The organism is Sphingomonas gellani (assembly GCF_900110035.1).
Classification (GTDB): domain Bacteria; phylum Pseudomonadota; class Alphaproteobacteria; order Sphingomonadales; family Sphingomonadaceae; genus Sphingomonas; species Sphingomonas gellani.
Window position 1 is genome coordinate 1 of record NZ_FOCF01000011.1, and the last position, 105,247, is coordinate 105,247.

The 105,247-nt window shown below is 68.3% G+C and carries 106 protein-coding genes and 1 pseudogene; 42 read left to right on the top strand and 65 right to left on the bottom strand.

The annotated features are described in order from the left end of the window. Positions 1-532: 532 nt before the first annotated feature. The 4 genes from BMX37_RS16470 to hisS form a co-directional block, all read right to left on the bottom strand. Complete coding sequence (locus BMX37_RS16470; protein WP_093666882.1) at positions 533-1,438, bottom strand: DUF4167 domain-containing protein; 906 nt, start codon at positions 1,436-1,438, stop codon at positions 533-535. Positions 1,439-1,688: 250 nt separating this feature from the next. Beyond that, positions 1,689-2,534: a peptide chain release factor N(5)-glutamine methyltransferase gene (prmC, locus tag BMX37_RS16475; RefSeq protein WP_093666883.1), complete on the bottom strand. Its 846-nt coding sequence runs from the start codon at positions 2,532-2,534 to the stop codon at positions 1,689-1,691. After that, the gene (gene prfA, locus BMX37_RS16480; RefSeq protein ID WP_093666884.1) at positions 2,527-3,600 is read right to left on the bottom strand and encodes a peptide chain release factor 1; all 1,074 of its coding nucleotides are present in this window, start codon (positions 3,598-3,600) and stop codon (positions 2,527-2,529) included. Before prfA ends, prmC begins: the two co-directional genes overlap by 8 nt. Beyond that, the gene (gene hisS / locus BMX37_RS16485; protein WP_093666885.1) at positions 3,597-4,868 is read right to left on the bottom strand and encodes a histidine--tRNA ligase; all 1,272 of its coding nucleotides are present in this window, start codon (positions 4,866-4,868) and stop codon (positions 3,597-3,599) included. The genes prfA and hisS overlap by 4 nt, the downstream gene beginning before the upstream one ends. A 49-nt stretch (positions 4,869-4,917) precedes the next feature. Here hisS and BMX37_RS16490 point away from each other — a divergent pair, with 49 nt between their 5' ends. The 3 genes from BMX37_RS16490 to ppa all read left to right on the top strand — a co-directional run bounded on the left by BMX37_RS16490 (position 4,918) and on the right by ppa (position 8,377). Next, complete coding sequence (locus BMX37_RS16490; protein WP_093666886.1) at positions 4,918-5,583, top strand: DUF1345 domain-containing protein; 666 nt, start codon at positions 4,918-4,920, stop codon at positions 5,581-5,583. Between the two features lie 91 nt (positions 5,584-5,674). Beyond that, positions 5,675-7,606 (top strand): M61 family metallopeptidase, encoded by a 1,932-nt coding sequence (locus BMX37_RS16495; protein WP_093666887.1) that lies wholly within the window; start codon positions 5,675-5,677, stop codon positions 7,604-7,606. Positions 7,607-7,807: 201 nt separating this feature from the next. Further along, entirely contained in the window at positions 7,808-8,377 is a 570-nt protein-coding gene (gene ppa / locus BMX37_RS16500; RefSeq protein ID WP_093666888.1) for an inorganic diphosphatase, read from the top strand. Between the two features lie 22 nt (positions 8,378-8,399). Here the strand turns inward: ppa and BMX37_RS16505 are convergent, their stop codons facing one another. The 5 genes from BMX37_RS16505 to ispG are packed head-to-tail and all read right to left on the bottom strand — an operon-like array spanning position 8,400 to position 11,596. After that, positions 8,400-8,753: a TfoX/Sxy family protein gene (locus BMX37_RS16505; RefSeq protein ID WP_093666889.1), complete on the bottom strand. Its 354-nt coding sequence runs from the start codon at positions 8,751-8,753 to the stop codon at positions 8,400-8,402. After that, positions 8,753-9,226: a GNAT family N-acetyltransferase gene (locus BMX37_RS16510; protein WP_093666890.1), complete on the bottom strand. Its 474-nt coding sequence runs from the start codon at positions 9,224-9,226 to the stop codon at positions 8,753-8,755. The genes BMX37_RS16505 and BMX37_RS16510 overlap by 1 nt, the downstream gene beginning before the upstream one ends. Further along, positions 9,223-10,131 carry a DMT family transporter gene (locus BMX37_RS16515; RefSeq protein ID WP_093666891.1) on the bottom strand — a complete coding sequence of 303 codons (909 nt, stop codon included), beginning with the start codon at positions 10,129-10,131 and terminating at the stop codon, positions 9,223-9,225. Before BMX37_RS16515 ends, BMX37_RS16510 begins: the two co-directional genes overlap by 4 nt. A gap of 32 nt (positions 10,132-10,163) precedes the next feature. Further along, on the bottom strand, positions 10,164-10,460 hold the full coding sequence (locus tag BMX37_RS16520) for a hypothetical protein (protein WP_139198134.1): 297 nt from the start codon (positions 10,458-10,460) through the stop codon (positions 10,164-10,166). Further along, positions 10,457-11,596 carry a flavodoxin-dependent (E)-4-hydroxy-3-methylbut-2-enyl-diphosphate synthase gene (gene ispG / locus BMX37_RS16525; RefSeq protein ID WP_093666893.1) on the bottom strand — a complete coding sequence of 380 codons (1,140 nt, stop codon included), beginning with the start codon at positions 11,594-11,596 and terminating at the stop codon, positions 10,457-10,459. Before ispG ends, BMX37_RS16520 begins: the two co-directional genes overlap by 4 nt. A 102-nt stretch (positions 11,597-11,698) precedes the next feature. Here ispG and BMX37_RS16530 point away from each other — a divergent pair, with 102 nt between their 5' ends. Genes BMX37_RS16530 through BMX37_RS16540 form a run of 3 tightly spaced genes read left to right on the top strand, consistent with a single transcriptional unit; the run spans position 11,699 to position 14,731 of the window. Continuing rightward, positions 11,699-12,886 carry an acyltransferase family protein gene (locus BMX37_RS16530; RefSeq protein ID WP_093666894.1) on the top strand — a complete coding sequence of 396 codons (1,188 nt, stop codon included), beginning with the start codon at positions 11,699-11,701 and terminating at the stop codon, positions 12,884-12,886. An 11-nt stretch (positions 12,887-12,897) separates the two neighbouring features. Then, entirely contained in the window at positions 12,898-13,821 is a 924-nt protein-coding gene (locus tag BMX37_RS16535) for an isoaspartyl peptidase/L-asparaginase family protein (protein WP_093666895.1), read from the top strand. Between the two features lie 40 nt (positions 13,822-13,861). After that, positions 13,862-14,731: a S1/P1 nuclease gene (locus BMX37_RS16540; RefSeq protein WP_093666896.1), complete on the top strand. Its 870-nt coding sequence runs from the start codon at positions 13,862-13,864 to the stop codon at positions 14,729-14,731. Here the strand turns inward: BMX37_RS16540 and BMX37_RS16545 are convergent. From BMX37_RS16545 to BMX37_RS16555, 3 genes are read right to left on the bottom strand one after another with little or no spacing between them, the layout of a single operon-like run. Next, positions 14,728-15,024 (bottom strand): hypothetical protein, encoded by a 297-nt coding sequence (locus BMX37_RS16545; RefSeq protein ID WP_093666897.1) that lies wholly within the window; start codon positions 15,022-15,024, stop codon positions 14,728-14,730. The two genes, BMX37_RS16540 and BMX37_RS16545, sit on opposite strands and share 4 nt — an antisense overlap. Continuing rightward, on the bottom strand, positions 15,011-15,229 hold the full coding sequence (locus tag BMX37_RS16550; protein WP_093666898.1) for a type II toxin-antitoxin system antitoxin: 219 nt from the start codon (positions 15,227-15,229) through the stop codon (positions 15,011-15,013). Before BMX37_RS16550 ends, BMX37_RS16545 begins: the two co-directional genes overlap by 14 nt. Before the next feature lie 8 nt (positions 15,230-15,237). Next, a complete protein-coding gene (locus BMX37_RS16555) occupies positions 15,238-16,137 on the bottom strand; it encodes an SPFH domain-containing protein (protein WP_093666899.1) in 900 nt (299 codons plus the stop codon). 193 nt (positions 16,138-16,330) lie between these two features. On the opposite strand from BMX37_RS16555, the gene BMX37_RS16560 reads away from it, so the two are divergent. Beyond that, on the top strand, positions 16,331-17,188 hold the full coding sequence (locus BMX37_RS16560) for a fumarylacetoacetate hydrolase family protein (protein ID WP_093666900.1): 858 nt from the start codon (positions 16,331-16,333) through the stop codon (positions 17,186-17,188). Between the two features lie 21 nt (positions 17,189-17,209). Here the strand turns inward: BMX37_RS16560 and BMX37_RS16565 are convergent, their stop codons facing one another. Together BMX37_RS16565 and BMX37_RS16570 are read right to left on the bottom strand one after the other, a co-directional pair. Beyond that, positions 17,210-18,499 (bottom strand): N-succinylarginine dihydrolase, encoded by a 1,290-nt coding sequence (locus BMX37_RS16565; RefSeq protein WP_093666967.1) that lies wholly within the window; start codon positions 18,497-18,499, stop codon positions 17,210-17,212. 220 nt (positions 18,500-18,719) lie between these two features. Further along, on the bottom strand, positions 18,720-21,467 hold the full coding sequence (locus BMX37_RS16570; protein ID WP_093666901.1) for a TonB-dependent receptor: 2,748 nt from the start codon (positions 21,465-21,467) through the stop codon (positions 18,720-18,722). Positions 21,468-21,868: 401 nt separating this feature from the next. Between BMX37_RS16570 and BMX37_RS16575 the strand changes: the two genes are divergently transcribed. Next, complete coding sequence (locus BMX37_RS16575) at positions 21,869-23,134, top strand: MFS transporter (protein WP_244501651.1); 1,266 nt, start codon at positions 21,869-21,871, stop codon at positions 23,132-23,134. 230 nt (positions 23,135-23,364) lie between these two features. On the opposite strand, the gene BMX37_RS16580 is transcribed toward BMX37_RS16575, so the two are convergent. Further along, positions 23,365-24,651 (bottom strand): aspartate kinase, encoded by a 1,287-nt coding sequence (locus BMX37_RS16580; protein WP_093666902.1) that lies wholly within the window; start codon positions 24,649-24,651, stop codon positions 23,365-23,367. A 53-nt stretch (positions 24,652-24,704) separates the two neighbouring features. Between BMX37_RS16580 and ubiG the strand changes: the two genes are divergently transcribed. Continuing rightward, positions 24,705-25,466: a bifunctional 2-polyprenyl-6-hydroxyphenol methylase/3-demethylubiquinol 3-O-methyltransferase UbiG gene (gene ubiG / locus BMX37_RS16585; protein ID WP_093666903.1), complete on the top strand. Its 762-nt coding sequence runs from the start codon at positions 24,705-24,707 to the stop codon at positions 25,464-25,466. Positions 25,467-25,493: 27 nt separating this feature from the next. Here the strand turns inward: ubiG and BMX37_RS16590 are convergent, their stop codons facing one another. Continuing rightward, positions 25,494-26,288, bottom strand: a complete 795-nt coding sequence (locus BMX37_RS16590; protein ID WP_093666904.1) for an aldo/keto reductase — start codon at positions 26,286-26,288, stop codon at positions 25,494-25,496. An 87-nt stretch (positions 26,289-26,375) separates the two neighbouring features. Between BMX37_RS16590 and BMX37_RS16595 the strand changes: the two genes are divergently transcribed. Next, a complete protein-coding gene (locus BMX37_RS16595) occupies positions 26,376-27,011 on the top strand; it encodes a DedA family protein (RefSeq protein WP_093666905.1) in 636 nt (211 codons plus the stop codon). Between the two features lie 21 nt (positions 27,012-27,032). On the opposite strand, the gene BMX37_RS16600 is transcribed toward BMX37_RS16595, so the two are convergent. From BMX37_RS16600 to BMX37_RS16615, 4 genes are read right to left on the bottom strand one after another with little or no spacing between them, the layout of a single operon-like run. Next, the gene (locus BMX37_RS16600) at positions 27,033-27,509 is read right to left on the bottom strand and encodes a hypothetical protein (RefSeq protein ID WP_093666969.1); all 477 of its coding nucleotides are present in this window, start codon (positions 27,507-27,509) and stop codon (positions 27,033-27,035) included. Positions 27,510-27,523: 14 nt separating this feature from the next. Continuing rightward, on the bottom strand, positions 27,524-28,057 hold the full coding sequence (locus tag BMX37_RS16605) for a demethoxyubiquinone hydroxylase family protein (RefSeq protein ID WP_093666906.1): 534 nt from the start codon (positions 28,055-28,057) through the stop codon (positions 27,524-27,526). Then, positions 28,054-28,533, bottom strand: coding sequence for a disulfide bond formation protein B (locus BMX37_RS16610; protein ID WP_093666907.1), 480 nt, complete (start codon positions 28,531-28,533; stop codon positions 28,054-28,056). Before BMX37_RS16610 ends, BMX37_RS16605 begins: the two co-directional genes overlap by 4 nt. 11 nt (positions 28,534-28,544) lie before the next feature. After that, on the bottom strand, positions 28,545-29,915 hold the full coding sequence (locus tag BMX37_RS16615) for a S41 family peptidase (protein ID WP_093666970.1): 1,371 nt from the start codon (positions 29,913-29,915) through the stop codon (positions 28,545-28,547). 187 nt (positions 29,916-30,102) lie between these two features. On the opposite strand from BMX37_RS16615, the gene BMX37_RS16620 reads away from it, so the two are divergent. After that, positions 30,103-31,866 carry a methyl-accepting chemotaxis protein gene (locus BMX37_RS16620; protein ID WP_093666908.1) on the top strand — a complete coding sequence of 588 codons (1,764 nt, stop codon included), beginning with the start codon at positions 30,103-30,105 and terminating at the stop codon, positions 31,864-31,866. Positions 31,867-32,335: 469 nt separating this feature from the next. Here the strand turns inward: BMX37_RS16620 and BMX37_RS16625 are convergent, their stop codons facing one another. From BMX37_RS16625 to BMX37_RS16645, 5 genes are read right to left on the bottom strand one after another with little or no spacing between them, the layout of a single operon-like run. Beyond that, positions 32,336-33,535: a murein hydrolase activator EnvC family protein gene (locus BMX37_RS16625; RefSeq protein WP_093666909.1), complete on the bottom strand. Its 1,200-nt coding sequence runs from the start codon at positions 33,533-33,535 to the stop codon at positions 32,336-32,338. Between the two features lie 4 nt (positions 33,536-33,539). Then, a complete protein-coding gene (locus BMX37_RS16630; protein WP_093666910.1) occupies positions 33,540-33,962 on the bottom strand; it encodes a 23S rRNA (pseudouridine(1915)-N(3))-methyltransferase RlmH in 423 nt (140 codons plus the stop codon). Next, positions 33,962-34,390, bottom strand: a complete 429-nt coding sequence (gene rsfS, locus BMX37_RS16635) for a ribosome silencing factor (RefSeq protein ID WP_093666911.1) — start codon at positions 34,388-34,390, stop codon at positions 33,962-33,964. Before rsfS ends, BMX37_RS16630 begins: the two co-directional genes overlap by 1 nt. Positions 34,391-34,403: 13 nt before the next feature. After that, positions 34,404-35,006: a nicotinate-nucleotide adenylyltransferase gene (locus tag BMX37_RS16640; protein WP_093666971.1), complete on the bottom strand. Its 603-nt coding sequence runs from the start codon at positions 35,004-35,006 to the stop codon at positions 34,404-34,406. A 34-nt stretch (positions 35,007-35,040) separates the two neighbouring features. After that, complete coding sequence (locus BMX37_RS16645) at positions 35,041-36,303, bottom strand: glutamate-5-semialdehyde dehydrogenase (protein ID WP_093666912.1); 1,263 nt, start codon at positions 36,301-36,303, stop codon at positions 35,041-35,043. A 66-nt stretch (positions 36,304-36,369) separates the two neighbouring features. On the opposite strand from BMX37_RS16645, the gene BMX37_RS16650 reads away from it, so the two are divergent. After that, positions 36,370-37,464: a DUF3667 domain-containing protein gene (locus tag BMX37_RS16650; RefSeq protein WP_093666913.1), complete on the top strand. Its 1,095-nt coding sequence runs from the start codon at positions 36,370-36,372 to the stop codon at positions 37,462-37,464. Between the two features lie 22 nt (positions 37,465-37,486). Here BMX37_RS16650 and BMX37_RS16655 read toward each other — a convergent pair whose 3' ends face one another. The 6 genes from BMX37_RS16655 to ptsP all read right to left on the bottom strand — a co-directional run bounded on the left by BMX37_RS16655 (position 37,487) and on the right by ptsP (position 45,331). Next, on the bottom strand, positions 37,487-37,867 hold the full coding sequence (locus BMX37_RS16655) for a hypothetical protein (protein ID WP_244501652.1): 381 nt from the start codon (positions 37,865-37,867) through the stop codon (positions 37,487-37,489). Between the two features lie 68 nt (positions 37,868-37,935). Next, positions 37,936-39,840, bottom strand: a complete 1,905-nt coding sequence (gene ftsH / locus BMX37_RS16660; protein ID WP_212611482.1) for an ATP-dependent zinc metalloprotease FtsH — start codon at positions 39,838-39,840, stop codon at positions 37,936-37,938. Positions 39,841-40,004: 164 nt separating this feature from the next. Then, positions 40,005-41,027 (bottom strand): tRNA lysidine(34) synthetase TilS, encoded by a 1,023-nt coding sequence (tilS, locus tag BMX37_RS16665; RefSeq protein ID WP_093666915.1) that lies wholly within the window; start codon positions 41,025-41,027, stop codon positions 40,005-40,007. Continuing rightward, positions 41,005-41,955 carry a tetratricopeptide repeat protein gene (locus BMX37_RS16670; RefSeq protein WP_093666916.1) on the bottom strand — a complete coding sequence of 317 codons (951 nt, stop codon included), beginning with the start codon at positions 41,953-41,955 and terminating at the stop codon, positions 41,005-41,007. The genes tilS and BMX37_RS16670 overlap by 23 nt, the downstream gene beginning before the upstream one ends. 129 nt (positions 41,956-42,084) lie before the next feature. Further along, positions 42,085-42,960 (bottom strand): helix-turn-helix domain-containing protein, encoded by an 876-nt coding sequence (locus tag BMX37_RS16675; RefSeq protein WP_093666917.1) that lies wholly within the window; start codon positions 42,958-42,960, stop codon positions 42,085-42,087. Between the two features lie 94 nt (positions 42,961-43,054). Beyond that, the gene (gene ptsP, locus BMX37_RS16680; protein ID WP_093666918.1) at positions 43,055-45,331 is read right to left on the bottom strand and encodes a phosphoenolpyruvate--protein phosphotransferase; all 2,277 of its coding nucleotides are present in this window, start codon (positions 45,329-45,331) and stop codon (positions 43,055-43,057) included. Between the two features lie 108 nt (positions 45,332-45,439). On the opposite strand from ptsP, the gene BMX37_RS16685 reads away from it, so the two are divergent. Further along, positions 45,440-46,975, top strand: coding sequence for a cation:proton antiporter (locus tag BMX37_RS16685; RefSeq protein WP_093666973.1), 1,536 nt, complete (start codon positions 45,440-45,442; stop codon positions 46,973-46,975). Positions 46,976-46,985: 10 nt separating this feature from the next. Here the strand turns inward: BMX37_RS16685 and ruvB are convergent, their stop codons facing one another. The 6 genes from ruvB to BMX37_RS16715 all read right to left on the bottom strand — a co-directional run bounded on the left by ruvB (position 46,986) and on the right by BMX37_RS16715 (position 51,583). Continuing rightward, on the bottom strand, positions 46,986-48,008 hold the full coding sequence (gene ruvB / locus BMX37_RS16690; RefSeq protein ID WP_093666974.1) for a Holliday junction branch migration DNA helicase RuvB: 1,023 nt from the start codon (positions 48,006-48,008) through the stop codon (positions 46,986-46,988). 87 nt (positions 48,009-48,095) lie between these two features. Further along, complete coding sequence (locus tag BMX37_RS16695; RefSeq protein ID WP_244501653.1) at positions 48,096-49,019, bottom strand: CE1 family esterase; 924 nt, start codon at positions 49,017-49,019, stop codon at positions 48,096-48,098. Positions 49,020-49,088: 69 nt separating this feature from the next. Further along, entirely contained in the window at positions 49,089-49,688 is a 600-nt protein-coding gene (ruvA, locus tag BMX37_RS16700; RefSeq protein WP_093666919.1) for a Holliday junction branch migration protein RuvA, read from the bottom strand. Positions 49,689-49,710: 22 nt separating this feature from the next. Continuing rightward, positions 49,711-50,220, bottom strand: a complete 510-nt coding sequence (ruvC, locus tag BMX37_RS16705; RefSeq protein WP_093666920.1) for a crossover junction endodeoxyribonuclease RuvC — start codon at positions 50,218-50,220, stop codon at positions 49,711-49,713. A gap of 22 nt (positions 50,221-50,242) precedes the next feature. Next, positions 50,243-50,986 (bottom strand): YebC/PmpR family DNA-binding transcriptional regulator, encoded by a 744-nt coding sequence (locus tag BMX37_RS16710; protein ID WP_093666921.1) that lies wholly within the window; start codon positions 50,984-50,986, stop codon positions 50,243-50,245. A gap of 30 nt (positions 50,987-51,016) precedes the next feature. Then, a complete protein-coding gene (locus BMX37_RS16715; RefSeq protein WP_093666922.1) occupies positions 51,017-51,583 on the bottom strand; it encodes a DUF1003 domain-containing protein in 567 nt (188 codons plus the stop codon). Between the two features lie 115 nt (positions 51,584-51,698). Between BMX37_RS16715 and BMX37_RS16720 the strand changes: the two genes are divergently transcribed. Next, the gene (locus BMX37_RS16720; RefSeq protein WP_093666976.1) at positions 51,699-53,165 is read left to right on the top strand and encodes an ATP-binding protein; all 1,467 of its coding nucleotides are present in this window, start codon (positions 51,699-51,701) and stop codon (positions 53,163-53,165) included. A gap of 85 nt (positions 53,166-53,250) precedes the next feature. Then, positions 53,251-54,063: a MerR family transcriptional regulator gene (locus tag BMX37_RS16725; RefSeq protein ID WP_093666923.1), complete on the top strand. Its 813-nt coding sequence runs from the start codon at positions 53,251-53,253 to the stop codon at positions 54,061-54,063. A 150-nt stretch (positions 54,064-54,213) separates the two neighbouring features. Here the strand turns inward: BMX37_RS16725 and BMX37_RS16730 are convergent, their stop codons facing one another. After that, a complete protein-coding gene (locus tag BMX37_RS16730) occupies positions 54,214-54,456 on the bottom strand; it encodes a DUF2312 domain-containing protein (protein WP_212611483.1) in 243 nt (80 codons plus the stop codon). A 170-nt stretch (positions 54,457-54,626) separates the two neighbouring features. Beyond that, a complete protein-coding gene (locus BMX37_RS16735) occupies positions 54,627-54,917 on the bottom strand; it encodes a DUF1244 domain-containing protein (protein WP_093666925.1) in 291 nt (96 codons plus the stop codon). A 92-nt stretch (positions 54,918-55,009) separates the two neighbouring features. Here BMX37_RS16735 and pyk point away from each other — a divergent pair, with 92 nt between their 5' ends. Beyond that, entirely contained in the window at positions 55,010-56,476 is a 1,467-nt protein-coding gene (pyk, locus tag BMX37_RS16740) for a pyruvate kinase (RefSeq protein WP_093666926.1), read from the top strand. A gap of 267 nt (positions 56,477-56,743) precedes the next feature. Here pyk and BMX37_RS16745 read toward each other — a convergent pair whose 3' ends face one another. Next, the gene (locus tag BMX37_RS16745) at positions 56,744-57,388 is read right to left on the bottom strand and encodes an HAD family hydrolase (RefSeq protein WP_244501654.1); all 645 of its coding nucleotides are present in this window, start codon (positions 57,386-57,388) and stop codon (positions 56,744-56,746) included. 31 nt (positions 57,389-57,419) lie between these two features. After that, positions 57,420-57,545 carry a type B 50S ribosomal protein L36 gene (gene ykgO / locus BMX37_RS16750; RefSeq protein WP_093666928.1) on the bottom strand — a complete coding sequence of 42 codons (126 nt, stop codon included), beginning with the start codon at positions 57,543-57,545 and terminating at the stop codon, positions 57,420-57,422. 169 nt (positions 57,546-57,714) lie between these two features. Between ykgO and BMX37_RS16755 the strand changes: the two genes are divergently transcribed. The 3 genes from BMX37_RS16755 to BMX37_RS16765 all read left to right on the top strand — a co-directional run bounded on the left by BMX37_RS16755 (position 57,715) and on the right by BMX37_RS16765 (position 60,292). Next, positions 57,715-58,353 (top strand): hypothetical protein, encoded by a 639-nt coding sequence (locus tag BMX37_RS16755; protein ID WP_093666929.1) that lies wholly within the window; start codon positions 57,715-57,717, stop codon positions 58,351-58,353. Beyond that, positions 58,350-59,459, top strand: a complete 1,110-nt coding sequence (locus tag BMX37_RS16760) for a M14 family metallopeptidase (protein ID WP_093666930.1) — start codon at positions 58,350-58,352, stop codon at positions 59,457-59,459. Before BMX37_RS16755 ends, BMX37_RS16760 begins: the two co-directional genes overlap by 4 nt. Positions 59,460-59,530: 71 nt before the next feature. Continuing rightward, entirely contained in the window at positions 59,531-60,292 is a 762-nt protein-coding gene (locus tag BMX37_RS16765) for a MauE/DoxX family redox-associated membrane protein (RefSeq protein ID WP_093666931.1), read from the top strand. A 10-nt stretch (positions 60,293-60,302) separates the two neighbouring features. Here BMX37_RS16765 and BMX37_RS16770 read toward each other — a convergent pair whose 3' ends face one another. Continuing rightward, positions 60,303-61,031, bottom strand: coding sequence for a dienelactone hydrolase family protein (locus tag BMX37_RS16770; protein ID WP_093666932.1), 729 nt, complete (start codon positions 61,029-61,031; stop codon positions 60,303-60,305). A 68-nt stretch (positions 61,032-61,099) separates the two neighbouring features. Between BMX37_RS16770 and gpmA the strand changes: the two genes are divergently transcribed. From gpmA to BMX37_RS16790, 5 genes are all read left to right on the top strand, one after another. Further along, positions 61,100-61,786 (top strand): 2,3-diphosphoglycerate-dependent phosphoglycerate mutase, encoded by a 687-nt coding sequence (gene gpmA, locus BMX37_RS16775; protein WP_093666977.1) that lies wholly within the window; start codon positions 61,100-61,102, stop codon positions 61,784-61,786. A 3-nt stretch (positions 61,787-61,789) separates the two neighbouring features. Continuing rightward, positions 61,790-61,921: a hypothetical protein gene (locus BMX37_RS19350; protein WP_280139272.1), complete on the top strand. Its 132-nt coding sequence runs from the start codon at positions 61,790-61,792 to the stop codon at positions 61,919-61,921. Next, the gene (locus BMX37_RS19220) at positions 61,918-62,064 is read left to right on the top strand and encodes a PQ-loop repeat-containing protein (RefSeq protein ID WP_244501655.1); all 147 of its coding nucleotides are present in this window, start codon (positions 61,918-61,920) and stop codon (positions 62,062-62,064) included. The genes BMX37_RS19350 and BMX37_RS19220 overlap by 4 nt, the downstream gene beginning before the upstream one ends. A 73-nt stretch (positions 62,065-62,137) precedes the next feature. Further along, on the top strand, positions 62,138-62,647 hold the full coding sequence (purE, locus tag BMX37_RS16785) for a 5-(carboxyamino)imidazole ribonucleotide mutase (RefSeq protein ID WP_093666978.1): 510 nt from the start codon (positions 62,138-62,140) through the stop codon (positions 62,645-62,647). Then, positions 62,644-63,699 carry a 5-(carboxyamino)imidazole ribonucleotide synthase gene (locus tag BMX37_RS16790; protein WP_280139273.1) on the top strand — a complete coding sequence of 352 codons (1,056 nt, stop codon included), beginning with the start codon at positions 62,644-62,646 and terminating at the stop codon, positions 63,697-63,699. Before purE ends, BMX37_RS16790 begins: the two co-directional genes overlap by 4 nt. A gap of 4 nt (positions 63,700-63,703) precedes the next feature. On the opposite strand, the gene BMX37_RS16795 is transcribed toward BMX37_RS16790, so the two are convergent. Continuing rightward, the gene (locus tag BMX37_RS16795; RefSeq protein ID WP_139198135.1) at positions 63,704-64,231 is read right to left on the bottom strand and encodes a DUF2306 domain-containing protein; all 528 of its coding nucleotides are present in this window, start codon (positions 64,229-64,231) and stop codon (positions 63,704-63,706) included. 165 nt (positions 64,232-64,396) lie between these two features. Between BMX37_RS16795 and BMX37_RS16800 the strand changes: the two genes are divergently transcribed. Further along, entirely contained in the window at positions 64,397-65,233 is an 837-nt protein-coding gene (locus BMX37_RS16800; RefSeq protein ID WP_093666935.1) for a LytTR family DNA-binding domain-containing protein, read from the top strand. A 67-nt stretch (positions 65,234-65,300) separates the two neighbouring features. Here the strand turns inward: BMX37_RS16800 and BMX37_RS16805 are convergent, their stop codons facing one another. Continuing rightward, positions 65,301-65,600 carry a hypothetical protein gene (locus BMX37_RS16805; RefSeq protein ID WP_093666936.1) on the bottom strand — a complete coding sequence of 100 codons (300 nt, stop codon included), beginning with the start codon at positions 65,598-65,600 and terminating at the stop codon, positions 65,301-65,303. A gap of 21 nt (positions 65,601-65,621) precedes the next feature. Further along, positions 65,622-68,435 carry a M16 family metallopeptidase gene (locus BMX37_RS16810; RefSeq protein ID WP_093666937.1) on the bottom strand — a complete coding sequence of 938 codons (2,814 nt, stop codon included), beginning with the start codon at positions 68,433-68,435 and terminating at the stop codon, positions 65,622-65,624. 252 nt (positions 68,436-68,687) lie between these two features. On the opposite strand from BMX37_RS16810, the gene clpB reads away from it, so the two are divergent. Both clpB and BMX37_RS16820 read left to right on the top strand, forming a co-directional pair. Next, positions 68,688-71,264, top strand: a complete 2,577-nt coding sequence (gene clpB, locus BMX37_RS16815) for an ATP-dependent chaperone ClpB (RefSeq protein WP_093666938.1) — start codon at positions 68,688-68,690, stop codon at positions 71,262-71,264. 76 nt (positions 71,265-71,340) lie between these two features. Beyond that, positions 71,341-71,610, top strand: a complete 270-nt coding sequence (locus BMX37_RS16820; RefSeq protein WP_093666939.1) for a hypothetical protein — start codon at positions 71,341-71,343, stop codon at positions 71,608-71,610. Between the two features lie 81 nt (positions 71,611-71,691). On the opposite strand, the gene BMX37_RS16825 is transcribed toward BMX37_RS16820, so the two are convergent. Then, positions 71,692-74,646: a TonB-dependent receptor domain-containing protein gene (locus BMX37_RS16825; RefSeq protein WP_093666940.1), complete on the bottom strand. Its 2,955-nt coding sequence runs from the start codon at positions 74,644-74,646 to the stop codon at positions 71,692-71,694. A gap of 387 nt (positions 74,647-75,033) precedes the next feature. Here BMX37_RS16825 and BMX37_RS16830 point away from each other — a divergent pair, with 387 nt between their 5' ends. Next, positions 75,034-78,126: a TonB-dependent receptor plug domain-containing protein gene (locus BMX37_RS16830; RefSeq protein ID WP_139198136.1), complete on the top strand. Its 3,093-nt coding sequence runs from the start codon at positions 75,034-75,036 to the stop codon at positions 78,124-78,126. A 376-nt stretch (positions 78,127-78,502) separates the two neighbouring features. Here BMX37_RS16830 and BMX37_RS16835 read toward each other — a convergent pair whose 3' ends face one another. From BMX37_RS16835 to xseA, 3 genes are read right to left on the bottom strand one after another with little or no spacing between them, the layout of a single operon-like run. Beyond that, a complete protein-coding gene (locus BMX37_RS16835; RefSeq protein WP_244501656.1) occupies positions 78,503-79,414 on the bottom strand; it encodes a M23 family metallopeptidase in 912 nt (303 codons plus the stop codon). Beyond that, positions 79,411-79,611 carry a DUF2093 domain-containing protein gene (locus BMX37_RS16840; protein ID WP_093666942.1) on the bottom strand — a complete coding sequence of 67 codons (201 nt, stop codon included), beginning with the start codon at positions 79,609-79,611 and terminating at the stop codon, positions 79,411-79,413. The genes BMX37_RS16835 and BMX37_RS16840 overlap by 4 nt, the downstream gene beginning before the upstream one ends. A 32-nt stretch (positions 79,612-79,643) precedes the next feature. Beyond that, a complete protein-coding gene (gene xseA / locus BMX37_RS16845) occupies positions 79,644-81,026 on the bottom strand; it encodes an exodeoxyribonuclease VII large subunit (RefSeq protein WP_093666943.1) in 1,383 nt (460 codons plus the stop codon). Here xseA and purD point away from each other — a divergent pair. After that, a complete protein-coding gene (gene purD, locus BMX37_RS16850) occupies positions 81,025-82,296 on the top strand; it encodes a phosphoribosylamine--glycine ligase (RefSeq protein WP_093666944.1) in 1,272 nt (423 codons plus the stop codon). The two genes, xseA and purD, sit on opposite strands and share 2 nt — an antisense overlap. Before the next feature lie 9 nt (positions 82,297-82,305). Continuing rightward, positions 82,306-83,007 carry a hypothetical protein gene (locus tag BMX37_RS16855; RefSeq protein ID WP_244501657.1) on the top strand — a complete coding sequence of 234 codons (702 nt, stop codon included), beginning with the start codon at positions 82,306-82,308 and terminating at the stop codon, positions 83,005-83,007. A gap of 36 nt (positions 83,008-83,043) precedes the next feature. On the opposite strand, the gene dapF is transcribed toward BMX37_RS16855, so the two are convergent. Then, complete coding sequence (gene dapF / locus BMX37_RS16860) at positions 83,044-83,994, bottom strand: diaminopimelate epimerase (protein WP_093666945.1); 951 nt, start codon at positions 83,992-83,994, stop codon at positions 83,044-83,046. 38 nt (positions 83,995-84,032) lie between these two features. Further along, entirely contained in the window at positions 84,033-84,506 is a 474-nt protein-coding gene (locus BMX37_RS16865) for a DUF6456 domain-containing protein (RefSeq protein WP_093666946.1), read from the bottom strand. Between the two features lie 100 nt (positions 84,507-84,606). Between BMX37_RS16865 and BMX37_RS16870 the strand changes: the two genes are divergently transcribed. Beyond that, entirely contained in the window at positions 84,607-85,188 is a 582-nt protein-coding gene (locus BMX37_RS16870) for a helix-turn-helix domain-containing protein (protein ID WP_093666947.1), read from the top strand. 39 nt (positions 85,189-85,227) lie between these two features. Here the strand turns inward: BMX37_RS16870 and BMX37_RS16875 are convergent, their stop codons facing one another. Together BMX37_RS16875 and aguB are read right to left on the bottom strand one after the other, a co-directional pair. Then, on the bottom strand, positions 85,228-85,671 hold the full coding sequence (locus tag BMX37_RS16875) for a cupin domain-containing protein (protein ID WP_093666948.1): 444 nt from the start codon (positions 85,669-85,671) through the stop codon (positions 85,228-85,230). A gap of 2 nt (positions 85,672-85,673) precedes the next feature. Continuing rightward, positions 85,674-86,534: an N-carbamoylputrescine amidase gene (gene aguB, locus BMX37_RS16880; RefSeq protein ID WP_093666949.1), complete on the bottom strand. Its 861-nt coding sequence runs from the start codon at positions 86,532-86,534 to the stop codon at positions 85,674-85,676. Between the two features lie 80 nt (positions 86,535-86,614). Between aguB and pabB the strand changes: the two genes are divergently transcribed. The 4 genes from pabB to msrA all read left to right on the top strand — a co-directional run bounded on the left by pabB (position 86,615) and on the right by msrA (position 90,654). Further along, entirely contained in the window at positions 86,615-88,399 is a 1,785-nt protein-coding gene (gene pabB, locus BMX37_RS16885) for an aminodeoxychorismate synthase component I (RefSeq protein WP_093666950.1), read from the top strand. A gap of 43 nt (positions 88,400-88,442) precedes the next feature. Beyond that, entirely contained in the window at positions 88,443-89,642 is a 1,200-nt protein-coding gene (locus BMX37_RS16890) for a pyridoxal phosphate-dependent aminotransferase (RefSeq protein ID WP_093666981.1), read from the top strand. Between the two features lie 121 nt (positions 89,643-89,763). After that, on the top strand, positions 89,764-89,910 hold the full coding sequence (locus BMX37_RS18920; protein WP_170842045.1) for a hypothetical protein: 147 nt from the start codon (positions 89,764-89,766) through the stop codon (positions 89,908-89,910). An 84-nt stretch (positions 89,911-89,994) separates the two neighbouring features. Continuing rightward, positions 89,995-90,654 carry a peptide-methionine (S)-S-oxide reductase MsrA gene (msrA, locus tag BMX37_RS16895; RefSeq protein ID WP_093666951.1) on the top strand — a complete coding sequence of 220 codons (660 nt, stop codon included), beginning with the start codon at positions 89,995-89,997 and terminating at the stop codon, positions 90,652-90,654. Between the two features lie 20 nt (positions 90,655-90,674). Here the strand turns inward: msrA and pdeM are convergent, their stop codons facing one another. Next, positions 90,675-91,337 (bottom strand): ligase-associated DNA damage response endonuclease PdeM, encoded by a 663-nt coding sequence (pdeM, locus tag BMX37_RS16900; RefSeq protein ID WP_093666952.1) that lies wholly within the window; start codon positions 91,335-91,337, stop codon positions 90,675-90,677. A gap of 121 nt (positions 91,338-91,458) precedes the next feature. Between pdeM and BMX37_RS16905 the strand changes: the two genes are divergently transcribed. Next, the gene (locus tag BMX37_RS16905; RefSeq protein WP_093666953.1) at positions 91,459-93,462 is read left to right on the top strand and encodes a potassium transporter Kup; all 2,004 of its coding nucleotides are present in this window, start codon (positions 91,459-91,461) and stop codon (positions 93,460-93,462) included. Positions 93,463-93,485: 23 nt separating this feature from the next. Here the strand turns inward: BMX37_RS16905 and BMX37_RS16910 are convergent, their stop codons facing one another. After that, positions 93,486-94,880: a M20/M25/M40 family metallo-hydrolase gene (locus BMX37_RS16910; protein WP_093666954.1), complete on the bottom strand. Its 1,395-nt coding sequence runs from the start codon at positions 94,878-94,880 to the stop codon at positions 93,486-93,488. Between the two features lie 309 nt (positions 94,881-95,189). Further along, positions 95,190-95,357 (bottom strand): 50S ribosomal protein L33, encoded by a 168-nt coding sequence (gene rpmG / locus BMX37_RS16915; RefSeq protein WP_093666955.1) that lies wholly within the window; start codon positions 95,355-95,357, stop codon positions 95,190-95,192. A 185-nt stretch (positions 95,358-95,542) separates the two neighbouring features. On the opposite strand from rpmG, the gene BMX37_RS16920 reads away from it, so the two are divergent. The 3 genes from BMX37_RS16920 to BMX37_RS16930 all read left to right on the top strand — a co-directional run bounded on the left by BMX37_RS16920 (position 95,543) and on the right by BMX37_RS16930 (position 96,996). Further along, positions 95,543-95,854 carry a hypothetical protein gene (locus tag BMX37_RS16920; protein ID WP_093666956.1) on the top strand — a complete coding sequence of 104 codons (312 nt, stop codon included), beginning with the start codon at positions 95,543-95,545 and terminating at the stop codon, positions 95,852-95,854. A 3-nt stretch (positions 95,855-95,857) separates the two neighbouring features. Next, positions 95,858-96,424 carry a TMEM165/GDT1 family protein gene (locus tag BMX37_RS16925; RefSeq protein ID WP_093666957.1) on the top strand — a complete coding sequence of 189 codons (567 nt, stop codon included), beginning with the start codon at positions 95,858-95,860 and terminating at the stop codon, positions 96,422-96,424. A gap of 74 nt (positions 96,425-96,498) precedes the next feature. Next, positions 96,499-96,996 (top strand): Dps family protein, encoded by a 498-nt coding sequence (locus BMX37_RS16930; protein ID WP_093666958.1) that lies wholly within the window; start codon positions 96,499-96,501, stop codon positions 96,994-96,996. Positions 96,997-97,018: 22 nt separating this feature from the next. Here the strand turns inward: BMX37_RS16930 and BMX37_RS16935 are convergent, their stop codons facing one another. Continuing rightward, entirely contained in the window at positions 97,019-97,882 is an 864-nt protein-coding gene (locus tag BMX37_RS16935; protein ID WP_093666959.1) for a metallophosphoesterase, read from the bottom strand. A 50-nt stretch (positions 97,883-97,932) separates the two neighbouring features. Here BMX37_RS16935 and BMX37_RS16940 point away from each other — a divergent pair, with 50 nt between their 5' ends. Next, positions 97,933-99,525 carry a cisplatin damage response ATP-dependent DNA ligase gene (locus BMX37_RS16940; protein WP_093666960.1) on the top strand — a complete coding sequence of 531 codons (1,593 nt, stop codon included), beginning with the start codon at positions 97,933-97,935 and terminating at the stop codon, positions 99,523-99,525. Between the two features lie 9 nt (positions 99,526-99,534). Here the strand turns inward: BMX37_RS16940 and BMX37_RS16945 are convergent, their stop codons facing one another. Further along, complete coding sequence (locus BMX37_RS16945; RefSeq protein ID WP_244501658.1) at positions 99,535-99,933, bottom strand: winged helix-turn-helix transcriptional regulator; 399 nt, start codon at positions 99,931-99,933, stop codon at positions 99,535-99,537. Between the two features lie 66 nt (positions 99,934-99,999). On the opposite strand from BMX37_RS16945, the pseudogene BMX37_RS16950 reads away from it, so the two are divergent. Next, positions 100,000-100,497, top strand: a pseudogene (locus BMX37_RS16950) (NAD(P)-dependent oxidoreductase); the annotation flags it as partial. Positions 100,498-100,636: 139 nt separating this feature from the next. Here the strand turns inward: BMX37_RS16950 and BMX37_RS16955 are convergent. From BMX37_RS16955 to rpiB, 6 genes are read right to left on the bottom strand one after another with little or no spacing between them, the layout of a single operon-like run. After that, on the bottom strand, positions 100,637-101,377 hold the full coding sequence (locus BMX37_RS16955) for an RNA methyltransferase (RefSeq protein ID WP_093666962.1): 741 nt from the start codon (positions 101,375-101,377) through the stop codon (positions 100,637-100,639). Further along, positions 101,374-101,850: a transcriptional regulator NrdR gene (gene nrdR, locus BMX37_RS16960; RefSeq protein ID WP_093666963.1), complete on the bottom strand. Its 477-nt coding sequence runs from the start codon at positions 101,848-101,850 to the stop codon at positions 101,374-101,376. The genes BMX37_RS16955 and nrdR overlap by 4 nt, the downstream gene beginning before the upstream one ends. Next, positions 101,850-102,038: a hypothetical protein gene (locus tag BMX37_RS16965; RefSeq protein WP_139198137.1), complete on the bottom strand. Its 189-nt coding sequence runs from the start codon at positions 102,036-102,038 to the stop codon at positions 101,850-101,852. The genes nrdR and BMX37_RS16965 overlap by 1 nt, the downstream gene beginning before the upstream one ends. A gap of 14 nt (positions 102,039-102,052) precedes the next feature. Next, positions 102,053-102,229 (bottom strand): hypothetical protein, encoded by a 177-nt coding sequence (locus BMX37_RS18925; RefSeq protein WP_170842047.1) that lies wholly within the window; start codon positions 102,227-102,229, stop codon positions 102,053-102,055. 4 nt (positions 102,230-102,233) lie between these two features. After that, on the bottom strand, positions 102,234-103,544 hold the full coding sequence (glyA, locus tag BMX37_RS16970) for a serine hydroxymethyltransferase (RefSeq protein WP_093666965.1): 1,311 nt from the start codon (positions 103,542-103,544) through the stop codon (positions 102,234-102,236). Next, positions 103,541-103,978 (bottom strand): ribose 5-phosphate isomerase B, encoded by a 438-nt coding sequence (gene rpiB, locus BMX37_RS16975; protein WP_093666982.1) that lies wholly within the window; start codon positions 103,976-103,978, stop codon positions 103,541-103,543. Before rpiB ends, glyA begins: the two co-directional genes overlap by 4 nt. 168 nt (positions 103,979-104,146) lie before the next feature. Between rpiB and BMX37_RS16980 the strand changes: the two genes are divergently transcribed. Then, positions 104,147-104,620, top strand: a complete 474-nt coding sequence (locus BMX37_RS16980; RefSeq protein WP_093666966.1) for a DUF3429 domain-containing protein — start codon at positions 104,147-104,149, stop codon at positions 104,618-104,620. Here BMX37_RS16980 and BMX37_RS16985 read toward each other — a convergent pair. Next, the coding region (locus tag BMX37_RS16985; RefSeq protein ID WP_139198138.1) for an aminotransferase class I/II-fold pyridoxal phosphate-dependent enzyme at positions 104,617-105,247 on the bottom strand (631 nt) is incomplete at its 5' end. The genes BMX37_RS16980 and BMX37_RS16985 overlap by 4 nt on opposite strands.

The window sequence follows — 105,247 nt, forward strand, 5'->3', positions numbered from 1 at the left end:
GTCAAAGAGCCAAAAACCCCGGCGCGCCATCAACTCCCCCTCAAGAGAGCCTGCACACCGGCCGTTTCCAGAACCACTCCAGCAACCCGTCCGGGCCACCGCTGCGGTGAAACCTCTCTACGCAGGGCACCCCTGGCCGTCAAACCCTTTTTTACATTTTTCTTTCGCCCGGCGTGAAAACCCGCAGAAAAGCTGGTGTTTGCGCGTTGTGGAGCCCTCCATCGGATTGCTTCCCGGCAACACCGTCCCCGCTTGTCCGGCCGAATCGATGCTCAGCCGGACATGGGATTGGCCTCTCTGGTGGGCTCAGCCGGCAGCACGTTGAAGAACATGATCGCCGGAGCGAGCCCAGCAGCCTCTCATTCCTCTATCGCACCACACATTGTACGCACCGTCCCTACACACCCGACACAACACGCGTCCGCTCGGCCATCAACCGGTCCGTCCACGGGCCGACAACGAAAAAGGGGCCGGAGTCGCCACTCGCGACCCGGCCCCTTTTGTTCATCACCAAGGCAGACGCCTCGAATCCTTACCCTGCGGACGTCACTTCGCCGCCTTCAACCGTACGAGTGCGGCGACGACGCGGCTTCGGCGCATCCTCGGCCGGGCCGACATCGTTGCCCGCGCTCAGCGACGGGGGCAGGCGCTCGGCCTCGATCACCGCAGCATCCGCTTCGACGGTCTCCACCGGACGCTCGCGCCGAGGACGTCCGCGACGCCGCGGCTCCGCCTGCACAGAGTCAGTGTCGCCCACATCGTTGGCGACCATCATCCCGGCGGACGGTGCGGAGGCGGACAGTGCCGGAGCGGCCTCCGCCGTCTCGACGGCCTGACCGTCAGCGGCCTCACGGCCCTCGCCGTTCGACACAAGACCCCGCCGATCGCCACGTCGGCCGCCGTCACGATAGCCGTCACGCTCGCCACCAGCTTCGCGATCGCGGCGGCCATCACGCCGGGCTTCGTCACGACGCGGCTGGCCTTCCTCGCGGCGGGACTGCCCGTCCTCACGACGCGACTGGCCATCATTGCGCGCACCGGCCTCGCGGCGTGGTTGCTCGTCGCCGCCCTGTTCGCCGGCGCGGATCGACTCGCCCTCGTCACCGAACTCCTCGTCGCCATCGAAGTCCGAGTCGAAGCCGTTGACGAAATTGTCATCGCGCTGGCGACGCTGACCCTGCTCCTCAAAGCGCCCACGGCTCTCGCTCAGGACGCGAAAATAATGGTCGGCGAACTGGAGGTAATATTCGGTGTTGACCCGGTCGCCCTGACGCTGGGCGTCGGAGGCGAGGTTCTTGTACTTCTCGTACAGCTGGTTCGCGTTGCCCCGTGCGCGGGAGTCGATGCGGTTTCCATTATCGGGCCGGCCCGGATTGCCACCCTGACGCTGACCATTGCCACGGCCGCGACGGCGGCCGGCTTGCCGATTGTTGATCAAAAATCCTGTCCCTTATCCTGGGTGATCTGTCCTGGGCTCACGTCAATCCTGGACCAAAGCCGGTGTATGTCGGCGGCACCTAGGCCTATCGCGACAGTGCGGACGGTTGACGTTGGCCGATCAGCGGCAACGTCACGGGCCTTGCGCGCCCGACCGTTCAACATCCTGCGTCGAAACACCTGCCCCACCTCGCTCTAGCGATCCATGGCGTGGGGGCACAAGCGAAATGTGGCGACCGCACCGCCCCGTTTCAAGGCGTGACCACCAGGCAACGGTCGCGCCCACCCAGATCCTGCCTGACCTCGACGGACATGCCCTGCGCCCGGAACAGGGCGGACGCGCTGTCCCCCTGATCCGATCCGATCTCGATACATGCGACGGCGGCGGGGGCGATCTGCGGACGAAGGACCTGCGCGATGCGGCGGTAATCGTCCAGGCCGTCGTCGCCCGCGAACAGAGCGGTTGCCGGTTCGTGAACGCGAACCTCCAGCGGCAAAACAGCGTCGGTGGCAATATAGGGGGGGTTGCACAGGATCAGGTCGTGCGGACCGTCCATGCCGTCCCACCCGCCGGTCTCGATGCGGGCCCGGTCCGCCATGCCCAGCCGCCGCACATTGTCGCGCGCGACCGCGATCGCCGCCTCCGAAGCGTCCAGGCCGATGCCGCGCGCCTCCGGCCACTCCGCCAGCGCCGCGAGCAACAGCGCGCCCGATCCCGTGCCGAGGTCCAGCACGCTGGCAGGCCCCGCCCTCCCTGCGAAATGCGCCACCGCCGCCTCGATCAGCGTCTCGCTGTCCGCACGCGGGACCAGCACGCCGGGCCCGACCGTCAGCTCGATGGTCCAGAACGCGCGGTTGCCCGTGAGGTAAGCGATCGGCTCATGCGCCTCCCGCCGCAGCACAAGCGCCGCAAAGCCATCGGGCACCGGATCACCCAGCCGCGTCAGGATCATCGCCTCCCGGCTGATGCCCAGCGCATGCGCCATCAACAACTCGGCATCGAGCCGCGGCGTCGCCGAGAAGCCGAAGCGCGCCGCCGCCGCCCCGATCGCCGCCCGAACGTCTTCACCCAGGGGCGCCGCCCGTCGATCAGGCATCCAGCTGCGCCAGCCGCTCCGCCTCGTCCTCCGCGACCAGCGCGCCGACCAGTTCGTCCAACGAGCCCTCCAGGATCTCCGGCAGGCGGTGCAGCGTCAGGTTGATGCGGTGATCCGTCACGCGACCCTGCGGGAAGTTATAGGTGCGGATCCGCTCCGACCGGTCGCCCGACCCGACCATCGACCGGCGCGTGCCCGCACGCTCGTTCGCCAGCCGCTCACGCTCCGCTTCGTAGAGGCGGGTCCGCAGCACCTTCATCGCCTTGGCGCGGTTCTTGTGCTGCGACCGCTCGTCCTGCTGGATCACGACGATGCCGGTCGGGATATGCGTGATGCGCACCGCCGAATCGGTGGTATTGACGTGCTGGCCGCCCGCGCCGGACGAGCGATAGATGTCGATGCGCAGGTCCTTGTCCTCGATCTGGACATCGACCTCCTCCGCCTCGGGCAGCACCGCGACCGTCGCAGCGGACGTGTGGATGCGACCGCCCGCCTCCGTCACCGGCACGCGCTGGACCCGGTGCACGCCACTCTCGAATTTCAGCTTGGCGAAGACGCCCGCCCCCGCGACGGAGGCGACCACTTCCTTGTATCCACCGACCTCGGACGGGCTGGCGGAGATCAGCTCGACACGCCACCCCTGCCCCTCGGCATAGCGCTGATACATGCGCAGCAGGTCGCCCGCGAACAGCGCCGCCTCATCGCCGCCGGTGCCCGCACGCACCTCCAGCATCGCCGCACGCTCGTCCGCCGCGTCGCGCGGCAGCAGCGCCAGCGCCAGCCGCCGGTCCGCCTCCGCCAGCGCGGCGTCGTTGGCGATCAGCTCGTCCGCCGCCATGGCGCGCAGCTCCGCGTCGCTTTCCTGCGTCATGAAGCGCAGCGATTCGGCCTCCTGCCGCAACCGCCGCACCTCCGACGCAGCCGCCGCGACCGGCTCCAGCTCGGCATATTCCTTGGACACCTGCACGAAGCGATCCGATGGCAGGTCCCCCGTCGCCATCATCGCCTGCAGTTCGTCGCGCCGCGCCTCGATCTGCCGGATGCGTTCCAGCGAGATGGTGGTCATGCGGCCCGCTCTCCCGCCCAGTCCACATCATGAAGCACTGCCGAACTGCGCGGAGCCTCCCCCTTTGGCACCACGGACAGCGCACCGTCCTGCCTGGTCACCACGACGATCTCCGAAGCACCCGCCTTGACCGCCTTGTCATAGCGTTTGCGCGGCGACCCGCTGGCATACAGTTCACCGGCCACGCCCGCGCGGCGCAACAGGGCAAGGGCGCGAAATCCTGTGGTCAGGGCGCCATCATCCTCGACGACTACCGCGACGGGTGCCGCCTCCGCGTTCGGCTCCTCGATCAGCATCGCCAGCCGCTCAACCCCCGCGGCCCAGCCGACGCCCGCCGTCTCCGGCCCGCCCAGGCTGCCGATCAGCCCGTCATAGCGCCCGCCAGCCAGCACCGTGCCCTGCGCGCCCAGGCGGTCGGTGACGAACTCGAACGCAGTGTGGCGGTAATAATCCAGCCCGCGCACCAGCCGCGCGTTGCGGGTCCATTGCACGCCCGCCGCGTCCAGTCCCGCCGTCACCGCATCGAAGAAGCTGCGCGCCTCGTCGGTCAGATAGGCGTCGATGTCCGGCGCGCTGTCCGCCACCGGCCGATCGCGCGGGTCCTTGGAATCCAGGATGCGCATCGGATTCTTGTCGAGGCGCACCAGGCTTTCCTCGCTCAGCACGTCCCGATGCGCCTCGAAATGCGCCACCAGCGCCGCCCGCCACGCATCCCGCGTTGCCGCATCGCCCAGTGTGTTGAGCTGCAGCGTTACGCCCTCTGCGATCCCCAACTCGTGCAACAGCTGGTCCGCCATCACCAGCAGCTCCACGTCCGCCGCCGGCTCGGCCGCCCCGATCACCTCCGCGTCGATCTGGTGGAACTGGCGGAACCGCCCCTTTTGCGGCCGTTCGTAGCGGAACACGGGCCCGCTGGTCGCCAGCTTCATCGGTGCGAAGCGCTGCCACCCTTCGGTCAGATAGGCGCGCGCGATGCCGGCCGTGAATTCCGGCCGCAGCGTGATCGAATCGCCGCCCCGATCCTGGAACGTGTACATCTCCTTCGACACCACGTCCGTGGTTTCGCCGATGGAGCGCGCGAACACCGCCGTATCCTCAAACACCGGCACGTCGACGCGCCCGAAACAGTACAGCGCCCGCACCCGTTCAAACGTCGACAGCACATGCGCGAAACGGCGCTGTTCGTCGCCGATGATGTCCTGGGTGCCGCGGACACGATTGGGTGTCTGCACACGAGCCGTGCGGGCCGAAGTTTCGTTGCGAGCCATAACCCGCCGCCTCTAGGCGAGGGCGCGGCGGAGCGCTAGCACCCGTTCCATGGCGAACACATCACGCGGTTGGCAGCTCGGCAAGCGGATCGCACCCCCGCGCTTCCTCCTTTTCACCGCGCTGTTCGCGGTCGGGCTGGCGACGCTGATCCCGACGATCGGCGCGGGCCGCGGCATCATGACCGCGTTCGATGTCGCCGCCGCCGTGTTCCTGATCTCGATGGCATCCCTGTTCCGCCGCGGGGAGGCCGAACAGATGCGGCGCGCGGCGGTGGCCAACGACGCCAACCGTGCCGTGCTGCTGGGCATCACGGGCGCGACCATGCTCGTCATCCTGGTCGCCGTCGCCGGCGAGCTGAAGGGAAAGAACGACGCGGTGGCGATCGTGCTGGTCATCCTGACGCTGTCGCTCGCCTGGCTGTTCTCCAACATGATCTATGCGCTGCACTACGCGCATCTGTTCTATTCGCCCGATGATGCGGCGGACGGCGACGGGTCGAAGGATCAGGGCGGCCTCGACTTCCCGAAATGCGACGAGCCCGATTATTGGGACTTCGTATATTTCAGCTTCACGCTCGGCATGACATTCCAGACGTCGGACGTGGAGATGACCGCGCGACAGGTGCGCCGCGTCGCGATCTTCCACTGCCTCGCCGCGTTCGTGTTCAACCTGGGCGTGCTCGCCTTCACCATCGACGTGCTGGGCGGCGGGTGATCGGCGCGGGGATGATCCCCGCTGCCGGTAAAGGACTGGACGACTGACCTTTCCGCCGCCAAGACCCCCTTCACCACAACAGGGGGCCCGCATGTTCCGTCGTTTCGCGCTTCTTCTCGCCGCCGCCGCCTCGCCGGCCCTGGCCCAGGTGCCGCAGGGCAATTCCGCGCCCCGGGCTCAGGCTCCCTTCACCGACACCATTCCCGACGCGCGCGACACGCCGTATTCGGGCGTGATCGCGCTGGACGTGGACGCGACCGACAATGTTCGCGGCATCTTCCGGGTCAGGGAGACGATCCCCGTCGCCGCTGCCGGCCCCATGGCGCTGCTTTATCCGAAATGGCTGCCCGGCGCGCATTCCCCGCGCGGCGAGATCGAAAAGGTCGCCGGCCTGGTGATCCGCGCCAATGGGCGCGTCATCCCGTGGACGCGCGATCCGGTCGACGTCTACGCCTTCCACATCGACGTGCCCTCGGGCGTGAAGCGGCTGGACGTGGAATTCCAGTTCATCTCCGCGACAAAGGGCGATCAGGGCCGCATCGTCTCCACCCCGACCATGATCTCGCTCGAACCCAACCAGGTCAGCCTTTATCCCGCCGGCTATTACACCCGTCAGATCCCGGTGAAGATGACGGTGAAGTACCCGGACGGATGGACCGCCGCCGGCGCGATCCCCGCCAAGCGGGGCAGCGGCGCCAACGCGTCCACCTACACCTACGACCAGGCGAATTACGAGGTGCTGGTCGATTCCCCGATGCTGGCCGGCCGCTACGGCCGCACCTGGCCGCTCAGCCCGCGCGTCAACCTCAACGTCTTCGCCGACGATCCCAAGGAACTGGAGGCGAAGCCCGAACAGATCGCCGCGCACCAGCGTCTGGTGGATCAGGCGGTGAAGACCTTCGGCGCCCAGCATTACGACAAGTACGAATTCCTCCTGTCGATCACCGATCAGCTCGGCGGCATCGGGCTGGAGCATCACCGCAGTTCCGAAAACGGCGTCGGCCCCGGCTATTTCACCGACTGGGATTCGGGCGCCGGCCGTCGCAACCTGCTGCCGCACGAATTCACCCACAGCTGGGACGGCAAGTTCCGGCGCGGCGCCGACCTTTGGACGCCGGATTTCCGTGCGCCCATGCGCGACTCGCTGCTCTGGGTATATGAAGGGCAGACGCAGTTCTGGGGCTATGTCCTCCAGGCCCGCTCCGGCATCGTGTCGAAACAGGATACGCTGGACGCCTATGCCACGATCCTGGGCGCGTACGACACCGCGCCCGCGCGTCAGTGGCGCAACCTCATCGACACCACCAACGATCCAGTCATCTCCGCCCGCCGGCCCAAGGGCTGGACCAGCTGGCAGCGGTCGGAGGATTATTACAACGAAGGCCTGATGGTCTGGATGGAGGTCGACGCGATGCTCCGCCAGAAGTCGGGCGGGACCAAGTCGATCGACGATTTCGCCCGCGCCTTTTTCGGCATCCGCGACGGCGACTGGGGCGAGGTGACCTACACGTTCGACGATGTCGCCCAGACGCTGAACGGCATCGTGCCCTATGACTGGGCCGGCTTCCTCAACAAGCGCCTGACGGAGACGGGCCAGCCCGCCCCGATCCAGGGCTTCGCCATGAACGGTTACAAGCTGGTCTACACCGCAGAGCCGACGCCCTATTTCAAACAGGCGGAAAAGGCGCGCGGCGGCACCGACCTCAGCTATTCGCTGGGTCTGGTGGTCAACAAGGACGGCGACGTCACCGCGACCATCTGGGACTCGCCCGCGTTCAAGGCGGGGATCGATGTCGGCACCAGCATCGTCGCGGTAAACGGCCGTGCCTTCAGTGCCGACGCGTTGAAGGCGGCGGTGGACGCGGCCAAGGGCACGCGCGACCCGATCCGCCTGACCGTGCGCAGCCAGGATCAGGTGCGCGAGACGGCGGTCGATTACCATGGCGGCGCCCGCTACCCGCGCCTGCAAAAGGTGGGCACCGGCGACAGCGGGCTCGACCGGCTGCTCGCCGCCCGCCCCTGACGGGCTGGCCGTACGCCTGGTCTGACGGGGCACCCCCGAACGGGGCATCCGTCCAGCGGAGCGGATGCCCCGCTGGACGGAAATGACATCGACTATCGCGCTTCGTTACGGTAGCGGGAGGGACAATGGCGGGGTCCGGCGGTGCCGGGCCCCGTCTTTACCTTTTCCGACCTTCACCCTTTTTCCAAGGATGGGATTCGTATGCGCATTGACCTGATCCCCGTCGGCAAGAGCCCGCCCGACGATCTCAACGTCATCATCGAGGTGCCGGTCGGCGGCGAGCCGGTGAAGTATGAATTCGACAAGGCGTCGGGCGCGCTGTTCGTCGATCGCATCCTGCACACGCCGATGCGCTATCCCGCCAATTACGGCTTCGTCCCCCACACACTGTCGCCCGACGGCGATCCGCTCGACGCGCTGGTCGTCGCGCGCTCGCCCTTCGTGCCCGGCTGTGTCGTCCGCGCCCGCCCGATCGCGGTCCTGAACCTGGAGGACGAGGCCGGCGGCGACGAGAAGCTGGTCTGCGTGCCCGTCGATTCGACCTTCCCCTATTATTCCAACGTCGGTGAGAAGGACGACCTGCCCGAGATCGTGTTCGAGCAGATCGAGCACTTCTTCACCCACTACAAGGATTTGGAAAAGAAGAAGTGGGTCCGCATCGGCACCTGGGGCGGCCGCGACGAGGCACGCCGCATCACGCTGGAGGCGATCGACCGCTACAACGACGCCAAGCAGCAGGGCGAGGACGCGCCCGGCATGGATAAGGCGTGACGCCCTTCCGAGCCTAAAGCGCTTACCGGCGCCGGGCCCGCTTCGGCGGCGCCCGGCGTCCCGCCTCCAACGCCAGCGCACCCCAGCGCAGCAGCGCGTCGGCATCGTCGTAGCAATCCTCCGGCGCCCGGCGATAATTCATCGACGCCACCACGCCGTCCGCCTTGGCATAGGTGAAACGCTCCGCCCCCACCGCGTCCCATTCGGCGTCGCTCGCGGCATCGGCCTTCAACCACAGCCCATCGCCGCCGACGATCGCGAACACCACGCCATCGCAATACAGCGTCGCACCGCCCATCATGGCCCGCCTGCTCACCACGCCCAGCGGCGCCATCGCCTCCGCCACCCAATCGATCAGCGCCGGGTCCGCCGCCATCAGCCGCGTCCCGCCAGCCGGGTCAGCGCATCGCCCGTGACCCGCTGCACCGTCCATTCCTCCATGCCGACCGCGCCCTTCGCCCGGTAAAAGGCGATGGCCTCGGCATTCCAGTCGAGCACCGACCACTCGAACCGCCCGCAACCGCGATCCAGCGCCAGCCCGGCCAGATGGCGCAACAGCGCCGCGCCAACGCCCCTACCCCGTGCAGCCGGGGTGACATACAGGTCTTCCAGGTACAGCCCGCGCTTTCCCGTCCATGTCGAGAAATTGTGGAAGAACAAGGCGAAGCCCGCCGCCGCGCCGTCGAGTTCCGCGACCACCGCCTCCGCCGCCGGATGCTCTCCGAACAGCGCGACGTGCAGCGACGCCTCGTCTGCCTCCACCGCGTCAGGCTCCCGCTCGAACGCCGCCAGTTCGCGCACGAAGCGCAGGATGGTGCCGATATCGTCCGGCGTCGCGGGGCGGATCATGCCGCGCCCTCCGCGCCACCACCGGCAACCGCTTGTCTGCGCACCGCATACAGGCACGCGGACACGATGATCGCGGCGCCCGCCAGGGTAAAGGGCGATACCCGCTCCCCGAACACCGCCCATCCCAGCGCGGCCGCCCACAGGAACGAGGTATATTCCGTCGTCGCCAGATACCCCGTCTCGCCATGCGCATAGGCCCATCCCAGCAGCGCCAGCGACCCCGTGCCCAGCAGCGCGGCGACCACGATCTTGGGCCATTGCCCGCTGTCCGGCACGGTCAGCAGCCATGGCGCGCCGATCGCCAGCACCCCGGTGATGACGATCGACTGGACGAAGGCGATCTCGCCCGGACCAGCCGCCTGCGCCTGCACTCGTGCGATCACCAGGTTGACCGCATACAGCGCCGCCGACACCAGCACCGCCGCCGCACCTGTCGAGACGGCAGGCCCCGCCGCCATCCGCGCGTGTCCGGCCAGGACCACCAACACCCCTGCGAATGCGGCGGCGGAGGCAATCGCGACATGCCGCCCGACCCGCTCGTGCAACACCGCCGCCGCCAACAGCAGCGCCAGGATCGGCGAGACGTAGGTCAGCGTGATCGCCTGCGCCATCGGCACCCTCGCCAGGCCCCAAAAGAACAGGGTCGCCATCACCGCCGTCACCGCCCCACGCGCCAGATGCAGCCGCATGGCCCGCGCGCTCGGCCGCCGCGCGCCGCTCGCGATCCACAGCCCAGCGCCGAACACGATGCTCAATCCGGTGCGCCAGATCAGCGCATTGTACACGCCCATCGCCAGCACCAGCGACTTCATGAACGCATCCATGACCGAGAACAGCCCGATGCCCGCCATCGCCACCGCAAAGGCGAGCCCGGGCGACACGGGACGTGACGGAACGGATATCATCCCGTCCGCTTAGGGCAGTCCGGCGGAATCGGCTACTTCGCCGAAGCCTCGAACCTGCTCCGGATTGTCTGACGCCCTTGCACTTGGAGCATGTAGATGACCCCGCCCAGGCAGCGATAGGGGTGCGGGTCGCTTATCCGGCCGACGATCGTCACCGGTCCGTCGGGAAGCGCCGCCAGGACCGCTTGCGACGCGGCCGCATCAGCCAGGTCGGCCGTTTGACCTCCCACCACGATCCGGCACCGGTCGTCGACGCTCTCGACCCGCACCTCGGGCGGTCCGGCAGTCGCCTGCGCCGCCACCATCGCGGCAAGCAGGCGCGCGATCACGCCGCCGCCTGTGTTCCGGCCTGCGCCTTGGCCGCGTCAGCCGCCTCGATCTCCGCCGCCTTGGCCTCTACCAGCCGTACGATATGATCGATCATCGCCGCGTCCTCGACATGATGGTCGGTGACACCCGACAGGTACACCATGTGCCGGCCGTTGCCGCCGCCGGTGATCCCGATGTCCGTCTCGCGCGCCTCGCCCGGTCCGTTGACGACGCAGCCCAACACCGACAGCGACATGGGCGTGCGGATATGAACCAGCCGCTCCTCCAGCGCCTGTACCGTCCGGATCACGTCGAACCCCTGCCGCGCGCAGGACGGGCACGACACGACGCGCACGCCCCGGTTGCGGATGCCCAGGCTTTTGAGGATCTCGAACCCGACGCGCACCTCCTCCTCCGGCTCGGCGGACAGCGACACGCGGATCGTGTCGCCGATGCCGAACCACAGCAGCGAACCCATGCCGATCGACGATTTCACCGTGCCGCCGATCAGGCCGCCCGCCTCCGTGATGCCCAGGTGCAGCGGGCAGTCGGTCGCCTCCGCCAGCCCCTGATAGGCGGCCACCGCCAGGAACACGTCCGACGCCTTCACCGCCACCTTGTATTCGTGGAAGTCGTGGTCCTGCAGCAGCTTGATATGGTCCAGCGCCGATTCGACCAGCGCATCGGGACACGGCTCGCCATATTTTTCCAGCAGGTCGCGTTCCAGGCTGCCGGCGTTCACGCCGATGCGGATCGCGCAGCCGTTCGCCTTTGCCGCGCGCACCACCTCCGCGACCCGGTCCGACGACCCGATATTGCCCGGATTGATGCGCAGGCACGCCGCGCCCGCATCGGCCGCTTCCAGCGCGCGCTTGTAGTGAAAGTGGATGTCCGCGACGATCGGCACGCGCGCGGCACGGGTGATCCCCTTCAGCGCGGCGGTCGATTCGACGTCGGGACACGATACGCGGATGATGTCCGCTCCCGCCTCTTCACACCGGCGGATCTGGTCGATCGTCGCGCCGGCATCGCTGGTGGGGGTGTTGGTCATCGTCTGCACGGTGACGGGGGCGTCGCCGCCGACGGGAACGTTGCCGACCATGATCTGGCGGCTCGGGCGGCGGACGATGTCGCGCCAGGGACGGACGGAGGACATGGGGCGCCCTATACGCCTCCCCCGCTCCCGCCGAAAGGGCGCATGCACAGGGGGACTTCCCCGACTGGCGCATCGATGGCTCCGTCCCTAAGTGGGCGCCGCATGACCGGCACGTCATCCCCGGCCCCTTCGCAGCGGCATTACGGCATGGACTGGCTGCGGATCGGCGCGTTCGCGCTGTTGATCCTGTACCATATCGCCATGGTGTTCGTGCCGTGGGACTTCCACGTCAAATCCACGCACCAGGCGCGCTGGGTGGTGCTGCCGATGCTGGCGACCAACGCGTGGCGCCTGACCCTGCTGTTCCTGGTGTCCGGCTATGCCAGCCGTTTCCTGCTCGCCCGCTCGCCCGGACCGGGTGCCTTTGTCGCCCAGCGCAGCGTGCGTCTGTTGCTGCCGCTGTTGTTCGGCATCGTCGTGATCGTCCCGCCCCAGACCTGGGTGGAGCTGGTCACCAAGCATGGCTACGCCTCAAGCCTGCCCGATTTCTGGCTGCGCGATTATTTCAGCTTCGATCATCTGGCCGGGGTGGCGCTGCCCAGCTGGAACCATCTGTGGTTCGTCGCCTATTTGTGGGTCTATACCGCTATCCTGACGCTGGCGACGATGCTGGTGCGCATGCCCGCGGCGCAACGCTGGTTCGACCGCGTGTTCGGCGGCTGGCCGGTGCTGGTCCTGCCGGTGGTCTGGCTGGTATGCGTGCACGGCTGGTGGTACCTGATGGGTGTGGAATCGCACCGGCTGTTCGCCGATCCGGTCGGGCATCTGACGTTCCTGCCGGCGTTCCTGTTCGGCTTCGGCTTGGCCCGCTCCCGCCCCGCCATGGCCGCGATCGAGCGGTTGTGGGCGCCGGCCGCGGTAGTCGCGATCGCGGCCTATCTGACGATCCTGTCGATCGAGATGCTGCACTCGCCGGCCAATCCGACCCCGCGCTGGATGTTCCGCCCCTACGGCATAGCGCACGCGCTGGAGCAATGGTGTGCGATCGTCGCGTTGATCGGCCTGGCGGAACGCTGGGGCCGCCGCGACCATCCGCTGCGCGCCACGCTGACGGAGGCGGTGTTCCCCTTCTACCTGATCCACCAGACGATCATTGTCGTCGCGATGGCTGCGCTGCTTCCCGCCAACCTGCCGGGCTGGGCGGAGTTCACGGTCCTGCTCGTCGCCACGGTCGCCGGTTGCGCGCTGTTCTATCTGTGCGGCCGCGCGATCCCGTGGCTGCGGCCGCTGATCGGTCTGCGCCCCGCTCCCCCGTCGCGGCCGCGCGAGCCGCAGCCGGCCATTATCTAAGAGGATTCGTCATGGCTCAGGACTGGACGCTGCTGGTGCATGGCGGCTCCGGCATCATCACCCGCGACACGCTCGCGCCGGATGGGGAACAGCGGGCCCGCGCGGCATTGCACCGCGCGCTCGATGCAGGTGCCGCGATCCTCGATTCGGGCGGGTCGTCGCTGGACGCGGTGGAGGCGGCGGTCCGCGTTCTGGAAGAGGACTCGCATTTCAACGCAGGCCGGGGCGCGGCGCTGGGTCTCGACGGCGTCGCGACGCTCGACGCGGCGATCATGACCGGCGACACGCGCGCGGCGGGCGCAGTCGCCGGGGTCACCTGCACCCGCGCGCCCGTGTCGCTCGCCCGCGCGGTAATGGACGACAGCCCCCATGTCCTGCTCGCCGGAAGGGGCGCGGACGAGTTCGCCGCCGAACGGGGGCTCGAACAGGTCGCGCCCGACTGGTTCGTGATCCCGGAGCGCGCCGCCCAGCTGGAAGCGATGAAGGCCGCGCCCGGCGGCGTGTTCGACACCGACATGAAATACGGCACGGTCGGCGCGGTGGCACGCGACCGGACCGGGCACCTCGCCGCCGCGACCTCCACCGGCGGCGTCACGGGAAAGCGTTGGGGCCGCGTCGGCGACTCGCCGATCGTCGGCGCGGGCACCTGGGCCGACGATCGCGCCTGCGCCGTGTCGGCGACGGGTACCGGTGAGCAATTCCTGCGGGTCGGCGTCGGGCATGAGATAGCGGCCCGCATCCGCCTGTCCGGCGAAGCGCTCGATGCGGCGGTTCGCGACGTGCTGGCGGAGGTTCGGGCGCTGGGCGGCACCGGCGGCGTCATCGCGGTGGATGCGGACGGAGGCGCCGTCTGGCACTTCACCACGCCCGGCATGTACCGCGCCCGCGCGAACGGCGACGGCACACGCCAGGTGGCGATCTTCGGCGCGGAATGATGCCCTTGTGCAGGCGCGCGAGGGGAGTAAGGGCGCGCGCATGACCCGCCTGCTCCTTCGCCTCTCCCTGATGGCCGCTCCCCTCGCCTTTGCCGCGCCGGCCTCGGCTTATTGGGAATATGGGCATCAGACGGTGGCACGGATCGCATACGCCAATGTCAGGCCCGCGACGCGCGCGCGGATCGATCGCATCCTCGCCACCGCGCCGCTGCTCGACACGCCGACCTGCCCCGCCAATACGATCGAGGGCGCCTCCACCTGGGCGGACTGCGTCAAGCCGCTCAAGAACGCGGAGGGAAAGTCGCGCTTCGGCTACGCCTATAACTGGCACTTCCAGGACGTGAACATCTGCCGCCCCTTCGAGCTGGTATCGGCGTGCAAGGACGGCAACTGCGTATCCGCCCAGATCGAAAAGGACGTCGCCGCGCTGCGCGACCGTCGTACCAGCGCGAAGGATCGGGTGCAGGCGCTGGTGTTCCTGATCCACTTCGTCGGCGACCTGCACCAGCCGCTCCACGCGGGCGAGCATGACGACAAGGGCGGCAACGACGTCGCTGCGTCCTATGGCGGCTATTCGCCCGCGCGCTTTAATCTCCATTCCATCTGGGACGGCACGCTCGCGGAACGCGCGATCACCACCGGCCCGTCGCTGGTGCGCCGTTACTCACCGGCCGAAAAGGCACGCATCGCCGCCGGCACCGTCACCGACTGGAGCCGCGAATCCTATCAGGTCGCGCGTACCGTCGTGTACCCCAGCGCCTTCGGCCACGATCCGTGTGACGGGCAGCCGGCCCCTGCAAAGGCGGTGCTCGACAACGTCACGATCGAGCGGCTGGTGCCCGTCGCCCGGCTTGAGGTGGAACGCGGCGGCCTGCGCCTCGCCAAGCTGCTCGACCGCGCGCTCGGTTAATCGCCGCCCCAGCGCCACCGCCATCCACCGCGCGTGTGGCGGGCGGACAGGACGATCAACCCCGCCGTCAGGACCGCGGTCAGGCTGTAGAACAGCACGGGATGCGATTTCGCGAGCGTGTTGACCAACACTATCATCACCGCGCTGTACACGCCGATCAGGACCCATCCCTGCCACGCGATCGGCAGGCCCGCGCCATATCCGAACGCCTTGGGCGCGAACCACGCCCCGTCGTCGGACCCGTTTGCTTCGTCGCGCCTGTTCGCGTCAGGCCCGTCCTCACGCTTGCGCATCGTCGGTCTCCTCCTTCGGCGGCCGGCCCCGTCGCGCCCGCTCGGGCGGCTCCAGTTTCACGCCACGCCGCGACAGCGCCTCCCGCAACAGGCATTCGACCTGGGCGTTGACGCTGCGCAGGTCGCACGCCGCCGCCCGCTCGATCGCCGCGTACAGCGCGGGATCGATGCGGAGCGGAAAGGCCTTTTTCGGGGGAACCGTCACGCCACGCCTTACTGGTACAACGTACCCGCATTGACGACCGGCTGGGTTTCCCGCTCCCCGCACAGCACGACCATCAGGTTGGACACCATCGCCGCGCGCCGTTCGTCGTCCAGCTCGACCACGTTCTTCGCCGACAGCTGCGCCAGCGCCAGCTCGACCATGCCGACCGCGCCCTCGACCAGCGTGGTGCGCGCCGCCACCACCGCCGCCGCCTGCTGCCGGCGCAGCATCGCGCCGGCGATCTCGGGCGCATAAGCCAGGTGGGTGAAGCCGCACTCGTCCACCGTGATTCCTGCGACCACCAGCCGCGCGATCAGTTCGGTGCGCAGTTCCGCCCCGACCTGGTCGTGCGCGCCGCGCAGCGTCACCTCCAGATGCTCGAAATCGTCATATGGATAGCGCGAGCCGATCGTCCGCACCGCCGCCTCGATCTGCACCAGCACGAACGCGCGGTAATCGTCGACGTCGAACAGCGCCTGGGCGGTGTCGGTCACGCGCCACACCACCTGTGCCGCCATCTCGATCGGGTTGCCGCGCAAGTCGTTGACCTTGATCCGTTCGGAAATGATGTTGTTCGCGCGGGTGGAGATGCGCCGCCGTCCCATCCAGGGCAGCACCCAGCGCAGGCCGGATACGCGGTCCGTGCCCTTGTAGCTGCCGAACAGGGTGATCGCCGTCGCCTGATTGGGCTGCTGCATGTAGAACCCGCAGGCGATGAACACGAACGCGGCGACCGCCACCACGATCAGCAGACCGGCGCCGACCCGCGTTGAATCGATCAGTCCGCCACCGACGAGCCCCAGCACCACCAACGCGGCCAGCGCCAGCAGCATCACGTATCCGCTGGCCGTCGCCGCCCGCCGCTCCTCCGACCGACTGAGACCCTGTTCCCGCCCCTGCTGCACCATCACGCCCTCCGTTAATATGATATCACTTTTACATCATGGACTGACGAACTGCAAGAGGGGCTCGCGACAGCCATCGGCCGACCTCGCACGCTGACGACCGGCACCCACCAACCGGCTTGCGCATCGGCGCCTGTGCCGTGCAAGGCTGCCTGCGCGCGACGGGGCATGGCCCCACGAAGAAGATGCGGTTCCCATGAAGCTTTGCCGCTTTGGCCCGAAAGGTGCCGAGAAACCGGGCCTGATCGACACCGATGGCCGGATCCGCGACCTGTCCGCCCATGTCGCCGACATCGACGGCCCGGTCCTCGCCCGCGAGACGCTGGCCGCGCTGGCCCGGATCGATCCCGTCTCTCTGCCGCTGGTGGACGGCGATCCCCGCTATGGACCGTGTGTTGCCGGATCGCGCCAGTTCGTCGCCGTGGGCCTCAACTATGCCGACCACGCCGCCGAATCGAACCTGCCCATCCCGCAGGAGCCGGTGGTCTTCAACAAATGGGTCAGCTGCATCGGCGGCCCGAACGATCCGATCATCCTGCCGCGCGACTCGGTCAAGACCGACTGGGAGGTGGAGCTAGGCGTGGTGATCGGCACCCGCGCTTCCTGCGTGGGCGCGGCGGACGCGCTCGACCATGTCGCTGGCTATTGCGTGGTCAACGATGTGTCCGAAAGCCATTGGCAGCTCGAACGCGGCGCGACCTGGGACAAGGGAAAAGGGTTTCCCTCCTTTGGGCCCGTCGGTCCGTGGCTCGTCACCGCCGACGAAGTGGGCGACCCGCAGGCGTTGGCGCTGTGGCTGGACGTCAACGGCACCCGGATGCAGGACGGCAACACCCGCACCATGATCTTCGCCGTGGCGGAGATCGTCGCCTATCTGTCGAACATCATGACACTGGAACCCGGCGACATCATCACTACCGGCACGCCGCCCGGCGTCGGCATGGGTCAGAAGCCGCAACCGCGCTACCTGAAGGCGAGCGACATCGTTACGCTGGGCATCACGGGATTGGGCGAACAGCGACAGGAATGCGTCGCCTGGCAGGCGCCCAACTGATCGCCCTTCTCTGCCGGAGTCTCAGACCTCTCCGGCCGAGAACCCCAGCCTGTCCAGCAACGCCGTGCGCGCCACGCGGCACTGGCGCCACAGGTCGGGGTCGCCGAGGTCGTCGGGGTGGATCGCCTCCGGCCAGTGGCGCGCGACCACCGCCTCGACGTCGTCGCAGACACGCTCGTCCAACAGGAAGCGCGGATCGATCGCCGCGGCCGCCGCCTCGTCCACCGCCACGCGCAACCGCAAACAGGCCGGGCCGCCGCCGTTGCGCATCGATTCGCGCACCTCCACCACCTCCAGCCGATCGATCGGGCCCGGCCCGGCGACCACCTCCTCCAGCCAGCGCCATACCTCCGGCGCGTCGCGTGTCTCGGCGGGCAGCACCAGCGTCATCTCTCCGGACGGCAGCGTGATCAGTTGGGAGTTGAACAGATAGGTCCGCACCGCCTGTTCCAACCCGATCCGGTTTGCGGGCGCCTCGACCACGATCAACCCCGGCATCGCGGCATGCAGCGCGTCCAGCACCGCCCCGCGATCCTCGAACGCCTGTTCGTGCGCGAACAGCACGTGCTCGTTCGCCACCGCGACCACATCGTTGTGGAACGCGCCTGCCGCGATCGCGGCCTCGCTCTGCCGGGCAAGCAGCACGCGCGTCGGGTCCAGCCCATGCCGCCGCGCCACCGCCGCGCTCGCGGCCCGGCTCTGGCGCGCGGGAAAGCCGCCCTCGTGCCGCTCGCCATACACGAACACCTCCACACCCGCCGCGTCATGGCGCGGGCACAGGCGCATGAAATTGGCCGCGCCCTCATCGCCCAGCCCGGCCGGTACCGCGTCATGCACCGCAAAGAACCGCTCGTTCCGAAAGGCCAGCCGTAGCTGGCGCGCCGTCTCCTGTGCCTCGATGCCGCGATGAAGCATGGTGGACAGGTTGGCGACGGACAGGTGGCAACGCCCATCGGCGGTGTCGGGCCCCGGCGACACCGTGCCCGCATTGGCCGTCCACATCGCGGATGCGGAAAAGGCGTTGCGCAGCAGGGCCGGTTCCTCCCGCCACGCCGCCGCGAACACCGCCTCGTCATCGCCGTCGAAGCCCAGCGCGCGCAGCCATGGCGCGTGCGGACGGTCGTGGGGCAACAACAGGCCCTGGCGCAGACCCAGCGCCATCATGCGCCGCATCTTGGCCAGCCCTTGCAGGGCGGCGGCGCGGGGCGCGGCAACCGCGCCGGCATTGGTGGCGGATGCGACGTTGCCGAACGACAGCCCGGCATAATTGTGGCTGGGTCCGATTAGCCCGTCGAAATTGATCTCCACCATCGTCCCGCGCGCGCCCATCTGACCGGTCCATCTCCCCACCGCCGGCGGCTCCATCGCGCCGCCGTCGATCGGGTCAGGAGATACGCGCAATCGGGGCGGGCGCAAGGATCGACGCCCCCCCGATGCTCGTCCGACGATGCGGCCACCGACCCCCGCTCAAACACTGCGGGGGGTCGGGCGTTGAGCGGGAACGATCCGGCTCCGACGCCCGGCCTTCCCATCAATATTTGAACCGCGCACCCAGGTAGAAGATGCGGCCGTTGTCGTAAAAGGCCCGGAAGCGATCCGTGGTGCCGGAATACAGCCGGATCTTCTCGTTCGTCAGGTTCACGGCATCCGCGGTCAGCGTGACGTTGTCGGTCAGCTTCAGGTTGATCGACGCGTCCAGCGACTCCGTCGCCCGCTGGTTCAACGCCACTGCGCGATCGATGTTGATGAAGAATTTCGAGCGATAGGTGTAGGCGACGCGCGCCGACAGCCAGTCATTCTCGAAATAGCCGACCAGGTTGGCGGCGTGCTTGGAACTGCCGGGCACCTGCGTCCCGTCATCCGCCTGGGCGTCGGCATAGGTGTAGTTGGCCTGCACGCCGAAACCGGCGAACAGCGGCCGTTGCAGCTGCACCTCCACGCCCTTGATCGTGCCGCCGGCGCCGTTCGACCGGCGATTGATGTCGAACGCGCAGTTGTACAGGTTGTCGCCGCCGGGGATCACGGTGCAGCGCGACAGAGTCGGCGTGGTGGTCTGCACCGGAAACACCTCCCGATCGGTGGTGTTCACGATGAACGACTTCAGCTGCTTGTAGAATCCGGCGACCGCCACGATCGTCTCGCGATCCGGATACCATTCCAGCGACATGTCGAGCTGATTGGCGCGGAACGGGTTCACATAGGGGTCGCCGCCATCGCCGGTCAGCGCACCGGGGTTCAGGCTGACCCGCGGCACGATGTCGGTGTAATCGGGCCGCGTCACGGTGCGGCCCGCGCCGAAGCGGAACGTGACCTGGTCGGTCAGCGGAATGCGCAGGTTGAACGACGGCAGGATGTCCGTGTACGCCCGCTCCACCGTGATCGGCGTGTAGCTGCCGAACGCGTTGTCGATCGAACCGGCGCCGCCCGTGCCGACCTGGTTGCCGGTCGAACGCTGTTCGGTGCGGATCACGCGCACCCCGACATTGCCGCTATACTGCTCGTCCGTGCCGCCCAGCTTCAGCATGGCATAGCCGCCATACGTCCGCTCCTTGATGGCGTAATTCTCCGGCGGGTTGATGATCCGCGCGCGCGCCGCCGCCGGCAGGGCGTTCAGGATGTCCTTCAGCTTGCCCTGGTCGATCTGGAAATAGCTGGTCAGCGTGCCGGGCAGCGCCGATCCGTCCAGGTAATCGTCCGGCGTCAGGCCGCCCGCGAAATCCGCCGACGTACACGCCCGGCCACCGCACCCGCTGGATGACAGCGGCACGAAGAAATTGCCGTAGGTGGTGCCGAAAAAGCCGGTTCGGCGGTTATGATCGGTGAACTTGCCCCCGACCCTCAAGCCGCTGATCGCGCCGAAGTGCAGGTCCTGATCCAGATCGACATAGGCATAGGTCTCGTTGTCGGAATTGGTGATCCGGTTCAGCGAGGCGAAGTCGAATGCCAGCGATGCGGGGTTGGTCGGGTCGATCCCGCCGCCATAGCGGACCTGCGGCACCCGGCCGGTGATGTCGAACGTGAAGCTGCCCGGCGCGCCACCCTCGTAAAAGGGCTGGGACGACGTGTTGCCGACCGCCTTCGTGTAACCGCCCTTCAGGTGCAGTTTCGTGCCCTCGGCGGGGCTCCACAACACGTCCGCATCGCCGGACCACACCTGCGCATAGGCTTCGCGGGCGATGGCGTCGAAGACCACCGCACGACCACCGGGCACGGACGTCACGGTGCCCGATGTCACCGTGCCGTTGGCGTTCACCGCCGCATTGGTCAGCGTGCCGCCATTGCCCAGCGCGTTCGACGTCCAGGCCATGAAGTTCTGGTTGAAATTGTCCGCGTTAAACCGGGAGTAGAGCCCGGTCAGGTTGACCTCCAGCGATTCCGACGGCCGGAACTGGACGCCGATATTGCCGCCGAAGCGCTCGCGATCCTGCTTGAACAATGCGGAGCCGATCAGGTTGGGCACCTGCACCGCCTGGCCGTTCACCACCCCATCCACATAGCCCAGCACCTCCGCACCGTCGCGGCGCAGGCGGCGTTTCTGGTACACGCCGCCGACCAGGATGCCGAACGTCTCCGCGTCGTTCTTCCAACTGACCAGCGCGGATGCCTGCGGGTCGAACTTGTCCGACTTTTCCGAATACACCGCCTGCGCCGACCCCGACACCGTCCAGCGGGCAAGGTCGAGCGGGTTGCGCGTATGGACGTTGATCGTGGCACCGATGCCGCCCTCCTCCACGTCCGCCTGGGGCGACTTGTACACGTCGAGCTGGCCGACGATCTCCGCCGGCAGCGTCAGGTAGTTGAATGAGCGCGTGGCGGCGAGCTGATCCTCGATGAACCAGTCGGCGGTGGCGACATTGTGCCCGTTCAGCAGGGTCTTGGTCAGGTTGACGTTGGTGCCGCGCACCGACACGCGCTCACCCTCGCCGAACGTGCGGTTGATGACCACGCCTGGCACCCGCTGCAACGCCTCGGCGACGTTCTTGTCCGGAAACTTGCCGATGTCCTCGGCCGACAGCACGTCCGCGATCACCGTGGACTGGCGCTTGGCGTCGATCGACTTGCGGATCGATGCGCGGATGCCTGTGACCACGATGTCGCCCGGCTCTCCCGTCGAGGCCGCCGCCGTGTCGGTCTGTCCTGCGCCTGCCTGTGGCTGGCCGCTCTGGGGGGTGTCGGTGGGGACCTGGTCGGCTGGAACGGTCTGCGCGGCGGCCGGCGCGGCGAGCGATGCCAGCGCAAGAACGGCGACGGAGGCGGAATACAGGCGGATCTTGGTCATGTCGCATCTCCCCAAAGTTGCCACAGCCCACCCGGTTCTTACCGCTATGACCAATGGCAGAACATTCACATACCAATTGCCTGTAACATCCGTGTAACGAAGCGTGACAGTCAAGGCTACAATGAGCGTTCACATCGCCGCCGCGTGAAAACATCGCCCGCTGTGACTTGCGGGAGACAGTTGGCACTTTATTGGTCTGCACAGTCGAAGTGACGGACCTCTCCGTAAAACGCTCAGGCACCCCGAAAGCGCCGCCGGCCATCGAAGGTCGTGCAGGACACGCCGCGCGACTTCCGCGCCTTTCGCGCAGGCGAACGATCCAGGCGACGACGTGTCGGCACATGTGTAGGACATCCGCCGAACAGCCGACCCTGCCGCCTTCGTCTCTCAGGAGTAGCCCGATGCCAAAGGCGCCGCCCGCCATCACCACCCGATCGATGGCGCTCGCGGCCTTTTCGACGGTGGTCGAATGGTACGACTTCACCGTCTACCTGTACCTCGCCACCGTACTCGCCCGGGTCTTCTATGGCGGGGGCGGCACGTCGCTGGCGGCGACGCTTGGCGGGTTCGCCATCGCCTATCTGATGCGGCCCCTGGGCGCGGTCGTGTTCGGCCATGTCGGCGATCGCTACGGCCGCCGCCGAACGCTGCTCCTGTCGATGGCGCTGATGACCGGCGCGATGCTCGCCACCGCGATGCTCCCCACCCATGCCGCCATCGGCCCGGCGGCGGGCTGGCTGCTGCTGGCGCTGCGTTGCGTCATGGCCTTTGCGGTGGGTGGGGAATATACCGGCGTCGTCGCCTATCTGCTGGAGGGGGCGCGGCCGAATCAGCGCGGACTGGTCACCGCCACCGCCGCCGCCGCCAGCGAGGTCGGCGGGCTGGCCGCGGTCGGCATATCGGCGCTGACCGTCGGTGCGATGAGCACGGCCGCGCTGGATGGCTGGGGCTGGCGCATCCCGTTCCTGGTCGGCGCTGCGCTGGCGGCCGTGGTGTGGATCGCCCGCTCTGCCATGGACGAGTCGCCGGATTGGGAACGCGCGAGGGCGGAGGGAACCGTGCCGGACAATCCGCTACGCACGGCGCTGACCCATCACCGCGCCGGCATTGCCCGCGGCTTCGCCATCTCCGCGCTCGGATCGATCACTTATTATGTCGGCATCACCTATGTTCCGGCCTTCCTGACCACGGTCGGCCGATTGGCGGAGACACGGGCGCTGTGGCTGTCGACCGTCGCCGCGGTGGTGGTGATCGCGGTGACGCCGCTGGTCGGCGCGCTGTCGGATCGTTGGGGGCGGCGGCCGGTGCTGGTCGCGCTCGCGCTGCTCGCCGCCGTGCTGCCGCTCACCCTGTTCGGCTGGATGGCAGGCGGATCGGCGGCGGAGGTGACCGCAGGCGCGCTGCTGCTGGCGGCATTGGCCGGCGGGGTCAGCGCGGTAGGGGCCGTCGCGACGGCCGAACAGTTTCCCGGCGAAGGGCGCCTGAGCGGCCTGGCATTCGGAGCGACCACCGCGACCGCCATCTTCGGCGGCCTGACACCGCTCGGCGCGCATCTGTTGACGGAGCGGACCGGCTGGGCACCGGCACCCGGCGCGATGATCGCCGTCGTCGCACTGGTCGTGCTGCCGGTGCTGATCCGCCTGCCGCGTCCGAAGACCGACGGTTGAGGCGGCGCGCGGCCTGAGAGTCATCGCGCACGCCCACTGGCGGCAAGGCGTTGTCTGCCCGATGTACCACGTTCAGGCGACCGCGATCCCAGCGCTCAACGAGAACAGGTCGATCGCCCCCGCCGCCGATGAAGGCCGCCGGCCAGCGGGCCGATAGGAGTCACCTCGCGGTCGCCCACCTCACGGCGACGGACAGCGACACTGCGCTGCCCGTCACGACCGGATCGGCGTCAGGCCACCTCCGCGTCCAGCCCGTACGCGGTATGCAGCACGCGCACCGCCAGTTCCGTCTCGTCCTCGTGGATCAACACCGACACCTTGATCTCGCTGGTGGAGATGGCGAGGATGTTGATGCCCCGCTGCCCCAGCGTGGTGAACATCTGGCTCGCCACGCCCGCATGGCTGCGCATGCCGACCCCCACCACGCTGATCTTCGCCACGCGGGTGTCGTGGATCAGGTCGCCGAAGCCGATCGCCTCGCGCGCCTGATTCAGCGCCTCCAGCGACCGGGGCAGGTCGGCCGCCGGCACGGTGAAGGTCACGTCCGTCGCGCTCGCGGAACCGCCGCCGTTGCTCTGGTGCGCGATGTTCTGGATGATCATGTCGACGTTGATGTTGGCGGCGGCCAGCGGCTCGAAGATCGCGGCCACCGCACCCGGCTTGTCCGGCACCGCTGTCAGCGTGATCTTGGCCTCGTTCTTGTCGTGCGCGATGCCGGTGATGAGCTGCCGTTCCACCTCGTCGATCTCCTCTTCCCCCACGATCATCGTGCCGGGCAATGTGTCCGCCATGGGTGCCCCCTCCACGTCGGCGCCGCCCGTGAAGGACGACAGCACCTGGACGCGGACCTGTTCCTTCATCGCCAGCCCGACCGACCGGGTCTGGAGCACCTTGGCCCCGACCGAGGCGAGCTCCAGCATCTCCTCGTACGTGACCTTTTTCAGCTTGCGCGCGCGCGGCACGATGCGCGGATCGGTGGTGTAGACGCCGTCGACATCGGTGTAGATGTCGCACCGGTCCGCCTTCACCGCCGCCGCCACCGCCACCGCCGACGTGTCCGATCCGCCGCGGCCCAGCGTGGTGATGCGGTTGCCCTCCGCCACGCCTTGGAAGCCGGGGATCACCGCCACCTCGCCCGACATCAGCCCGGCGAGCAGCGCGTCCGTCTCGATCGTGCCGATCCGCGCCTTGGCGAACGCCTCGTCGGTATGGACCGGCAATTGCCAGCCCAGCCACGACCGTGCCGGCACGCCGATCGCCTGCAATGCGATGGCCAGCAACCCGCTGGTGATCTGTTCGCCCGCCGACACCACCACGTCATATTCGCGCGGATCGTACAGCGCCGACGCCTCGCGGCAGAACCCGACCAGCCGGTCGGTTTCGCCAGCCATGGCGGACACCACCACGGCGACCTCGTTCCCGGCGTCCACCTCGCGTTTGACGCGCGCCGCGACCGTCCGGATCCGTTCGATCCCCGCCATGGAGGTTCCGCCGAACTTCATCACGATCCGCGCCATGGCGTGTCAGGGTCCTCCTTGGGAAAGAGCGGCGGCCCTGATAGGAACCGGGCATGACCATGGCAAGCACCGCGCCCGTTCCTTCCGAAACCTCTGCCGGCACGACGATCGACCCGCGAGAGGCCGCGCATTTCGGCCGCATGGCGGCGGACTGGTGGGATCCGAAGGGGTCGTCGGCGATGCTGCACCGGCTGAACCCGCCGCGCCTGTCGTACATCCGCGCCGCCGTCGACGCGCATTGGAACACCGACACGTCCGGTTTCAGGCCGCTGGCGGGGCGTACGGCACTCGACCTGGGCTGCGGCGCCGGTTTGCTGTGCGAGCCGCTTGCGCGGCTGGGCGCGGACGTCACCGGCATCGACGCCGCACCGGAGAATATCGTGGCGGCACAGGCCCATGCGACCCTGTCCGGCCTGCCGATCACCTATGGCGCGGGCAGCATCGCCGCGATCGGGGAGCAGCGCTTCGACCTGGTCACCAGCCTGGAGGTGATCGAGCATGTCGACGATCCGGCCGCCTTCGTCCGTGGTCTGGCGGGGGCGCTGGCCGATGATGGGCTGATGATCCTGTCGACGCCCAACCGCACGCCCCTGTCGCGGCTGGCGATGATCACGCTGGCGGAGGGGACCGGCCGCATCCCGCGCGGCACGCACGACTGGCACCGCTTCCTCACACCGGACGACCTCACCGGCTTGTTGGTGGAGGCCGGCCTGGCGGTGCGCGACATACGCGGCCTGTCGTTCAGCCCGACGCGCGGGTTCGAACTCAGCGAATCCACCGCGCTCGATTATCTGGTGACCGCCGTCCGCGCTTAAGCGCGCAGACGGCAAACCCGGACACGTTCAAAACGTCGCCGGGTCGGGTCCCATCCGCTCGCCCCGGTCCAGCGCATCGATCGCCGCCACGTCCTCCGGGCTCAGCGACAGGTCGGCGGCGGCGACATTGTCCGCCAGATGGTCCGCGCTCGACGCCTTGGGGATCACCGACAGGCCGTGCGCCAGATGCCAGGCGATCACCACGCGCGCCGCGGAGCATCCATGCGCCGCCGCGATCCGTGCGATCGTGTCGTCCTGCAACACGTCCTTGCCTTGGCCGATCGGGCTCCAGCTCTGCGTCACGATGCCGTGCGCCTCGTGGAACGCCCGCGCCTCGTGCTGCTGGAAAAAGGGATGCAGCTCGATCTGGTTCACCGCCGGGGTCACGCCGGTCGCCCCGATGATCCGCTCCAGATGGTCGAGGAGGAAATTGGATACACCGATCGAGCGTGCCTTGCCTGCGTCGCGCAACCGGATCAGCGCCTCCCACGCCTCGACATAGCGGTCGTCGCCCGGCACCGGCCAGTGGATCAGATACAGGTCGACCGCATCGACACCCAACAGGGCCAGGCTTTCGTCCAGCGCGGCCGCCGTATCGCCGTGCCGGTCGTTCCACAGCTTGGTCGTCAAGAACGCCTCGCTGCTTTTCAGCCCGTCGCCGACACCGCGCTCGTTGCCATAGATCGCGGCGGTGTCGACCAGGCGGAAACCATGGTCCAGCCCGTCGCGGACGATCGCCGCCACCTGGCTGTCGTTGATCTGGTACGTGCCCATGCCCAGCCGGGGCATGGAGCGACCATCGTTCAGTGTGAAATCCTGCATCCACAGCCAACCGTCCACCCGCGACGGCGGTTCCACGAGCGGGGCCGCCGTTGACCACTCGGTCCGCTTCGGCCAAGCCCCGCGCCCATGTTCGAAACCATCCTCGGCGCACTCGCCAATTTCGTGATCGCGGTGATCTCCGCCGGCGGGTATCTGGGCATCATGCTGCTGATGGCGATCGAAAGCGCCTGCGTGCCGCTGCCCTCCGAACTCATCATGCCGTTCGCGGGCTATCTGGTGTCGACCGGTCGTTTCGAGCTGTTCCTTGCTGCCACCGCGGGCGCACTGGGCTGCAATCTCGGCTCGATCGTCGCCTATGAGGTGGGCAAGCGCGGTGGCCGGCCGGTGGTGGAACGCTGGGGCAGGTATCTCCTGATCGGCGCGGACGAACTTGACATGGCCGACCGCTTCTTCGAGCGATGGGGCAAATGGGCGGTGCTGATCGGGCGACTGCTGCCGGTGATCCGCACGTTCATCGCCTTTCCCGCCGGCATGGCGCGGATGCGGCTGGTGCCGTTCCACATCTACACCTTTATCGGATCGTGGCCGTTCTGCTTCTTCCTCGCCTGGGTCGGCATGACGCTCGGCGACAAGTGGCACACGGATCCGCGTCTGAAGGCCGCGTTCCACCGGTTGGACGCGGTGATCGGCGTGCTGCTGGTCGCGGCGGTCGCCTTCTACGTGTGGCACCGGATCCGCGGCATCCGCAAGAACCGCGCCTGACCGCGCGCACGGTCCGGTTCATCAGTAGCCCTTGACGATCCGATCCGTGTCCGTCTGATCCGCCGCACGCGCCTTGTTCGCGGCGCGATTGGCGCGCACTGCTTGGTTGAAACAGCCAGTCTGCCCGCTCTGCCCCACCACCGAACAGCTGCCGGTCGCATTGGCGCCCACGCCCTCCGTGGTCGCCCCCTGCGCCCGGACCGCCCAGCTTTCGTTCTGCGGCGTGATCTGGAACTCGCGCAGCTCCTTGGGCACGCGGAACTGTTCGTTGGCGGACCGGCGGGTGCACACCACCACCTCGTTGCCGTCATTGTCGGTGGGGCAGCGTTCGTTGCCGTACAGCACCAGCACGCCGTTGACCGGCGCATTGCGCGACACGGACGCCGGGCCGGAGGGTGCCGTTCGCGGCTTGGCCGCACCGGGCAGCGCCGCCTGTTGTGCCAGGGCGGGCGCCGCGGTCGCTCCCGCCAGGGCAAGGATCATCAAAGCGCTACGCATCACTCTCTCCCGCGTCAGATTCTCGTGGCGGCGGCGATCGCCACCTTGCACCCCAGCCGGATCACCGCGCTCATGACCGGATAGCCGAACGCGTTCTCCGCCCCGGCGGCCAACGCATGGTCGCGATGCTCCAGTTCCTCGGCCTGGAACTCGGCAATCGCACCCGACAATTCGGGGTCGCTGTCGCCCAGCGCATCCAGCTGCTGGGCGTAATGCTTGTCGATCTCCGTCTCCACCGCGGCGGTACAGGCCATCGCCGCCTCCGGCCCGATCGCCGCCGTCACCGCGCCCAGCGCAAAGCCCGCAACGCTCCAAAAGGGCTGCAACAGCGTCGGGCGCACGCGCCGCTCCGCCAGCATGCGGTCGAAAAAGGCGCGGTGCCGCTCTTCCTGCGACGCCATGTGGTGGATGGCGCGCGCCGCCGGGTGACGATCGCCCAGGATGGCGAGCTGACCCTGATAGATCCTCGTGGCGCCGAATTCGCCCGCCTGGTCGACGCGGATCATCGCGTCCGTGCTTTCGGCTCGATCGCCCGGCAAACGGCTCATCGCGCTTTAACTCCCAACCAGGCGACCAGTGCCGCGCCAAGCAGCGAGACGATCGCGTTGAACCCCGCCAGCGACACACCGCCCAGCGTCCATTGCGCCGCGTCACAGCGGACCATGGGCGCGTGCATGATCGCGTCCAACCGTTCCGCGGCGGTCATTCCCGTCATGCTGACGGTGGAGGTGCAGCCGGTGAACCCCTGCCACCAGTGATACTCCACCCCCGCATGCAGCGCGCCGATCACGCCGGACGCGGCGATCAGCAGCGCCGCGAGCAGCACCAGCGCCCGGGCCGGCCTGGGCGGCGCAAAAAAGGCGAGCAGCGCCACTGCCACCGCGGCGTAATGCGGCCAACGCTGCCAATGGCACATCTCGCACGGGTAGAGCCCGCCGATCAGCTGGAACCCCCAAGCCCCCGCCAGCAGAGCCGCCGGCAACAGCAGGGCCAGCCACCGCGCCCGGGACAGCCGCGTCGTCATGCCGCCCGCGATCACTTCGTCGCCGGTCCGCTTGCCGGCACCACCTTCGGCCTGGTCGCGGCGGCGACCTGCTGCGGGCCACCCAACCGCGCCACGGTCTTCAGCGCGTAGTAGAGCTGGAAATCGTCGATCCCCTGCTTCTTCAGCGCGTCCGGCGTGGCGGAGAAACGCGGATCGTCCTTGGTATCTTCTTCCAGTACCGCATTGTCGGCCTTGATCTCGTTGATCAGGTGCCGGCGCAGGTCCGCCTCCCGGAACACGGGCCGCGTCTTGTAATCCGGGTCGCTGATCTGCGGGACGCGGATGTCGGGTTCGATTCCGCCCTCCTGCACGCTGCGCCCCGATGGGGTGTAATAGCGCGCCGTGGTCAGGCGCAGCGCCGTGTCGGGACCCAGCGGCAGCACCGTCTGCACCGATCCCTTGCCGAACGTCTTGTCACCCATAACCAGCGCGCGGTGATGGTCCTGCAACGCGCCGGCCACGATCTCCGACGCCGACGCGGTGCCGACATTGGTCAGCACCACCACCGGCAGGCCGTGCGCATCGTCGCCGGGCTTGGCGTAATAGCGTTCGATGTCCGTCTTCTCGCGGCCGCGCTGGGACACGATCTCACCATGGTCCAGAAACGCGTCCGACACCGCGATCGCCTGGGTCAGCAACCCGCCGCCATTGTCGCGCAGGTCGACCACATAGCCCAGCGGCCGATGCCCCAGCGACTTGTCGATCGCCATGATCGCGGCGCGCGTGTCGGCGCCCGTGTTCTCGGAGAACGTGTTGATGTTGATGTAGCCGACCTGGCCGCGCACCTCCCACTTTACCGGGCGCTGCACGATCACCTCGCGCATCATGGTCACGTCCAGCGGCTTGTCGCGCCCCGGCCGGACCAGGGTCAGCGACACCTTGGTGCCCGGCTTGCCGCGCATGCCGTTGATCGCCTCGTCCAGCGATTCGCCGTAGATCAGCTTGCCGTCGATGTGCGTGATGTAATCGCCCGCCTTGACCCCCGCGCGCGCCGCCGGAGTGTCCTCCTGCGGTGCGATGACCTTGATCGCGCCATCCTCCATCGACACGGTCAGCCCCAAGCCGCCGTAATTGCCCTCCGTCATGATCTTGAGGTTGTCGTAATCGGTCGCGTCGACATAACTGGAATGCGGGTCCAGACTGGCCAGCATCCCCTGGATCGCGCCCTTGATCAGCGTCTTGTCATCGACCTTGTCGACATAGTCCGCCTTGACCCGGTTGAACACGTCCAGGAACTCGTCGAACTCGCGGTAGCTGCTGGTGTCGGCGGCCGCCATGGCGCTGGTCGCCAGCGGCACCAGCGCGAGCGCGCCGACGATGGCGATCATGGGCGCGGTCGCGGAAAAGGGGGAACGGGGCATCGCCGGATCCTGAAACTCGAAACTGTGGCCGCTCATGTAGCCCCAACTGCGCCACGATGGTAGCGGCGCGCGCTGAACCGCGCCTGACCGGTCCAGGCCCCGTCTCGGCAAGTACAGCGGACTCGATTGTTAAGCTTTACATGCCATCAGCGAAGTTGACGTCCTTCAACGGCTGATCCGGAACACCATGACCAAGACGCGCACGACCCGGCTTTCCTCAAAGGTGACGCTGCTCATCGTCCTGGCGCTGTGCATGCTGTCGGCGATCACCGCCGGCGCTACCGAATGGGTTCTGCAGACGCATGCCGAACGCAATGCGGCGGAGCGACAGGAGGCGAACATGCGCGTCGCCTGGAACGTGCTGCACCAGTTCGGCCGCGACTTTTCGGTGGACGGCGACCGCTTGCGGATCGGCGACCGGGTGCTGAACGACTTCGCCGCGCCGGTCGACCGGGTGAAGCGGCTGGTCGGCGGCACCGCCACCATCTTCCTGGGCGACCGGCGGGTCTCCACCAATGTCAAGAATCCGGACGGCAGCCGCGCGGTCGGCACCACCCTGACCAGCGACGCGGTGCGCGACACCGTACTGCGCCAGGGTAAGCCCTATCGCGGCCGGGCCGACATTCTCGGCCGGCCGTTCTTCACCGCGTACGACCCTATCCTGGACCCGGCCGGCAAGGTGATCGGAGTCCTGTATGTCGGCATCCCGGCGGAGGATTTCCTGGCCGATATCGGCGCGGTGGAACGTACGCTGCTGCTGGTCGCGCTGGTGGTGACGGTGGCGGCGGCCTGGGCGTGCCTGGTCGTGACCCGGCGCATGTTCCGCCCGCTGGACAGCATGCGCGGCGCGATGGAACAGCTCGCGCGCGGCAATCACGATGTCGCGGTGCCCGGCACCGACCGGCATGACGAGATCGGCACCATGGCTCGCTCCGTGGCCGTGTTCCGGGAGGCGGGGATCGCCAAGGCGCGCGCCGACGCGGAACAGCGCGAGGCGATCGATCGCCTGGCCGCGAAGCTGTCGGCGGTCGCGCGCGGCAAGCTGACCACCCGCATCCGCGACGACTTCCCGCCCAGCTATGCGAAGCTGCGCCAGGACTTCAACGCCGCGCTGGACGAGATCCACGCCACGGTCAGCGTCATCAGCAGCAACAGCGCGGAACTGCACGGCCATACCGGCGAACTCAGCGCCGCCTCCGACGACCTGTGCCAGCGCACGGCTCACCAGTCCGCCAGCCTGGAGGAGACATCGGCCGCGATGGACGCGATCGCCCGCACGGTGCGCCGCACGGCGGACGGCGCCAGCCGGACCAGCGGCCTGATCGGCCACGCCCATCAGGAGGCCGCGCGCGGCGGAGAGGTGGTGCGCGAGGCGGTCGACGCGATGAAGCGCATCGAGGAATCCTCGGGCGAGATCGCGGAGATCATCAGCCTGATCGACGGCATCGCGTTCCAGACCAACCTGCTGGCGCTCAATGCCGGGGTCGAGGCGGCGCGCGCGGGCGATGCGGGCAAGGGGTTCGCCGTTGTCGCGTCGGAGGTCCGCGCGCTGGCGCAACGCTCCGCCGACGCCGCCCGCGACGTGCGCGCACGCATCACCGTCAGCAGCAACCAGGTCGAAACCGGCGTCGGCCTCGTCCACGAAACGGGCGCCGCGCTGGACCGCATCATCGTGCGCATCGACGAGGTGGGCGGCCTTGTCCGCGAAATCGCCGCCTCGGTGGAGGAACAGGCCAACGGGCTTCAGCAGATCAACCAGGCGGTCGCCGAAATGGATAGCGTGACCCAGCAGAACGGCTCCATGGCGGATCAGGTGACCAGCGTCGCCCGCGGCCTGAAGGATCAGGCCGACGCCCTGGGCCGCGAAGTGGCACGGTTCGAGGTTGCCGCCCCACCCACCGCCCGCGCCGTGCCGGCCGATCCCGCCGGCGGCTGGCGAATGGCCGGCTGAGGGTAGGCGGGCGGACCACCCCGACACGCTAGAAAGCGAAGCGACGCGGTTCGACGCTTCCGCCGCGGCCGACGATCGCACCATCCTGGTCGATTTTACCCGCGGGTGGTGGCCGGCCGGCTGAAACCGGGCGGCCGGATTACGCCGACGCGCTCGGCGGCGAGGTGACGTGGCTCGACCTCCCGCCCCTATCCCAGCGGCCGATCCCACCGGGGCTCGGGCCTGACCGGCTGAAACCGGTCAGGCGGACTTGGCCGGCGCGCTCTGCCGTGACGGTTCTACGCTGCCCCCGGCCCGTCCTGGCCGATCCCGGAAGAGACTGGCGCCTGTCCGGCTGAGAGCCGCCAAGCAAATCACTCAACACGCTCGGCAACGAGGTGGCGCGGTTCCACGTTTGCGCGCCCGACCCCGGCGGCCGATCTCGCCGGCAGCTCGCGGCTGACCGGCGGAAACCGGGCAGAACGCCGCGTCAGCCGAGCAGCGCCGTGATGTCCATCGGCCTACCGCGGCGGCGCAATTCCACCGTGACCAGCGGCTCGTCGCCTCGCACTGCCTGGCCGATCGGCGCGCCGGGTGCGACCACCGCGCCGCGTCGGACCCGCACCTCGCCCAGCCCGGTGACCAGCGTAGACCAGCCGTCGCCATGGTCCACGATCACGATGGTCCAGTAATCGCGGAAGCGGGCGGCATAGCGCACCATTCCGCCCGCCGGCGCCACCACCATCGCGCCCGGTGCGACCGCAAAGGTCAGCCCGCGCGACCGGACGCCGTTGCGCGACACCTCGTCCATCCCGGTGACCAGCCGGCCTGACACGGGCAGGCGATACGCCCCCGCCGCTGCGCCCGGCACGACCGCACCGGGCGGCAGCGGCCGCATCACTGGTCCGGGCAACGCGGCCAGGTCGCTCGCCATCGCCGCGGCAGTCCCCTCCTCGTCCAGGCGATCGACCAGATCCCGCGCCCGCTCGCCCAGCGCCAGCGCGCGATCCGATTCGCTCATCGCGCCGCGACCTAGCGCACCCGCCCGCTCACGATGCGCAGCCTCCAGCCGGGCCAGCCGCGTCCGCTCCCCCTCCAGCCGGCCGCGCGCACCGCGAAGGTCGTCCGCCGCCCCCCGCGCCTCCGCCGCCAGCGCGCGTGCGGTGACCAGTTCGCCGCGCAATCCCGCGGTGCGCGCCCGCACCACCGGCAAGGCGCTGCCCAGAACCGCGCGGACGTGCACCATGTCGTCCACCGATCCCGGCTGCGCGATCGTCACCACTGCGGGGCGACGGGCAAGCCCCTGCAAGGCCGCCAGCAATCGTGCCACCGGCGCCTGCGCCCGCCCCAGCCGGGCGCGCTGCCACGCCAGCCGCGCCTCCACGGCGGTCGCCCGTGCCCGTGCCGCCGTGAGTGCCGCCTCCGCCGCGTCGACCCTGCCAGCCAGCGCACGCTCCTCCGCCGCCGCGCGCCGGGCCGCATCGCTCTCCGCCGCCGCTGCTCGGGCTAGGCGATCCGCCCTGGCGGCCGCCGCCTCTGCCGCGCGGCGTGTCGCGGCGACCTGCGCCTGACCTTGTCCTGCCTGCGGTTCGTTGGCGGCTGAGTCCGGAGCGCGTGCCGCCAGCGAGGCAGCCGTCACGGCCAGCGCGGCCACCCCGACCAGCCCCATAACGATCGCCCGCCCTCGCATGGGCTCAACCCTCGCGATGATAAGGGTGGTTGGCGAGGATGCTGGTCGCGCGGAACAGCTGTTCGGCCAGCATGGCGCGCGCCAGCATGTGCGGCCAGGTCGCGCGCCCGAACGACAGCAGCATGTCCGCGCCGGCCCGCGTGGCGTCGTCGAACCCGTCCGCCGCGCCCAGCAGGAACCGCGCCTCGCGTACGCCGTCGTCGCGCCACCGTTCCAGCCGCCGTGCGAACGCGACCGATCCCAGCACTTCGCCGCTTTCGTCCAGCACGACGCGGCGGGTGCCGGGGTCCTGCGCCGGTATGCGGCCGCCTGTATCAGGCAGTTCGGTGATGCGCGTGGGCCAGTTGATCCGCTTCAGATAGCGGTCGACCAGCTCACCCTCGGGCGAGCGGCCGATCCTGCCACGCGCGACGATGTGAAGAAGGATCAGGCCTGTCCCGGCGCAGGCTGCGCGTCGGTGGCTGGCTTAACGTCGGCGGCTGGGGGAGGCGCGTCGCCGAACGCCCACATCCGCTCCAGATTGTAGAAGGATCGCACTTCGGGACGGAACAGGTGGACGATCACGTCGCCCGCGTCGATCAGGACCCAGTCGGCGGTTGGCAACCCCTCGATCCGCACGCTGCGGCCGAACTCGCCCTTGATCTTTTCCGCCAGCTTCGCCGCCATGGACGCGACCTGGCGGGTCGAGCGGCCGGATGCAATGACCATGTGGTCGGCGATGGTCGACTTGCCGGCGAGCGGGATGGACACGGTTTCCACCGCCTGATCGTCATCCAGCGAAGACAGCACCAGATTGTGCAGCGCCTCTACTTCCTGGGGATCGGGGGCACGAAACGATTGCGGTTGGGTCGCCAAGTCAGCTCCTGGGTCAGTGGTCGACGGCCGGGGCGAAATGCCGCTGCCAGTCGGGATCGGCCGCGCGAACGGCCGTCGCGGAGGTCGGGTCGGGGCGAAAGCGCAGCAGCACGAGTGCCGGCAAACTCCACGTCGTCCAACGCATCGCAGTGGCGGCGGGCCGTTGGTAACGCCGCAGCCAGCCCATCGCGGGACCCGCGAGGGCGCTGTGGTTATACGACGGACGCGCCACCACCGCAATCGGCATCGCGCGTGCGATCCCCCGCCAGCCGCGCCACAGGTGGAACTGGGCGAGATTGTCCGCCCCCATCAGCCAGATGAAGCGCCGTTTGGGATACCGTGCCTTCAATCGGCGCAGCGTGTCCAGCGTATAGCGGGTACCCATGCGCGCCTCGATCGCGGTGGCCCGGATCGGCGCGCGCCGGGCCATCGCCCGTGCCGATGCCAACCGCGCGACCAGCGGCGCCATGTCAATCGCCGACGCCTTCAACGGGTTGCCCGGCGACACCATCCACCACGCCTCGTCCAGCCCCAGCGCGCGGATCGCCTCCAGCGTCACGAAGCGGTGGCCGCGATGCGCCGGGTTGAACGATCCGCCGAGCAGCCCCGTGCGCAGGCCGGTGCGGGTTCGCCCTTGGCTCACCATCCCGTCACCCGCGCACCTGCCCGGTGCCGCGCCCGACCCATTTGTACGTGGTCAACCCTTCCAGCGCGACGGGGCCGCGCGCGTGCAGCCGACCGGTCGCGATGCCGATCTCCGCCCCCAGCCCGAACTCGCCGCCATCGGCGAACTGGGTGGACGCGTTCCACAGCACGATGGCCGAATCGACCTCCGCCAGGAACCGCTCGGCAGCTTCGGCGTCGGCGGCGACGATCGCATCGGTATGGTGCGAACCATGGCGTGCGATATGCGCAATCGCCTCGTCCATCCCCGCGACGATCCGCGCCGATGCGATCGCGTCGAGATACTCGGTATCCCAGTCCGCCTCGTCTGCGGCCGGCAGGTTGGGCAGGCGTTCGCGCAGGACCTCTTCCGCGCGGACCTCGCATCCCGTCGCGGCCAACGCCTCGACCAGCGCGGCCGCGTCCGGGAACTCGACGTCGATCAGCAGGGTCTCCATCGCCCCGCAAATGCCGGTGCGGCGCATCTTGGCGTCCAGCACGACCGCGCGGGCCATGTCCGGATCGGCTGACCGGTGGACGAAGACGTGGTTGATGCCGTCCAGATGCGCCAGCACCGGCACCCGCGCCTCTGCCTGCACGCGCGCGACCAGGCTCTTGCCCCCGCGCGGGACGATCAGGTCGATGCCGCCCTGCGCGCCCAGCATCGCCCCGACGGCCGCCCGGTCGGTGGTGCCGACCAGTTGTACCGCATCCTGCGGCAATCCGGCCCGTGCGATCCCCGCCACCATCGCCGCGTGCAGCGCACGGTTGCTGTCCACCGCCTCCGACCCGCCGCGCAGGATCGCCGCATTGCCCGCCATCAGGCACAGCGCAGCGGCGTCGGCGGTCACGTTGGGCCTGCTTTCGTAGATGATGCCGATCACCCCGATCGGCACGCGCACACGCTCCAGCGCCAGCCCATTCGGCCGCACCGCCCGGTCGATCACGGCGCCGACGGGATCGGACAGCTCGGCCACCGCCTCCACACCCGTCGCGATCGCCGCCACCCGGTCGTCATCCAGCCGCAGCCGGTCGATCATCGCCGGCGACAGCCCGTTCGCCCGAGCAGCGTCCACGTCGCGGGCGTTCGCCGCGAGGATGTCCGGCCCCATCCGGCGGATCTCGGCGGCGGCGGCGACAAGCGCACGTGCCTTGTCGGCGCCGGATGCCCGCGCCAGTGCCCTTGTCGCATCGCGCGCGCGGGCCGTCATGCCGTCCATCATCTCCTGCACGCGCGTATCCTCCGTCATCGTGGAACGGCTAGCAGGTGTGCCGGTGCGCTGCTACACCCGTCACCGCTTGGGGGAGCATCGAACATGTCGGCGGATCTGGCGGCGATCGGGGAAGTGGGTGACGGGCTGATGCTGGCCCGCACGGTGGAGCCGTTCGCCGGCGAGGCGGCCGGACATCATGCGCATCGCGTTGATGGTGCCCTGTGCCTCAATTGCGGCACGCGCCTGATCGCGGAGCATTGCCATCGCTGCGGTCAGAACGGGCATGTCCATCGCACCGTCGGCGCGATCGGGCATGAGATCGCGCACGGCGTTTTCCATTTCGAGGGCAAGATGTGGCGCACGCTGCCGATGCTGGCGTGGCGCCCCGGCGACCTGACCCGGCGCTACGTCGCGGGGGAGCGCGCCCGCTTCGTGTCGCCGATGGGCATCTTCCTGTTCTCGGTCTTTCTTCTGTTCGCCGTGGTCGCGAACCTGCCCGGCTGGCACCTCGGCGACACCGCATGGTTGAGCGACGACAATATCGCCGACGCCCGCATCGCGCTCGCCAAGTCGGAAAAGCACGCGGCCGACCGGGTCGGCGAACTCTCGCGCGATCTGGCGCAGCAGCGTGCCGAACGCGAACCCGACACACGCGCGATCGCGAGGCTGACCGAAAAGCTGGAACGGGCACGCACGGAACAGGCGAACATCGCGCGCACCGCGTCGCTGCTGCCGGGTGCGGAGAACGAGACACACGCTGACGCGGACAACTGGATCCAGGCGAAATGGCGCCACGCGCGGGAGAATCCGCAGCTGCTGCTCTACAAGGTCAAGAGTTCGGCCTACAAGTTCAGCTGGGTCCTCATCCCGCTGTCGCTGCCCTTCATCTGGCTGCTGTTCCCATTCCGACGCAGCGTCGGCATGTACGACCATGCGGTCTTCGCGACCTATTCGCTCAGCTTCATGTCGCTGCTGCTCATCACGCTCGCCATATTGGGCGCGTTGGGATTGTCGGGCGGGTGGATCGCATTGGCGGCATTGGTGATCCCGCCGCTGCACATCTACAAGCAGCTGAAGGGCGCGTATCGCCTGTCGCGTGTCGGCGCGCTTTGGCGGACCTGCTGCATGCTGCTGTTCGCCGCCATCACCTGCACGTTGTTCGTGACGATGTTGCTTTATCTGGGCACCGCCGACTGACCAGCGTCAGCGGCCGGTCACGTCAGCGGCAGGGAAAACGCTTGGCAAGGACGCGGGCATAGCCGTCCTTTAGCGGCAGGCGCTTGTCACGCGCCGGCAGCGCCGCCAGCCCGTCCAGCATGTCGGTGATCCCGATTTTCTCGCCCTCTGGCACGCAGGCGATCGGCGGCTTGCCGGCTGCGCGGCGCTGGGCATCTTCGGCGCGCAGCTGATGCTTGGCATTGTCGGCCTCGGCCTTCAGCACCTGAAAGTCCGGGTCGAGCACCGCCATCATGCCCTGATCCCGCAACGGCTGGGCGCGCGACAGGAAGGTGGAGACCGTCATCGCGGCATCGGCCGGAGCGGCGGCGAGACATGCCGCGATCAGGGTCGCGGGGACGAACATAAAGGAAGGGCGGGGCATGACCGTCGCCATACCCCGCCCGTCCTGAAGCGCCGGTGAACCGACGCAAGATCTTGAAAGGCCGAAACCTATGCCCCGAGGGGTGACGGCGTCCCGAATGGGCCGGACGGCCGGCGCGTCTTCGGAATGGACGTGCCCGCGCGCGGCACGGTTGGCTTCGGACCGGCATCGATCTTGCCGATCTCCTCACCCGCGATCAGCTTCTTGATCTCCTCGCCAGACAGCGTCTCGTACTCGAGCAGTGCGCCGGCCAGCAGGTGAAGCTGATCGACATGATCGGTCAGCAGGTGCTTGGCGCGGTCCAGCCCGCCCTGAACGATGCCCTTGATCTCGTCGTCGATCAGCTGCGCGGTCGCGTTCGACATGCGCACCGGCTGCGACGAGGAATAGCCCAGGAACGACTCGCCCTCGGGCTGAGCATATTCGACGGGGCCGACCTTGTCCGACATGCCCCATTTCGTGACCATGTCGCGCGCCAGTCCGGTCGCATACTGGATGTCGCCCGACGCGCCCGACGATACCTTGTCATAGCCGAAGATGATCTCTTCCGCGACGCGGCCGCCCATCGACACCGCCAGGTTCGCATACATCTTGTCACGGTGGTAGCTGTAGCTGTCACGCTCCGGCAGGCGCATCACCATGCCCAGCGCACGGCCGCGCGGGATGATCGTCGCCTTGTGGATCGGATCGGACGCCGGCTCATGCAGCGCGACGATCGCGTGGCCCGCCTCATGATAGGCGGTCATGCGCTTCTCGTCCTCTGTCATCACCATGGACTTGCGCTCGGCGCCCATCATGACCTTGTCCTTGGCCTCTTCGAACTCGGCCATGGCGACCAGCCGCTTGGACTTGCGCGCCGCGGTCAGCGCCGCCTCGTTGACCAGGTTCGCCAGGTCGGCGCCGGAGAAGCCGGGCGTGCCGCGCGCGATCACTCGCGCGTCGACGTCGGGAGCCAGCGGCACCTTCTTCATGTGCACTTCAAGGATCTTGATGCGGCCCTCGATATCCGGACGCGGCACCACGACCTGCCGGTCGAAGCGGCCCGGACGCAGCAACGCGGGATCGAGCACATCGGGACGGTTGGTGGCGGCGACGATGATGATTCCCTCGTTCGCCTCGAACCCGTCCATTTCGACCAGCAGCTGGTTCAGCGTCTGCTCGCGCTCGTCATTGCCGTTCCCCAGGCCCGCGCCACGATGGCGGCCAACCGCGTCGATCTCGTCGATGAAGACGATGCACGGCGCACTCTTCTTCGCCTGTTCGAACATGTCGCGCACGCGGCTGGCGCCGACGCCGACGAACATCTCCACGAAGTCGGAGCCGGAAATGGTGAAGAACGGCACGCCCGCCTCACCCGCGATCGCACGGGCGAGCAGCGTCTTGCCGGTGCCGGGCGATCCGACCAGCAGCGCGCCCTTCGGGATCTTGCCGCCCAGCCGCGCGAACTTGGTCGGGTCCTTCAGGAACTCGACAACCTCCTGCAACTCCTCGCGCGCCTCATCGATACCCGCGACGTCGTCGAAGGTGACCTTGCCCTCCTTCTGCGTCAGCATCTTGGCGCGGCTCTTGCCAAAGCCCATCGCACCCGATCCGGTGTTCTTCTGCATCTGCCTGAGGACGAAAAAGGCGATGCCCATGAACAGCAGGAAAGGCAGCGAATTGTACAGCAACACCATCCAGACGGACGGCCCCTCCTCCGGCTTGGCGGAAATGGCGATGCCCTTTTCGCGCAGCTTGGGGACGAGCGTCGGGTCCTGGATGGGATAGGACCGGAACTTGTCACCACTCGTCAGCGTGCCCGAGATCAGGTCGCGGGAGATGTTGACGTCCTTGACCGTGCCCTCGTCCACCTTGTCGAGGAACGCCGAATACGGGATCGTGTTGCCGCCCTGCTGGCTGCCGCGACCATCGATCACGGTCACGAACAGCGCCAGCGTGACCAGCACCCCGACCCAGATCAACAGGCTCTTCATCCACGGATTGGCTCTGGGACCGTTGCCCGGACCACCGCCCTGCCCGTTATTGTCGCCCGAGCCGCCGGCCCGCTTGTTGTCGTCGCTCATGGCGCCAAGATAAGCGCGGCAGAGTTAATGGCAATGGAACGTGGTGGCGCTTTCGTCGATCGGTGCGCCCCTCGCTACGAACGACGCGCCGGTGCGCGGCTGAAATGCCAGTTTGCCCCCTCCGCGCGGGCCAGGACATCGGCCAGCATCGCCTGTTCGCCCGCCTCCAGTGCATCCAGCAGCCGCTCGACGTTCAGCCCGGCTCCCGATTCGTCGATGTCCGCTACGTGAGCGACTGCGAGTCGCGCAAGTCGTCGGCGCATCTCGCGCGGCAGGTCGGCGACATCGATCCGGACACGGCCCAGCGCGGCTTCGCTGGCCCGCTCGCGCCACAACCAGCGGGTCATGCTGGTCAGGTCGGCATCCACCTCCTCCAGCTGCGACGCCGCGCGTGCGACCGCCGTTGCGTCCAGCCACGGTGCATCGGCCAGCCAGGCACGGAACCGGGCCCGCTCGAACCGGGGATCGGCGTTGCTCGGATCGTCGATAAAGGGCAGCTCGGCAGTCCGGCACACCGACCGCAGCGCCGCTCGCCGCCACGCCAGCAACGGTCGAAGGATCGGCACGCCCTGCGCCTCCCCCCCGACTCCGGCCAACAGGCGCGGACGGATCGCCGCCAGCCCCGACAGGCCCGCGCCGCGCGCCGCCCTCATCAGGAACGTCTCCACCTGATCGTCGGCATGGTGCGCAGTGCACAGCGCCGCCGCACCCGCGCCATGGGCAAATGCGACCATCAGGCGATAGCGTTCACGCCTTGCCCAGGCATGGATGTTGCCTGACGCTGGCGCGGGCGTGGCGATCGCCAAAGCGGCGTGTGGGACGCCCGCTCCGGCGCACCAGCGCGCGACCATCGCCACTTCGGCCGCGGCATCGGCGCGCAGGCCATGATCCACACTCGCCGCCAGCACCTGTCCGGGAAACGCCTGCGTCGCGAGCCACAGCATCGCCATGCTGTCCGGCCCACCCGACACCGCGCAGGCAATCCGATCGCCGGGCGCAAGCGACCGCCCCAGCGCCGCCGTCAGGTCGCGGCGGAACCGTTCAATCTGCTCATCCGCCGCCGCCGCGCCCGGATCACTGGCACTTTGCGGCGGCACGGCCCCGGGTCACATCGGCCTTCATGGTGGCGGAAATCTTGGCGCCGTACACGTCGGTCAACTCGCCATAGACCTTGCACGCGTCGGCCGGCTTGTTCAGCTTCATCAGTGACTGGGCGAGATAGTACAGACTTTCCGGGGCGCGCTCACCCTCCGGCATCTTCTTGTAATTGTCGTAAAAGGCCATCGACGCCAGGCTGGGCTTGCCCTGGTCCAGATAGGACCGGCCGAGCAGGTTCTGCGCATAGCTGGCACGGCGGTTCTTGGGATATTGCGCCACCACCTTCTTCAACTGCGCCTCCGCCTCCGGATACCGCTTCGCCGCCCACAGACGGTATCCGTACAGATATTCGTCCTCGGGCGCGTCGCCGGTGGACGGCCTTTCCACACTGGCGTCGGAGGGTGCAGCGACCGGCGTCGCGGACGGGCGCGATGGTGTCGCCGCCGCGGGCGAAGTGACGGCGGGGCGTGACGGCGTACGCGTCGGGGTGGTCGTGCCCTCTTCGACATCCGGCGGCGCCAGTGGTGCGGCGGCGCTGGACATGGCGGTCAGCCGCGCGTCCGTGCCGCGCTTGTACGCGTCAAACTGGTCCTGCAACTGGCGGATGCGATACCCGTTCTGCTCGACCTGGCCCGTCATGTTCGCAACCTGACGTTCCAGCGCGGCGACGCGGCCGGTCAGGTCCGCGACGGCACTGGTCGCGGGCGCACCGGGCGCTGCCGCGCTGGACACGGGCGCCTGCACGTCGGGTTGGATCAGGGTGCCGCCACCGTTGGGAAAAACCTTGCGCTGCACGGCCCGCATCTCGCCTTCCAGCTTGCCGACACGGCCGTCCAGATTGGAGCGGTCGTCCGCCCGCGATTGGGCCCAAACCGCGGCCGGAAGCATCAGTGTCGCGGCACACGCCACGATCAAGGGCTTACGCATGCAAAGAACACCCCAGAGGATTGGTGGTTAACGACACGGGCTATAGCGAAGGCGCGTGGAGCGGTGCCAGCCCCCCTTTGAGGTTAGTCGCACCCGGCCCACGCGCCGACGCAAGCGACCGGCGCGCCATCAGCGGTTACTCGCGGACGCGCCGGCGGGCGGTGCTGGCGCAGGTCCGGTAGGCGCCGACGAAGCGGCAGGCCCTCCGGACGCGGAAGTCCCCGCCGCGGACAGGCGCGCGGCAATCGCGGATGCGCTGACCGACACGCCACGGATGGGTCGCTCTCCGGTACCGAGCGGCGGCACCGCCGACCCGTTCAACGTCACCTGCAACTTGTCGGGCCGCCCGACGGTGATCTTCGGATCCTTGGCATCGGCAGGCACGTCGAAGCGTTCGCCCGGCTTCATGTTGTCATTGTACAGTGACTTGTTGTCGGCGTCGTAGACGCGCAGCCACACCTGATCCGTCGCCAGCAGGCTGACCTGCCCGGTCTTCGGCGGCGTCGTTCGGACCGCCGGCACCGGGGCGGATGCGACAGGGCCCGCCGCGGGGGTAGCGGCCGACGGCGCGGAGCCGGTGCCGTCGCGGAGCATCGACGTGCCGAACCACAGGACGGCCAGCACCAGCAGCGCCAGCGCCGCGCCGATGCCCAGCACGGCGACCGTCCGGCTCGGCACCCGCGCGGGATCGGCGACCTGGAACGGCGTGTAATCTGGCTGGCGGCGTCCCAGCCGGGCGACCTCGTCCCGGACGCGTCCCGCGACCAGCACCTCGTCCGCCCCGACCGCGCGGGCAAAGGCCTTTGCGAAGCCCACCGCATAGGTCGGCGAGGGCAGGCGGGAGTAATCGGACGCCTCGATCGCCTCCAGATGGCGGACGGGGATGCGCGTGCGGGCCGCCACCTCCTCCAGCGACAGGCCCATCGAACTGCGCTGCGCACGCAACGTCTCACCGCCCGAAAGCGGTGGCGGCGGCGTGCCCGCGCCGGTGGCGGCGTTATCCATCAAGCTCGCAACTCCCCCGCGACGGTATTGCCCCTTTCATGGCCGGGGCGGCGCAAGCGTGTCAACGCGCCCGCCCAAGTCTTTCATCGCCGGCTCAGGCCAGTTCGACGCCGTGCCGCTCCGCCCAGTCCGATAACGCCCCGCGCATGTCGCGCGGCGGCGCGGCGAGCAGCTCGCGCAGATAAATGGCCAGTTCGGCCTGGTCCAACGACCGGATCATCGCCTTGACCGGGCCTACGGCGGCCGGAGTGATCGACAGGCGTTCTATTCCCAGTCCGATCAGTGCCATCGCCTCCAGCGGCCGGCCGCCCATCTCGCCGCACACCGCCAGCTTCACCCCGGCCTGCCGCGCCGGACCCACGATCCGGGCGATGAAACGCAGGATCGACGGCGACAACCAGTCGTACCGTTCGGCCAGCTTCGGGTTGGCGCGGTCCGCCGCGAACAGGAACTGGGTCAGGTCGTTGGTGCCGATCGACAGGAAATCCAAGCGCGGCAACAAAAGGTCCAGCTGCTCGGCCAGCGCCGGCACCTCCAGCATCGCACCATAGCGGATGTCGGCGGGCAGGCGCTTGTTGCGCCCGGCCAGGAACGCGCGCTGCGCCTCGAACAGGGCGCGCGCCTCGTCGAACTCCCAGGGTTCGGACACCATGGGGAACATCACGAACAGGGTCCGACCGGCCGCCGCCTCGATCAGCGCGCGCGCCTGCGCCTTCATCAACCCGTCGCGTTCCAGCGCCAGGCGCAGCGCGCGCCAGCCCATTGCGGGGTTCTCCTCCTCCCCGTCGTCGTGCGTCAGATAAGGCAGTGCCTTGTCCCCGCCGATATCGACGGTGCGGAAGATGACCGGCCGCTCGCCCGCCGCATCCAGAACCTCGCGGTACAGACGCTGCTGCCGCTCGCGCTGGGGCAGGGTGGCGGACACCAGGAACTGGAACTCGGTCCGGAACAGGCCGATGCCGTCCGCGCCGGTCATATCCAGCGCGGCCACGTCGTCCCTCAGACCCGCATTGACCATCAGCGTGACGCGCTGCCCGTCGCGGGTCGCCGGCGGCAGGTCGCGCATCGCGGCAAAGGCCTGGCGACGCTTCTGCCGCAACTGCAGCCGCGCCTCGAATGCTTCCTCCATGCCGGTCGAGGGCCGCACGAACGCCACCCCCTCCGTCACATCGAGCAGCAACAGGTCGCCTTCGCCGATCAGTCGCTTCACGTCCCGCACCCGGCCCAGCACCGGCACACCCATCGCGCGTGCGACGATGGTGACATGCGCGGTCAGCGACCCTTCCTCCAGGATCACGCCCTTCAGCCGCCGCCGGTCATATTCCAGCAGCTCCGCCGGACCCAGATTGCGCGCGATCAGGATCGTGTCCTGGCGCAATCCCATCTGCGCCGCGGTGCCCATCTGGCCCGACACGATGCGCAGCAGCCGGTTCGCCATGTCCTCCAGATCGTGCATGCGATCGGCGAGCAGCGGGTCGTCGATCTGGCGCATGCGCTGGCGCGTGCGCTGCTGCACCCGCTCTATCGCCGCCTCCGCGGTCAGGCCGGAATCGATCGCCTCGTTGATCCGCCTCGCCCAGCCCTCGTCATAGGCGAACATCTTGTAGGTCTCGAGCACCTCGACATGCTCGCCGCCCACGCCGAACTCCGCCTCCCGCGCCATGCGGTCGATCTGTTCGCGCATCTTATCAAACGCGGCATAGACGCGGTGCCGTTCCGCATCGATGTCCTCGGCCACCGTGTGTTCGATGACGACGCGCGGCTGGTGGAACACGGCATGGCCCGACGCCATGCCCTCCACCAGCTTCTGCCCGCCGACACGCAGCGCCTGGGTGGACTGCGCCGGACGGGTCGACCCGCCCGTGCTTTCGTCGATCAGCCCGGCATTGGCGATCAGTTCTGACAGCACCATCGCCACCGTCTGCAACGCCTCGATCTCGACATCGGCATAGCGGCGCGGGTCGGTGTGCTGGACGGCCAGGACGCCCACCGCCCGCTCCCGCCGGATGATCGGCACGCCGGCGAAGCTGTGGAATCGGTCCTCGCCCGTTTCCGGCTTGTACGCGAAGTCGGGATGGCTCGCGGCCTCGTCGAGGTTCAGCACCTCCACATGCTTGGCGATGGTGCCGACCAGCCCCTCGCCCAGCGCCAGCTTGGTGACGTGCACGGCGTCCTGGTCCAGCCCGCGCGTCGCGAACAGTTCCAGCACCCCCTCGCGCAGCAGGTAGATCGAGCACACCTCGCTGTCGATCGCCTCGCCGATGATCTGGGTGACGCTGTTCAGCTTGGCCTGCGCCGTGCTGCGGGCGGCCATCACGTCGTGAAGGCGGGTCAGGATCTCGCGGGCGGAGGCGGCGGCCGAGACGGGCATCGCGAATGGCTAGCAGGTCACGGGCCACGGCGTCACGTGGCAAATCTTCGCGGCGGAACAGCTTGCCCATGCACCGGGTTGATCCACCCACATGACGGCACGCGCACCTTGACCTTTTTCGAGATATTGCTTGGCCTGCTGCTGGTCGCCATCGTGCTGTTGCAGGTGGCCCGGCGCCTCGGGCTTCCCTATCCGTCCATGCTGGCGCTGGCGGGGGTGGGCGTGGCGTTCCTGCCGGGCATTCCGCCGATCCATATCGACCCCGACACCGCGCTTGCCCTGTTCATCGCGCCCGTGCTGCTCGATGCGGCCTATGACTATCCCCTGGATGCGGCGAGCCGGTTGTGGCGACCGCTGACTATCCTGGTGCTGGGCGCGGTGCTGGTAACTGCCGCGACGATCGCCGGCATCGGATGGTGGTTCGCGAACCTGCCCATCGCCGCCGCGATCGCTCTCGGCGCCATCGTCGCACCGCCGGACGCCGCCGCCGCCACCGCAGTCGCCAATTCGGTGTCGCTGCCGCGCCGCACGGTCGCCGTGCTGAAGGGGGAGAGCCTGCTGAACGACGCCACCGCCCTGCTGTTGTTCAACGGCGCGCTGGCGGTCCAGACGGCGGACGGATCGAATGGGGAGATCGCCCTGCACCTGGCATTGGCCGTTCCCGGCGGCCTCCTGCTCGGCGTGGCATCGGGATGGCTGTTGCAGCGGGTCAACAGGTTCGTCGCCGGCACGCTGGGCGGCAACATCCTCCAGTTCGTCGGCGCGTTCGTGGTGTGGCTGGTGGCGGAGCATCTGGAGCTGTCCGCCGTGCTGGCGGTGGTCGCATCCGGCGTCACCATCGCCCGGTCCGCGCACCGGGACACGTCACCGCGCGTGCGGGTGCACTCCTTTGCGGTGTGGACGACCGTGGTGTTCCTGCTCAACGTCGTCGCGTTCCTGCTGATGGGCATGCAGGCCAGGGTGATCCTCGGCCGACTGCCGGCCAGCGAACTGCCCGGCCAGCTGGGTATCGTCGGACTCGTGGTGGCGGGCGTGGTGATCGCCCGCATGCTGGTGGTGATGGCCTGGAACGTCGCCTCCCGCCGCTGGGCATGGGTGCGCGGATCGCTGGAGCCGCCGACCGTGAGCCAGGGCGTGCTGGTCGGCTGGGCCGGGATGCGCGGGCTGCTGTCGCTCGCCACCGCCTTCGCGCTGCCGCCCAACTTCCCCCAGCGCGACATGGTCGTGCTCGCCGCATTCGCGGTGGTCCTGGCGACGCTGGTGTTCCAGGGGCTGACACTGGCGCCGCTGATCCGCCTGCTCAAGCTCGACCGGCTGGAAGACCCGGAGGAGGAGGTGGCGGAGGCTCGCCGGCGGCTGACGGACACGGCGCTGACCCGGCTGAAGGACTTTCCCGACGCGAAGGCACTGCACGCCACCTTTTCCGCCAAGCAGCGGGCCGACGACGATCCCGATTGCGCAGAATGGCTGGACCGACAGCGCGATGCGATGCTGGCCGTGGTCGATGCGCAGCGTCACGAACTCGATCGCCTGCGCCGCGACGAGACGATCGGGACGGAGGTGTTCTACCAGTTGCAGGAGGAACTGGACTGGCGCGCGCTGACCCTGGTGCCCGAAGAGGAAAAGCGCATCGAGGAGGCGTAGGGCCGCCCGATTACCCGTCGAACAGACCCTCCTGCGACCCGGCCGGCGGGTTCAAGCCCAGATGCTTCCACCCGCCCGTATTCAGCACGCGCCCGCGTGCGGTCCGCGCCACCAGGCCCAGCTGGATCAGGTACGGCTCGATCACTTCCTCGATCGTGTCGCGCGGTTCGGACAGGCCGGCGGCCAGCGTCTCCACCCCGACCGGGCCACCGCGATAGATGTCGGCGATCATGTGCAGGTACCGCCGGTCCATCGCGTCCAGCCCCAGCCCATCCACTTCCAGCCGGTTGAGCGCGCGGTCCGCCACCGGCCGGTCCACCACGCTCGCCCCCGCCACGTCGGCGAAATCGCGCACCCGCCTGAGCAACCGGCCCGCGATACGCGGCGTGCCCCGCGACCGCCGCGCGATCTCCACCGCCCCATCCGGCGCGATGCCCAGCCCCAGCAGACCGGCGGCCCGCGTCACCACGCGTTCCAGCTCGTCCACCGTGTAGAATTGCAGCCGCACCGGAATGCCGAACCGGTCACGCAACGGCGTCGTCAACAGCCCCTGCCGCGTTGTCGCGCCGACCAGCGTGAAGCGGGGCAGGTCGATGCGGACCGACCGGGCCGATGGCCCTTCCCCGATCATCAGATCCAGCGCGCGGTCCTCCATCGCCGGGTACAGCACCTCCTCCACGGCGGGCTGAAGGCGATGGATCTCGTCGATGAACAGGACGTCGCCGTCCTCCAAATTGGTCAGCAGCGCGGCCAGGTCGCCCGATTTCGCGATCACGGGACCGGACGTGGCGCGAAAGCCCACGCCCATCTCGCGCGCGATGATCTGCGCCAGCGTCGTCTTGCCCAGGCCGGGCGGGCCGAAGAACAGGACATGGTCCAATGCCTCGGACCGAGCGCGCGCCGCCTCGATGAACACGCGCAGATTGTCCCGCGCGGCACGCTGCCCGACGAAGTCATCCAGGCTCTTTGGTCGGAGCGCCGCGTCCACGTCCTCGGGCCGGCGGGATGCGGAAAGAAGGCGGTCGTCGGTCACGTCCAGCGTCGTACCCCGACCCGTCGCCACGCGGCAAGGTGTCGCGCCGAACAACGCCGCCCCGTCACGCCGCGCGACCCGCAGCCGCTAACGATGGTGCGACGACAGGAACGCCCACATCGCCTCGTTGTCGACCGTGCTCCAGCTGTGCGGGCCCCCGCGTGTGACGCGGCCCACCACCTCCGCCCCATCGCGGCAGCCGGCATAGCCCTCCTCATAGACGCGCTGGTCCAGCCAGCGGGTCGGACGTGGCATCGTGCAGCCGTTCAGCGCCGCCCAGCGCTGCTCCGCGGCTTGCATCGAATATTGCCAGTAAGGCGCGCCGCCGCCCGCGATCGGGTTGGTGGTGTCGGCATCCCCGGCAAAGGCGATGACCGGCATCGAGCGCACCGGCCGGCACGTCGCCGGATCGGGGGTTGCCGCGTCCTCCTTCGACGGCCTGCCGGCACGCAGACCGACCACCGGCGCAATTGCCGCGAAGCGATCGGCCGCGACACAGCCGAGCCACGACGTCATGCGCCCGCCACCCGACAGGCCGGTGACATAGACGCGGGTGCCGTCGACGCAGCCGGCGCGGATCAGCTGGTCGATGCCGGCCAGGATGAACGCCACGTCGTCACGATCGCCCGGCCCCGGCATCGCGCCGCTGACGGAGGGGACGCCCGGTATGTTCCACACGAACCCGTTGCCTGAACGGATACCGCCGTCCGGCGCGGCGACGATGAAGCCGTGCCGGTCCGCCGTGGCGGCCAGCCCGCTTTCCCTCAGCATGTCGCGCCCCGTCGATGTGCTGCCATGCAGCAGCACCAGCAGCGGGATCGGCGCGTGCCGAGTGGCGTCGGCCGGAAAGTGCAGCGACGCCGGGGCAAAGCCTCCCGCACCCTCTGGTCGGATGCACTCCGCCGCCGCCGTTCCGCCAACTCCGGCGCCGCACAGCAGCAGGGCTGCCGTCGCGAGCGCGCGGCAAAGGGCGACCAACGCCGCCACCATCCTCGTCCGGTTGCCGATCATCCCGTCAACTCCCTTGTCGCGCCTGATGAACGCCAAGTCCCAGGCGACGCACGTCCCTGGATCGACCCGCTACCTGGCCGCCTTTTTCAGGGCCAACCGCACCAGCGCGTCCAGCGAGGCGCCGGGCCCCAGATCCTCCTCCGCCGCGCCGACCGCGCTGGCCGCCTCCGCGGGGCGGAATCCCAGGTTGAGCAACGCCGACACCGCGTCCGCCGATGCGCCGACGGGCAGCGCCTGCGCAGACGCCGCCGGGCCGAGCGCGGGGATCGCGCCGACCTTGTCCTTCAACTCACGCACGATCCGCTCGGCCAGCTTGGGTCCGACGCCGTTCGCCCGCGCCACGCTCGCCTTGTCCTGCGCGGCAACCGCACGGTTCAGCTCCGCCGGCTCCAGCACCGACAGGATCGCCAGCGCCACGCGTGCGCCGACCCCCTGCACGCCGGTCAGCAGCCGGAACCAGTCGCGCTCATCGGCGCGGGCGAACCCGACCAGCCGGATGAAGTCCTCACCCACCAGCGTTTCGGTGAACAGCGTCGCCGCCTCTCCGACCGCGCCCAGCGCCGCCAGCGTGCGCGACGACGCGCCGACCAGGTACCCGACGCCGCCGACATCGATCACCGCATGGTCGATGCCTGTGGAGTCCAGCCGCCCCTTCAGATGCGCGATCATGCGCCGATCCCCCCTCGCGCGTTCACGCGCCTATTCCCGTACTGCGCCGCGCGCGTGCCTGCGCGCTGGCCAGGTGGTGCGCATGGGTGATCGCCACCGCCAGCGCGTCGGCGGCGTCCGGTCCGGACAGCTTCACGCCCGGCAGCAGATGGCCGACCATCGCCTGGATCTGCCGCTTGTCCGCGCCGCCGGTGCCGACCACCGCCTTTTTCACCACGCTGGGATGATATTCGCCGACCGCGAGGCCGGCGCTCGCCGCCGCCAGCAGCACGACGCCCCGCGCCTGACCCAGTTTGAGCGTCGATTGCGCGTTGGTGTTGCCCAGCACCTCCTCCGCCGCCGCGCTGTCGGGCCGCTCCACGCGGATCATCTCGCCCAGCGCTTCGTACAGGTTGGACAGGCGCCGGGGCAGCGGCATCGACGGTTCGGTCTTGATCTGGCCGTTGCCGACATGGCGCAACCGGTTGCCGTCGGCCGCAATCAAGCCCCAGCCTGTTGTGCCGAGGCCGGGATCCAGGCCGAGGATTATCACGCCAACCCGATCGGGAGCGCGATCAGGAGAGCTTCTCCATCACCTCGTCGGACACTTCGTAATTGCCCCACACGGTCTGCACGTCGTCGTCGTCGTCCAGCGCGTCGATCAGCTTGAACAGCGTCGCCGCATCGCCTTCCTCGACCGCCACCATGGTCTGCGGCCGCCAGGCGAGCTTCGCGCCCTCCGCCTCGCCCAGCACCGGCTCCAGCGCCTTGGCCACTTCGTGCAGGTCGCCCTGCGCGGTCCAGATCTCGTGCCCGTCCTCGCTGGACGTCACGTCCTCCGCGCCCGCTTCCAGCGCCGCCTCGAACACCTTTTCGGCGTCGCCGGCGGTTGCGGGATAGTTGATCAGGCCCATCCGGTCGAAACCGTGGCTGACCGATCCGGCGGTGCCCAGATTGCCGCCGTTCTTCGACACCGCGGTGCGCACGTTGGTCGCGGTGCGGTTGCGGTTGTCGGTCAGCGCCTCGATGATGAGGGACACGCCGCCGGGACCGAAGCCCTCGTAGCGGATTTCCTCGTAATTCTCCGTGTCGCCCTTTGCGGCCTTGTCGATCGAACGCTGGATGTTGTCCTTGGGCACCGACTGCGCCTTGGCCGCGTTGATCGCGGCGCGCAGGCGCGGGTTCATGTCGGGATCGGGCAGGCCCATCTTCGCCGCCACCGTGATCTCTCGCGACAGCTTGGAGAACATGGAGGAGCGCTTCTTGTCCTGCGCGCCCTTGCGATGCATGATGTTCTTGAACTTGGAATGGCCTGCCATGGTGCGCCTTTTGAGAAGATGCGCCCGCCTTTAATCCGCGCCGCCGTCCTTCGCAAATGCGCGCGCGCCGGCGATGCCATCGATCTTCGCCTCCAGCCCGCCCAGCCGTTCCACCACCAGATTGTCGATCTTGGCATGAAGGCGCAGGATCTCCAGCTCCGCGCGCAGGTTGGTCTCGTAATCCAGCCGCGCGGCCAGCCGATCCTTCGTCGCCTGCCGGTTCTGACTCATCATGATGACCGGCGCCTGGATCGCGGCCAGCGTCGACAGCATCAGGTTCAGGAAGATGTACGGATACGGGTCGAACGCCATCCCGAAATGCGCCAGCACATCGGAATTGAGCAGCATCCAGCCGAGCAGCACCGCGCTGAACCCGATGATGAAGCTCCACGACCCGCCGATCGCCGCGACCCGATCGGCCAGCCGGTCGCCATATCCGGCGCGCAGGTCCGCCTCGTCCGCCGCGTCGCGGCTGACCGGCGTGCCCGCCTCGATGCTGTCCAGGACGCGGCGTTCCTCCTCGCCCAGTTCCCCGCCCAGCGCCGGTGCGGGAATCAGGTGGCGGGCGAATTCTGCCTGGGGCGGATGGTTGGCCATGAACGGGCATCCTGAACGGTGCGATGAATCGGAACTGCGGCGCCCCTAGCCGACGCCCGGCCCGCCGCAAAGCGCTTGCCCCCGCCCCTCCTGATCGGCCAAACGCGTGTCGATCATGACCGTACGCGTAGACATGGGCACCGACGAGCGCGGGGCGCCCGTGACCATGGACCTTGAGGAACTGCTCGCCACCCGATTGCTCGTGCAGGGCAATTCCGGGTCGGGAAAGTCGCACCTGCTGCGCCGCCTGCTGGAACGCTCCGCCGGGCAAGTGCAACAGGTGGTGATCGATCCCGAAGGGGACTTCGTCACCCTGTCCGCCTACGGCCATGTCGCGGTCGAGGCGGCGGATTATTCGGAACGCGAGATCGCGCGGATCGCCGCCCGCCTGCGCGAACACCGCGCCAGCGTGGTGCTCAGCCTGGAGGGGCTGGAAGCGGAGGGGCAGATGCGCTGCGCCGCCGCATTCCTGTCGGCGATGTTCGATGCGCCGCGCGAACACTGGTATCCCGCGCTGGTGGTGGTGGACGAGGCGCAGCTGTTCGCGCCCTCCGCCGGCGGCGAAGTGGCGGAGGAGGTGCGCCGCGCGTCGCTGTCCGCAATGACCAACCTGATGTGTCGGGGACGCAAGCGCGGCCTGGCCGGCGTCATCGCCACGCAGAGGCTGGCGAAGCTGGCCAAGAACGTCGCGGCGGAGGCGTCCAATTTCCTGATGGGCCGCACCTTCCTCGACATCGACATGGCGCGCGCGGCCGATCTGCTCGGCATGGACCGGCGCCAGGCGGACGCGATCCGCGACCTGCCGCGCGGCGCTTTCCTGGCGCTGGGTCCCGCCGTATCACGTCGCCCGCTGACCGTCCGCATCGGCGCGGTGGAGACCAGCGCCCGCTCCTCCAGTCCCAAGCTGACGCCGCTGCCCAGCGCGCCGGTGGAGAACATGCAGGAACTGCTGTTCGCGGAGCCGGAACCCGACACCGCGCCCGCGCTGCCGTTCGACTTCGATCCCCGGCCCCGCCGTGTACCGGCTGAGGAACTGGAACACACCATCGCGCGTCCGCCGCTGCCGACCACCGCCGCGCCGCCTCCGCCGACCAAGACGGACGAGGAGGTGGAGGCGATCTACGCCGACGTGCTGCGCGCGATCGTGGAGGATGCCGAATCGACGTTCCGCCCCGCCGGAGTGCTGTTCCAGGATTTCCAGGTGCGGTGCCGCATGGCCGGGCTGGCGCGTCCGGCGCTGGACCTGCCCGGCTTCACTCGCCGGCTGTCCGCCGCCCGCGCGGGCATCTTCACGCCCGAGGCGGAGGAGTGGGCCGACGCAATGGCGCTCGCGCACACGCTGCCCGACGACATGCTGGGCGCGTTCCTGCTGGTCGCACGCGCCGCGCGAGAGGGGGAGCCCTGCCCCCCGGACGAGGCGATCGCGCGCACCTACGGCACCAGCTCGCTCGGCCGGGTGCGCCGCCTGCTCGGCTATATCGAAAGCCGCGACCTGTTCGTGACCCGCACCGACCTGTCGGGCAAACGCTCCATCACCATCCCGCGCCTGGGCTGGACCACGGCGGCGAGTGAGGCGGCGTAGGCGCTCACTCTCTTGCGGCCAATGTCGCGCCGCGGTCGATCATGCCCATTGATGTTGACGCAGGGTCAAGCGGCATAAGGAGCGCATGGATGATTCGCTGCCCATCGATGAAGTGGTCCGCCGAACCGGCCTGACGTCGCGCGCGCTGCGCTTCTACGAGGCACGCGGCCTGATCTCCCCGCTCCGGACGGGCGCCGGCAGACGCTGGTTCGGCCCGGCCGAGCTGGAGCGGATCCATCGCATCGTCGCGCTGAAAAAGGCCGGGCTGACGCTTGGCGACATCAAGCGCCTCTTCGACCGCAAGCCCGTCGACCTGGAAACCCTGTTGCGGGCGCAACGCAGGCGTCTGGCCAAACAGGTCAGCGAGGTCGCCGACGCGATCGGCCTCATCGATTCCGCATTGTCACGCATCGGCCGAGGCGAGCCGCTCGATGCCGCGACGCTTTGCTCGCTGATCCATGATGGAGATACGATCATGACGGACCAAGCCAATGCGTGGCGTGAGATCATCGGCGACTATTACACGCCCGAGGAACAGGCCGAGTGGAAAGAGCACATGGCCGCCTCCCCCGAGTTCTCGCAGACAGCCTATCTGGACAAATGGCGCGAACTGAGCGCACGCATCGAGGCGTCCCTGCCGCTCGACCCGGCCAGCGATATTGCCCTCGCGTTCGTGCGGGAGTGGTTCGGCCTGCTCGAACCGTTCAGCCGCGCCGCGACCCCGACGATGTGGGCCGGCTCCATGCGGCTCTATGACGACATGGGCGCTTGGGAAGGGAAGGTCGATGCCGGCTTCTCGAAGCGAGTCTGGGACTTCATGCGCGACGCGGCCGCCGCTGCTCGAAGCGCCGGCAAGGATGTGGGGCCGCTACCCGAATGGATGCAGCACCCCTCGTGACGGCTGACCGTTCACACCGTCCGCTCGGCCAAGCCGGCCAGGCGGACGGTTACGGTGTCTACGCGAATGTCCCGGGCGATCCGTTCGCCCTGTGTCGAAGCGTAATGTACAAACAGCCGGCACGGCGGACAGACCGGCCGCGCCATGCCATCACAGCATGCCAAGCGCCTGCATGTACGTTTCCAGGATCGCTTCTTCTTCCTGATACTCTTCGCGCTTCTTCTTGCGGATCGACATGATCTTGCGAATTGCCTTGGGGTCGTACCCACGGCCCTTCGCCTCGGCCATCACGTCCTTGATGTCGTCCTGAATGCCCTTCTTCTCTTCTTCCAGGCGCTCGGCGCGCTCGATCAGCAGGCGCAGTTCCTCCGCGGCGACGTGACCGCCGCCCATGCCTTCGTTCCGTTCCTCGCGATCCGCCGCCATACCCACCCGGCCAGGCCTTTCGCCCGCCGCTCCCTTTGTTCGATTCGAAATAGCGCGCCGACCGGCCGGCCGGCGACAGGGCCGCGCGTCTAGGCGTTAACCCCTTCGCGCTCAACCCCGACGACCGTGGCGGTCGATCAGGCGTTCTTCTTCAGGCTCTCGGCCATGCGGGCCAGCTGTTCGGGTGTCGCATCGCTCTGGTGGCGCGCCTTCCACTCGGCCGACGGCATGCCGTGGATCGTCTCCCGCGCCGCCGCCTTGTCCAGATCGCCCGCTTCCGCGATCCAGTCGCCCAGGCAGTTGCGGCAGAAGCCCGCCAGTCCCATCAGGTCGATGTTCTGCGCGTCCGATCGGTGGCGCAGGTGGCGCACCAGCCGGCGGAACGCCGTGGCGGCCACCGCGTCGTCGAGTCGGTCCAGATCGTCCATGTCATGCGCCTCCAAGGTTGATCGCGCGCCATTAAGGGCTAGAGGCTCGAGCCGAAAGCTATCCTCGTCGCCCCTTCCGTCCAGGAGTTACCATGACCAAACCCATCGCCCCCCGCGCCCGCAAGGTGCGCGTGCTCGCGACACTGGGACCGGCCAGCAACGATCCGGAGATGATCGCGGCGCTGTATCAGGCGGGCGCCGACGCGTTCCGCGTCAACATGAGCCATGGCGACCAGCAGTCCAAGGTCGCGGTGATCCAGGCGATCCGCGCGCTGGAAAAGCGGTTCGGCCGGCCCAGCACCATCCTGGCCGACCTTCAGGGTCCGAAGCTGCGTGTCGGCCGCTTCGCCGAGGGGCGCGTAATGCTGGAAAAGGGGCAGACCTTTATCCTCGACCGCGACACGGCGCCCGGCGACGCGACCCGTGTCGAACTGCCGCATCGTGAGATCTTCGAGGCGATCGAGCCGGGCGCGCGCCTGTTGCTGGACGACGGCAAGCTGGTGCTGCGCGTCGCGGAACACTCCGCCGACCGTATCGTCACCACGGTGGAGGTCGGCGGCGCGCTGTCCAACAACAAGGGCCTGAACGTCCCCGACGTGGTGGTGCCGATGGCGGCGCTGACCGAAAAGGACCGGTCGGACCTGGCCTTCGCCGTCGAACAGGGTGTCGACTGGATCGCCCTGTCCTTCGTGCAGCGGCCCGAGGACCTGATGGAGGCGCGCAAGCTGATCGGCGGCAAGGCCGCGCTGCTCGCCAAGATCGAGAAGCCCGCCGCGATCGAGCGGCTGGACGAGATCGTCGAGCAGTGCGACGGCGTTATGGTCGCACGCGGCGACCTGGGCGTCGAACTGCCGCCGCAAACCGTGCCGCCGCTGCAGAAGCGGATCGTGGAGGTTTCCCGCCGCCTCGGCCGGCCGGTGGTGGTCGCGACGCAGATGCTGGAATCGATGATCACCAGCCCCTCGCCGACGCGGGCGGAGGTGTCGGACGTCGCCACCGCGATCTACGACGGCGCGGACGCGATCATGCTGTCCGCCGAAAGCGCGGCGGGCAGCTGGCCGGTCGAATCGGTCGCGATGATGAACGACATCGGCGTGTCGGTCGAAAGCGATCCGATGCACGGCGACCGCGTCCACTTCACCGTGATGCGCCCGGACCCCACCACCGCCGACGCGCTAGCGGAATCGGCCAAGAACATCGCCGGGACCGTGTCGGCGAAGGCGATCATCTGCTTCACCTCGTCCGGCTCCACCGCCCGTCGCGTCGCGCGCGAGCGGCCGCCGGTGCCGATCATGGTGCTGACCCCGCAGGCGGAAACCGCCCGCAGGCTCGGCCTGCTCTGGGGCGTCCACGCGATCCACACCCGCGACGTCGAATCGTTCGAGGAGATGGTCGCCAAGTCGAAGCGGATGGCGCTACGTTCGGGCATCGCGGAGGCGGGCGACCGCGTCATCCTGATGGCCGGCGTTCCGTTCCGCACGCCGGGATCGACCAACGTGCTGCACGTGGTGCGGATCGTCGGCGACGAGCTGGACAATTACGACCTCGCCGCGGAGTAACGGAAGGAGCGCGGCGGCCGAAGCGGACCGCCGCGCCCTTCGCGGCCCGCTCGGGCCAGTGTTCCGGCTGGTCCTGATCGGCGCGACGGCGCTGGTCGTGCTGTGGATCGCGCCGCAGCTGATCGCCGGGTTTGCGGACGGCTTCTTTCACGGACCCGGCTGACCTTCACGCGTAAGGGCGCGCCTGCGCGCTATGCTACGGCCATATTGACGAGGCTGATGAGCGGCCCGCCCTGACCCTCGGGCGAGCCTTGACCCCGGCCGCCGTCACCGTGCCGGGAGCAGGCCCCGCTGGACCAGATCCGCCCTCAGCGTCGGCGCATCGATGAAGCGGACCGCGTCCATGCCGACCGCCTGCGCGCCGGCGACATTGTCGGCACGGTCGTCGATGAACAGCGCCTCTTCCGGATCGAGCCCGAACCGTGTCAGCGCCAGTCGGTAGATCGGCGCATGCGGCTTCACCATCCGCTCCGTTCCCGACACCACGATATCGCGGAAGCGGTCGAACATCGCCGCCTCCCGCGCCCGGAACGGCGGCCAGAACTCATGCGAGAAATTGGTTATGGCGAACAGCGGCACGCCGGCCGCGTCCAGTTCGCCCACCAGATCGTCCATGCCGGGAATGGCGCCAGGAATCGTCTCGTTGAAGCGGGGACCCCAATGCGCGATCAGTTCGGCATGGTGCGGAAAGCGCGCGACCAGTTCCGCTGAGGTATCGGCGAAATCGCGCCCCTCGTCGTGCTGGAAATGCCATTCCTTCGTGACGACGTCCGCCAGAAACGCGTCGAGCGCCCGATCATCCCCGATCAGGCGCTGGTACAGGAACCGTGGGTCCCAATCGTACAGGACGTTGCCGACGTCGAAGACGACGGCACTCGGCCGATCCGCGGTCAGGCGATGGGAAGCGGGCACGCCGCCCATCCTGGCCGAACCGGCCGCCGGATCAGCCCTGGCGGGCCTTGAACCGGCGCTGGGTCTTGTTGATGACGTAGGTGCGGCCGCGGCGGCGGATCACGCGGTTGTCGCGGTGACGACCCTTGAGCGACTTCAGCGAGTTGACGATCTTCATGACGGGTTCTTTTCGCGCAGATTGAATAGGCCCTTGCGAGCCGGAAAGCAGCGCCGCCTAGCCAGCGGTCCGCGCAGAGTCAAGGATTCGGGCGTTCGGGGTATCGCCGGACCCTTCCCGCGCGCATAAGCGTTTCCCAACCGCAACATTCCTGGAGGAACCCCGTCAAATGCTCCGTCCGCTCGTCGTTCTGGGTCTCGCCGGCCTCGGCCTTGCCGCCTGCACCACGACCAGCCCCCTGCCGCCGACACAGGTGATCCGCTACCACCTGGCCAGCCCGTCCACCCCGATCGCGCGTGGCACGATCGCCGTGGAACCGCTGCCCGGCGGCGCGCCCGCCTCGCTGGAATTCGCCAGCTATGCGGCGGCGGTACAGGACCAGCTGCTGCGCAACGGCTACACGCTGGCGGCACCAGGCACGCGTTCGGACTTCGTCGCCACGGTGGACTTCCATCGTTCCACGGCCGATGCCCCGCCGCGTCGCTCGCCCGTTTCGATCGGCTTGGGCGGTGGCGGCTACAGCGGCGGATATCGTGGCGGCGGCGTCGGCCTGGGCGGCGGTTTGTCCTTTCCAATAGGCGGCAACAAGGCGCACAGCGTCATCGTGACGGAGCTGAAGGTGATCATCAGCCGCCGCGCCGTACCGGGTGCCGCGGCCGGTGCCGGCCAGTTGTGGGACGGCAGCGCGCGCGGCTTCGCCGACCTGAAGGCGAGCGACGCCGATGCCGACGCCCAGGCCCGCCGCATCGCCGCCGCCCTGTTCATGGGCTTCCCCGGCGAATCGGGCCGCACGGTCGAGGTGAAATGAGCCTGCACATCGACGCCGGGTTCGACGGCGGCAACATCCGGGTCCTGTCGGTGGACGGGGACCGGGTGGAGCTGGAAATCGTTCGCGACCATCAGTCCGATTTCTTCCAATGGTTCTTCTTCCGCGTCGCCGGTGCGCGGGGTCGGTCACTGACGTTCCGCATCCTGAACGCGGGCCAGTCCGCCTATCCGATGGGCTGGCCGGATTACCGGGTGCGTGCCTCGGTCGACCGCGCGACGTGGCGGATGACCGATACGCGCTACACGGACGGCGTGCTGGAATGGCAGTGGCAGGGGGATGGCGACCTGGCCTGGTTCGCCTATTTCGCGCCCTATACCATGGAGATGCACCACGCGCTGGTCGCCCGCACCGCATTGCGGTCGGGGGTCACGCATCGGCAGCTGGGCACCACGCTCGACGGCCAGTCGATCGACTATTTCCGCATCGGGTCCGGCGCGAAGCAGGTGTGGCTGTACGGCCGCCAGCATCCCGGCGAATCGATGACCGAATGGTGGATGGACGGCGCGCTCGAATGGCTGACCAGCGACGCGGCAACGGGTCTGCTGGACAAGGCGACGGTGCATGTCGTGCCCAACATGAACCCGGACGGCACCCGGCGCGGGCACCTGCGCACCAACGCGGCGGGCGTGAACCTGAACCGCGAATGGAACGCGCCCTCCGCCGAGCGGAGCCCGGAGGTGCTGTGCGTCCGTGACGAGATGGACCGCACCGGCGTCCACTTCGCCATCGATGTCCATGGCGACGAGGCGATCCCCGCCAATTTCATCGCCGGATATGAGGGCATTCCATCCTGGTCGGAGGATCACGGCGCAAAATTCTACGCGTTCGGCGATCGACTGGCGGCGCACACGCCCGATTTCCAAGTCGGACGCGGGTATGAAAAGGCGAGCGCCGGCAACGCCAACCTGTCCATGTCGACCAACCAGTTGGCAGAGCGGTTTGGCGCCGTGTCGGTCACGTTGGAGATGCCGTTCAAGGATCACTATCCCAATCCCGATCCCGAATTCGGCTGGTCGGCGGAACGGTCGCGGCGCCTGGGTGTGTCGTGCCTGGAGGTTCTGGCGGAGATGATCGACGACATCTGAGGCGGATGGGGGCGGTGCCCAGGCGGCGCCCCCCTTGACCCTGACACGGTGTCAGGCCCCATCTGACGGTCATGTCCTCCGCAACGTCCCCGCTCCACGCGCATCGCAAGCATGCCGACCTGTATCGCATGGTGATGCCCGGCCATGTCTGTTCCTTCGGCCTAAAATCGAAATGGCAGCTGGAACGGCGCGGCTACACGGTGGAGGACCATTGGCTCCGCACCCGCGAAGAGGTCGACGCGTTCAAGGCCGAACACGGCGTCGCCACCACGCCCCAGACCTTTGTCGATGGCCAGCGTATCGGCGGCAATGACGACCTGACGCGGTTTTTCGGCGGGTCCGTGCCGGCGAAGGATCAGACCAGCTATCGTCCCGTCGCCGCGCTGTTCGCCATGACCGCGCTGATGGCAGCTGCCGTCAGCGCCGCCGTGTTCGGCACCCCGCTGACGCTGCAGGCGCTCGCCTGGTTCGTCAGCCTGTCGATGTGCGTGCTCGCCTTGCTGAAGCTGCAGGACGTGGAACGCTTTTCCACCATGTTCCTGAACTACGATCTGCTCGCGCGACGCTGGGTGCCCTATGCCTATCTGTACCCGTTCCTGGAGGGGCTGACCGGTGTGCTGATGACGGCGGGGGTCGCGCGCTGGCTATCGGTGCCGGTCGCGCTGGTCATCGGGGGCATTGGCGCGGTGTCGGTGTTCAAGGCGGTGTACCTCGACAAGCGGGCGCTGAAATGCGCCTGTGTCGGCGGCGGCTCCAACGTCCCGCTCGGCTTCGTGTCGCTGACCGAGAACCTGTTCATGGTAGGCATGGCGGTGTGGATGATCGCCGCCTGACGGTCGCCGGCTAGACGAACATTTCGGCCAGGAAATCGCTCATCGCACGCCAGCTGCGGCGGTCTGCCTTTTCCTCATAGGTGATGCCCGGCCGCGGCTCTCGCCCCTTCATCGCGATGTCGGTGAAGGCGTGGCCAGCCCCGCCATAGGCGTGGATCTGCCAGTCCGCCTTTGCCGCGGTCAGTTCCCGGCCCAGGCCGACCACCGTGTCGGGCGGCGCCAGCGGATCGTCCCAGCCATGGCAGACCAGCACCTTCGCCAGCATCGGCTGCACGGCCGCGTAATCGGGCCGGTCGTACAGCCCGTGGAAACTGACCACCCCCGCCACGTCCAACCCGGCGCGCGCCATGTCCAGCACGCATTTGCCGCCGAAACAGAACCCGATCGCCGCCGCCTTGCCGGGCGCGACCCGGTTCATGCCGGTCAACACCGCCAGACTGGCCGCGAGCCGGTCGCGGAGCAGCGCGCGGTCGGCGTTCAGCGCGTCCATATATTCGGACTGGTTCTCCGAATCGCGCGTCTTGCGCTTGCCCTGCCCGAACAGGTCGCAGGCGAATCCGACATAGCCCAGCGCGGCCAGCGCCGCCGCCTTGTCGACGTCGGCGTCCTTCTGGCCCAGGATATTGGGCACGACCAGCACGCCGGGGCGCGGCGTCTCCACCTCGTCCTCATAGGCGACGACACCCTCGAACGGGCCGCCGGGTCCGTCATACACCAGTGTCTCACGCACGATCGCCATCGCCTGCCTCCTTGCCGCTGCGGCACCAGTCGCTAGGACGGCGGGCGAACCCGAGCAAGGAAATGCCGATGCCAACCCTCGTCCTGATCCGCCACGGCCAGTCCGCCTGGAACCTGGAAAACCGCTTCACCGGCTGGTGGGACGTCGACGTGACGGAACAGGGTGCCGCAGAGGCGCGCGCGGCCGGGGAGTTGATGGCGGCCAAGGGCCTCGACTTCGACCTGACCTTCACCTCGCTCCAGACCCGCGCGATCAAGACGCTGAACCTGGCGTTGGAGGCGATGGGCCGGCTGTGGCTTCCCACCGAAAAGCACTGGCGCCTGAACGAGCGGCATTATGGCGGCCTGACCGGCCTGGACAAGGCGGAGACGGCAGCGCGCCACGGCGACGAACAGGTCAAGATCTGGCGCCGCAGCTTCGACGTGCCGCCGCCCGTGCAGGAGGCCGGCAGCGCGTACGACCTGTCCAGCGACCGCCGCTATGCCGATATCGACGTGCCCGCGACGGAAAGCCTGAAGGACACCATCGCGCGCGTCCTGCCTTATTGGAACGGCCGGATCGCACCGGCTCTGCGCGAGGGCAATCGCGTGCTGATCTCCGCCCATGGCAACAGCCTGCGCGCCTTGGTCAAGCACCTGTCCAACATTCCCGACGACGAGATCACCGGGCTGGAAATCCCGACCGGACAGCCGATCGTGTACGAACTGGACGCCGACCTGACCGCCACCGACCGCTATTACCTGTCGGAGCGGTAAGGCGTGGCGCTGCCGTCACTGGACGACCGCGCGATCGCCCGGCTGGGCTGGACCGCCACGCTGGGATCGATCGCGATGTACGTCTCTATATCGACCAGATCGCCCGCAACCTGCACGGCGACAAGGGATCGGTGATCCAGCCCGCCTGCGCCGCCGGATGTGCGCTGTTGTGGATGTGCTACGGCCTGATGCGCCGGGATCGTGACTGGCCGATCGTGATCGCCAACCTGCCCGGCGTGCTCCTGGCCGGCACCACCGTCGTGACGGCATTCACCTGATGTACGTGCGAACCGGCCGCAGGGCGACCATGTGCTGTTGCCCTTCGCCGTTCGGGCGGCTACCGGCGCGGCCATGACGGACGCGCTCGTCGGCATCATCATGGGGTCCACTTCCGATTGGGAGACGATGCGCCATGCCGCCGAGACACTGGCGGCGCTGGATATCCCGCATGAAACGCGCGTCGTGTCCGCACACCGCACGCCGCAGCGCCTGTACGACTACGCGACCGGCGCCGCCGATCGTGGCATCCGCGTGGTGATCGCGGGCGCGGGTGGCGCGGCGCATCTGCCGGGCATGGCGGCGGCGATGACCCACCTGCCGGTGCTGGGCGTACCGGTCGAAAGCCACGCGCTGAAGGGCATGGATAGCCTGTTGTCGATCGTGCAGATGCCCGGCGGCATTCCGGTCGGCACGCTGGCGATCGGCAAGGCCGGCGCGATCAACGCCGGCCTGCTCGCCGCCGCGATCCTGGCATTGGGTGATCCGGCGCTGTCGCAGCGGTTGCAGGCATGGCGTGCGGCACAGACGGAGGGTGTCTCGGACGCACCGTCATCCGCCCCGGCGTTGAGCCCGACCCCGTGATCGAACCCGGCGGCACGATCGGCATCCTGGGCGGTGGCCAGCTCGGCCGGATGCTGGGCGTCGCGGCGGCGCAGCTCGGGTATCGCACCCACATCCTCGCGCCAGACCGCGACAGCGTGGCGGCGCAGACCGCGACCAGCCTGACCCGTGCCGATTACCACAATCGCATCGTGCTGGCCGATTTTGCCGCCGCCTGCGACGTCGTCACCTACGAGTTCGAGAATGTCGCGATTGGGCCGGTCGAATGGCTGGCGGAGCGCGTGCCCGTCCACCCGCATCCCCGCGCGCTGGCCGCCGCGCAGGAACGGATCGCGGAAAAACGCTTCGTCGAAAGCGTCGGCGGACGCCCCGCTCGCTGGGCCCCCGTCCACAGCCGCGAGGAGCTGGAGGCGGCGGTCGCCGCCGTCGGCACGCCCGCGGTGCTGAAGACCGCGCGCTTCGGCTATGACGGCAAGGGCCAGGTCCGCCTGTCCTCCTCCGGCGACGTCGATGCGGCATGGGACACGATCGGCGGGCCCGCCGTGCTGGAAGCGTTCGTCGATTTCAGCCACGAATTCTCGATCGTGATCGCGCGCGGGGAAGACGGCGCGACCGTCCGCTACGCGCCCCCGCACAATGTCCATCGCGACGCGATCCTGCGCACCTCCACCGTCCCCGCGCCGGCCGAGATCCTGCGCCAGGCGGAGGAGGCGACGGAGCTGGCCTGCCGCATCGCGGCGCGCCTGGAATATGTCGGCGTGCTCGCCTGCGAGTTCTTCGCGACCGCGGATGGCCCGGTGTTCAACGAAATGGCCCCGCGCGTCCACAATTCGGGCCATTGGACGATCGAGGGCGCGGAAACCTCGCAGTTCGAGAATCACATCCGCGCCATCTGCGGCCTGCCGCTCGGGTCGACGGCGCTGACGGGCACGTCGATGTCGATGGAGAACCTGATCGGCGACGATCCGTGGCAGCCGGTGTTGGCGGAGGCCGGCGCACACCTGCATCTGTACGGCAAGGGCGCCGCGCGGCCCGGCCGCAAGATGGGCCACATCACCCGCGTCCGGCGCTGACCCCTTATCCGAACAGCCACCCGCCGATCAACCGACCCGGCAACAGGGTGAAGAAACCCGCCACCGCCAGCCCCAGATAGGTCAGCGCCATGGTCCGTTGGTGCGCGGCGATGTCGCGCCGCATCGCCTGCATCACGCCGCGCGGGATCATCACCAGCACCAGGATCGACAACAGGTGGATGACGGAAAAGCTGCCGGTCATGCCGCGCAGCCCGAAACTCGACAGCGCCGCCATCAGCATCAGCCCGGCCCACAGCCGCCCCAGCATCCGGTGCGTCGCATCGCCCTTTCGCCGCAACAGCACATAGCCGCCGAGCGGCAGCGCCGGGATGACCGACACCAGGTGCAGCACCAGCCAGGGGCCGATGTCACCGCGTTCGGACAGCCCCCTCGCCACCGCCCCCGTGGTCATGCCATGGGCAAGGGCGAGCAGGATCGCGCCGCCGGATACCGCGCCCAGCGCGACGATGGTCCGGTCGCGGCGCGCTGGGGAGAATGGCGGGGTGGATGCGATGGTGGTGGAAAGGGTCATGCTGATATCCCCTGATCGCCCCGATGCGGGGTCGTTCGATGCGGCCGATTGTGACGCCGGGCCTTTCCCGCGCCACCACGCATACACGAACCGGACGACCGCGTTCGTCGGCGGAACGCCCGTACGGCGCATGTACCGTTCGCGAAGCATGAGCGGGCTCGTCGCGTGACGATCGGCCGCAAGGTGACGACCGAACTGGCGGTACTGGCCGCCGGCATCCTGTTGCTGGCGGTGTTGGGGCCGTTCGGTACCTACACCGCGCCGCTGCCCAGCCGCCTGTTGCAATGGGGCACCTTCCTGCTGGGCGGTTACGTCTTCTTCCGCCCCGTGCTGGCCGCCGGGCGGGCGCTGGCGCGGCAGTCTGGGTTGCCGCAGCCGATGGCGGTGGCGGCCGCATGCCTGTTCGGTGCGCTGCCCACGACGCTGTTGGTCGCGCTGGTGTTCGTGGGGTATCGCTGGCGGTCCATCACGGTCGCCGACCTGGCCGCCACCTATGTCCAGGTTCTGATCGTCGGCGTCACCGTGACGTTAGTGCAGGCGCTGGTGGAGCGGGGTCGCGGTTTGCCGGGCGACACCCCTCACGCTGGCGTCGAAGACTTGTCCCCGCCCACTCCGGCCGATTGCCCGCCGATGCCTCACCCGATCACGGCGCCAAATCAGCCGCCGGTACCGTCAGCGGCGATCCTCGACCTGTTGCCACCGCATCTCGGCCGCGACCTGATCTGCCTGGAAAACGAGGATCATTATGTCCGCGCCCACACCCCGCTGGGCAGCGCGCTGATCCTGATGCGGATGCGCGACGCGGCGCAACAGCTCGGCGAGGAGGATGGGTCGCGTGTGCATCGCAGCTGGTGGGTGGCGCGCCGCGCGGTGGTGGGCAGCGTGCGGCACGATCGCAACGTCCGGCTGCTGCTGGTGGACGGGCGCGAGGTGCCGGTGGCGCGTGCCAATGTCGCGGACCTGCGCGCGCGCGGCTGGCTGGATGGCGCAGGCCCTGCCTGAAAAGCGGACGGCCCGCCCCTCCCGATCGGAGGAACGGGCCGCCACCGGTACCTTTAACGTGATCGGATCAGCCGACGCGCGTTCCCGAAAGCGGAAAGCTGCCAAGGCCGCCGGCGCCGACCGTTCCGGTCAGCGTGTCGCCCTCGGCCGTCGCCTCCACGTCCAGCGTCATCGGCATCGGGACGGTGATCGACTGTTTCCAGCTGATCGTGTCGCCCAGCACCTCGCCGGACAGCTCCGCCGTCCCCATCGCGCCCGATGCGGTGCCGGTGAAGGTCGCGCCCTCCGACCGGATGGTCACCGTCATCTTCTGGTCGCCCAGCGGCGACTTGACCACGCAATCCCAGCTGCCGTCGACCTGTGCCATGTTCACGAAACTCCTTGAAAATCAGCGCGCCGTGGCGACGGACGCGGCGGGGACGACCTCGACCGGCAGGCCCAGCGAGTCAAGCTGCGGCTTCACCACCTTGGCATCGCCGACCACGACCCACACGGTCTTCGCCGGGTCCAGCGCGCCGCGGATCGCGGTGTTCAGCTGCGGCAGCGTCAGCCCCTGGTACCGGCGCGTGATGGTCGCGTAATAATCGTCGGGGCGACGCAGCAGGTCGTTGTTCTCCATCGCCTGCAACACGGCGCCCGATGTCTCGAAATCGCCCGACAGGGACCGGATCGCACCGGTGATGGTGCGGTCGAACTCCGCCTGGGTCAGCGGTTTCGCGCCCAGATAGTCGCTCAGGTCGCCTTGCAGCGCCTTTACCGACGGGCCGGTCTGGTCCGCCTGCACCGGGGCGACGATGGTGTAGGGGGCGGCATGCTCCAGCTGACGGAAATTGCCCGACACGCCGTACGACCAGTGCTTCGTCTCGCGCAGGTCCATGTTGATCCGGCTAAGGAAGTCGCCGCCCAGCGAGTCGTTGGCGGTGACGACGGGCAACAGGTCCTGCGTCCCGGTCAGGCTGGTGGGGATGCCGCCGACGATCAGCGACTGCGGCGAATCGAGCCGGTCGACCAGCACGATGCGCGGCCGTGACGGCTGGGACGCCGCGCCGAACGCCTTGGTCGCCGCCGCACCGGTGCCGCGCCAGGTGCCGAATGCCCCCTCAAGTGCCGCCTGCACCTCCGCCAGCGGCCGGTCGCTGGTGACGAAGATCTTCGCCTTGTCCGGACGCAGCCATGCCTGGTGGAACGCCTTCAGGTCGGCCGGCGTCAGGCTGGCGACCGCTGCCGGATCGCCGCTGCCGCTCTGCCTGGCATAAGGCGATGCGGGTCCGTACAGCAGTTTCGGCATGACGCGCGCCGCCAGGCCGTTGGGGCTGGTCAGTTCCTGCTGGATGCCGGCGAGCTGCTGCGCCTTCACCCGCGCCACTTCCGCATCGGCAAAGGCCGGATTGCGGACGATGTCGGACCACAGCGACAGCGCGGGTTGCAGGTTCGCGCTGGGCACCGACAGCGACACTTCGGTGCGGTCGGCGGTGGAGCCGGCGTTGATGTCCGCGCCCAGCCGCTCCTCCGCCTCGGCGATCTGGATCGAATCCAGGCGGGTGGTGCCCTGTTCCAGCATGTTCAGCGTCAGCTGCTGCGTGCCCAGCTTGTTCGGCACGTCCGCCGCCGCACCCGCGTCGAAGCTGATCTCCGCCTGGGTGATCGGCACGGCGGTCCGCTGCGCATAGATCAGCTCGATACCGTTCGACAGGCGCGCGCGCTGCACCGCCGGGAAGGTCAGCGGCGTCAGCTGGCCGACCGTCGGCAGGTCGCCGCGCGTACCCTTTGCCGGAACCTCCGCCGCCGCCGGCACGTCCGCCTTTGGCGGCACCTGCGCCTCGGCATAGGCGTCGCGGGGACCGGGCACCACGGTCAGCGTATAGGCCGGCCGGGCCAGCCATGCGTCCGCCGCCGCCTTGACGCTTGCCGGGGTCTGCGTGGCCAGCGCGGCGAGCTGTTTCTTGTAGAAGCCGGGATCGTTGGAATACAGCGCGCCCTCCGCCAGCGCGACGGCCTTGCCGCCGAAGCCGCCGACGGACTCGAGGCCGCCGATGGTGCGCGCGGTGTTGCGGGTGACCACGCGGGCGACCTCATCCGCGCTCGGCCCGGTCTTCAGGAAGTCGGCGACGATCTCGTCGATCCGCCGCGTCACCAGCGCGGGGTCGACCCCCGGCTTCACGTACGCCTGGATGGTGAACATGCCCAGCTGAGAAAAGCTGCTGTTCGACGCCGACACGCTGACCGCCAGCTTCTCCCGCTTGACCAACGCGTTGTCGAGCCGGCTCGACGCCAGTCCGCCGAGCACGCCCGCCGCGACATCCAGCCCCGCCGCCTGCTTGTCGTTCAGGCCCGGCACGACCCAGTTGCGGCTGATCATCACCGCCGCGACACGATCCTTGATCGTCTCGTTCACCGCGCGCGGCAGCGTCGGGATCGGCGCGGCGGGCGCGACGCTGGCCGGACCCTTGGCGATGCCGCCGAAATATTTGGTGACCAGCCGCTTGGCGGTGGCGACATCGACGTCGCCGGCCAGCACCAGCACCGCGTTGTTGGGGCCGTAATGGTCATGGAACCAGTCCTTCACCGTCTGCAACGATGCCGCGTCCAGGTCGGCCATCGAACCGATGGTGGTGTGGCCGTACGGATGCGTCGCCGGGAACAGCCCCTCAGTGATCTTGTATTCGGTCAGGCCATAGGGCTGATTGTCGCCCTGCCGCTTCTCGTTCTGGACGACGCCGCGCTGCTCGTCGAGCACGCCCTGCGTCACCGCGCCGGTCAGATAACCCATGCGGTCGGATTCCAGGAACAGCGTCCTTTCCAGCGCGCCGGTCGGCACCGTCTCGAAATAATTGGTGCGGTCGTAATAGGTGGTGCCGTTCAGGTCGGTCGCGCCGATCTGCTTCAGCGGTTCGAAGAAGTCGCCGGGCACATTCTCCGTGCCGTTGAACATCAGATGCTCGAACAAGTGGGCGAAGCCGGTCTTGCCCTTGGGCTCGAACTTCGATCCGACATTGTACCATACACTGACCGCGACGACGGGCGCCTTGCGATCGGTATGCACGACCACGCGCAGGCCGTTGGGCAGGCTGAATTGCTGGTACGGGATGTCCACCGCCTTGACCAGTTCCGCGACCGGTGCCGGCCGGGCGTCCTGGGCGGTGGCCGGAGTCACGAACGCGAGAACGGCGGCGCTGCCCAGCACCACGGCCTTGTAGGTCATATCTTGAAACCCCCTGACGATGTGTGCCGGGTGTACGCACGCTGCCCGCCGCCTGCAATCCGGATCGGACGCCCGCGCTGCCCTGCACGTGACCGCTGCGGCAGGGGTGCCTGCTCTAGAATGGCCGATTGCGGGAAGGGCTCGACAAAGGGCGTTGCAGCCCGGCACTTTCTCCACTTCATCGTCGCGGCGCGCCCTTGTGTGGCATATCGGCAACACCACATGAGGGGCAAGGAACAACAGGGACCGCCCATGAACCTCGAGAAATTCACCGACCGCGCCAAGGGCTTCCTCCAATCGGCGCAAACCGTCGCGATCCGCATGAACCATCAGCAGATCGCCCCCGAACATCTGCTGAAGGCGCTGCTGGAGGACGATCAGGGCATGGCCGCCGGGCTGATCGGTGCCGCTGGTGGCGATGCACGTCGCGCGGTGAGCGAAACCGACGCCGCGCTGGCGAAGCTGCCTGCGGTCACCGGCTCCGGCGCGCAACAGTCACCCGGCCTGAACAACGACACGGTGCGCGTCCTCGACCAGGCCGAACAGGTCGCGCAAAAGGCCGGCGACAGCTTCGTCACCGTGGAACGCCTGCTGCTCGCGCTGGCGCTGTCGAGCGGCGGCGCCGGTCGCGCGCTCAAGACCGCGGGCGTCACCGCAGACGGCCTGAACGCCGCGATCAACCAGCTGCGCCAGGGCCGCACCGCCGACACGGCGGGCGCGGAGGACCGCTACGACGCCCTGAAGAAGTTCGCTCGCGACCTGACGGAGGCGGCGCGCGACGGCAAGCTCGACCCGGTGATCGGCCGTGACGAGGAAATCCGCCGCACCATCCAGATCCTCGCCCGCCGGACCAAGAACAACCCCGCGCTGATCGGCGAACCCGGCGTCGGCAAGACCGCGATCGCGGAGGGTCTGGCGCTGCGCATCGCCAATGGCGACGTGCCCGACACCCTGAAGGACCGTCGCCTGATGGCGCTCGACATGGGCGCGCTGATCGCGGGCGCGAAATATCGCGGCGAGTTCGAGGAGCGGCTGAAAGGCGTGCTGGACGAGGTGAAGGCCGCGGAGGGCGACATCGTCCTGTTCATCGATGAGATGCACACGCTGATCGGCGCCGGCAAGTCGGAGGGCGCGATGGACGCGGGCAACCTGCTGAAACCAGCCTTGGCGCGCGGCGAGCTGCACTGCGTCGGCGCCACCACGCTCGACGAATACCGCAAATATGTCGAAAAGGATCCCGCGCTCCAGCGGCGGTTCCAGCCGGTGTTCGTCGGAGAGCCGACGGTGGAGGACACCATCTCCATCCTGCGCGGGCTGAAGGAAAAGTACGAGTTGCACCATGGCGTGCGGATCACCGATTCCGCGCTGGTCCAGGCGGCGACGCTGTCCAACCGCTACATCACCGACCGATTTCTGCCGGACAAGGCCATCGACCTGATGGACGAGGCCGCCAGCCGCATCCGCATGGAGGTGGAGTCCAAGCCGGAGGAGATCGAGACACTCGACCGTCGCATCCTGCGTCTGAAGATCGAACGCGAAGGGCTGCGTCGTGAATCCGACGCCGCGTCGCAGGATCGGCTGGAGAATATCGAGGGCGAACTCGCCAATCTGGACGAACAGTCGGCGGCGCTGACTGCGCGCTGGCAGGCGGAAAAGGACAAGATCGCGGGCGAGGCCAAGCTGAAGGAACAGCTCGACGCCGCGCGCATCGAGCTGGACCAGGCGCAGCGTGCCGGCGACCTCGCCCGCGCGGGCGAGTTGTCATATGGTCGCATCCCCGCGCTGGAGAAGCAGCTGGCGGACGCGCAGGCGACCACCCAGGGCGCGATGCTGCGCGAGGAGGTCACCGCCGACGACATCGCCGCGGTGGTCAGCCGCTGGACCGGCGTGCCCGTCGATCGGATGCTGGAGGGCGAACGCGACAAGCTGCTCCGCATGGAAGAGGTGCTGGGCAAGCGGGTGATCGGCCAGGCCGATGCGGTGCGTGCCGTCTCCACCGCCGTCCGCCGTGCGCGTGCGGGTCTGCAGGACCCCAACCGGCCGCTCGGATCGTTCCTGTTCCTAGGGCCTACGGGTGTCGGCAAGACGGAGCTGACGAAGGCGCTGGCCGAGTTCCTGTTCGACGATCCGAACGCGATGGTCCGCATCGACATGAGCGAGTTCATGGAAAAGCATGCGGTGGCGCGTCTGATCGGCGCTCCTCCCGGCTATGTCGGCTATGAGGAAGGCGGCGTGCTGACCGAGGCCGTGCGGCGCCGGCCTTATCAGGTCGTGCTGTTCGACGAGGTCGAAAAGGCGCATGGCGACGTGTTCAACGTGCTGCTCCAGGTGCTGGACGACGGCCGGTTGACCGATGGCCAGGGCCGCACGGTGGACTTCTCCAACACGCTCATCATCCTGACCAGCAATCTCGGCTCCCAGTATCTCGCCAACCTTGAGGAGGGACAGGATGTCGAGACGGTGGAGCCGCAGGTGATGGACATCGTCCGCGCCCATTTCCGGCCCGAGTTCCTGAACCGTCTGGACGAGGTGATCCTGTTCCACCGGCTGGGCGCCGGGCACATGGCACCGATCGTCGACATCCAGGTCGGCCGCGTCGGCAAGCTGCTGGCGGATCGCAAGGTGACGCTGGACCTGACCGACGCCGCACGATCCTGGCTAGGCCGCGTCGGGTACGATCCCGTCTACGGCGCTCGCCCGCTAAAACGCGCGGTGCAGCGTCACCTCCAGGATCCGCTGGCGGACATGATCCTGCGGGGCGAGGTCAAGGACGGCAGCAGCGTTCGGGTGGACGAGGGTGACGGGCGACTGGCGCTGAGCGTGGAATAAGGCGGGTTAGAAAGGGCTGGCGTCGACCCGCGCGTTGCGTCAGCCTGCCGCCATCGTCTCGTACAGGAGGTCGTTAATGATTACCCTTTTCGTGCTGTCGGCCGCTCTTCAGGCAGGCACCACGCCGACAGCCGCACCTGCGCCGGCAACTGCGCCTTCACCTACCCAGGAGGCCGCTCCCAAGCTGCGGTGCAAGCGTCAGGCGGAAACGGGGTCCTATGTCCGCGCCACGCGCATCTGCCACACCGAAAAGGAATGGCGGGAGATCGAGCGCGGCAATTCGCTGGAAATGGATCGGTTCAGGGACCGCACGCCGATCAACTCGGCCCGCCCCCTGGGAAGCTGAGACCGGCCGGGGCGGTTCCCAGTCGACACAAAAAAGGGGCGGACCATCGGTCCGCCCCTTCTTCGTTACCCGGAACTTCGATCAGAACTTCAGCTTCGCGCCGATCGCATAACGGCGGCCCAGCGCGTCGTAGGTCGACGGATAGGTGTTGCCGCTGTTGAACGAGGTCGAACCCAGCGTGTTTCCGACAACCGGAGGCTTGTTGTTGAACAGGTTCGCCACAGTCACCGTGAACTCGAAATTGTCGGTCGCCTGGATGCGGCTCGACAGATCGAAATAGTGCTGCACGCCGATGCGCTGGAACTGTGCCAGGGGCGGATCGGTGTCGGCATTGTTGTCGTTCAGCAGCTCCTGAACCGCCAGCGGCTCATACTTCACCGAGTCCTGGAAGCGCCACAGCAGCGACACGTCCACTCCGTCGAAGCCGAGCGTGGTGCGCTGGTTGAAGCTGAATTCCGGCTGGATCGAACCACGGAACAGGCTGCCTGCGCCCGGGCTGCCGCAGCTGTTGCTGTAGTAGCCGACGCACTCGCGCACCACCGACACCGGCGTCGCCTGGAAACGCGACCGGTTGGTCCAATTCCCGTTGAAGCTGAGGTCGAGCTTCGAGAAGCTCAGCTCGCGGTGGTAGTTGATCGCGACGTCGACGCCGTCCGTCCAGATCCGGCCGGAGTTCGAATAGTCCAGCGGAACATAGGCATCGGCGGTGCCGAACAGACCGCCGGTCAGCGGGTTGCGGCGGATCGCGGTGCAGGCCGGGTTTGTCGCGCTGAGGCCGGGGTTGTTGGCGACTTGGAAGCAGGCGTTCAGCGCATCGCCGAACGACGGCTGGCTGATCGCGTCACGAACCTTGATGTTGTAGTAATCGGCCGTGATCGTCAGGCCCGGCACGAAGTCGGGACGCAACACGACGCCCGCGGTCCAGGTGGTCGCCTTTTCCACGCCCAGGTTGATGTTGCCGCTGGTCCGGTTGTTCGGCTGTGCCGACGGCTCGGCCTCGATGTTGCCGATGCTGGACGCGGGCGCGCCCTGCGCGATGCAGATCGCGCGCAGCTGTGCGTTACCGAGCGGCGCCGCACCCTGGCAGGGATCGGTCGCGAAGTTGTCGAGACCGGTGACGGTGGGCGAGAACAGCTCGTTGATGTTCGGCGCACGGGTCGCACGCTGGTAGTTGCCACGGAACTTGACGCCGCTCACCGGCTCCCAGTTACCGCCGGCCTTCCAGGTCCAATTGTCGCCGGACGTGGAATAATCGGAGTAACGCGCGCCCAGTTCCAGCGTCAGCGCCTTGAAGAACGGCTTGTCGGCCAGCAGCGGGGCGATCAGCTCCGCAAAGGCTTCCTTGACGTTGTACTTGCCGAATGAGTCCGGGTTGGCCGCGCCGGCACCCAGCACCTCGTCCGGGGTCTGGCTGGGCAGGTCGGACGAGCTTTCGGCGGTGTAGTGACGATATTCGCCGCCGATCGCGATGCCGACCGGCTCGGTCGCACCAGGGCTGGTGAAGCCGAGATCGCCGGAGATCACGCCGCGCACCGTGCCGAGCGACGTCTTGGTCGCAGCGGTGGTGGGCACATTCAGGTAGGCGAACATCTGCGGCGTGATGCTTCCCGCCGCGCCGAACACGTTCAGCGGAACGCAGGCCGCGTCTTTGTTCAGGCAGGCGGTCGTGCTGGTCGCGTCCAGAGCCGCCTGGACGCGCGAACGCAGGCCTTGGCCGGTGCTGCGCGCGTTGTTCTCGCTCTCGCCATAGGTACCGTACACGTCGAAGCTGAGGTGCTCGGACAGGTCACCGCGCACACCGCCGCGAAGCTGGAACAGCTGCGTGGTGTACTCGGAGATACGCGAACCACCCTCGACGAAGCGACGCGACAGCGTGGCGTTGAAGCTGCCCGTGGCGTTGGCGCAATCCACGACGCCATTGGCCGCACAGGCCGCGGCGCGGACACCGGCCGGCAGGTACGGGTTGGCATAGGGGATGGCGAACGAGTTGCCGAACGTGCCCGACGGCGCGATCACGGTCGACACCTTGTTCTTCGAGAACATGCCCTGGGCATAGGCCTCGATCCCGTCCGACACTTCATAGCGTGCGGTCGTGAACAGGTTGTACCGCTCGAACGGTGTCTGGAAGACGTTGTACGGGTTGAAGTTGAAGAGCTGGTAGGTCGGCACCAGCGTGCCCGTCGCCGGGTTCAACTGACGCGTGCCGGTGCCGTTGCCCAGGTTGATGCGCAGCGGCACGGTGGTGCCCGAACCGCTTTCCTCGCCCGTCACCGAGTCGATCTGGGCCGCCGCGAAGTCACGATCCCCCTGAAACACGGGCTTTGCCTTCTGATAGCCCATGCTGAACGTCACGTTGCCGCGGCCGTCCGCTAGGTTGGCACCGATCGTTCCGTCGACGCGGAAGACGTTGCCGTCACCCTGCTCGGTGATCTGCTCGGACGCGTTCAGCTCGAGCCCGGTGAAATCCTTGCGGGTGATGAAGTTCACCACGCCCGACACCGCGTCGGCGCCGTAGGTCGTGGTCGCACCGCCGGTCAGCACATCGACACGCTCGACCAGCGCCAGCGGGATGTTGTTCAGATCGACCTGACCGCTGAAGCCGGCGGGAACGATCCGCGAACCGTCGAGCAGCACCAGGTTGCGCTGCGGACCCAGGCCGCGAAGGTCGACGAACGACGCGCCGCCATTGCCGTTGTTCACTGCGGAACCGATGTTGGGGACGACACCAGGCAGGGTGCGCAGCACTTCCTCGGCGACGTTCGTCTGACGCAGGGTCAGTTCCTGCTGGCCGACGGTCGTGACCGGGCTGGACGATTGCAGGTTGGGGTTGCGGATCAGCGTGCCGGTGACGACCACGTCCTGGCCGGACTGCGCCTGGTCGGTCGGCGCAACTGCCTCTGCCGGCGCGGTGGTGGTCTGCTGCGGATCGACACCGGGGGTCTGGCCCGCCGCATCCTGCGCCAGCGCCGGCGCCGCGAACATGGCGCTCGCCATGACCGTGGAGGCGAGCAGGCCCGACTTCTTGAAGTTGATCATATGGGTTCCCTGATTACCTTGTCCGACCTCCGGTTGAGATCCGGTCGCCGTTGCGCGGCTGGTATAAGGGGAAGGTTCGACGCACAATTTCGGTAGAGCGCAGCTCGCCGGTTTATGTCGCCTATGTGACAGTTGTGCAACGCAGCATGCCCACCATGCTGATCTCACGCATGAAAATGGCGGTTCGAGCGGATCCTACGCATCGCGCCTGGCTAAACGGTGCGATTCTGCAACACATCTGAAGCAATCGCATTGTGGCAAAATCCGACAGCTTTACAGACCCATTGGCCCCACGCATGCAGGCCACTTAGCGTTCGATCATGTCTTGAGGGCAGCTCGGCGCGTAAGGCTGCTGCGAAACGGCGGCTACAAAAAAGGGATAAGATCGTGCATCAATCCTCCAGCAAGTTTTACCGGATGGCGTTGCTCGGTACGGCCGCTCCGCTCGCGTTAAGCCTGTTTGCGGCTCCTGCATTGGCGCAGGACAGTTCCAACGCGCCTGTTGGCGCCGCACAACAGAACTCCGCCACCCCCGCCAATACGTCTGCCAGTGCGCCAGAGGGCGGCGCGATGACCGCGGAGGCTCAGCAAGCTGGTACCCCGAGCAACATCAACGATCAGCCAGGCTCCAACGACATCGTCGTCACCGGCACGCTGATCCGCAACAGCTCCACCGCCACCGCCGCGCCTGTGACCACCATCAGCGCGCAGGACTTTGCCAATCGTGGTCAGAACACGATCGCGGAAGCGTTGCAGACGATTCCCGCCAATGGCGCGGGCACCATGACGCGCGCCTGGAACAGCTTTGGCTTCGCATCGGGCGCAACCGCCGTGTCGCTCCGCGGCCTGACGACCGGCAACACTCTGACGCTGTTCGATGGCCTGCGTTCTGCGATCTATCCGTTGGGCGACGACGGGCAGCGCAGCTTCGTCGATTTGAACACCATCCCGCAGGCGATCGTCGAAAAGGTCGACGTTCTGCAGGACGGCGCATCCTCGACCTATGGCGCGGACGCGGTCGCGGGCGTGGTCAACGTCATCATCAAGAAGCAGATCGAGGGGCTCCACGCCAACGCATCGGCCGGCATTTCGCAGCGCGGCGACGGTGCCGAGCAGCGCGCGGACCTGACCTATGGTTATGGCCGGCTCAGCGAGCAGGGCTTCAACGTATACGTCAACGCGGAATACCAGCGCAGCAACCCGATCTACGCACGGGATCGCGGCTACCCGTTCAACACCAACGATTACAGCCGCGTTTGCGTGGCATCGGGCGACTGCCTGACCAACGAGACCATCAACGGCGTCCAGCCCGACGGAACGGTTTCCGCATTCGGCTCGACGCGCGTGCCGGCAGTGCGTCCATACCTGAACGGTCAGCCGGTCGGAAGCTGGCAGCTGTTGAACGGAGCGGCCGGGTGCCGCGATCTCACCGCGATCAATCTGACCCCCGCCCAACAGGCCGACCTTGCCGGGAAGGGCGCACCGACCGGGTCGCTGATCTGTCAGCAGGACAACATCAACGACTATCTGATGGAGATTCCGCAGCAGCAGCGTTTCGGTGCCACTGCCCACGTCACCGCGAACATCGGCAGCAATGCCCAGTTCTACGCGATGGCGAATTACTATCAGACGCAGACGAGCAGCAGCATCGCGCCGCTGACGTTCGCGGGACAGACGGCAGCCGGCGGTACGCAGTACACGCTCAGCCCGGTTCTGCTCCCCGTCTATGTCTGCCCACGCGGAACGGTCACCTGCACGGCCGCGAACGGCACGCTGAACCCGAACAACCCGTTTGCGGCCGCTGGTCAGCAGGCGCGCGTCAACTACCGGTACGATCAGCCGCGTGAGACGCTGACCAACGCCAAGACCTACCGCTTTGCGACCGGCATCTCCGGCTCGTTCGGCGAAGGCTGGAACTACAGCGCAGATGGCACCTATTCGCGGATCAACCTGGGTATCAAGCAGAAGAACTACTTCGTTGCCCAGCGCCTGCTTGACGTCATCAACGACGGGTCGTTCAACTTCGTCGACCCTTCACTGAATACCCAGGACACCCGCGACTATATCGCGCCGACGAACGTCACCAACTCCAACTCGAAGCTGTGGCAGGTGCAAGGCACCCTGTCGAAGGCGCTGGTCACGATGCCGGGCGGTGACCTGACCGTCGCGGTAGGTGCGTCCTATCGCCATGAGTCGGTGTACAACCCCAGCGCAAACCCGCCCAACGAAGCAAATCCGGCCGATCGCTACTATAGCATCAACGCGGTCAGCACGCAGGGAAGCCGCAACGTCCGTTCGGCCTTTTTCGAGATCGACGCTCCGGTTTTGAACATGTTGAGCCTCAACGCCTCGGGTCGCTACGACAACTATTCGTCCGGGCAGAAGAACTTCTCGCCGAAGATCACGGCAATCTTCCGGCCGATCGAGCAGATCCGCCTGCGTGGAACCTACTCGCGCGGCTTCCGCATCCCGAGCTTCAACGAAGCTTATGGACAGCCGACCACAGGCTACATCAACGCCACCGTTACGCCGGACCAGCCGGGTGGTGCCGCCTACATCGCGGCCCATGGTGGCAACGGGTATGCGACCCTGCCGTACAGCTATGGCCTGACGTCGAGCGGTAATCCGAACCTGGATCCGGAGAAGTCGACCAGCCTGACCGGCGGCATCGTGTTCGAACCCACACGCCGCATCTCGTTCACGGCCGACTATTTCCACATCAAGATCAAGGGCCTGATCGGCGCGCCTGATTATTCGGGCGTGGAAGAAGCCTATTATGCCAACAACGGCGCGGTGAACCTTCCCGGCATCACCGTGGTTCCGGGCGTCGCAGACCCGGATCACCCGGGTGCCTTGCCGGCGCTGGGCTTCATCCAATACTCGTTCGTCAACACGACGTCCCAGATTGCATCCGGCCTCGACTTCTCGGGCACCGTGCGGTTGCCGCTCACCGACGGCATCAGCTTCACCAGCCGTGTCGACGCGTCCTATCTGATCAAGCTGCAGACGACGACGCCGGCCGGGAACGTGCAGCGGTTCGATGGATCGCTCAGCCCCTGCAACATCACCTCGTGCTCGGGCGCACCGAAATGGCGTGGTTCGTGGCAGAACACGCTGGACTTCGGCGGTGGCACGCTCAGCGCCACCGCCTATTATACCGGCGGCTACAGCATGGCTTCGGTCGACTACGGCGGCGATCCGGATGACTGCAAGGGGAGCATCGGATCGTCGGTGTACGGGACCTACAACGGCAACCCATACAAGTGCCGCGCCAAGCGCTTCATCGATGTCGACATGACCGGCAGCATCAAGGTGAGCGACCGGTTCACCCTATACGCGAACGTCCTGAACGTGTTCGACGTGAAGCCGGACTTCAATCCTGGTCAGACGTATGACGCGGGCTTCGGGTACAACGTCGCATGGGAAGCGCAGGGGTTCATCGGCCGCTTCATCCGCGTCGGCGCCAAGGTCGACTTTTAAAGCGTTCGAGATTGCATGATCGGGGCGGCTCCTTCGGAAGTCGCCCTTTTTTGCGCCATCTTCCGCAGGCCTCGCACTACGTCTGATTGGCGGCGGGAAGGGCGATCAATTGGAAGACAGCTTAAAGTAGGCGGTCGTCCTTCCACACAACCAGCGAAATCGAACGCTAGCACGCGCTAGGTACGGACGATGCCTAAAGTGTATCGGTACTCGTAGACTTCAGGCAGTGTGCCGTGTGCGACTGCCAAGCCTCACGCTGGCCGCAGCGGCGCAGGGCATGGGACCTACTGGTCAACGGGTGAGACGCACAGAAACTGTCAGCCAGCCGCCCGCCTTCTCACCGATCATATGCACAGAACGAAGCCGTTACGCTCTGCTACCGCATCGGCCCCGCGGCCAGCAGCGGGTCGAGCTTCGCGCCCTGCCATTGCAGGCTCCAGTGCAAATGCGGACCGGTCGCGCGGCCGGTTGCGCCGACCAGGCCGATCGGCTGGCCTTGCCGGACACGGTCGCCCACCGCCACGTCGATGCGCGACAGGTGCAGGAACGCGCTGTTCAGCCCCATGCCGTGGTCGATCATCAGCAGGTTGCCCTCCAGCGTGAACGGCGCGTCGGCGGCCAGGATCACCACCCCATCGGCCGGGGCGGTCACGAGCGTTCCGGTCGGCCGCGCGATGTCGATGCCCGAATGGTACGACCCCGCCTCGCCATTGGCGTAGATCCGCTGCGACCCGAACAGCGTCGAGATGCGCCCCGTCACGGGCCAGGAGAAGCGTTGCCGCCACCCCGCCGCGTCGGTGGTCAGCGCCCGGGCGGCGACGATACGGGCAAGCTCGGCCGGCCGGCGCGCGGCGAACTCGGGCTGGGGCACCGGAACCTTCGGCAAGCTCGACAGACGGGAGATGTCCCACGCGCGTGGAGCGACCGTCAGCGGGACAGTCATTCTCGACCCATCCGTGCCGGTGACCGTCAGCGTCGCGGAAGGCGTGGCGTCGCGGTCGAAGCCGAAGACGAAACGCCCGTCGGGTGCCACCGCGACGGTCCTGCCGTCCAACGACAGCGCCGCCGTGCCGGGTGCGGCCTGGCCGGTGATCAACCCGCCCTGGATCATCTGCCCAGACAGGCTCGGTGCACTGGCGGCGCGTGCCGGCACCGGCGGCGGCGCGGGCGGCGTGACCGGTGACTGTGCCGGCGGAGGTGAGGCCGGCGGCTGCACGTTGGGGACGCACGCGCCCGTCACCGCCACCAGCATCAGGGCCACGGCACTGCCCGCGCGGATGCCCGTCATCGCGGCGCCATCGCCTCGCTGGCGAGCTGTGCGGTGGCGTAGGGCTCCTGCCGCGCCACGCTCCAATACCGCAGCTCGTCCAGTGCGATACGGCCGCCCGACGCGGCGCAGATCACATGATCACCCGGCGACAGCACGCGAAAGCCGTTCATCAGGAAGTGGAGGCGCGCGGGTCGGTCGGTGTTGGACATCAGCATGGCAGGGTCCTGCGTGAATCGGGGATCGGGGATCAGAGCAGCGTCGGCTGTTCGGGTCTGCCGGCCAGATACGTCCGGCCGCCGCCACGCTCAACCTTGACGTCCACCGTCTGCCCCTGGCGGAACACCAGGCGCAACGCGCCGGCGGCCCGCGCGGCGGCGGCATCGGTGACGGTGTGCCCGTCGCCGCGCGCCTCGACACGGGCGTAACCCCGCTCAAGGATCCGGTCTGGATTGAGCGATTCGACCAGCCGCCACAGGTCGGACAGGCGCGCCCTCGCCGCCTCGACCCTGCGCGTCAGCACCGCCGGGCGCAGCGCGCCGGCCTGGCGGTCCAGCGTGCCCCGCGCCTGGATCACGCGCCGCTCCAGCGCACGGTCCAGCCGCCCGGCCAGATCGTCCGCGCGTTGACGCTGCGGACCCAGCAGCTGGTCGCGCCGGGGCAGCAAACGCGCTGCCGCGGCCAGCTTCTCGCCGCCACGCTGGTGATAGCGGCGGGCGCACCGCTCCGTGCGCTGGGCATAGCCCTCGATCGTCAGCCGCAGGTCGGCCAGCACCGGCACCGCCATCTCCGCCGCGGCGGTCGGCGTCGGCGCGCGCAGGTCGGCGGCATAGTCGCACAGCGTCGTGTCGGTCTCGTGCCCGACCGCGGAGATCACGGGGATGCGACACTCCGCCACCGCGCGCACCACCGGTTCCTCGTTGAAGGCCCACAGGTCCTCGATCGACCCACCGCCACGTGCGACGATGACAAGGTCGGGGCGCGGCACACCGCCCGATCCATCCGCTGGCAGGGCATCGAAGCCGCGTACGGCAGCAGCGACCTCCGCCGCCGCCCCCTGCCCCTGCACCTTGACCGGCCACACCACGACATGGGTCGGGCATCGATCCTCCAGCCGGTGCAGGATGTCGCGGATCACCGCGCCGGTCGGCGACGTGACCACGCCGATGACGCGGGGCAGGTATGGCAGCGGCTGTTTCCGCTCCCGCGCGAACAGACCCTCGGCCGACAGCTGCGCCTTCAGCTTCTCGAACAGGGCCATCAGCGCGCCGGCCCCGGCCAACTCCATGCGCTCGATCACGATCTGGTATTTGGACCGGCCGGGATAGGTGGTCAGCCGGCCGGTCGCGATCACCTCTATCCCGTCCTGCGGCTGGAACGGCAGGCCCGCCGCCGACCCCTTCCACATCACGCCGTCGATGATCGCGGCATCGTCCTTCAGGCACAGATAGGCGTGGCCCGACGCCGCGCGCTTGTATCCGGAAATCTCGCCGCGCAGGCGGACATGGCCGAACTCGCCCTCCACCATCCGCTTCAGCCGCCCGGACAGTTCGCTGACCGACACAGCCAGCGCGTTGTCCCCCGGCGTCGCCTCGGCTACCAGCCGGGAAGTTTCGGAAAAGGGATCGGTCATGAACGTCCTGCTGATCGGATCGGGGGGACGCGAACATGCGCTCGCCTGGAAGCTGGCACAATCGCCTGGGCTCGATACGCTCTGGGCCGCGCCGGGCAACCCCGGCATCGCCGCGCATGCGACCTGCGTCGACCTGACGGTCGCGGATCACGACGCGGTGATCGCCTTTGTGCGGGAACACGGGATCGGCTTGGTCGTGGTCGGGCCGGAGGCGCCGCTGGTCGACGGCCTCGCCGATTCGCTGCGCGCGGAGGACGTCCCCGTCTTCGGCCCGAGCAAGGCGGCCGCGCAGCTGGAGGGGTCCAAGGGGTTCACCAAGGACCTGTGCGCCCGCGCGAACATTCCGACGGCCGGCTATGTCCGGGTCACCGACCGCGGTGCCGCCACGATCGCGCTCGACCGCACCTTTGGCCTGCCGGTGGTGGTGAAGGCGGACGGCCTGGCCGCCGGCAAGGGGGTCACCGTCGCGACCACCCGTGCGGAGGCGGACGAGGCGCTGGACGCGATCTTCGTGCAGCCCGGCGGCAGCGCGGTGATCGAGGAATTCCTGTCGGGGGAGGAGGTCAGCCTGTTCGTGCTGACCGACGGCGCCGCCATGCTCCCCTTCGGCACCGCTCAGGATCACAAGCGCGTGGGCGAGGGCGATGTGGGCCCCAACACCGGCGGCATGGGCGCGTACAGCCCCGCGCCGGTGCTGACGCCCGAACTGGAGGAACAGGCGCTCGACACGATCGTCGCGCCGACGATCCGCACGCTGGCGGAGGAAGGTACCCCGTTCAGCGGCGTGCTGTACGCCGGACTGATGCTGACCGCGGACGGTCCCAAGCTGATCGAATACAACGCCCGCTTCGGCGACCCCGAATGCCAGGTGCTGATGATGCGGTTCGGCGGCGACCTGCTCCACCTGATGCTGGCGGTCGCGGAAGGACGTCTGGCGGGAGAGGGCGCGGCGTTTTCCGACGATGCGGCGCTGACCGTCGTGGTGGCCGGCGACGGGTATCCCGGCACGCCGCGCACCGGCGGCGCCATCACCGGCATCGACGAGGCGGAACGGTCGGGCGCACGCGTGTTCCAGGCCGGCACCCGCCACGATGGACCCGCGCTGGTCAGCGCGGGAGGCCGCATCCTGGCGGTGACGGCGAGCGGAACCGATACCGCCGCCGCGCAGGCGAACGCCTATGCCGCCCTTGCGCATGTGAATGTGGAACATGGATTTTTTCGGCGCGATATCGGATGGCGGGAGGTGGCGCGCGAGCGTCCAGCCGTTTAGGATCGCTCCATGAACGACACCATGGCCGCCGCTGCCAATCAGACCTCCCTGCTCGCGGGCAGCTCGTACGGCCTGCTGACCGGCATCCATCTCGGCTTGATGCTGGTCTTCGCCGTGCTGGTGATCATCGCGATCGGCTATGGCGTCCGGCTGAAGCGTCGGCGCGTGCAGGCCGACAAGGAAGTGGCGGAGAACGCGGCGGAGGCCGGCGTCCCGACCCAGCCCGCGGCGGAACCCGGCGACAGCCTGCCGGCGGATGCCCGGTCGGCTGAAACGCCGGCTGCCGCGCAGGGCGTGCCCCGCGCCGCTGCGCCGGAGCCGACACGGTTTGTACCCGTCGACACACGCGACGATGAACCGGGCGACCGCGATGACGACCACGCCGAACCGATCGTCGCCGCCGCACCGCTGACCGCCAGCCCCGCTGCCGAAGCGGCCTCCCACCCGGCACCGGCGCGCGCATCCGGCCCGGCGGACGGACCCGTGACCCAGCTGAAGGGGTTGGGGCCGAAGGTGACGGCGCGCCTCGCGGAACTCGGCATCACCACCGTGGGTCAGATCGCCGCGCTCAGCGACGATCAGGCGGAGGCACTGGACGCCGAACTGGGCAGCTTCCGCGGACGCATGGCGCGCGATCGGTGGATCGAACAGGCCCGCTTCCTGGCCGCCGGCGACCGCGCCGGCTTCGAATCGGTATTCGGAAAGTTGTGATCGCCGCGTCCTGACCGCTGCACCTTCCGGGGAGCGTCAGCCGGCCCGTGCCATCCGCGTCACGGCATCCCACGCTGCGACCTCCGCATCAAACCGGCGGGTCACGGTCAGGTTGTCTGCCCGCCCCGCTGCCGAATCCACCGTCACCGACCCGGCCCATTCCCAGGTGGCGTTGCCCGACAGGCTGACCATGGCGTCCGACGTCGCCTCGGCCCGCACCAGCCCGCCTGCGTTCAGCACCGTGATCGGTGTCCCGAACGGGATGCGACCCGTCAGGCCCATGGTATAGGTCGACGCCGCCATCGCGCTGCCACAGCTGTTGGTCAGCCCGACCCCACGCTCGAACGTCCGGACAAAGATCGTGTCGGGCGCGCGCACCTCCACGAACGACACGTTGGCGCGGTTCGGCAACCAGTCCGGCGCCGCTTCACAACGTTCGCCCAGCACAACCAGCGCCGCTTCGTCGATCCGGTCGGTGACGTGGACCAGATGCGGGTTGGGGATTGCCACCGCCGTGAAGCGCCGCTCCGGGTCCAGCGGGACGACCGGCGAATCGACCACCCGCTCCACCCCGGCCCGCGTCGGCCATGCCGCGACCTCCAGTGTCGCGGGTCCGGCGGTTTCGCGCACCGTCCACACACCTGGCGCGATGTCCGCGTCCCGCACCACCCGCGCGCTTGACGTGGCCAGGCGCACCTCCGCCCGCTCGATGCCGAGCGCCTCGAACCCCGCACGCGCGACGCATCGCAGGCCGTTCAGGCAGGTTTCGGCTTCCGATCCGTCGGAATTGAACATCCGCATGCCGAACGCGTGCCGCGCATCGCCGCCGGTCAGCAGCAACAGCCCGTCGCCACCGACCGGCCCAGCCCGATCCGCCAACGCCCGCGCCACGCCGGCCCATTCCTGGTCGCTCAGCGCCAGGGCGCGCGCGTCGATCAACGGGAAGTCATTGCCCGATCCGTGACAATGGATGATGTCGAAACGCATCTGTTCGCCCGGCCTCGATCAAGAGTTGCGACCGCGCCCTATCGCAGCCCGTAATGCACCGCCACCCGGTCCAGCGCCAGCGTCAGCACCAGCCGGCCCGCGCGCGCCGGCCAGCCCAGCCCCTTTTCCGCCACCGGCAGCGCTTCGTTGGCGCAGACGACCCGCCACAGAATGTCGGACAGTCCCGGCCCCGCCGCCGCGATCGCCGCGTCGAAGCGCCGCTTCGCCGCGATCTGCGCGGTCGTGGAATCCAGCCCGTCGCCGCCACCGCCGTCCACACGCGTCCCGCCCCAGCGCATCGTGACGCGCGGCCCCAGCATCGCCGTCTCGTAATCGCGCCGCAACCGCTCCCCGGCCTCGACCTGCCGCGGCGTCACCAGCCCGCGCGCGGCAAGCCATCCCAGCGGCGACTCGGCCAGGTTGACCGTCACACTGCGCCGGCCACTCCGCCGCGACGGCGCCCGATCGGTCACGCCATGGGTGTCGACCACCCGCTCCGCCAGTTCCCTCATCCGCCGTTCCTTCCTGTCACCAATGCGGGGGCACTTGCCACAGGCGCACGTTTGTAGGACAGGACAATAACCGATCTGGTTCGCAAACAGGACGAAGCCGATGATAACCGCCATCCGCGAAGTGCGCCGGGCCAAGAACATGACCCTGGACGATGTCGCGCGTGCCTGCGTGCCCCCGACCACCGCTCAGACGATCGGCCGGCTGGAAACCGGCACGCGCACCGTGTCGGTCGGCTGGCTGAACCGCATCGCTGCGGCATTGGGGGTGGCGGCGGCGGATCTGGTCAAGCTGCCCGACCGGGCGGAGCTGCCGCTCGCGGCGACCCTCGATGGCGACGGCGCCCATGCGCCAAGCCGCCCTGCTGCCCTGCCCCCGCCCGTCGCGGCCGCAGGCGCTGTGGCCGTCACCGTGTCGGGCAGCGTCGGCGATTACCGCGCAGGTGACGTGATCTGGTGCGAGCCGCTGGAACCGGCGTCCTTTGCCCAGGCGATGAACCGCGACGTGCTGGTCCCGCGCCCCGGCGGCCGCTTCCTGTTCGGGCGCTTGATCGGGCTCGACGGGCGCGCGGGTGGCGGCGGGGACGATCTCAACATCCTGCCCCCCGGCGCTGGCAACCGTCCGCAGGTCGTGACAGACGCGCCTTGGATCGCCCTGGCCGTCCGCCTCGTCCGCGATCTCTGAGCATATCGCTCGACCGGAGCCCGAACGCTTCGACGTCGCTCAGCCGCCCGGTGCCCACCCTTCGGCCGCAAGGGTGAAACCGTCGAACTCGAAACCCGGCGACACGACGCACGACACCAACGCCCAGCCGTTCACCGCCTCCGCCGCCTGCCAGTGATGCGGGGCGATGACGTGCTGCGGCGTTTGCCCGGCCAGCACGTCGGGGCCCAGCGTCACCGACGTCACCGGCCCTGCGCCATCGGCCGCGGTCGACAGGGACAGCGCATGCCCTGCGTGCCACAGCCATATCTCCGCCGCGTCGACCCTGTGCCAATGCGACCGCTGGCCTGCCTCCAGCAGGAACAGGATCGCCGTCGCACCGGCGCGCACACCCGCATCCGCGTCCGCGCGCCATGTCTCGCGGTACCATCCGCCCTCCGGATGCGCCGACAGGCCAAGCTGCGCGATCAGCTGGCCGGCATCGGTCTCGCCCTCCGCCCCCATGCTCAAATGTCCTCCACCAGCCGCCCGTACAATTCCGGCCGGCGGTCGCGAAAGAAGCCGAAGGCGGCACGGTGCCGCTTTACGCGGGTCAGGTCCAGCGTCGCGACGATCACGCCCTCTTCCTCGCGGTCCAGTTCCGCCAGGATGTCGCCACGCTCATCGGTGATGAAGCTGGTGCCGTAGAATGTCTGACCATGTTCCGTCCCCACCCGGTTTGCGGCGATCACCGGCACGACGTTGGACACCGCATGGCCGACCATCGCGCGCCGCCACAACCGCGCGGTGTCCAGGCTGGTGTCGTGCGGCTCCGATCCGATCGCGGTGGGATAGAACAACAGTTCCGCACCCATCAGCATCATCGCGCGCGCGGTTTCCGGATACCATTGATCCCAGCACACCCCCACACCCAGCTTCGCTGCCGGGGCCGCGCGCGGACCGGGCCACACCTTGAAACCCGTGTTGCCGGGCCGGAAATAGAACTTTTCCTCATATCCCGGTCCGTCGGGGATGTGGCTCTTGCGGTACACGCCCTGCACCTCGCCGTCCGGGCCGATCATCGCCAGGCTGTTGTAATGGTGCGGCCCATCCGCCTCGAAGAAGCTGGTCGGAATGGTGACGCCCCGCGCCTCCGCCACCGCCTGCATCGCCAGCACCGCCTTGTGCTCGGTCACCGGCGCGGCGTTGGCGAACAACCCCTCGTCCTCCACGCGGCAGAAATACTCGCCCTCGAACAGTTCGGGCGGCAGGATCACCTGGGCGCCCCGATCCGCGGCTTCGTGCACGGCGGCCGAAACCTTGGCGATGTTGGCGTCGATGTCGGGCGAAAAGGCGAGCTGGATCGCCGCCACGGTGATGCTGGTCATGGCACCAGCCTTTACCCGCAAGCGGCCCCGGAGCGGAAGGGCGCTTGTCGTCGGCAGCGTGGCGGGGCATGCGGCGATCCATGCGGCTCGACCCACCGTTTGTGTTCCTCGACGACGCCCGCCCGGGTGGTGCGCCCGCGCGACTGTATCGCCGTCCGGCGCGGATCGTGCGCGCGGGCACGGCGGCGGAGGTGATGCCCGCGCTCGCTGACCTGCGCGATGCACAGCGGGATGGCCTGCATGCCGCCGGTTTCCTACGCTACGAGGCCGGCGCGGCGTTCGAGCCGGCCGCCGAACCGCTGGGGCATAGCGATGGCCCGCTGCTCTGGTTCGGGCTGTTCGATCGCTGGGACGAGGTGGCGGATGTCGCGGCCCTGCTCCCCCATCCGGCCGGCGCATGGATCGGCGCGCCGGAACCGGATATCGACCGCGCCGCCTATGATGCGCGCTTCGCGGCGGTTCAGGACCTGATCCGCGCCGGCGACCTGTATCAGGCGAACCTGACCTTTCGCGCCCGCGCGCGGTTCGATGGGGACGTAAGGGCGCTTTACGCCCAGCTCCGCCGCCGTGCGGCCGGCGGTTGGGGGGCGCTGGTGGAGACGGGGGAGGAGACGATCCTCTCCTTCTCGCCCGAACTGTTCGCCAGTCTCGATGGCGACCGCCTGCTCTGCCGTCCGATGAAGGGCACCGCACGACGCGGCGACGACTCCGCATCGGACACTCGCGCCGCCGCCGAGCTGGCAACCGATGCCAAGCAGCGCGCGGAAAACCTGATGATCGTCGACCTGATGCGCAACGACCTCGCCCGCGTCGCCGCGCCGGGCAGCGTCGCGGTGCCGGATCTGTTCCGGGTCGAAACCTATCCCACCGTTCACCAGCTGGTGTCCGACGTCACGGCCCGGCTGGCGCCCGGCAAGGACGCGGTCGACATGCTGGCGGCGCTGTTCCCCTGCGGCTCCATTACCGGCGCGCCGAAGGTGCGGGCGATGCAGGCGCTGGCGGCGATCGAGGGACAGGCCGCGCGCGGCATCTACACCGGCTCCATCGGGCGCATCGACGCGAACGGGGATGCCGCGTTCAACGTCGCCATCCGTACCCTGCACATCGCTGCCGATGCCAGCCATGCGACCATGGGCCTGGGCGGCGGCGTCGTCGCCGACAGCAGCGCCGACGCCGAATGGGACGAGGCTTGTGCGAAGGGGGCGTTCGTCGCGACACTTCCAGGATTCGACCTGATCGAAACCATGGCCTTCGACCCGGAGGACGGGCTGTTCCTGCTGGAAGGGCACCTGACGCGGATGAAGAACAGTGCGGAGGCGCTGGGGTTCGCGTTCGACCGGCATGCCGCGCGCAACGAACTCCAGGCGGCGACATTCCGCCTGCGCGGCACCGCCCGCATCCGCCTGCTGCTCGCCGCGTCGGGCGCGATTGCGGTGGAGATGGGCCCAATGCCCGACATCTCGCAGGCGATCGGCGTGACCGTGGTGCCGCTGCCCGTCACACCCGCCGACATGCGCCTGAGGCACAAGACCAGCGACCGTGGCTTCTACGACGCCGCACGCCATGCCGCCGGCACGGCGGAGGTGCTGTTCGAGCGATCCGACGGCCGCCTGACCGAGGGCAGCTACACCAACCTGTTCGTGGAACGCGACGGTGTGCTGCTGACCCCGCCGCTGGCGGACGGGTTACTGCCCGGCGTGTTGCGCGCGGACCTGATCCAGACCGGTCGCGCGCGCGAGGCGACGCTGACCCGTGACGACCTGGCCGGCCCGTTCTTCGTCGGCAACGCGCTGCGCGGCCTTATCCACGCTTTCCTCGTCCCAAGCTCCGTTGCGGTTGAGAAACAACCGGCCGCTTCGCTATAGCGCCCCTGCCCTCCGGCCAAAGGCTTGCCCCATGACCCACGCCCTGCACCCGTCCGCCGCGCTTCAGCGGATCAGCCCGTCGCCAACCCTGGCGGTGACCAGCCGGGTGCTGGAGCTGAAGCGTCAGGGCATAGAGGTGATCGGCCTGGGCGCGGGTGAGCCCGATTTCGACACCCCCGATTTCGTCAAGGACGCCGCGATCGAGGCGATCCGCGCCGGCAAGACGAAATACACCAATGTCGACGGCACCGCCGAGTTGAAGGCGTCGATCGTCGCCAAGTTCGCGCGCGACAACCACCTGACCTACACCCCCGATCAGATCAGCGTGAACGTCGGCGGCAAGCACACGCTGTTCAACGCCATCGTCGCCAGCGTCGAGGCGGGGGACGAGGTTGTGATCCCCGCGCCCTATTGGGTCAGCTATCCCGACGTGGTGCAATTCGCGGGCGGCACGCCCGTCTTCGCGGTCGCTGGCGCCGACACCAATTACAAGCTGTCGCCCGAGGCGCTGGATGCCGCCATCACCCCGCGCACCCGCTGGGTCATCCTGAACTCGCCCTCCAACCCGACGGGCGCCGCCTACACGCACGCGGAACTGGAAGCGTTGGGCGAGGTGCTGCGCCGGCATCCCAACGTCTGGATCTTCGCCGACGATATGTACGAGCACATCGTCTATGACGATTTCCGCTTCGCCACGATCGCGCAGGTCTGCCCCGACCTGTACGAACGCACGCTGACGGTGAACGGCTGTTCCAAGGCTTATGCCATGACCGGGTGGCGCATCGGCTTCGCCGGCGGCGCGCCCTGGCTCATCAAGGCGATGGCGAAGCTGCAATCCCAGTCCACCTCCAACCCCTGCTCGATCGCGCAGGCGGCGGCGGTGGCGGCGCTGAACGGGCCTCAGGATTTCCTGAAGGAGCGGGCCGCCGCGTTCCAGCGCCGCCGCGACCTGGTGGTCGGCATGTTGAGCGAGATCGACGGCGTGACCTGCCCCAAGCCGGAGGGCGCGTTCTACGTCTATCCCAGCCTGCCGGGCCTGATCGGACGCACCACGCCAAAGGGGCGGCGCATCGACACGGACGAGGATTTCGTCGGCTACCTGCTCGACGATGCACGCGTGGCGGCGGTGCATGGCGCGGCGTTCGGCCTGTCTCCGGCCATGCGCATCAGCTACGCCACTTCCGACGAATTGTTGAGGGAGGCGTGCGCGCGCATCCAGTCGGCCTGCGCCGACCTGCGGTAACGGCGCCGAACCCTTCCACGCGATGAACGACGTGCCCAGCCGCGATTAAGCCGCCCGGAGTCATAGACGCATCACGCCCGGTCGAATCGGTCGGCCGGGCACGATGCGGAAGGCGACGATCATGCTGACAGCCCTGAAGACCAGCGTCGCATGGCAGGTCGCGAGCGGATTCATCCTCGGCACCGTCGGTCTGGTGGCGTTGCAGCCGGCGGAGGCGACGCACGCGATGGTGCATCGGATCACTCCGCACACCCACGCCGCGCGCTGAGTGAGCGGCGCGCGTGATGTGCCCTTGCACGACCGGCAAAGCGCCCGTCTTGGCGATCACACTACCCAATCCTATCTGTCTGACATGAGACACGTTTTCGCCGCCGCGCTGGTCGCGGGCACCGCTCTTCTCGCCATCGCCACACCGGGCCTCGCCGGCGCAGAGCGCGCGGTGCCGCTGCCCGCGCCGCGCGCTGACGTCGCGCCCAGCGCGGGTTCGCAGACGGCGGTGTTCGCCGGCGGCTGTTTCTGGGGCATGGAGGCGGTGTTCGAGCAGGTGAAGGGCGTGCGCGCCGTCACCGCTGGCTATGCGGGCGGCACGCGTTCCACGGCCAGCTACGATCAGGTCTCGACCGAACGTACCGGCCATGCAGAAGCCGTACGGGTCGTCTACGATCCGCGCCAGGTCAGCTACGGCACCCTGTTGCGCGTGTATTTCTCCATCGCGCATGATCCGACCCAGCTGAACCGTCAGGGTCCTGATTCAGGCCCCAGCTACCGCTCCGCGATCTTCCCGCAGACGCCGGATCAGGCGCGGGTGGCGCGCGCTTACCTGACGCAACTCGGCACGGCGCACGCCTTTCCGCGCCCGATCGTCACCCGGATCGAGGACGGCGCCTTCTATCCGGCGGAGGCGTATCACCAGAATTTCTACGACCGCAATCCGACGCACCCGTACATCGTCGCCTGGGACAAGCCGAAGGTCGCCGCCTTCCGCGCGGCCTATCCCCAGCTGAGGCGCTGACGCCCCCCGACCCCTGACGTTCAGGCGGCGATCGGAAACCGCAGCATGCGGTTTTCCACCGGGATCATCGCCTGGGCATCCGGTCCGACCGCGCGGCGAATGGCGGGATGATCCGGGTCCATGCCGCCGGTCAGCGCACCAAAGGCCGGCAGCACCAGCTTGCTTTCCGTCGAGACGAAGCATCGCCGCGCCACGGCACGCCCGCGCACGGTGATGCGCAGCTTCGGGTGGAAATGCCCCGACAGTTCGGGGCGAGGATCATCGGGCGCCGCCTCGTGCCGCAGCACCACCCCGTCGACCACCGCCTCCTCCACGACATCGCCGCCGCAGCGATCCAGGATCACGGGATCGTGATTGCCGGTGATCCAGGTCCAGCGCAGCGCACTGGTCAGCGCCCGCAGACGCGCCTGCGCCTCGACCGGCAACCGCTCGCAACCCTTCGCATCGTGGAAACTGTCGCCCAGGCACCACATCTCGCGCGCGCCGGTCGCCTCCACCACCTGCGTCAGTTCGCCCAGCGTCTGGATCGAGTCATAGGGCGGCAGCATCTGTCCCCGGCTGGCGAACCAGCTCGCCTTTTCCAGATGCAAGTCGGCAACCAGCAACGCCGCCCGCGCGGGCCAGAACAGCGCACCGCTGGGCAATGCCATCAGGTCGTGGCCGCCGAACGAAAAGGGAACCATGCCCACCCTCTGCCCGGCCGGCCGATGGTTTTCAAGGGCTTGTGCGGCGCAGCGGATGCATCTTGCTTCGGGCCGAAAAGGGCGTAAAGCGCGCCGTCCTTCGTCGAGGCACCGCATCGGCATGTCATCAACATCTGAAACGCTCATCGATCTGCCCGCAGGCACAGCAGGATCGGCCGCCCATGCGACCGACCGGGATGCCACCGACCTTCCGGCCACCCATCCGGGCAAGGGGCATTCGGTCGCCTGGCTGACCGTCGGCGCGATTGGCGTGGTGTTCGGCGATATCGGCACCAGCCCGCTCTACGCCTTTCGCGAGGCGCTGGGTCAGACCGCTGCCGACGGTGTGGTGGCGAGCGAGATCCTGGGCGTGCTCAGCCTGGCGTTGTGGGCGCTGATCCTGGTGGTGACGGTCAAGTACGTCCTGTTCCTGATGCGCGCCGACAACCGGGGCGAGGGCGGGGTGCTGGCGCTGGCGGCGCTTGCCCGCCGATCGTTGGGTATCCGGTCGCGGGTGGCGCTGGTGCTGGGCGCGACGGGTGCGGCCCTGTTCTACGGCGATGCGATCATCACGCCGTCGCTGTCGGTGCTGTCCGCCATGGAGGGCCTGCGCACCATTCCGGGCGCCGCGGCGACCTTTGACGAGGGCACGGTGCGGGCCCTGACCATCACCATCCTGATCGCGCTGTTCCTGGTGCAGAAACGCGGCACCGCGCATGTCGCCCGGCTGTTCGGCCCGATCTGCATCCTGTGGTTCGTGTCGATCGGCGCGCTGGGCCTGTGGCATATCGCCGATGAGATCTCGATCCTGCGCGTGTTCTGGCCGGGCTATGCGGTCAACTTCCTGGCGGGGCACGGCACGATCGGGCTGTTCGCGCTGGGCGCGGTGTTCCTGACCGTGACGGGCGCGGAGGCGCTGACGGCGGACATGGGCCATTTCGGCGTCCCGCCCATCCGCTGGGGCTGGTTCGTGCTGGTATTCCCCGCTCTCGCGCTCAACTATCTGGGGCAGGGCGCATTCGCGCTCGCGACGCTGGAGGCGAGCCAGCATGGCGGCCCGGCGTTCACCAATCAGGACTGGTTCTTCCTGATGGCGCCCGCCTCTCTCCGCGCACCCCTGATCGTGCTCGCCGGCGCGGCCACGGTGATCGCCAGCCAGGCGGTCATCACCGGCGCCTTCTCGCTGACTCAGCAGGCGGTGCAGCTGGGCCTGTTGCCCCGATTGCGCCTGCGCCAGACCTCGGCCGATTTCGCGGGCCAGATCTACCTGCCGGCGATCAACTGGATGCTGTTGTTCGGGGTGCTGCTGCTGGTCAGCCAGTTCCGGACATCGTCCGACATGGCCGCCGCCTATGGCATTGCGGTGACCGGGACGATGGTCATCACCACCTGCCTTGCCTATCTGGTCGTGCGCCACAGCTGGCATTGGTCGCGCCCCCGCGCGATCGCCACCATCCTGCCCTTCCTGATGCTCGACCTCGTCTTCTTCGGCGCCAACATCCTGCGCGTGATCGAGGGGGGCTGGGTGCCGCTGGTCGTGGCCGGGCTGATCGGCTTCGTGATCTACACCTGGGTGCGCGGGCGCGGCATCGTGCGCGCGTTCGAACAGCGCCAGAGCATTCCGCTCGCCGATCTGGTGTCCGCGCTGGCGAAGCGGCCGCCGGAACGGGTGCCCGGCACCGCCGTTTTCCTGACCGCGAACCCCGATGCCGCACCCGGCGCGCTGCTCCACAACCTGAAGCACAACAAGGTGCTGCATGAGCGCAACCTGATCGTCTCGATCCGCAGCGCCGATCGCCCCTTCGTCCCCACCGCCGACCGGGCAAAGGTCAGCCGCCTGAACGACGATTTCACCACGGTCGTGCTGCGCTATGGGTTCATGGAGTCGCCCGACGTGCCGGGCGATCTGGGCGTCGGCGGCAAGGGCGACCGCAAGGGGCTGGACCCGATGCGGACCAGCTTCTTCATCGGCCGCAACACGCTGAAGCCGGAGGCGAAGGAGGGCATGCCCCCCTGGCAGGACCGGCTGTTCATGTTCCTTCAGCGCAACGCCAGCGACCCGACGGATTTCCTGCGCATCCCACCGGGCAAGGTGCTGGAACTGGGCGAACAGGTCACGGTCTAGCGGCCTGCCCGCCCCGTGCGCCGTTATCCGGCATAGGCCTTCACCAGGTCGAACAGGTAATCGCGTCCGTCGTACAAAGAGTTCACCCGGATGCGTTCGTTCAGGCCGTGGATGCCGCCGCTGTCCTTGTCGATGAACACGCCCGGCGCGCCATAGACCGGGATGCCGATCGCCTCAAGAAAGATGCCATCGGTGGCGCCGGTGGACATCAGCGGCATCAGCTTCAGCCCCGGGAAATGCCGCGCCGCGACCTTTTCCATCGGGCCGATGATCTTCGGGTCCAGCGTCGGCGGCTTGGCCAGCGGGCGCACGGGCTGGTTCGCCGTCACCTTGACCTTGGCACCCGCCAGTTCCTGCAACTTGGCCAAGGTGCCGTCCACCGTCTCGCCGGGGAAGATACGGCAGTTGACGTTGGCCGTCGCCCGTTGCGGCAGCGCGTTTTCCGCATGGCCGGCACTCAACAGCGTGGCGACGCAGGTGGTGCGCAACGTAGAATGCAGCGCCTTGTCGCGGCTGACGATCGCGTCCGCTGCCTTGTCGGTCGGATCGGCCAGCAACCGCCGGATCGCCGCGCCGGTTTCCGGCGGGGTCGATCCGGCGGTCGCGGTGAAGAAGGCGCGTGTCGTGTCGGTGAAGCGCACCGGGAACTCGTACCCCTGCACCGCCTTCACCGCGTCGACCAGTTCGTAGATCGCGTTGTCCGGCACCGGTTGTGAACTGTGGCCGCCGGCGTTCGTCGCGGTGAAGGTGTAGTTCTGCGCCGCCTTTTCTCCGACCTGCACGGCCAGCAACTGCCGCCGGCCGTTCTCGTCCAGCCGCCCGCCGCCGCCTTCGTTCAGCGCGAACTCCGCCGCGATCAGATCCGGCTTGTTCGCGGCCAGCCATTCCGCGCCGTTCCACGCATAGGTCGTTTCCTCGCCACAGGTCAGCGCCAGCTTGATCGTCCGTTTCGGCTTGTATCCGGTCTGCTTGAACCGGATCAAAGTATCGGCCCAGATCGCCGCCTGCGCCTTGTCGTCGACGGTGCCACGGCCGTAATAATAGCCGTTCTCCTCGACTAGCTTGAACGGATCGCGGGTCCAGTCCTCCCGCTTCGCCTCCACCACGTCCAGATGCGCGAGCAGCAGCATCGGGCGTGCGGCGGGATCGCTGCCCTTCAGCACCGCGACCAGCCCGCCCTCTCGCGGATGGTCGGGCACAGAGAACGGCGTCAGGTCCGCATCGGCGAACCCGGCGGCCTTGAGCCGGGTGGCGATCTGCGCCGCAGCCTGGGTGCAGCTGCCGCTCGACAGCGCGGTGTTGGTCTCCACCAGCTCCTTGTACAGGCCGAAGAACGCCCGCTGATCGGGCCGCGCCTGCGCCTGTGCCACGCCCGGCACGCTCAGCGCGGCCACCATCATCGAAATCCAGATCCGCATGCCACCCCGTCCCCTGTTCGCGAATGGGGAGAGTTGCAGCCGCCGGAGCGATTGGCAATCCGACGATGCGTGCCTCGGCGACCGGGATCGTGGGTCCGGGACACGCGACCCCTGCGCGCCCCGCCTCACGCCGCGCACCGAACAGTCGCGAGTCGGTGCGCTGCGACGGGGTTCTGCAATCGCGCGTCATAGATGCTGAGCCGAAGCCGGCGTCAACGCAAAAAGGCGCCCGACGCATACGCCGAACGCCCGCAGCGGCATCATGCAATCGGCCGGGCCGGCGCGCGAACCGCGCCCGACCCTGTCAGATCACTTGATCTTGGCTTCCTTGAACGCGACGTGCTTGCGCGCGATCGGGTCGTACTTGTTGAACGACAGCTTTTCCGTCTTGGTGCGCGGGTTCTTCTTTGTGACATAGAAGAAGCCGGTGTCGGCGGAGCTGACGAGCTTGATCTTGACGGTAGTCGGCTTGGCCATGAGCCCTGTTCCTGAAAGCAAGGAGAGCGGCGGCGTCAGTCGCCACCGCTCGATCGGGTGGCCGCATGGCGGAACCCTGTGGGAAAGTCAACCGCGCCAGTCTTTTGCGGCCACCGCGCGCGCCGGATTAACGTGACTGCAACCTCAGGCAGGCATGGTGCCGTCAAACGAGAGGAGCAGGACGCGTGGTTCATCTCAACGAGGTAAAACAGGAACTTACCGCCAGGATCGCCGCCATCGACGCGCGGTCCCGTATTGCCCGCCCGCAGGAGATCGCACCGGAGGTGGATGCGATCCGGCTGATTGCCCATCGCAACGGGCTGAACCCCGCCGTCACGGTTGCCCATTTCCTCGATTCGGCCCTGTCGCGCGGCGAACGCGGCGCACTGGTCCATGACTGGCTGATCATGCTGGGCGAGGCGGTCCGCTCGGAGCGGCAGGACCTGGCCGCGTGCGACGCTTATGCAGCCGCCTGTTCGGTGCGGCTCGCCGGATAATCAGTGGACGCCCTGATGGCCGCGCTGGTCGCGGCGGCGCTGGCCGGGATCGGCGACGCCCCCGCCCGGCTCGCGGCCATTCTCTCCGATCGGTACCGACGGCCGGGCGCGGTGATCCTGGCCGCGGCCGTCGCACTCGCCGCGGCATCGGCGCTGGCCGTGGTTGCGGGCATGCTGCTCGCACCGATGATGACGCCGGAGGCCAGGTTGTTGATGCTGGCACTCGCGCTCGTCCTGCAGGGCGGCGGCGCGCTGTTCCCGGCCAAGGTGCCGGACCGGCTGGAGCGATGGCGACTGGGTGCGTTCGTCACGTCGGTCCTCGGCCTGTTCATCCTGTTGTTCGGCGACGGCATCCAGTTCGTCGTGGTGGCGCTCGCGGCGCGCGCATCCGTCCCGTGGCTGGCGGCGGTCGGCGCGACGATGGGCTCGCTCGCGGTGATCGCCCCGGCGGCAATGCTGGGCGAAGCGGCCTGGATGCGCCTGCCGCTGAAACCGGGCCGGCTGGCGATCGCCATCCTGTTCCTGGTGACCGGCATCGTGATCGGGGTGCAGGCACTGGCGCTCGCCTGATTCGCTGAGGGTCAGGCGGAGCCTTACGCCATTTTGCTCGTTGCGACGGCGTACCAGTTCAACCGGAGCAGATCATGGCCGACACCGTGCCCAACCTCGACACGCCCACGTCCCTCGCCCGCAACGACGTCCGCTCGGTCGCGGACGCACTCAACGCGTCGCTGGCCGATTCGTACGCGCTGTATCTCAAGACCAAGAACTTCCACTGGCACGTGTCGGGTCCGCATTTCCGCGATTACCACCTGCTGCTCGACGATCAGGCGGCGCAGATCCTGGGCGTGACCGACGCCATTGCGGAGCGTGTGCGCAAGATCGGCAGCACCACGCTGCGCTCCATCGGCGACATCGCGCGGCGCCAGACCATCGCCGACAACGACCGTGAGTTCGTCGGTGCCGGCGACATGCTGTCCGAACTGCGCGACGACAATCTGAAGCTGGTCGACCAGTTCCGCGCGGTGAAAGCTGCGGCGGAGTCGGCTGGCGACAACGCCACCAGCGGCATCGTCGACGAATGGACCGATCAGGCCGAAGAACGCGCCTGGTTCCTGTTCGAGGCCAGCCGCAACGGCTGATCCCGCGCGCCGGCGGATGCGTTCAGCGTTCGCCGGCTACCCCTGCATCGGACTCAGGGCCGTTCAACGTGACCAGCCACATATCGGGCGGCACGTTGAACCGGAACGGCACGCCGCTGGTGCCTAGCCCCGCCGTCACGATCACCGTGCGTGCGCCGTCACGCACCAGCCCGCAACGATACCGGCTGCCCCTGTGGCTCACCTCCGGCGCCAGGACATGGCCCCGGATCATCCCCTGTCCGCAATGCGTATGCCCCGCCAGCAACAGCCTTGCGTCCGGTGGCAGTTGCGGCGCCAGATCGGGAGAGTGGGTCAGCAGCACGAACGGCCTGCCGGTCGCGCGCGTCGCCGCCAGCGTCGGACCGATTTTGGCGTGGTGGCTGTAATCGTCACCGATGCCGCCGATCACGATCGGCCCGCGCACGGTCGCGGCATTGTCCAGCACCGTCACGCCGGCTCGCTTCAACAGCGCCCGAACCTGTTCCGGCCCGGTGGAATGATCGTGGTTGCCCAGCACCGCCACGGTTCCCAAATGCGGGCGCAACGCCTGCAACGCCCCGACCAGTGGCGCGCCCAGCCGGTCCGCGCTGCCCGGCGCGTTGCCGAAGATGAAGTCGCCCGCGATCATCACCAGATCGGGATGGAGCGCGTTCACCTGCTCCACGATGCGGTGCAGGCGGCCGCCATCCATCGCCAGTGTGCCCATATGAATGTCGCTGAGCAGCACCATGCGCACGCGGGCACCCGGCGCCAGCCCCGGCAGCGTGACGTCCGCCCGCCGCACCACCGGATCGGCCCGCGCCTGCCACAACATCGCGCCCGCGAACGCGAGGGCAGCCGCCAGAATGAGCGACAGAATGATCAGGAACTTGGCGGCACGGGTCATGCCGCGCGCCTTAGCCGGAGCGAACCGGCTTGCCCATGTGTTGCACCGGCATGTACGCCTTCGCCGCGCTTCTCGACGCCCTGATCTACACGCGCTCGCGCAATGCGAAGCTGAAGCTGATCGCGGATTACCTGCACGCCACGCCCGATCCGGACCGCGGCTGGGCGATGGCCGCGCTGACCGGCGACCTCGACCTGCCGGCGGTGAAGCCGGCACTGATCCGCGCGCTGATCGAGGCGCGGATCGACCCCATACTGTTCCGGATGAGCCGCGATTATGTCGGCGACACCGCCGAAACCGTGGCGTTGTTGTGGCCCGCGCCCGATCTGCCGGCCGACCCGGAACCGCTCGGCCTGACCGATGCGGTGGAGCGGCTGCGCGCCCTGTCGCGGTCCGATGCGCCCGCCGCGCTGGCGGCGATGCTAGACCGGCTGGATGCGGAGGAGCGCTTCGCCCTGCTCAAGATGGCGACGGGTTCGCTGCGCATCGGCGTGTCCGCGCGGCTGGCGAAGACCGCGCTGGCACAGGCGTTCGCGCTGGATGTGGAGGCGGTAGAGGAGGTGTGGCACGGCATTCACGCGCCCTATCCGACGCTGTTCGCCTGGGCGGCGGGCACGGGCGAGCAACCGACGCCCGACAACGTGCCCGTCTTTCGCCCCTTCATGCTCGCCCACCCGCTGGAGGACCTGCGCGTCGACCTCCAGGAATATGCCGCCGAGTGGAAATGGGACGGCATCCGGGTCCAGATCGTCCATGTCGCCGGCGAAACGCGCCTCTACAGCCGCACCGGCGACGACGTGACCGGCAGCTTCCCCGAAGTGGCAAGCGCCTTTTCCACCCCCGGCGCCGTCGATGGTGAGTTGCTGGTGAAGGGCGCGTTCCAGGGCGGCACGTTGGAGGAGGGCGGCGGCGCGGCCAGCTTCAACGCGCTGCAACAGCGGCTGGGGCGCAAGCAGGTGTCGGCAAAGATGCTGGCCGACTACCCCGCCTTTGTGCGCCTGTACGACATCCTGTTCGACGGCGCGGAGGATCTGCGCGCACTGCCCTGGACCGATCGGCGCGCGCGGCTGGAGGCGTTCATGCCCCGCCTCGACTCCGAACGCTTCGACCTGTCGCAAGTGGTGGAGGCGGAGGACTTCACCGCGTTGGAGGCGATCCGCGCCGGCGCGCGCGATGCCGCGATCGAGGGCATGATGTTGAAGCGGCGCGATTCGCCCTATGTCACCGGCCGCCGCGCCGGCCTGTGGTACAAGTGGAAACGCGATCCGCTGACCGCCGATTGCGTGATGATGTATGCCCAGCGCGGCAACGGTCGACGATCCTCCTGGTATTCGGATTACACCTTCGGCTGCTGGACCGACGACGGTGAGCTGTTGCCGGTGGGCAAGGCGTATCAGGGCATCACCGACGAGGAGTTGAAACAGCTCGACCGCTTCGTCCGCAATCACACGCTGAACAGGTTCGGGCCAGTGCGCGAGGTGGAAAAGACGCTGGTGCTGGAGATCGCGTTCGATTCGATCCACGCATCGTCGCGCCACAAATCCGGCCTGGCCATGCGCTTCCCCCGCATCGCCCGCATCCGCACCGACAAACCCGCGGCGGAGGCCGATCGGATCGACGTGCTGAAACGTCTGGTGACCTGACCCGGCCGCTCAGCCGCCTTCGCGCATGTCGTACAGTCGCTGCGCGGCTGCGACCGCGGGCATGCGGGTTTCCGCCCAATGCATCGTGAAGCGCAAGGCGGTCAACAGTTCGCGGCCGAGCGACGTCGCGCCGTAGGTCACGGTGACGGGCACCGTCGCCTCGACTGTGCGCGTCACCAGCCCGTCGCGTTCCAGCGACCGCAGGGTCTGGGTCAGCATCTTCTGCGACACGCCGCCGATCCGCCGTTTCAGCATGTTGAAGCGCATGTCCCCTTCGCCGAGCAGCAGCAGGATCAGCACGCTCCATTTGTCGCCGATACGATCCAGCAACTGACGAGTCGGACAATCGGCGGCGAACACGTTGCCACGCGGCAGGTCGGTTTCCTTAGGGTGCCCAAGGCAGGGCATGGTGCCTTCTTGCATAGAGGGTCACCATAAGAGACCTAGGAGGTGATTGAAACCGGAGAGCAGGACATGAAGGTTGCTGTATTGGGCGCGAGCGGACGCGCCGGGTCGGAGATCACGCGCGAACTGGCCGCGCTTGGGCACACCGTGCTGGCCGTGGCCCGGCACCCCGGTGCCATTCCCGACGCCCCCGGGGTTCGCGCGGTAGCCGGCGACGCGGCCGACCCGTCCGCCCTGGCCGAACTGATTCGCGGCAACGATGCCGTAATCAGCGCGCTGCACTTCGACATAGCCGCGTCGACTGTGCTCACCGCCTTGCGCGAAGCAGGCGTGGGCCGGTTGCTGGTCACCGGCGGCGCGGCCAGCCTGACGGTATCGGGTCGACCGCTGATCGATGCGCCGGACTTCCCCGCCGAATGGAAGGACTTCGCGATGGGCGGCATCGCCTTTCTGCACGACCTGCGGGGCGTGCGGGACATCGATTGGACCTACTTCTCGCCGGCCGCCGACCTGTTCGAGGGGCCGCGCCTCGGCACGTTCCGGCTCGGCAAGGACGAACTCGTCACCGATGAAGCGGGCGACAGCCGTATCAGCTTCGCCGATTATGCGATCGCCATGGTCGACGAACTCGAAGGGCATCGCCACAGCCGCACGCGCTTCACCGCGGCCTATCGAGCCGCACGGCATGACCCGGCGGCACGCGCGCTCAGCGCGGCCGCTTGGCTCCGCCCAGCGCCGACAGCACGCCGCGCAGCGTCCGCACCTCCTGGCTGGACCAGCCCGGCTTGGTCAGCAGCGTGCGCAGCGTCCGCTTCGTCGCCGGCGTGCGATCGGGCGGGAAGAAGAAACCGGTCGTCTCCAGCAGCGTGTCGAGCTGACCGATCATCCCCTCCAGCTCCTCGTGCGGGGCGGGCGGATCGATGTCGGTCAGCGGCGGGCTGGCCAGATCGCGGCCCTTCGACCATTCATACGCGACCAGGATCACCGCCTGGGCGAGGTTCAGACTGCCAAACTCCGGGTTGATCGGCACGGTCAGGATGGTGCGGGCGAGCGCCACATCGTCCGTTTCCAGGCCGGAGCGTTCCGGCCCGAACAGGATCGCGCTCCGCTCCGGTCCGGCATGGATGGCACGAGCGGCCGCCTCCGGCGTCATCACCGGCTTGGTCACGCCCCGTTTGCGCACCGTGGTGGCATAGACATGCGCGCAGTCGGCCACCGCGTCCGCCACGCTGTCGAACACACGCGCCTGTTCCAGCACCACGTCGGCACCGGACGCCGCCGGTCCTGCCTGTGGGTTCGGCCAGCCGTCACGCGGGGTGACCAGACGCATCTCGGTCAGCCCGAAATTCAGCATGGCCCGCGCCGCCTTGCCGATATTCTCGCCCAGTTGCGGCCGGACCAGCACGACCACGGGGTTGGGGACGATAACGGGGTTGAGCACCGTCATTCGCGCCCCGCCTCCCCGACCTGACCCGCGAACGCCTCGAAATCGCGCGCCTCGCTGAAATCGCGGTACACGCTGGCGAATCGGATATAGGCGACCGGATCCAGCGCCTTGAGCCCGTCCATCACCAACTCGCCGATCCGCTTCGACGACACGTCCGCCTCGCCGCTGGTTTCCAGCTGGCGCTGGATGCCCGACACCAGTTTTTCGATGCGCACCGGATCGATCGGCCGCTTGCGCGTGGCGATCGCGATGGATCGGACCAGCTTCTCGCGCTCGAACGGCTCGCGGCGCAATTGCCCCTCGGTGCCCGTGGACTTCACCACCGTCAGTTCGCGCAACTGGATGCGCTCGAACGTGGTGAAGCGCGCCGCACATCCCTCACACTGGCGCCGCCGCCGGATCGCCGCCCCGTCTTCGGTGGGGCGGCTGTCCTTTACCTGGCTGTCCTCATGACCGCAGAACGGACAGCGCATCAGGCCTGCTTCTTCGCGCGCAGATAGCCGAAACCGCCACCCAGCGCCGCGCCCAGTACCGGCCAGGGCACGACCACGCCCAGCGCCAGACCGATCGCGGCCCAGGCGGCGACGCTCTTCGCGACCGCGCCCGCCGACCCGGCGGACACCGCCGCCGGGCCCGCCGGCATGGCGCGGGATGTGGTCACGCGGCCAGACGGCATCAGATCTTGTCGCGCCTCGCATAGGCGACGCCCGCGCCGACCAGCGCGCCCAGCACCGGGCCGACGAACGGAACGGGGATCGCGATCACTGCGCCGATCGCGCCGTACTTGGCCATCTTCTTACCCAGGCCCGGCGTGTTCTTGACGGTGTCCTGCACCTCTTCGACCTTCGACATGTGCTTATCCTTGATAGATGGGGAAGCGTGCGCACAGCGCGCGCACACGGGTCCGAACGCCCGCCTCGACCTCCGGGTCCCCATGCTCGCCCTTCTTCGCCAGACCGTCCAGCACGTCGGCGACCATGTTGCCGATCTCGCGGAACTCCGCCGGGCCGAAGCCGCGCGTAGTGCCGGCGGGCGATCCGACGCGGATGCCGCTGGTCTTGACCGGGGGCAGCGGGTCGTTGGGGATGCCGTTCTTGTTGCAGGTGATGCCCGCCCGTTCCAGCGCCTCGTCCGCGTCGCGGCCCGTGACGCCCAGCGGAGTCAGGTCGATCAGCGCCAGGTGCGTGTCGGTGCCGCCCGACACCACGTCGCTGCCACGCTCCTTCAACGTGGCGGCCAGCACCTTCGCATTCTCCACCACCGCGGCGATGTATGTCTTGAAGTCGGGGCGCAGCGCCTCGCCGAACGCCACCGCCTTGGCGGCGATGACGTGCATCAGCGGACCGCCCTGCAGCCCGGGGAACACGGCCGAGTTGATCTTCTTCGCGATCGCCTCGTCGTCGCTCAGGATCATGCCGCCGCGCGGGCCACGCAGCGTCTTGTGCGTGGTGGTGGTGACGACATGCGCGTGGCCGAACGGGGTCGGGTGCAGCCCCGCCGCGACGATGCCGGCGAAATGCGCCATGTCGACCATGAAGTGCGCGCCGACCTGGTCCGCGATGGCGCGGAAGCGGGCGAAATCGATGTGGCGCGGATAGGCGGAACCGCCCGCGATGATGACACGCGGTTTGTGCTCGATGGCAAGCGCCTCGACCTGGTCGTAATCGATCAGGTGCGTGTCGGGGGTGACGCCGTACTGCACCGCGTTGAACCACTTGCCGCTCATCGCCGCCCGCGCGCCATGGGTCAGGTGACCGCCCGCATCCAGGCTCATGCCCAGGATCGTGTCGCCGGGCTTCGCCAGCGCCAGCATCACCGCGCCGTTCGCCTGCGCGCCCGAATGCGGCTGGACGTTGACATAGCCACAGCCGAACAGCTGCTTCGCCCGGTCGATCGCCAGGCTCTCCACCTCGTCCGACGGTGCGCAGCCCTGGTAATAGCGCTTGCCCGGATACCCTTCCGCATACTTGTTGGTGAAGACCGATCCCTGCGCCTGCAACACCGCGCGCGACACGATGTTCTCGCTGGCGATCAGCTCGATCTGCGTCTGCTCGCGCTCCAGCTCATGTTCGACGCCCGCGAACACGGCGGGATCGGCATCGGCCAGATCGCGCGTGAAGAAGCCGTCGGGCTGGACATCTTGGCTCTGGGCAGGCTGGGTGCTCATGCGGAAACCTTTTGAAGCTTGTCGACACGGGACTGGTGACGACCGCCCTCGAACGAGGCGGACAGGAAAGCGGAAATGCAGGCGCGCGCCATCTCCTCGCCGATCAGGCGGGCGCCCAGCGCGATGGCGTTGGCGTCGTTGTGCTGCCGCGCCAGGGCGGCCGACACCGGCTCCGCCACCAGCGCGCAGCGGCAGGCCGGATGACGGTTCGCGGCGATCGAGATGCCGATGCCCGACCCACACAAGGCGATCCCCCGCTCCGCCCGGCCATCCGCCAGCGCCTGTGCCACGGCGAAGCCAAAATCGGGGTAGTCGACGCGTGCGTCGCCATGCGTCCCGAGGTCCAGCACGTCATGTCCATCCGCCCGCAACCAGGCGGCGAGCGCGTCCTTCATGGCAACGGCGGCGTGGTCGGCGGCAAGGGCGATGCGCATCGGCGCGGAAACGCTCCGGTTGGCTGGGCTGGGGAATGCCGGCCCATTACAATGCCGCGACGCACATGACCACACCCGATCGGTATTCGGATTGCCATCCCGGCGATTGTCACCGTCACGCAGGTGCAACGGTTGGATCGGATTGATCCAGGTCACGTTCTTGGGGCCATGATCGACCATGTCCACCGCCAGAATTCACGCGAAACCGGTCGGGTGTGTGCCGTCGCTCGCGGACTTGGCATTGCCGGATTGTTGCCGCAGATCGCGGCCGTGTGGCTGGCTGTCCGCGATCCGGGCGTCGGGGTCGGCGAGTTCCTGGCGTTCCTCTATGCCAGCGTGATCGTCAGCTTTCTGGGCGGCATCTGGTGGGGATTCGCGATGTTGCGCGCGGGCCGGTCTCAGGCGCGTCTGGCGACGGTCGCGATCCTGCCCTCGCTTGCCGTGGTCGCGATCGGGCTTGGCGGTTTCCTGTTCGATCAGCCTGACGTCGCGCTGATCGTGCTCGGCGTCACCGTGATGCTGACCCTGGTGGTGGACTACCACCTGTTCCGCATCGGCGAAGCGCCAGCCGGATGGATGGCGCTGCGCGTTCCGTTATCCATCGGGCTGGGAGCGCTGACGATCGTCGCCGGGCTGCTCTAGGCGGCCTTTTTCAGTTCCAGCCGGCTCCAGATTTCCGCCAGCGCTTGTGTCAGTTCGACCATCATGGCCTCGTCATGGGCGGGGCCGGGTGTGAAGCGCAGGCGCTCGGTGCCGCGCGGCACGGTCGGATAGTTGATCGGCTGCACGTACACGCCGTATTCGGCGAGCAGGATGTCGCTGATCTTCTTGGCCTTGACCGGGTCGCCGACCATCAGCGGCACGATGTGCGTGGCGGTGTCCATCACCGGCAGGCCGGCGTCGGCGAACATCGCCTTCAGCCGGGCCGCCGCCGCCTGCTGCCCATCGCGCTCGGCGCTGGAGCCCTTCAGGTGCCGCACGCTCGCCAGCACGCCCGCGACCAGCACCGGCGACAGCCAAGTCGTGAAGATGAAGCCCGGCGCATAGGAGCGGATCACGTCGATCACCTGCCGGTCCGCCGCGATATAGCCGCCCATCACCCCGAACGCCTTGCCCAGCGTCCCCTCGATGATCGTCAGCCGGTCGGCCACGCCGTCGCGTTCGGAGATGCCGCCGCCGCGCGGGCCGTACATGCCCACCGCATGCACCTCGTCCAGATAGGTCAGCGCGTTGTACCGGTCCGCCAGGTCGCAGATCGCCGCGATCGGC

Excerpts from the sequence above, each read along its gene's own strand:
- prmC (WP_093666883.1), bottom strand. The coding sequence starts at position 2,534 with ATGCCTGATCGACGGGCGGCGCCCCTGGGTGAAGACGTTCGGGCGGCG.
- prfA (WP_093666884.1), bottom strand. The coding sequence starts at position 3,600 with ATGACCACCATCTCGCTGGAACGCATCCGGCAGATCGAGGCGCGGCGC.
- hisS (WP_093666885.1), bottom strand. The coding sequence starts at position 4,868 with ATGGCTCGCAACGAAACTTCGGCCCGCACGGCTCGTGTGCAGACACCC.
- BMX37_RS16490 (WP_093666886.1), top strand. The coding sequence starts at position 4,918 with ATGGCGAACACATCACGCGGTTGGCAGCTCGGCAAGCGGATCGCACCC.
- BMX37_RS16495 (WP_093666887.1), top strand. The coding sequence starts at position 5,675 with ATGTTCCGTCGTTTCGCGCTTCTTCTCGCCGCCGCCGCCTCGCCGGCC.
- ppa (WP_093666888.1), top strand. The coding sequence starts at position 7,808 with ATGCGCATTGACCTGATCCCCGTCGGCAAGAGCCCGCCCGACGATCTC.
- BMX37_RS16505 (WP_093666889.1), bottom strand. The coding sequence starts at position 8,753 with ATGGCGGCGGACCCGGCGCTGATCGATTGGGTGGCGGAGGCGATGGCG.
- BMX37_RS16510 (WP_093666890.1), bottom strand. The coding sequence starts at position 9,226 with ATGATCCGCCCCGCGACGCCGGACGATATCGGCACCATCCTGCGCTTC.
- BMX37_RS16515 (WP_093666891.1), bottom strand. The coding sequence starts at position 10,131 with ATGATATCCGTTCCGTCACGTCCCGTGTCGCCCGGGCTCGCCTTTGCG.
- ispG (WP_093666893.1), bottom strand. The coding sequence starts at position 11,596 with ATGTCCTCCGTCCGTCCCTGGCGCGACATCGTCCGCCGCCCGAGCCGC.
- BMX37_RS16530 (WP_093666894.1), top strand. The coding sequence starts at position 11,699 with ATGACCGGCACGTCATCCCCGGCCCCTTCGCAGCGGCATTACGGCATG.
- BMX37_RS16535 (WP_093666895.1), top strand. The coding sequence starts at position 12,898 with ATGGCTCAGGACTGGACGCTGCTGGTGCATGGCGGCTCCGGCATCATC.
- BMX37_RS16540 (WP_093666896.1), top strand. The coding sequence starts at position 13,862 with ATGACCCGCCTGCTCCTTCGCCTCTCCCTGATGGCCGCTCCCCTCGCC.
- BMX37_RS16545 (WP_093666897.1), bottom strand. The coding sequence starts at position 15,024 with ATGCGCAAGCGTGAGGACGGGCCTGACGCGAACAGGCGCGACGAAGCA.
- BMX37_RS16555 (WP_093666899.1), bottom strand. The coding sequence starts at position 16,137 with ATGGTGCAGCAGGGGCGGGAACAGGGTCTCAGTCGGTCGGAGGAGCGG.
- BMX37_RS16560 (WP_093666900.1), top strand. The coding sequence starts at position 16,331 with ATGAAGCTTTGCCGCTTTGGCCCGAAAGGTGCCGAGAAACCGGGCCTG.
- BMX37_RS16565 (WP_093666967.1), bottom strand. The coding sequence starts at position 18,499 with ATGGTGGAGATCAATTTCGACGGGCTAATCGGACCCAGCCACAATTAT.
- BMX37_RS16570 (WP_093666901.1), bottom strand. The coding sequence starts at position 21,467 with ATGACCAAGATCCGCCTGTATTCCGCCTCCGTCGCCGTTCTTGCGCTG.
- BMX37_RS16575 (WP_244501651.1), top strand. The coding sequence starts at position 21,869 with ATGCCAAAGGCGCCGCCCGCCATCACCACCCGATCGATGGCGCTCGCG.
- BMX37_RS16580 (WP_093666902.1), bottom strand. The coding sequence starts at position 24,651 with ATGGCGCGGATCGTGATGAAGTTCGGCGGAACCTCCATGGCGGGGATC.
- ubiG (WP_093666903.1), top strand. The coding sequence starts at position 24,705 with ATGACCATGGCAAGCACCGCGCCCGTTCCTTCCGAAACCTCTGCCGGC.
- BMX37_RS16590 (WP_093666904.1), bottom strand. The coding sequence starts at position 26,288 with ATGCAGGATTTCACACTGAACGATGGTCGCTCCATGCCCCGGCTGGGC.
- BMX37_RS16595 (WP_093666905.1), top strand. The coding sequence starts at position 26,376 with ATGTTCGAAACCATCCTCGGCGCACTCGCCAATTTCGTGATCGCGGTG.
- BMX37_RS16600 (WP_093666969.1), bottom strand. The coding sequence starts at position 27,509 with ATGCGTAGCGCTTTGATGATCCTTGCCCTGGCGGGAGCGACCGCGGCG.
- BMX37_RS16605 (WP_093666906.1), bottom strand. The coding sequence starts at position 28,057 with ATGAGCCGTTTGCCGGGCGATCGAGCCGAAAGCACGGACGCGATGATC.
- BMX37_RS16610 (WP_093666907.1), bottom strand. The coding sequence starts at position 28,533 with ATGACGACGCGGCTGTCCCGGGCGCGGTGGCTGGCCCTGCTGTTGCCG.
- BMX37_RS16615 (WP_093666970.1), bottom strand. The coding sequence starts at position 29,915 with ATGCCCCGTTCCCCCTTTTCCGCGACCGCGCCCATGATCGCCATCGTC.
- BMX37_RS16620 (WP_093666908.1), top strand. The coding sequence starts at position 30,103 with ATGACCAAGACGCGCACGACCCGGCTTTCCTCAAAGGTGACGCTGCTC.
- BMX37_RS16625 (WP_093666909.1), bottom strand. The coding sequence starts at position 33,535 with ATGCGAGGGCGGGCGATCGTTATGGGGCTGGTCGGGGTGGCCGCGCTG.
- BMX37_RS16645 (WP_093666912.1), bottom strand. The coding sequence starts at position 36,303 with ATGACGGAGGATACGCGCGTGCAGGAGATGATGGACGGCATGACGGCC.
- BMX37_RS16650 (WP_093666913.1), top strand. The coding sequence starts at position 36,370 with ATGTCGGCGGATCTGGCGGCGATCGGGGAAGTGGGTGACGGGCTGATG.
- BMX37_RS16655 (WP_244501652.1), bottom strand. The coding sequence starts at position 37,867 with ATGCCCCGCCCTTCCTTTATGTTCGTCCCCGCGACCCTGATCGCGGCA.
- ftsH (WP_212611482.1), bottom strand. The coding sequence starts at position 39,840 with ATGAAGAGCCTGTTGATCTGGGTCGGGGTGCTGGTCACGCTGGCGCTG.
- BMX37_RS16670 (WP_093666916.1), bottom strand. The coding sequence starts at position 41,955 with ATGCGTAAGCCCTTGATCGTGGCGTGTGCCGCGACACTGATGCTTCCG.
- BMX37_RS16675 (WP_093666917.1), bottom strand. The coding sequence starts at position 42,960 with ATGGATAACGCCGCCACCGGCGCGGGCACGCCGCCGCCACCGCTTTCG.
- ptsP (WP_093666918.1), bottom strand. The coding sequence starts at position 45,331 with ATGCCCGTCTCGGCCGCCGCCTCCGCCCGCGAGATCCTGACCCGCCTT.
- BMX37_RS16695 (WP_244501653.1), bottom strand. The coding sequence starts at position 49,019 with ATGATCGGCAACCGGACGAGGATGGTGGCGGCGTTGGTCGCCCTTTGC.
- ruvA (WP_093666919.1), bottom strand. The coding sequence starts at position 49,688 with ATGATCGCGCATCTGAAGGGGCGGCTGGACTCCACAGGCATCGACCAT.
- BMX37_RS16710 (WP_093666921.1), bottom strand. The coding sequence starts at position 50,986 with ATGGCAGGCCATTCCAAGTTCAAGAACATCATGCATCGCAAGGGCGCG.
- BMX37_RS16715 (WP_093666922.1), bottom strand. The coding sequence starts at position 51,583 with ATGGCCAACCATCCGCCCCAGGCAGAATTCGCCCGCCACCTGATTCCC.
- BMX37_RS16720 (WP_093666976.1), top strand. The coding sequence starts at position 51,699 with ATGACCGTACGCGTAGACATGGGCACCGACGAGCGCGGGGCGCCCGTG.
- BMX37_RS16725 (WP_093666923.1), top strand. The coding sequence starts at position 53,251 with ATGGATGATTCGCTGCCCATCGATGAAGTGGTCCGCCGAACCGGCCTG.
- BMX37_RS16730 (WP_212611483.1), bottom strand. The coding sequence starts at position 54,456 with ATGGGCGGCGGTCACGTCGCCGCGGAGGAACTGCGCCTGCTGATCGAG.
- BMX37_RS16735 (WP_093666925.1), bottom strand. The coding sequence starts at position 54,917 with ATGGACGATCTGGACCGACTCGACGACGCGGTGGCCGCCACGGCGTTC.
- pyk (WP_093666926.1), top strand. The coding sequence starts at position 55,010 with ATGACCAAACCCATCGCCCCCCGCGCCCGCAAGGTGCGCGTGCTCGCG.
- ykgO (WP_093666928.1), bottom strand. The coding sequence starts at position 57,545 with ATGAAGATCGTCAACTCGCTGAAGTCGCTCAAGGGTCGTCACCGCGAC.
- BMX37_RS16755 (WP_093666929.1), top strand. The coding sequence starts at position 57,715 with ATGCTCCGTCCGCTCGTCGTTCTGGGTCTCGCCGGCCTCGGCCTTGCC.
- BMX37_RS16760 (WP_093666930.1), top strand. The coding sequence starts at position 58,350 with ATGAGCCTGCACATCGACGCCGGGTTCGACGGCGGCAACATCCGGGTC.
- BMX37_RS16765 (WP_093666931.1), top strand. The coding sequence starts at position 59,531 with ATGTCCTCCGCAACGTCCCCGCTCCACGCGCATCGCAAGCATGCCGAC.
- BMX37_RS16770 (WP_093666932.1), bottom strand. The coding sequence starts at position 61,031 with ATGGCGATCGTGCGTGAGACACTGGTGTATGACGGACCCGGCGGCCCG.
- gpmA (WP_093666977.1), top strand. The coding sequence starts at position 61,100 with ATGCCAACCCTCGTCCTGATCCGCCACGGCCAGTCCGCCTGGAACCTG.
- purE (WP_093666978.1), top strand. The coding sequence starts at position 62,138 with ATGACGGACGCGCTCGTCGGCATCATCATGGGGTCCACTTCCGATTGG.
- BMX37_RS16795 (WP_139198135.1), bottom strand. The coding sequence starts at position 64,231 with ATGACCCTTTCCACCACCATCGCATCCACCCCGCCATTCTCCCCAGCG.
- BMX37_RS16805 (WP_093666936.1), bottom strand. The coding sequence starts at position 65,600 with ATGGCACAGGTCGACGGCAGCTGGGATTGCGTGGTCAAGTCGCCGCTG.
- BMX37_RS16810 (WP_093666937.1), bottom strand. The coding sequence starts at position 68,435 with ATGACCTACAAGGCCGTGGTGCTGGGCAGCGCCGCCGTTCTCGCGTTC.
- clpB (WP_093666938.1), top strand. The coding sequence starts at position 68,688 with ATGAACCTCGAGAAATTCACCGACCGCGCCAAGGGCTTCCTCCAATCG.
- BMX37_RS16820 (WP_093666939.1), top strand. The coding sequence starts at position 71,341 with ATGATTACCCTTTTCGTGCTGTCGGCCGCTCTTCAGGCAGGCACCACG.
- BMX37_RS16825 (WP_093666940.1), bottom strand. The coding sequence starts at position 74,646 with ATGATCAACTTCAAGAAGTCGGGCCTGCTCGCCTCCACGGTCATGGCG.
- BMX37_RS16835 (WP_244501656.1), bottom strand. The coding sequence starts at position 79,414 with ATGACGGGCATCCGCGCGGGCAGTGCCGTGGCCCTGATGCTGGTGGCG.
- BMX37_RS16840 (WP_093666942.1), bottom strand. The coding sequence starts at position 79,611 with ATGCTGATGTCCAACACCGACCGACCCGCGCGCCTCCACTTCCTGATG.
- purD (WP_093666944.1), top strand. The coding sequence starts at position 81,025 with ATGAACGTCCTGCTGATCGGATCGGGGGGACGCGAACATGCGCTCGCC.
- xseA (WP_093666943.1), bottom strand. The coding sequence starts at position 81,026 with ATGACCGATCCCTTTTCCGAAACTTCCCGGCTGGTAGCCGAGGCGACG.
- BMX37_RS16855 (WP_244501657.1), top strand. The coding sequence starts at position 82,306 with ATGAACGACACCATGGCCGCCGCTGCCAATCAGACCTCCCTGCTCGCG.
- dapF (WP_093666945.1), bottom strand. The coding sequence starts at position 83,994 with ATGCGTTTCGACATCATCCATTGTCACGGATCGGGCAATGACTTCCCG.
- BMX37_RS16865 (WP_093666946.1), bottom strand. The coding sequence starts at position 84,506 with ATGAGGGAACTGGCGGAGCGGGTGGTCGACACCCATGGCGTGACCGAT.
- BMX37_RS16870 (WP_093666947.1), top strand. The coding sequence starts at position 84,607 with ATGATAACCGCCATCCGCGAAGTGCGCCGGGCCAAGAACATGACCCTG.
- BMX37_RS16875 (WP_093666948.1), bottom strand. The coding sequence starts at position 85,671 with ATGGGGGCGGAGGGCGAGACCGATGCCGGCCAGCTGATCGCGCAGCTT.
- aguB (WP_093666949.1), bottom strand. The coding sequence starts at position 86,534 with ATGACCAGCATCACCGTGGCGGCGATCCAGCTCGCCTTTTCGCCCGAC.
- pabB (WP_093666950.1), top strand. The coding sequence starts at position 86,615 with ATGCGGCTCGACCCACCGTTTGTGTTCCTCGACGACGCCCGCCCGGGT.
- BMX37_RS18920 (WP_170842045.1), top strand. The coding sequence starts at position 89,764 with ATGCTGACAGCCCTGAAGACCAGCGTCGCATGGCAGGTCGCGAGCGGA.
- msrA (WP_093666951.1), top strand. The coding sequence starts at position 89,995 with ATGAGACACGTTTTCGCCGCCGCGCTGGTCGCGGGCACCGCTCTTCTC.
- pdeM (WP_093666952.1), bottom strand. The coding sequence starts at position 91,337 with ATGGTTCCCTTTTCGTTCGGCGGCCACGACCTGATGGCATTGCCCAGC.
- BMX37_RS16905 (WP_093666953.1), top strand. The coding sequence starts at position 91,459 with ATGTCATCAACATCTGAAACGCTCATCGATCTGCCCGCAGGCACAGCA.
- BMX37_RS16910 (WP_093666954.1), bottom strand. The coding sequence starts at position 94,880 with ATGCGGATCTGGATTTCGATGATGGTGGCCGCGCTGAGCGTGCCGGGC.
- rpmG (WP_093666955.1), bottom strand. The coding sequence starts at position 95,357 with ATGGCCAAGCCGACTACCGTCAAGATCAAGCTCGTCAGCTCCGCCGAC.
- BMX37_RS16930 (WP_093666958.1), top strand. The coding sequence starts at position 96,499 with ATGGCCGACACCGTGCCCAACCTCGACACGCCCACGTCCCTCGCCCGC.
- BMX37_RS16935 (WP_093666959.1), bottom strand. The coding sequence starts at position 97,882 with ATGACCCGTGCCGCCAAGTTCCTGATCATTCTGTCGCTCATTCTGGCG.
- BMX37_RS16940 (WP_093666960.1), top strand. The coding sequence starts at position 97,933 with ATGTACGCCTTCGCCGCGCTTCTCGACGCCCTGATCTACACGCGCTCG.
- BMX37_RS16945 (WP_244501658.1), bottom strand. The coding sequence starts at position 99,933 with ATGCCCTGCCTTGGGCACCCTAAGGAAACCGACCTGCCGCGTGGCAAC.
- BMX37_RS16955 (WP_093666962.1), bottom strand. The coding sequence starts at position 101,377 with ATGACGGTGCTCAACCCCGTTATCGTCCCCAACCCCGTGGTCGTGCTG.
- nrdR (WP_093666963.1), bottom strand. The coding sequence starts at position 101,850 with ATGCGCTGTCCGTTCTGCGGTCATGAGGACAGCCAGGTAAAGGACAGC.
- BMX37_RS18925 (WP_170842047.1), bottom strand. The coding sequence starts at position 102,229 with ATGTCGAAGGTCGAAGAGGTGCAGGACACCGTCAAGAACACGCCGGGC.
- glyA (WP_093666965.1), bottom strand. The coding sequence starts at position 103,544 with ATGAGCACCCAGCCTGCCCAGAGCCAAGATGTCCAGCCCGACGGCTTC.
- rpiB (WP_093666982.1), bottom strand. The coding sequence starts at position 103,978 with ATGCGCATCGCCCTTGCCGCCGACCACGCCGCCGTTGCCATGAAGGAC.
- BMX37_RS16980 (WP_093666966.1), top strand. The coding sequence starts at position 104,147 with ATGATCGACCATGTCCACCGCCAGAATTCACGCGAAACCGGTCGGGTG.